The organism is Bacillus sp. FSL L8-0152 (assembly GCF_038006365.1).
Taxonomy (GTDB): domain Bacteria; phylum Bacillota; class Bacilli; order Bacillales; family Bacillaceae_G; genus Bacillus_A; species Bacillus_A cereus.
This window is the reverse complement of sequence record NZ_JBBOVB010000001.1, coordinates 3414634-3529976: the sequence shown is the minus strand read 5'-3', so window position 1 is coordinate 3529976 and position 115343 is coordinate 3414634. Positions and strand designations below refer to the sequence as shown.

The following is a 115343-nucleotide window of genomic DNA, read 5'->3' as shown; positions in this document are numbered from 1 at the left end:
ATTTATTGTTGTTTTAAAATATGGTATTTAAAAAACTTGTCAAGAGTCAATTTAAGGCTTAATGTCAGCTTTATATTCTTTATATAAATATATAATATTTCTCCATGCTATAATCCATTCATGAAATATACGCGGTTCATGAGTTGTAATGAAAAGAGAAATGAATTGAGGAATAGTTGGCTTTGTGAAATCAGTTATGTAACTACTATTAAAAAGCGAGGTAAATAATATGGAACAAAAACATAATGGGATTATTTTTACTGCAATACCAGACGAATCGAATGAATATTAACAACCATTTTATGAAGACTTGATTTACTTTAATGAATGTTTAAATGAAAAGAAATCAATTGCGGATCAACTTATATCTTTATCTGTTGAAGAACAAGACTTTCATACGAGCTGTTTTGAGTATGATGATATATGGCTAAGAGATGTTGCACCGGTTGTCACAACTCATCTAGTTAAATTTAAATATAGACCCAATTATTTGCCAGATGATCAGGGGCGATATTTAGATCAACAGTTTAATAAATGGTTGAAAAAGAATGACTTTGAATATGTGAAATCCCCATTAATATTAGATGGTGGTAATCTTATTTGGAATAAAAAAGATACCGTAATATTAACAGAACGTATATTTGATGATAACGATGATTGGACAGAAGAGGAAATTATTGAGCAGTTAGAATGGGATTTAGATGTGAGCCGAGTTATTATTATTCCTGCTGAAGAAGGGGATGTACTAGCACACGCAGACGGAATGGTTAAATTTATTGATGAACATACAATGTTTATTAGTGATTTTTTAGGGGATCATGAATTTAGATATAGTGTTCAAGAGATTATTCAAGAACAAATGCCAGAAGCTGAATTTATAGTTGTTCCTTCATCATATACAGAGAAAGGACAATATGATCAAGAGATAGCATCAGCAAAAGGGTTGTATATAAATATGTTAGAATCATGTGATGCTCTTTATGTTCCTAAGTTTGGACTAGCTAAAGATGAGGAAGTTTTACGATATATTCAACAGTATACGGAGAAGCAAGTTATTCAAATTCATGTAGGAGAAATATCAACAATGGGAGGCGCAATGAATTGTTTAACGTGGTATTGTCCAAGCCATTTGTTACCTTCGAAAATGAGAAGATTGAAAAATCAGAATGAAGATTTTTCAATGAAGAAGATTTTTGATTGGTTTTAATAAATAAGTAATGAAAAGAAAATATATTCAAGGAGTATTGATATGTATACCATCGCTGAGTTTTCTCGGATTTGTAAAATGAGTACGCGGATGTTAAGACATTATGACAAAGAGGAGATATTAAAACCGGCATATGTGAATCCGGTTAATGGGTATAGGTATTATGAACAAGAGCAGCTGGAAGTAGCATTGAAAATAAAAAAGCTAAGGGAGTATAAATTTCCTCTTCCAAAAATTAAAATTGTTTTGCAGTCATCGGATCAAGATTCGTTTGTTCAACATATACAATCACAAATTATCGAGTTGTCTCATGAAGTGAAGCAAAATTTACAGGTTATTTCAGAAATGAATGAAATGGTAATGGTGAATAGTAGTCTAAATATTGCTCGCCATAGAAGTTACGATATATTAATGGGAATGAGGAACGAAGTAACGATAATTACTCAAAGAGTAAAAATAGATATAGATGATATAGATGATTATTTTTATGACTTATATGAAGAGGTACAAAAAAATAACTTTCAAATAGTCGGTTCGCCATCTGCAGTCTTTTATGATGAAGAATATATTCCAAGTAACAGTGATATTGAATTAAGAATCCCGGTTATGCAGGGGAATGATGAAGATGTAGTACAAGAATATGAAATGAAAAAACTAAGTCCACATCAAATCGTTACTACTATGCATTATGGAAGTTACGACTATATAGGTTACGCTTATATAGCGTTAGAAGAATGGGTTGAAAAAAATGGGTATGTAATAGTTAATTCGCCATATGAGGTTTATATAAAGGGACCTGAATGTGATTGTTTAGCAGAAGAGTATGTGACACAAATTTGTTTTTTAGTTACGAAAATAGAATGAGAATAAGGATTGACATTAACATTATGTCAATCCTTATTCTATGTACTAAAGCAATTTATCATAATAAAAAGGCGAAATAAAGAGTCACCTTATAAAGTTGCTACAAGTAAATGAAGATATTCCTGTTGACCTTAACACGATGTCAAAGTATAGACTGTACGTACATTCATATAAGGGGTGAACACGTATGAGAAATATAGAAAATAGTTTGTTTTATATGCCTGCGGAATGGGAGAAACATGAAGGTACATGGCTCCAATGGCCACATGATAAAGCACATAGAGGTGAAGGTTATAGAGCTAAGTTAGATGATATTTGGATATCGATGGCAAAGGAGCTTCACTATGGAGAAAATGTCTATATTGTTGTATGTGATGAAGAAGAGAAAATACATGTCCAATCGAAGTTAATGGAAGCTAATGTAAATATGGATAAAATTGATTTCTTAATTCAAGAAACTGATGATATTTGGATAAGAGATAACGGACCAATCTTTGTAACGGATAAGGAAGGGAATCGCTGCCTAACGCACTGGATATTTAATGGTTGGGGAAATAAATATCCGTACGAAAAAGACGCTAATATTCCGAATAAAATAAGTGAAATGTATCGCATTCCAAAAGTTGAATCTAGTGTCTGTCTAGAGGGCGGGGGAATTGAGATAAACGGAAACGGGACCTTAATGGCGGCGAAAACGTCTATTATAAATGAAAATCGAAATCCCACACTAAGTCAGAAAGAAATTGAAATGGAATTAACGAAATATTTAGGAGTAACGAATTTTATATGGATAACTGGTATACGCGGAGAAGATAATTATGATGAAGATACGGATTATCATATTGATGGCGCGGCACGGTTTGTAAATGAAAATACGATACTGTATGAATATGATCCTTTCGGTGAAGGAGAGCCATACCTTTTGGAGGCGTACGAAAAGCATTATCAAGAATTGCGACAAGCGAAAAATATAGATGGAAAGCCATTTCAGCTCATTCCAGTACCAGTAACAAGAAAAGTGGTAAAAGAAGCAGACTGTAAGGGTTCATATTTGAATTTTTATATTGGTAATGAAGTCGTATTAGTTCCTGTATATGGTGATGAACATGACAAGTTAGGGCTGCAAATTATTGAAGGTCAGTTTCCAGGAAGAAGAATTGTCGGTATTTATGTGAATGAATTGTATGCGTATGGTGGTATGATTCACTGTGTGACGCAGCAGCATATAGAATAGAGTAATTCAAATGAAAAAGCATGCAGAGCATATACTCTGCATGCTTTTTATAATGCTGAAAACTCCTCAACAAGTTGAGTGAATTGTTTCAATGCACTTTCAATCGGTTCTGGCGTAGTTAAATCAACACCAGCTTTTTTCAATAGGTTTAGTGGATAATCAGAACTTCCACCTTTCAGGAATTCAATATAATTTTTCTGAGCATTCGGATCACCGCTTAATAGTTTATCAGCGATTTGAATGGCAGATGCGAATCCAGTTGCATATTTGTATACGTAAAACGGGCGGTAGAAATGAGGGATTCTAGCCCATCCGTACTTTACTTCTTCATCAAATACAAGTGAATCACCGTTATATTCTTTAAATAGTTTTTCATAAATTTCACTGAAGACTTGTGCATTTAATGGTTTACCTTGTTCCGCCATTTCATGTGTGATTTTTTCAAATTCTGCAAACATAATTTGTGTAAAGAAAGTACCTTTGAATTTTTCAATAAAATGGTTAACTAAATGGTTACGCACGTTCGTTTCTGTTGCTTCTTTTAATAAATAGTGAATTAATAACACTTCATTTACTGTAGAAGCGACTTCTGCCACAAAGATAGAATAATGTGCAGAAATTCTTGGTTGGTATCCATGTGAATAGTGCGTATGCATACCGTGCCCGCATTCATGAGTAAGAGTGAACAGGCTATTTAAATCATCGTGATGATTTAAAAGAATGAAAGGATGAACACCATATACACCAAAGTTATAAGCACCAGAACGTTTTCCTGGTGTTTCTCTTACGTCTATATATCGTTTATCTTTAAAACTTTTTAATGTCTCAATATATTCTTCTCCTAAAGGAGCTAGTGATGCAATCATAATGTCAAATGCTTCACTATATGGGATGTCTTGTTTTGCACCTTCTACTAAATCGACGCCTAAGTCGTATTGTCTTAGTTCATCTACGTTTAATTTTTCTTTTCGAATTTCATTGTATGTATGTAATGTTTGAATGTTTTTTTTCGTTGTATCAATAAGGTTTTCATATACTTCTTTCGGAACCATATCGCCAAATAATGATTTCTCTAGCGCTGATGGATAGTTTCTTAGCTTCGAAACGGTAACATTATTTTTAATAGCAGCGGATAAAGTAGATGCGATGGAATTCTTTAACTGAACATATGGTTTGTAATATGCTTTATAAGCTTCTTTACGCTTTTCACGATTCGTATCTTCTATTAACTTTGCATACATTCCGCGTGTTAAGTTCACTTTTTCTCCATCGTCAGTCGTCACTTCACCAAATAATATATCTGCATTGTTTAACATACCAAATGTGTGCTGTGGAGAAGAAAGAGCTTCACCCATCTGTGATAAAATTGCTTCTTGGTCCTTATTCAATACGTGTTTTTTATAACGATATAATTCAAATAAGTCTTCTTTATAATATTGTAAGCCTTCTGTTTCTTCTATGTAAGAATGTAATGTGCTTTCGTCTATGCTAAGTAAGAAGGGGGAAAAGAAAGATTTAGCTGCACTTACTTTCACGTGTAATTGTGATACTTTATCGACAAGAGATTGCGCGTCAGTATCGCGTGTATCAAGGTCAGATTGTAATCGTGCATAAGCGAACATTAAAGATATTATGCTAGAAATTTCTTCACTCTTCGTTAAATAAGCTAATAAACTATTGCCATCGTGAATATTGCCATTAAACTCGTGTAATTCCTTCGTTAATACTTCAATTTTATGAAAATCACTTTCCCAATCTTCAATTGTATGGTAAATGTCTGTTAAATCCCATTTTTCTATATCAGCTACTTGTAATCGATCTTTAAGTTCTGTCATAATCATTTCCTTTCTAAACATGTAGTTATATTTCTATATAACTATGAAATACAACAAATTGCAAAAAATCCCTGCTGAAAATTGAAAAGCCTTGCTAAAATAACAAGGCTTACATACTTATAGTGTAATTCCAAATTTTGAATGTAAAAGGTTTGTAAATTGCATGTCTGTAACGGTTTCTTTCGTTTTTTTACCATTTTTCGCTACTGTAAGGCTATCTTTCGTTAAAGAGGCATGCCCATCTTCAGTTAGTTTTACAATAAGAGGTAGTTTATTAAAGGGTGACCCTTCATGTTCAACGATAATTTTTTGTGCTGTATTTGCTTTTTCTTCATCCACTTCTTCTATATAAAATGCATAGCCTAACGTCCAATCATCAGCAGAAGATTGATCCAAGAACTCATTGTTTTTCCGCATCTCTAAAATGTAGTTTCCCTTTTCGGTCATTTCTTTACGAATACGATAATCTCCTGTAACAGATTGAATGACTTCACCTGAGAAAGGGACAGGGGCAAGAGGTAAGTATGATCCGAATCCTACTTCAATTAAATAAAGTTCAGTATGATGTGTTAAAACGGTTGCAATATGGCCAGAATCAACAGCCCATATGGAGTTTGTAGCGTTATAAACTGTTCCTGAAACGAGATGAACATCGAATCCAGAATCTTTCAGGAAGTAATACATAGTAGGATTGAGTTCATAACAAAGACCGCCACGGTTATTTACTAAAATTTTCTCTTTCAAATTTTCTTTTGATATTTCTTTAAAATTCTTTTCGAGAATATTTAAGTTTTCAAAAGGAACAGTTTGTGCCATTGCGTACATAATGTTAGATAAATCTTCAAATGAAACTGTGTCTTTTTCTTCTATATATAATCGTGCGAAAAATTGTTTTTGAAAGTCTGTCATAGAAATCCCTCCGTTATGTTTTTATAGGTAAATTGTAAACAATCTTGAATAGGATGTGAAATTAAAACTACGTTGAATATTTGAAGTGAGATTAAAAATAATGTGGGAGAGTGAGAGATTGCTACTTTACTAACGGTGGAACGAATATTATAATAATTCTGATAAACTATGCAAACGCTTTCTTAGAAAGGGATGGTGTACAGATGTTTAAAAGAGTAACAATAGTCGGATTGTCAGTTGTTATGTTTTTACCTAGTATATATGAGGGGAGTAAAGCATATGCAGATACAGTTAACAATGGAACGTTAATGCAGTATTTTGAGTGGTATGCTCCGAATGATGGGGATCATTGGAATCGTTTGCGTACTGATGCTGAAAATTTAGCGCAAAAAGGAATTACATCTGTTTGGATACCACCTGCATATAAAGGAACTACGCAAAATGACGTAGGATATGGAGCATATGATTTATATGATTTGGGGGAATTCAATCAAAAGGGAACAGTGCGGACGAAATATGGGACGAAAGCACAATTGAAGTCTGCAATTGACGCTTTACATAAGAAAAACATCGATGTATACGGTGATGTAGTTATGAATCATAAAGGTGGGGCTGATTATACAGAAACTGTCACAGCAGTTGAGGTAGACCCAAGCAATCGAAATGTTGAAGTATCAGGTGATTATGAAATTAGTGCTTGGACAGGATTTAACTTTCCAGGGCGTGGAGATTCTTATTCTAATTTCAAATGGAAATGGTATCATTTTGACGGAACAGATTGGGATGAAGGAAAGAAATTAAACCGAATTTATAAATTTAGGGGCATAGGTAAAGCGTGGGACTGGGAAGTGTCTAGCGAGAATGGGAATTATGATTATTTGATGTACGCGGATCTTGATTTTGATCATCCAGATGTTGCGAATGAAATGAAAAAATGGGGAACGTGGTATGCGAAGGAATTAAATTTAGATGGCTTTCGTTTAGATGCTGTTAAACATATTGATCATGAATATTTGCGCGATTGGGTAAATCATGTTAGACAGCAAACGGGGAAAGAAATGTTTACAGTAGCTGAATATTGGCAAAATGATATCCAGACTTTAAATAATTATTTAGCGAAGGTCAATTATAATCAATCTGTGTTCGATGCACCACTTCATTATAATTTTCACTATGCTTCAACAGGAAATGGGAATTATGATATGAGAAATATTTTAAAAGGAACGGTAGTTGCGAATCATCCTACACTTGCGGTTACTCTAGTTGAAAATCATGATTCACAGCCTGGTCAGTCATTGGAATCTGTAGTGAGCCCTTGGTTCAAACCGTTGGCATATGCATTTATTTTAACGCGTGCAGAGGGATATCCTTCTGTTTTCTATGGTGATTACTATGGTACAAAAGGAAATAGTAACTATGAAATTCCAGCGTTAAAGGACAAAATTGATCCGATTTTGACGGCACGAAAAAACTTTGCATATGGTACGCAGCGGGATTATTTTGATCATCCAGATGTAATTGGCTGGATGTTGGGAAGAATAACGCAGGGGAAGTATGGTACGATATTACGGGTAATCAAACAAATACTGTAACAATTAATAAGGATGGTTGGGGACAATTCCAAGTAAGTGGAGGATCAGTTTCCATATATGTTCAGCAGTAATTTGGTGATGAAAAAGAAGAGGTAGACTGAAATATAAGTTTTCCTCTTCTTTTTATATTGTGCATATTTATCCCGCTATTTGTGGTCAGTCCGATTGGTGAGGGCTTATTAAAGTTTCACTTTATTTTTCCTGAATCTTTATTGTAATAAAAGAGTTAGTCGACCTTTATAACAACAAGAGAGGCATTGGAGTATATAATGTCACCCGTGGCTTCTCTTATTCGTACTCGAAGAACATCCCCTTGATTTAAAGATAGTAAATCAGTTCTGGCGGATGTAGCTCTTATCCCAGAATCACCACCAACTCGCGTTTCGATTGCGAATTGAATGGAATCGTTTATTGTAAGATTTAATATACTAGACGATATAGCTTGTATTACAAATACAATTGAAAAGGATACAGAGTACACGCCAGTGGTATCAATTGTAATAGAATTATTTAATGGATTTATAGTAGTTCCACTAGCAGGTCCTGGAATGGTAAAATTAACATTTGTATTAACTACTGCTGAAAAACCGATTCCTACTTCAGAAGTTATTGTTCCAAATACGGGAAGGATCCCTAAACCGGTTGCGCCAGTAGGACCAGTTATTCCGATTCCGGTAGGACCTGTACCCCCAGTAGGACCAGTTATTCCGATTCCGGTAGGACCTGTACCCCCAGTAGGACCAGTTATTCCAATTCCGGTAAAACCTGTCGCACCGGTAGGACCTGTGATTCCAGTAGGTCCGGTGGGTAATGTAAATGGTGGAATTGATGGTAGTGTGGGACCGATTAAATTTGGTTCTAGAGCAGTTCCATGTAAAATACTATATTCTTCACTCATATAGTAAACCTCCTATTATTGCTTGTCATAATTATTAAATGTATCAGGGGAAGGAAATGACATTCGCAATAGCGGAGGCGCTTCTTATAATTTCTCCTCAGCGAATATAGGTCTAATTTAAGAAATATTGAAGTGTAGAGTTGCGTACTACTGAAGTATGGCACCTTTACTTCTCACGTAACATATAGTATGATGATTTCAATAAATTAGATTTCAATGACTATAATATAAATTAATGAGAGGTGCTTTTTGTGAGTGCGGTAGGTACTAAATAGGAAAAATTTAATGAAATAAATCAGATAAGAACAGGGGATTTTTATGTATACCATACCCCTAGCTTTGTCATGGATTTATTTCAATACCTATGAAGATACCTACAATACTTTATAAAGCGTGTAATAAGGGGATTGCCATCTGTTTTTTATGGCTTATTTCCTCATATGTTATTACTCATGCCTTGTAAATGTAAAAGCTGCGGTATCCCCGCAGCTTTTTTGTATATATTTTTAATGTATAAAAATGGTAATTAAATAATATAGAGCTCATTGGAATCTAATGAGTAGGTATCTTCATTTATGATAAAAATCAATCATAGTGAGGAGAAACAAAATGAATACGATGACTTTTGAAAAGTTACAATATAACGAATTAAAGGATATAGTGAAATCTTATTGTGTAAGTGGATTAGGTAAGGAATTAGTAAACAAATTAGAGCCGAGTACGAGTATAAAAGTAGTGAGAAATCGCTTGAATGAAACGACAGAAGCACGAGCTATATTAGATGCAGAAGGGCATGTTCCTTTCTTCGGCATTTCTAATATTGCTAGTACAATTCAAAAATTAGAAAAAGGGATGATTTTAGATCCAGAAGAATTAGTAAGTGTTTCAGATTTTTTACGTGGGTGTAGAAAGATTAAAAAGTTTATGTTAGATAAAGAATTTTTTGCACCAGTATTAGCTTCTTATGCAAATTCAATGACTGAATATAAAAGTATTGAAGAGGAAATTAACTTTTCAATTAAAGGAAATAGTATTGATGTAGCTGCAAGTAAAGAGTTAAAACGAATTCGAAATAATATCGATTCTGTAGATGGGAAAATAAAAGAACGTTTAACGAAGTTTTTAAATAGTAGTGCAAATAAGAAATTCATTCAGGAATTCTTTATTAGTAAAAAGGATGACCGTTATACGATTCCAATTAAATCTTCCTATAAAAATCAAGTTGCTGGAAGTATTATTGAAGCCTCGGCAAAAGGTTCTACTGTATTTATAGAACCGCATACGGTTACGAAATTGAATGCAGAATTAGCAGGTTTGAAAGCAGAAGAAGCGGTTGAAGAGTATCAGATTTTAGCGACTTTATCAGGAATGGTCTTAGAAAACATATATAGTATAAAGATTAACATGGAGCTAATTAGTCAGTATGATATGGTATTTGCGAAAGCGAAGTTTAGTAAATCGATTGATGGAATAGAACCGAAGTTAAACGATCATGGCTACATTCATTTAGTGAATTGTAAGCATCCGCTTTTAACAGGGCAAGTTGTACCGTTACATTTTAAAATTGGTCAAGAGTATCGTAGTTTAATTATTACAGGGCCGAATGCGGGCGGAAAGACAATTGTGTTAAAAACGATTGGATTGTTAACATTAGCTACAATGTCAGGTCTTCATATTGCAGGAGATAAAGGTACAGAAATCGCTATTTTCGAAAATGTATTCGTAGATATTGGTGATAATCAAAGTATTGAAAATGCACTAAGTACATTTTCGTCTCATATGAAAAATCTTTCTGAGATTATGAGGATGTCAAATAATAATACGTTACTTTTATTTGATGAAATAGGGAGCGGTACAGAACCAAATGAAGGTGCAGCACTTGCAATTTCTATTTTAGAAGAGTTGTACTTTGCGGGATGTATTACCGTTGCGAGTACGCATTACGGAGAAATTAAACGATTCTCAGAAATGCATGATGACTTTATGAATGCAGCGATGCAGTTTAATAGTGAAACGCTAGAGCCGCTTTATAAATTAGTTATCGGAAAATCAGGAGAAAGTAATGCACTTTGGATTGCGAATAAAATGAGCGTAAAAGAACATGTACTGAAAAGAGCGAAAGAGTATATGGGAAATAAAGAGTACGCTTTAGAAAAAGTGAATGAAAGTAAAATTAGAAAACCGAAATTTGTACAAGAAAAAAGAGAATCTCATTATGAGTACAAAATCGGCGATCGTGTTAATTTATTGGATCATGATGATTTTGGTATCATCTATAAGGAAAAAGATAATTTTTATAACGTTGTTGTATATTATAACGGTGAATTCGTTGAAGTAAATGTAAAACGTATTACTTTAGAAGTAGCAGCGAAGGAGTTATATCCAGAAGGATACGATTTAAATACACTATTTGTTGATTATAAAGAAAGAAAAATGCAACACGATATTGAGCGCGGATCGAAAAAAGCACTGCGTAAAATTCAAAAAGAAATAAGAAAGAATAGAGGATAAGTTAAAATGGTAACGATTAGACAAGAACAAAAAAATGATTATAGAAAAACAGAAGAAGTCATAAAAGAAGCATTTTTAAAGGAAGAATTTAGTGATAAAACAGAACATGAACTTGTAAAACGTATTAGAGAATGTGACGCGTTTGTTCCAGAGTTATCAATTGTTGCGGTAGATGAAGATATAGTTGGTCACATTATGTTATCGAAAATTACAATAGAACAAGATGGAACTTCTGTAGAATCGTTAGCACTTGCACCAGTTTCAGTTGCTAGGGGCCATCAGAAAAAAGGAATTGGTGGAAACCTGATTGTAGCTGCATTAGAAAAAGCGAAAGAACTTGGATACGGATCAGTTGTAGTATTGGGACATCCAGAGTACTACCCGAAATTTGGTTTTAAGAAAGCAAGTGAGTGGAATATAAAAGCACCGTTTGAAGTGCCTGAAGAGGTATTTATGATAATGGAATTAACAGAAAATTCTCTTCGAGGTGTAGAAGGAATTGTACAATATTCGAGTGCTTTTGCTGAGTAGGAGTAACGGTTAAGAAATGTAATCATAAAAGATGCTATCTTTTTGTATGGATATACAGAAAGATAGCTTTTTTATTAAGCGGATCTACTGACGTATATTTTGCTCAATGAATAATTGAGGTGGTAAAATTGATATAGAAACGTAAAGGGAGAGAATGAAATGAATAAGCGAGAAACAGATAGCAATGAGAATGCAGTTACGTTATATGTTACAAGACACGGTAAAACAATATTAAATACGAATCATCGCGCGCAAGGTTGGGCTGATTCTCCATTAGTAGAAAAAGGTGTTGAAGTTGCCACAAATTTAGGAACAGGATTAAAAGATATTCATTTTATGAATGCGTATAGTAGTGATAGCGGCCGAGCGATTGAAACTGCTAATTTAGTATTAAAATATAGTGAGCAATCAAAATTAAAACTTGAGCAAAGAAAAGATTTGCGAGAATTAAATTTCGGTATTTTTGAAGGTGAAAAACTTGAGAATATGTGGGAGGTGGTTGGAAAAGCTGCAGGCGTTGCATCACCAGAAGAACTTATGAAGTTTTCTATTCAAGAAGTGATTAATCTTATTAGAGTAGCAGATCCTACAAAACAGGCGGAAGATTGGGAATTATTTTCTACTCGTATAAAAGCTGAGATAGATAAAATTAGTGAAGAAGCTGCTGGAAATGGTGGCGGTAACGTTTTAGTTGTCGTTCATGGGCTTTTGATTACTACCTTAATAGAAATGTTAGACAGTAGCAAAACAAAACTTGGGGTGGAAAATGCTAGTGTGACGAAGATTGTATATCAAGATGGAACATATACAGTCGAGTCGGTTGGAGATATGAGTTATGTTGCAAAAGGGAAAGAAAGTGTGGAAATATAATTAAATCTCAAATAGAAATAAGAAAAGGAAGGTAGAGAAATCTAGCTTCCTTTTTATTTTGTGAATTATGGGATTAATAAAATCTTCCCTGTGCTTTTACGACTCTCTAATAATTCATGAGCAAGAGCACCGTCTTGTAAAGAGAATGTAGTAGGATTTGAAATGTTTAATTTTCCAGTTGCGATCCAATCGAATAATTGAGTAGATCGTTTTTTACGTTCTTCATAAGTGGTAAGAACGTTCCAAAGGTCTCCGCCAGTTAAAGTTTTTGAAGTATCCATAAGCATACGTGGATCAACTGGAGCAGGATTACCACCAGCCATTCCGTAAAATACGACAGTACCGCCAATTTTAGTAGCGTTAAAACTTTCCTCTAATGTAGAACCTACTGATTCATATACAAGATTTACTCCAGTTCCATTAGTCATTTCAAGTACTTTCGTATGCCATTCTTCGTTATATAAAAATACGTGATCGGCACCAGCTAATGTAGCTATCTTTGCTTTTTCTTTTGATGATGTAAGACCAATTACTGTTCCGCCCTGTAGTTTAATCATTTGAATAAGAAGTTGACCGACGCCACCAGCTGCAGCGTGTACTAAAGCTATATCACCTTGTTTTAGTTGATAGCTATCGTGCGTTAAATAATGTGCAGTTAATCCTTGTAATAAGACAGAAGCGGCTGTTTCAAAAGAAATAGAATCTGGTAGTGGGATTACTTTTTCAGATGGAACGGCAACTAGTTCTGCATTTGCAAATGGGACGTCCGCAAATGCAATACGGTCTCCTAGGTTGATAGTAGTAACGTCAGCTCCTACTTTTTCAACAATTCCAGCTCCTTCATAACCTAATACATAAGGCGGATTGCCAGCAAGATGATAATCGCCGCGGCGTCTATAAATATCAGCGAAGTTTAATCCGATTGCTTTCGTGCGGACAAGAATTTCATTTGGACTTATGATTGGATCGTGTATTTCTTTATAGTGTAGAACATTAGCGTCTCCGAATGTTTCGAAACAAAGTGCTTTCATATGGAATACCTCCATTTATATTGTTTATAGATGTTCTTTATCATACAATACAAATATCAATAGACAAAGAGGATTATTTCGATGGGATCAATCGAAAATATCGATTGAAAAGAGGGATGATAAATGGAAATAAAACAGTTAATTACATTTAAAGTAGCGGCACATACTTTGAACTTTACACAAACTGCGAAGAAATTAAACTTTGCCCAATCGAGCGTTACAGCACAAATTAAAACATTAGAGGCTGAGCTCGGTACACCACTATTTGAGAGATTAGGGAAACGTCTTTTCTTAACTGAAGCAGGTAGGAAGTTTCAACTATATGCCGACAAGATGATTGCACTCAGTAACGAAGCGAAAATGGCTGTGAAAGATGATAAAGAAATAGCAGGTACGTTAATAATTGGTGCACAAGAAAGTCAATGTACATACAGACTGCCTTCTATATTAAAGAAGTTTAAAGCACAATTTCCTCAAATAAAACTTATATTTAAACCAGCACACTCCAATAAAGATGCGAAGGAACAATTGATGGAGGGGAAAGTAGATCTTGCATTTATTTTGGACGAATGTAAAACAGAAGATGTTTTACATGTGGAACCACTTATGAAAGAAGAATTAAAAGTAGTAGCTGCTCCTACGCATCGTTTACTTGAACAACCTTCAGTTTCTATAAAAGATTTAGAGAGTGAAACACTTTTACTAACAGAATTAGGCTGCTCGTATCGGACTTTATTTGAAGAGCTATTTCGCTGGGAAGATGTATATCCAGCAAATAAAATTGAATTTGTTAGTGTTGAAGCAATTAAACAATGTGTTATTGCAGATTTAGGTATAGCCGTTTTACCAGCGATAGTAGTAGAAAAAGATATACGGGAAGGGACGTTAAAGGAGTTGATGTTAAACGAAACAATCTCTCCGATTTATACGCAAATCGCTTGGCATAAAGACAAATGGATGACAGTGCCACTGCGACAATTTATTGATGTAACGAGGGAGTTTTTTACAACAGATTAAGTGGAGAAATATTTATTTTATATAAAAGAAAAAATGGCAATTTTGTATAAAGAACCGATGCTTGAATATAACAAGTATCGGTTCTTTTATGTTTTAAATATAGAATGCTATAAAATGTGTATTTCTCAACTTTTTTTCTTACAAGGATAAGTAAAATTCTTCGTATATTCCAATAATCATAAGGGAATTTACAACGTTTATTCGTTTCTGTAAGATGCCTCTAGGAAGTGTGAAAGGAGGACTTACATAGCGGTATAGCTTGTCTTTAGTATACGTACTTATTGTGAGGAGGAATTTAAAATGTTTAAAAAGTTAATGAAAGTATGCGTGTTAAGTGCGGCAAGTATAGGTGTATTATTTAGTTTTCAAGGAAGTACATTTGCAGCTACTGATTTAAGTAGTTATTATGACGGGAAAAATCCAGCAACAACGAAAGTATACGGGGGAAGTACGACGTGTGATGCAGATGGATTTAATGCAAAATCTACAGCTGTATATGAAGGTAGTAAAAAAGTAGGGACAGTGTATTTACGTTACAGTAATAAATGTCATGCAGCATGGGCTAAGTTTGTTTTAGATCAACCAGCACCAGCTGTTTCGGGAGGAGTGTACGCGTACGCTGTTGTGAATAAATACAAAAATGGTGTATTCCAAAAATCAGTTACTTCTAATCAGGGGAACGGCACAATAAAAACAGGTCAAACGAGCACTTATACAGGAATGATATTTGATTTAACTGCTGATTTCGGATACACAGCAGATGCTGAAGCAGTTACGTTTAATAACGGTTACGGGAAAACAGCACGTTATTAATAAAGGAGTGAAATGATATGAAACTTTTAAAAAAGACGAGTGCATGTTTATTGCTATCTTTACTCGTTGTAACTAGTATGTTTAGCGCGACTAATAGCGATAAAGTATACGCAGAAGACCATTCATATGATGGGAAAAGTCCTTATTATAACAGCTGTGATCAATCTGCAGTAACGAAAGAAAAGAAGTGGATTGATTCAAATTCTTATGTGGAATTAAAATTTAGCACGACGTGTAAGACAGCGTGGGCAAAAGTTACTGTAACTCGCCTGGCAGTTTATAATAACGAAGCTGATGCAAGGATTGTTAGAAAAACAGATGGAAAGGCATACACTTGTGGAAGTGCTGGAGGAAATGGTGTTGTAAATAAAGGGCAAACATCATGCTATACGCCAATGGTATATGACTTAGATCCAAGAAAGGCACAAGCGCAGGGGAAACATGCAATACCAAATAGTGATGCATATAATTATGCTGAGACTATTTGGTATTGATGAGGATATGGAGATTGTAAGATAGAATATTTTAAGAGCATGTTTTGATTGGATTTCAAAACATGCTCGATTTGTATTCATTCTAATATTTTCGGTAATCATGGACCATTGAATTAACTAAGGTCTGTATCAGGAGGATTGTATCCAAGGTGACGAGCCATAGATACAATTTGTCCTTTATGGTGAAATTCATGCGTCTCCGTATGAGTTAAAAGCCATAGCGGAGTTGTGCTCCAAGGTTCTTTTTGCCATTTCACTTCATTTGCTATATTTTCGAGCCAACGGTCATTGTATTCATCTAAAAAACGTTGTACAGTTTCGTCTACTAACTTAAATCTAGCACGGACTTTTTCCACATCTGCATGCTCAATTTCGTAATCGCTAGCAAATGAAAAATCTGCTCTTTTTTGCTTGAATGCGAATGATCCAAGCCAGTATTGATAGCAATCGGCTACATGAATATGAGTCTTTATAATGCTACCGCTTCCGAAATTAGGAACTGTGCTATGTAATTTTTCTACTGGGATTTCTTCCAAAAACGAAAATAGAGTTTCTCTTGTAGAGCTAATAAGATTATATTGTTGTTTTAAAATATGTAACATGCAAGTACACTCTTCTTTTATTTACATAGTAAGTAATTCTATATTTACGAGGAGTGAACCTTTTTATTATTTTTAATAAGCATATTAGATGTATTTCTTATTTGTTTCTGATAGATTAAACAAGGTGAAACTTTAATAAGTTGAACATTATTAGTTCATAATAAATTGTACATCAAGAAGGGGAACGATAAAATGAATAGACTAGTGGGTTTAAAACAATTTGAAATAACGCGCGGGGCGTTACTTAAATTTATGGAAACGTTAGATGATAAAACTGCGGATACGCAGCCAGAGGGTTTTAACAATACAATTCGTTGGCATATCGGTCACGTGTTAACAGCAGCAGAAGTTTTCATGTTTGGAAAAGAATTCAAACAATTACCAACTGAATATCCAGGTATGTTTGGGTATGGATCACGACCATCTAAATGGAAAACAGAAGGACCATCGTTAGAAGTGTTAACGGCTCAATTAAAAGAACAAGCAAAACGTATTAACGAAATTCCAGCAGAAGCATTTGAAAATAAACTGCCAGAGCCATTCCTAGGATTGGAAACAGTAGGGGAGCTTTACGGTATGATGCTTTATCATGAAGCTGATCATATTGGGCAAATGAAAGCGATGGAACGTATTATTAAAGCTCTCTAGTCTTAATTGCATATAACAAGCGATACAGTTGTAATGTTAAATAATATATACAAAAAAGGTAGATAAATTATTATCTACCTTTTTTGTATAACTTCTTGAAGGATTAGGGATTATCATCGTGGTGCTGATGAAGAAGGATAAGAGAATTTTATAATTTTTATGGTGTGATTATTAATTGTAGCATTCCTAAATATGGAATATATGTATAATGATAGAGAAGAACTAGAAATAGGGGTGAATACTATGATTACATTAGAGCAAAAGTTGGAGCAATATAAACATACATATGTACAGTTAAAGGGAGAACTAAAATGGAAAACGAGTGATTCTCGAACAGGAATGATGATTGCTGCTATGTATGCAGGTAGTGATAAATTGTTTGATCTCGGACGTTTTTTAGAAATTAGTAGTTATATTAAGAATCAGGTAGGGATGTTTTCATACTTAAAGTCTTATCATCGTTTTGTAGTGGCCGCAACATTAGATATTCACTTTACAGATTACAAGGAAGCTTTTCGGAAGTTTTTAGATTTATATGAACAATTGGTCACTGGTGGCTTTAGCCGGAGTATATTTACTTATCTCGCAGCAGCTGTGCTTTTAACAGAAGAAAATGAACAGCATGACACACATATTCAGCGTTCGATGCAAGTATATAAACGCATGAAAAAGGATCACCTCTTTCTTACAAGTACAAATGATTATCCGCTCGCAGTTTTATTAGCAGGACAATCAGAGCATGTAGAAACACTTATGGACCGAGTGGAACGTCTTTATCAGAAACTAGCGACAGCTGGTTTGCGTAAAGGGAATGATCTTCAATTTTTGAGTCATATTCTTTCACTAAAGAAGGATGTCAGGGAAGAACTATTAGTTGCAAAATGTACAAATATATGGAATTTGTTAAAGCAAGAAAAGGTAAAAGTAAAACAGATGCATTACCCAGCTATCGGGCTACTAGCGTTACTCGAGGACGGAGAAAAAGAGATTCATTCTATTCGAGCATTTATTGAAAAATTGCAGGGGGATAAATTGTTCCGTTGGCATACAGATACAACTATTCTTATTGCTATTCAACTGTTCGTCAGTCAGAAAGGTGAGGAAAGTAAAGCTACTAACACAGGTTTACAAACAATGATAGAAGTCCTCATACAAGCACAACAGGCAGCCATGATGGCAACGATTGCCGCTTCATCTGTAGCAACATCTTCTGCTAGTAGCAGTTCATAATGTGTAATTGCTTATACTCTTGTAAATTATAACTCCCTTGATAAGGACGGTTTAAAAAATATTACTAAAAACAGTTAGCTCATCACTCTCTAATGAGTGATGGGCTAACTGTTTTTACATAATCAGCATTATCTTTTTGATTCCTTCAAATGTTTGAGCTGCGTGACAATCATAATGCTAATAACAACGAGTAAAAACCATGAACTAATTTTGCTTAAGTGAACGAGACTCCATGCTTCCCGTTGATTTGGATATTGCCATGCTCCGAAAAATGTTGCGATGTTCTCTGCAATCCAAATGAAAAATCCGATAAGGAAAAAGGAGAGAACGAGTGGCATTTTATATGTAACGCCTCGTAATGAAAATTCTACAAATGTCCGAAAGAAAACGATGAATAAAAGTACAGTTAATACCCATCTAAAGTCATATAGAAAATGATGTGTAAAAAAATTAAAGTAAATCATTGCTCCTAAAGGTATTGCCAAAATAGCTTTTGGCCAATGATGCATTTGCAAATGCAATCTTCTCCACGCCTGGCATATGTAACTTGCAACACTTGCATACATAAAGCCACTATAAAGCGGAACTCCAAAAACTTTTGAATATGCCTCTTCCGGATAACTCCATGAACCGAAATGTATTTTATATATTTCTAGCAAGAGTCCGATGAGGTGGAAGATGGTAATTACTTTTAGTTCGTCTTTTGTTTCAAGACCAGTCTTGTACATAATCCACTGCATAAGAAGGCATACGATGAGTATGAAATCATAGCGGTATAATCCTGGGATTGAAACAATTTTTGAAAGGGCTAGTGTTAAGAAAATAATGACTGGGAATAAGCAAGATAATGCTTGTTCGTAAGTGAAATGTAGTAGTTGTTTTATATAGAACATTGTGTCACCTTCGATTTTTTTATTTGAAAAATCAAAATAATAAATAAGTATACTACAATTTAAAAAATAATCCAGTAGTCTATTTTGCATGTATTTGTAAGTTTTAGAAGGGAATTGTAATGAGTATTTTAATATTGTAGAAAAGTGAAAAAATAGTTTGCTATTTAAAAAAAGTGGGGATATAATATCTAAATGAAAATGATAATTATTATCAATAATAATTATAAATAAAAAATAATTACAAAAAACAACTGAATATAAAGGATGAAATGAAACATGTTACATAAGTCTACTGTACATGGTGGTAATAACCGCTGGATACATATTAAGTTCATATGTTTCATGAGCTTAACAATTTTATGTTTAATTGGATCTATATTTTTAGCCATTTCATTTGGTGCAAAGGATATTCATTTACAAACGGTGTGGACTGCGGTTTTGGATTACAATCCGAAATTAACGCAGCACCAAATTATTTATGAATTAAGGCTCCCGAGAGTAATTGGAGCAGCAGTTGTAGGGGCAGCTTTTGCGGTCGCTGGAGCGGTTATGCAAGGAGTAACACGAAATCCTTTAGCTGATGCAGGTGTACTTGGCATAAATGCAGGAGCGATGTTTGTAGTAGCACTTAGTTTTGCTTTTTTTCCGCATATGCCGTATTCCTATTTAATGATTGTTTCCTTTATTGGAGCAGTCTTAAGTACAGTACTTATTTTTGTTATTGGATCAGCAACATCAGGCGGGTTAACACCAATGAGGTTAACGATTGCTGGAGCGGTTATGGCAGCGCTTTTACATTCATTAAGTTCAGGTGTTGCGATTTATTATGATTTAAGCCAGGATTTAGCGTTTTGGTATGCTGGTGGTGTTGCAGGGGTTAAGTGGGAACACTTGAAATTTTTAGTCCCTATTATTCTTATAACGATTATTTTTGCAATAGTGTTAGGGCGATCTATTTCACTCATATCAATGGGGGATGATGTTGCTACAAATTTAGGAGTGAAAACGAACCGAACGAGAATACTAGGGATGATTATAGTAGTTATTCTGGCAGGTGTTTCTGTTTCAGCTGTTGGTTCTATTGGATTTGTAGGATTAGTTATCCCGCACATTGCTAGAAAATTAGTTGGTGTTAATTATAGACTCATTATTCTTATGTCAGCATTATTAGGAGCTATGTTATTAGTTGTAGCTGACCTAGGAGCAAGAACAGTAAATCCTCCTAAGGAACTTGCGATAGGGATTATGGTAGCTCTTGTTGGAGTTCCGTTCTTCCTCTATATAGCACGTAAAGTTGGGAGGGAGCTATAAGTGAAAGATCTTTTTAACACGGATAAAAAGAGAGCTATTACTGTAACTACAATATTCGGATGTGTAAGTATCGCTGTAATTTTAATTAGTCTAAATACAGGGACACTGAGTATAGAGCCACTTAAAGTAATTGAAACACTTTTTGGTTATGGTGATTTTGAGAGCGCAACCGTGCTATATGATTATCGTATGCCAAGAATAATAATCACAATGTTAGCTGGTATTGGCCTTGGAATTTCCGGTGCGATTTTGCAAGGATTATCCCGTAATGCACTTGCAGACCCTGGTATTCTTGGACTGCATTCAGGTGCATCTTTCGGGCTAATTATATTTGTTACATTCTTTCATTCTATTAATGAAAGTGCATCCATTTTAATACCGTTATTTACATTTGGCGGAGGAGTATTAGCTGCATTTCTTATTATTTTACTTGCGAGTGATCGGTCAAATGGTTTACTTCCCATTAGACTTATTCTCGTTGGTATTGCAGTTTCAGCTGGTTTTAGTGCAATTTCGTTATTTTTCTCTCTCAAGTTAAATGATGAGACGTATACATTCGCTTCTAGATGGCTAGTTGGTAACGTGTGGGGAAGGGATTGGATTCATGTCCTTGCATTATTACCTTGGATTTTCATACTAACCCCTTATGCGTGGCTAAAATCTAAAACGTTAAATGCATTGTCACTAGGTGATAGTGTAGCGGCAGGACTTGGTGTTTCTGTTCAAAAAGAACGGTTATTACTTTTAGCTACAGCGGTTGGATTATCTTGCGCAAGTGTATCGATGGCAGGAGGGATTGGTTTTATCGGTTTAGTTGCTCCGCATATCGCAAGGAAGTTAGTAGGTACTACATATCAACACTTTCTTCCTTTAGCTGGCATTATCGGAATGATTATTTTAGTGCTAGCAGATACGATAGGTCGTTCTATATTTGAGCCAAACTCTATTCCAGCTGGTGTAGTAGTGGCGGCATTAGGAGCACCGTATTTTCTTTATTTACTTACAAAAACAAAATAAATACTTCAAAGAGGAGAACATATGAAAAAGAAACTTACTATTTTATTTAGCATGATGTGTATTTTAGTATTAGCAGCATGTGGTCAAACGAAAGCTAATGAAGAGGCAACGAAAAAAACGGAAAAAAGTAATGATCCAAAAATCGCCTCTATGTCCATTCATTTAACAAATAATTTACTTGCATTAGGAATTACACCAGTAGGTTCTGTTATTGGTGGAGATTTAAAAGATTTCTTACCGCACGCAAAAGAGCAGTTGAAAGATACGAAGAAACTTGGTGTTGTAACAGATCCGAATATGGAAGCGTTACTTCAATTGAAGCCAACTGACATTTATGTGGATGAAAAATACGCGGGCAAAGATTTAGCGAAATACGAAAAAATTGCAAAAACACATTCTTTCAACTTAGATGAAGGCACGTGGAGAGATCAGTTACAACAAGTTGGTAAACTTGTAAACCGTGAGAAAGAAGCGGATAAATATATTCAAGATTACGAAGAGCAATCAAAACGAGTAAAAAGTTTAATAGATAAAGAATTAGGTAATAACGAAAAAGTAATGGCAATTCGTGTTACTGCAAAAGAATTACGAGTATTTAGTACGAAAAGACCGATGGGACCAATTTTATTCCAAGACTTAGGATTACAACCTGCAAATGGTGTAGAGAAAATTGATGGAAACCGTCCTTTCGAAGTCATTTCACAAGAAGTATTACCTGACTTTGATGCAGATGCTATTTTCGTTGTCGTTAACAGAGATGATAAAGCGAAAGCTGCATTTAAACAACTTCAAGAAACACCAATTTGGAAAGACTTAAAAGCTGTTAAAGGTAAGCACGTATACATTATTAATGACCAACCATGGCTTGACTATTCTGCTTTAGGTAACAAAATGGCAATGGATGAAGCGGAGAAAATGTTTACGAAATAATATAGTTTCGCTATTAGGAAAGGTCCTCTAAATTTGGAGGGCTTTTTATTATTGTTTGAATAAACGAAAAATTATACAATGAAGTTAATTTCGTGTAGAGGAGATGTGCCAATGTCAGCGCTTATTGTAAGTATCCCGTGTATAAAGCAGTTTATAGAATAAGGGGATAAATAGGCTAATAATTATCCCTGTTATTAAAAAAGGGGGAGTTTGAAATGACAATGAATCTTTTTCAAAATAAAACGATTAAATTATCAGCTATTAGAGAAGCAGATGTTGAAGTAATGGCTATGTGGCAAGAAGATAGTGAGTATTTAAGGAATGTAGATACAGATGTAGCATTCCCGCAATCGATACAAGAAATAGCAAGTGATGGGCTATTAAAGGGACGGAGATCGAATAGTGTTTCTTTCATGTTAAGGACAGTTCAAGATGATCGCTTAATTGGTTTTGTTGCAATTCATGGCATAGAGTGGAATAACAGAACGGGTTTATTAGCCATTGGTATAGGCGATGCAAATGATAGAGGAAAGGGATATGGAAGAGAAGCAATCCATCTTATCTTAAAATATGCTTTCTATGAATTGAATTTACACCGCGTCGGTCTGGATGTGATTTCTTATAATAAAGCAGCCATTGCGTTGTATAAAAAGATAGGTTTTCAGATGGAAGGGTGTATGAGAGAAGCGGTTCAAAGAGATGGGAAGTGTTTTGATCGTATCATTATGGGGATATTGCGGGATGAATGGATAGAGCTGCAAGGTTAGAAAGTACATTCGAAATTATATATGTAGTATGCAGGAGATATAATGATAATTGGCGAATTTTTACAATGTACTGATTGAACTTATAAGGAGTCATGAAAAATGAATTTAGAAAAAAGTAAACCAGTAAATGAAGAGGTCGCTGAATTAAAGGAATTAATTAAAGAATTACACGGAAGTGTACATCAACTTCAAAGTGAAGTGCAGCAATTAAGGCATGAAAGACCGGTTGTTGAAGTAAGAAAAGGTGTTCAATTATCACCAGCAATCGTTGGACAAATTGGTGGTATGATATTGGGTGGGTTAGCAATTATCGGTATATTTTGGTGATGAAAAAAGGTTTGCAGCACGATGCTGCAAACCTTTTGGATTTGACGATATAATTTCATGCAATATAACTTTTACATTAAATAACGTAAATATATATAAGCATGTGATAACAAGAGTGCAACAATAGTTAATGGTAAACCAATTTTTAAGAAGTCCATATAAGAGAAAGCATGTCCTTCACGTTTTGCAATACCAGCAACGACTACGTTTGCAGATGCTCCGATTAGCGTTCCATTTCCTCCTAAGCAAGCTCCAAGAGATAACGCCCACCATAGTACTTCGATTTGCGGAGAATCGACAGATAGTCCGAGTCCTGTAGCTAAGTCTTGAATAAGAGGAATCATCGTAGCGACAAATGGGATGTTGTCGATTGTCGCAGATGCGATGCCAGATACCCATAAAATAAGTATAGCTGCGAATCCGATGTCACCGTTTGTTACGCCGATTACTTCTTTTGCAAGTGAAGAGATAAGTCCGATATCAATTAACCCGCCAACGAGAACAAATAGTCCGGCGAAGAAGAAAATGGTTACCCATTCAACGTGGGCAAATACATCTTCAATATCATGTTCTTTCACGCCGATTAACATAAGAAGTGTAGCGCCTGTCATCGCGATAACAGCAGCGTCTACATGAATAATCGAATGAAGTACGAAGCCTAAAATAGTTAGTCCTAAAATCGAAATAGATTTTAAAAGGAGGCTTTGATCTTTAATGTAATCTTTTTCGTTTAATGCCATTAGTTTTTCGATTTGTTCAGGTGTTGTTTTTAGTTTGTTACGATACATGAAGTAAATAATGCCAAGTGTCACGATAGAAATAATAATTACGATTGGAGCTAAGTTAAGTAAAAAGGCGTTAAAGTTTAAATGCTTGTTTGCTGATCCAATCATAATATTAGGTGGATCACCGATTAATGTTGCTGTTCCGCCTATATTTGAAAACAGCACTTCTGAAATCAAATAAGGCACAGGATTTACTTTTAAAATACGTGTAATGGATAATGTAACAGGAACGATTAATAAAACAGTCGTTACATTGTCCAAAAATGCTGATCCGACAGCAGTTAATAGGGATAGTAATAATAAAATGCGAATCGGTTTTCCGCCAGCTGCTTTTGCCGCTTTAATGGCCACAAATTCAAAGACGCCTGATTGACTCGTAATATGTACGAGAATCATCATCCCAATTAAAAGGGTAATCGTTTCCCATTGAATATGTGATGTGAAAGCAGTATGTAAATCTACAACTCCAAAAATAATCATAATAGCAGCACCGAATAGTGCGATTACAGCACGATTCAATTTCTCAGAAATAATAAATCCGTACGTGATTAAAAATACGGCAATTGCAAAATAATATTGCCAATTTGCTACTTCATGTGCTGATTGTTCCAACCATGTCACCTTCTTTAAATTATGTATTCAATTGTCGAAATGTATCTCGCTGCAATAATGCGGGATAAAATATATTGTAGCAAATTCAAAAAAGAAAGAAAACTATTTAACAAAGTGAAGGAAAAAATGTATTTTTTACATATCATATAAAAAATATAAAAAACACAGTGCAAATTATTAGGAAAAGTGAGCGTTGTCCTCTAATATAGAGATAGCAATTTACATTATTTTTGCGTAAAATGGTTTAAAGAGGTGAATTCCGATGGAAATAGTAAAAGATAGTTCTCTTATTCAAAATGAAATTGAACGTTTTGTAAATAAAGATGTATATATTCATTTAGAAACGACAAACGGAGCGTATGCATCACACATAAATGAAAAGATGATGACAGTTGGTGCTTTCATTCGAAATGCAATTATCCGTTTTGAACGCGGGAAGATAACTGGAACAAATCCATACCGAGTTGGTCTAAAAATGGATCATGGTTGGGTATATGCTGAAGGTATTACGCACTGGGAAGTAGATGGTCAAGAGCGTTTATTACTAGCTGGACATGATAATTTAGGTCGTCTAGCAGTTGCACTTGAGTTAAGCTTAACACCATTTAAGTAAGAAGGAGGGAAACTTATGGAGAGACATGTACTTGTTGTATTTCCGCATCCAGATGATGAAGCATATGCTGCGGGAGGAACAATTCGCTTATTAACAGATCAAGGAGTACCTGTAACATATGCATGTGGTACTCTAGGACAAATGGGACGTAACATGGGTAAGAACGTATTCGCTAACCGTGAAACGATTCCAAATATCCGTAAGAAAGAATTGAAAGATGCTTGTGAAGCGATGGGCATTAAAGATTTAAGAATGCTTGGCTTCCATGATAAAACGTTAGAATTTGAAGATGTTGATTTCGTTGCTGACAAAATTGAAGCAATCATTCAAGAAGTAAATCCATCTCGAATTATTACATTTTATCCAGAGCACGGTGTACATCCAGATCATAATGCATTTGGCCGCGCTGTCGTTCGCGCTGTATCACGTATGCCAAAAGAAGAGCGCCCAGTTATCCATGCTGTTGCGATTACGAAAAATCGTGAAGCAGTATTAGGAGAACCGGATGTTGTAAATAACATTAGTGAAGTATTTGATCATAAATTAACTGCATTAGGTGCGCACCGTTCACAAACAGAAGCAATGCTTGAAGACACGCATGCAAAAATAAAAAACAAAGATGCAGCAACATTAAAATGGCTGCAACTTGAACAGTTTTGGACTTATAAATGGGAGTAGGCTAGAAGGATACCTTCTAGTTGCTCTTACATAGAAAAAGCGCCGTCACTTGTGATGGTGCTTTTTCTTGTTGAAGACTATATATTTCTTAGGGTGCTTCAAAAATTTTAAATTAACGTGCAGTATAGCCTCCATCAACAAGAAGTGTTGTACCGTTAACAAAACTAGCATCATCACTTGCTAAAAACAAGACAGCTTTAGCGACTTCTTCTGGTGTTCCAAGTCTGCCTTGTGGATGAAGTGAAGCTAAATATTCTTTTTGTTGAGGATTAACACTACCTAGTAAAGGGGTGTCAATATAACCAGGGCACACCGCATTAATACGTATTCCATATTTAGCGTAGGCAGTACATAAATTTTGAGTTAATAGTTTCACACCACCTTTTGCAGAGGAGTATGCTGTTGGGGTAGGTAATGAAACAAAACTATGAATCGAACCAGCGTTAACGATGACACCACCTGTACCTTGTTTAAGAAATTGTTCAATCGAATATTTATCAGAAAGGAATACCCCAGACAAATTAATATCAATAGTTCTTTTCCACTTTTCATAGGATAATTCGTTTGCCGGTGCATCATCAGCAACGCCGGCATTTGCATACATAATATCTAATTTACCGTATGTACTTACTGTCTCATGAATGAGCTGTTTAATATCTGCCTCATTTGTTACATCGGTTTTAATAAATAACGTATTGTATCCATGTGCATTCAATTCATCTGATAGTTCTTTTCCACGTTCAGAAAAATCAGCAATAACTACTTTTGCACCTTCTTTGATAAAAAGACGAACAGTAGATTCGCCAATTCCACTTGCACCACCAGTTATGATTGCTACTTTGTCTTTTAATTTCATATAAACCTCTCCATTCATCAATGAATTTAAGTCGAATTTTTAAATCAGGTTATATCATTATTAACCTTAAATAGTAAGTAGATAGAAGAAACAGTTTGCGTTTACTTAATTGTGAGAGTGCTATTTTTTTATTGTAATTTTTTATACAGTGATGGAAGAAAATATTAATTAGGTCAATTTTATCATCAGATTGAATATTCAGTAAAGTATTCTTGAATAGAGTGAGTGCTGAAGTTAAACTACTAATCTACATAGATAGAACGAGAGAGACTACATATAGTTGCTCTTTTTATTTTATTAATTAACAAATTTTCAAACTTGCTGATGATGTAGTGGACTTAAATAAGTCACTTGTTTTTAAATTGAATCAAAAATAAAAAACAGTAAAAATAAAACGCTTAATAATAATTATTTATTGAAAAACAATAAATAAAATGATATTATCAAATTGAAAATTAGTAAGAGAGGTGCTTTTTATAAAATGTAAAACGAATGTTATGTATTAAAAAGAAATTGATGTAAATTAGAGAAATTATATATATTAATAACGAAATAAGAAAAGGGAGTTAGAGCATGATTAATAAAACAGTAAAGAAAGTTATCTTGATTGCAGGTGGTTTGTATATTACATATTTAGTAGGTGTAGTTATTTTAGCGGAATCTATACCGTATCCTACATCTCAACAACTTAAAGAAGCCGAAAGAGTAGTTGAACGCTATGTAGGTGAAAATAATGGAGTAAAAATGATAAATACATCTAGCAGCTTCACGGCTGAGATGTTCAATCATACAATTCATATTGAAGGAAATTCAAAAGAAAATCCGGAACAATTATATCGAATGAATTTAGATCAAGTTTCTAATGAAAGTGAAAAAATAACCGAAAAATCGATAAATACAGTTTGTAAATCAAATGATGGAGGAAAGAATTTTACGTGTGCTGATACTGAATAGCTAAAAGTAGGATCCGTAGCAGCATAGTAACAGTTGATAACCATTACTCTAGTTAAATAGGAAAAAGCCTCGCAGGGGGGCGAGGCTTTAAACAGGGTATTAAAAATTATCGATTCATTAAGAATAACTTCTTTTGAATAAGCTAATTTTAGCATGATAACTCATCTATATGTGTTACGAATTTATGCACAAAAAATCAATGATAAAAATACAGAAAAGACAATAATTTATTTGGAATCTGTATCATTACATAAAGTTTGAGTGAAAAAGAAAGTATACTTTTGTATTGAGGAATAAAGATATAGTCTGCCTACGGAAATAGGCAGGCTATTTTTTTATAAAGAAAAGACAACTTGAGGTAGAGTCCGTGTTAAGAAATAAGATCGTTCAAAAGATAAAGATATTGTATTGAAACACGTCATTATTCGTGGAATAAGTTATATTTTTGATAAAAAATCTTTAAAAAGCATTATAATCCCTAGAAGAGATAAGACTTCAATTGAAAACCAAAATACACTTTTTTGAGGTTTTTTAAACTCCATTAGTATGGAGAAAAATAAAAAGATAGCAATGAGAAATATAATTAAGAGACGAAGTATATCAAACATAAATAGCACTCCTAATAGTTAATTTGTTTTACTATATAGTTATTTCCAATATTACAGAATGTAAGAAGCGACTTATCAATATTAAAGCAAAAAGTTCTCAGAAGCTATGAATTAAAAATAAAAATTTTTTTGAATCACTGAGCACAGGGGGATTATCTATTAATTAGCTTGGTGATTGAAAGAGTAATTTTTTAATCTCTTAAATGTCCGATTGGTTTAACTAAATAATCAGCGGGGAATGAACAAACCACCTACTGATTAGAATTTCACTTTATTTGTTTTCTTTTTTATCTAAATCCTTAGAATTGATATTTAGTAGTGATTTATAAGAAACATATATTTTGAATTATTTAATAGAATAATATATATTTATATTGATTTAGTGATTTTAGTTTGTTAAAAATGGGGAAATCGATATGAAAGTTAAATTTGCCGTAATAAAAGATGAGAATTTTGATTGTAGTATATTGGAAACAAAATTATTGAAAACTTTTAAAGAAGTAGATTGTGAAGCAGATATTGTAAAGGTTGAGGATGAAATTTTTGAAAACAATGATATACAAACGCATTTATCAGAAATAACCATTCATGTTACTGGAAAAAATATTGGATATAGATCCGTTTCAGCCAGTATATTTATTGTTCTAGAGAGTTTATCAATACAGCTATTTCGTATTCATATTAGTATACTTTAAGCAGTTCAAAAAGTGGATTCTTCAGAAAATCATACTGATTATATTGAGTTGTAAATATGAAAACAATAGAAATTATCGTAGGTGCTCCCGAATGTTGGATTGCACCTTGTTTGTTGTTAAATAAACAAGGGATTCCTTTTTAAATTTTGATCTATCTTAACGCTAATTTATAAATAGAAGAATGGAAACATGTGAGTAATTCAATTAGATTGTACAAATAATTTGGTACGCGGATATACGCAATGTATTCACAGGTAAGAGGGTTGTCTCATAATATATATAGATTTTTCTATTAAGATGAACAGAGGGTGTGAATATATGGAAGATGTTTACGCTAAAATTGACAGTCTCAAGGCGGAGCAAAAAGAAATGATGAGAGACATTCGAAATTTAGAAACGCGTACTACTATTAATGAGAAAGACATAGCAACAATCAATAAGCAATTAGAAAAAATAAGTACAAACACTACTTGGATTTTGCGAATTATTATTAGCGCGATAATAATGTCAGTTTTAGGATTGATATTAAAAGGGATGATTTAAAAGAAAGAGGGGAGCTCCCTCTTTCTTTTATGTAAATGAGAAACTATAAATTTTCCGTTTCCTTTTCGTCTGCATACTTATCCTCTAAGGAAATTAATAGAGGGATTGATATAGTTACAAGAATGATTAAAGTGGTGATAAAAGATTTAGAAAGAGAAAAAGAACCTTGAATTAAAGGTGATAAAAACTTGAATGAAAGTATACTTGTTATGAAGGAAATTACTAAAAAGCTCAAAAGAGATATATTTTTATTCTTTATAGATGTCTCTATAAAGTCTTTAACACAGGTTATTACGACAAATATAGTTAATATGATAAGAGAAACAAAATAATGTGTTAAATTCGTCATATTAATAGTAGGATCGTCTATTATGTAAGCAAGTAACTTAGATACTAATATTCCTCCAAACAATAAAATAATAAAAGAAAGTAATCCTTCCAATATATAAGTGCTGAAATTGTCTTTCTTGTTAAAGAGTTTATAGTTTAGAGTAGATTGGGTTATTTGAATTAGGAATAGGGTAATAATCCATACATAATATACAAATGGTAATTCTCCTGAGAATAGAGAAATTAGAAAGTTTACTACTGTCCTTAAAATTTCAATCATTACGAAAGTCCTCCTACTTGTTCAGCTTTATGACATTAGTAATATATGAGTATATCATTTTATAATTAGGTTTATAGATTCAAACTATTTCTAATTATTCCATAATAAGGTGGTTATATCAAGTAGTTATCTTCTATGGCGTGTATTAGTTGTTCACTAATATAAAAAGAACATTTGAACGTTAATACTAGAAAAATAAAAGTAATATGTAATATAATTGAAAAAGTATATTTAAAAATCGATGTTAATATTACCCTCCTATAAGTATTAACATACGTAATTGAGGTGTTTTCTTTGTTGTTTTATGACCGGATTTCTATAATGGCCCCTCCTGTTCCGTAGCTAAGGAAAGTCTTTTTATTTCTGGGATTTTCAAAGTTATAGGAGGGTATGAAAAATGAAAAAAGTCTCAGTACCATCACTTTTGTTAATGATTGTTCTTGTCGCATTTCCGCAAATTAGTGAAACGATTTACACACCGTCTTTACCTGATATTTCAAAGGCGTTACATGTAAGTAATAATGAGGTGCAGTTAACGCTTAGTGTGTATTTTGCTGGATTTGCTTTAGGTGTATTTTTTATTGGATGGCTATCAGATATAATTGGCCGTCGCCCAGCAATGTTATTTGGAATTGTAATATATGGCGCTGGGAGTTTCTTATGCTATATTGCAAATTCCATTGAATTTTTATTGGTAAGTCGTTTTATTCAAGCGTTTGGAGCAAGTGCAGGATCAGTTGTGACGCAAACGATTCTTCGTGAAAGTGTAGAAGGGCATAAGAGGCATGTTATGTTTGCTCAAATCTCGGCAGTCATTGCTTTTACACCAGCGATAGGACCGTTAATTGGTGGCTTTCTTGATCAAATGTTTGGATTTAAAATAGTATTTTTAAGTTTAGTAGTTATGAGTATCGGTATTTTTCTGTATACGTTTGTTTCTCTTCCTGAAACAAAAACGGGCTCAGTAACGAATAAAATAAATGTGTTTTCAGTCTTGAAGAGGCTAATTACAAATCCGAAAGTAGTAACATATGGGCTATTAATTGGAGGAGCAAATGGTGTTTTATTTAGCTATTATGCAGAAGCGCCGTTTATCTTTATTGAATACTTTCAATTATCGCCTAGTATGTATGGATTTCTAGGAATTGTTGTAGCGTCTGCTTCTATTGTTGGAGCGAAAGTTTCGAAACGTTTACTTGCTACTTATAAACCAGAGAAAATTATATATATCGGTTGTCTCGTAATGACAGGAGGAGCTATCCTTTTATCTGTTATTACGTTTGTTGGATCAAATCCAAACATAATATATATGATTGGATTTTTAGTAGCGATGTTTATATTGCTATTAGGAATTGGAGTAGCGTTGCCTAACTGTTTAAGTTTAGCATTAGTAGATTTTCAAGATGTTATTGGTACAGCAGGTGCATTGTTTAGCTTAGGGTACTATGTAATTGTAACGATGACAATTTGGGGAATGAGTCAACTGCATACGGGCTCGTTACTAGTGATGCCACTTTATTTTCTAGTTATTGTAGTTATAATGGCAGTGTTTACTAGGGTGTTTATCTTTGGTAAGCAAACTTTGAAATCGGTTTAAATATGAAATCGTAAAAGAGTCTCATTTTTAAATGAGGCTCTTTTATATTTTGGCTGGGGTAAAGAAGTTAGTAGTTTATTAATATATTAAATTTCTCATTGGTATATAAATCGAATGTGTGGGAAATTACGTTATCAACTATAAAGGTTGAAGTATTTGACATATGAAACCGAGAAAGAAATGCTCTCCTCTGTTATTTATATTGTAATAATATACATGCCGGAATCATATTGAATAGATGTATTTTATTGTTAATTTAGTTAAAAATTAATCAGACTTATGTATAATAATTTATTGAAAAAATAATTGAATTTTTCAGATTAATGAATTAATATAAGGTAAGTAATTTTAAGATTTATAGAATATTGGAAGATGAAAGGTTTTGAGAATTTTATTAGGAGCACAAAACGATTTTAGGATAGCTTTAAAGCTAGTGTAAAATGACGTTTGCTTCATCATTTTCAGGGCCGAAAGGAATTAGGGGAAAGCATCTTGTGTTAAAATGCGGTTATGAATCATCTAAGAGGGGGAAGTGAAGTGGCAAACAAAGAATTGAAAAGAGGTTTAGAAGCACGTCATATTCAAATGATTGCTTTAGGCGGAACGATTGGTGTTGGTTTGTTTATGGGGTCAGCCAGCACAATTAAATGGACAGGTCCGTCAGTAATGCTTGCTTATGCAATTGCAGGTATTTTCATCTTCTTCATCATGCGTGCCATGGGAGAAATGTTGTATATGGAGCCAAGTACAGGCTCATTTGCGACATTCGGTCATAAGTATATTCATCCACTAGCTGGTTATATGACAGCGTGGAGTAACTGGTTCCAGTGGGTTATCGTTGGGATGTCAGAAATTATCGCGGTTGGAGCGTATATGCAATATTGGTTCCCGGATTTACCAGCTTGGATACCAGGCATAATTGCAATGGTTATTCTTGGTGCAGCTAACTTAATTTCTGTTAAGTCATTTGGTGAATTTGAATTTTGGTTTGCGATGATTAAAATCGTTACGATTCTATTAATGATTATTGCAGGATTTGGCCTTATTTTCTTCGGAATTGGTAACGGCGGAGAAGCGATTGGCATATCTAATCTTTGGTCAAATGGCGGTTTCTTTACAGGTGGTTTTTCAGGATTCTTCTTTGCATTATCACTTGTAGTTGGAGCGTATCAAGGTGTGGAATTAATCGGTATTACTGCTGGTGAAGCGAAGGATCCGAAGAAGACACTTACAAGAGCGATTCAAAGTACAATTTGGCGTATTTTAATTTTCTACATCGGTGCTATTTTCGTTATTGTAACTGTGTATCCGTGGGATCAATTAAGTACAATTGGTAGCCCGTTCGTAGCAACTTTTGCGAAGGTTGGTATTACGGCTGCTGCGGGATTAATTAACTTTGTTGTTATCACAGCAGCAATGTCTGGTTGTAATAGTGGTATTTATAGTGCTGGTCGTATGCTGTATACGTTAGGTGTAAATGGACAAGCGCCGAAATATTTCACGAAACTTTCTGGAAATGGTGTACCTTTATTCGGAACAGTTGGCGTAATTATCGGTTTAGCGGTTGGTGTTGTTTTAAGTTACATCGCACCGAAAAACTTATTCGTATATGTATATAGTGCGAGTGTACTTCCTGGTATGGTACCATGGTTTGTTATTTTAATTAGTCAAATTAATTTTAGAAAAGAAAAGGGAGCAGAGATGAAAGATCATCCGTTCAAAATGCCGTTTGCTCCTGTTACAAACTATTTAACAATTGCCTTTTTAATTATGGTATTAATCGGAATGTGGTTTAACGATGATACGCGCATTTCATTAGTTGTAGGTATTATTTTCTTAGCTATCGTTACAATTAGTTTCTATGCTTTTGGAATAGGAAAGCGAGCTCCGTTAGACGTTCAAAATAATAAAGAGATTTCAAGTAAATAAAGAAAAGGCTGTTCATCTGGAACAGCCTTTTCATATTGTTGCTATTTGTCGATAAATCGATATAATTTGATTTGTGATAGATATATTTGAAAAATCGTTGATATATTGTACGTTATGATAGATATATTCGAAAAATCGTTAATATAATTTCACATACTATCTGTCACTATCATGATTAAAATTTCTCTAATACGATTTTCCCAATGGTGTGCCCGCTTTCAAGTAGTGCATGTGCTTTCTTTAAGTTTTCAGCGTTAATCGGTGTTAATGTTTCATTTAAGGTAGTCTTTAAAATGCCTTCATCTAGTAGTTCGCTTACTTTATTTAATAGTTCGTGCTGCGTAATCATATCGCCAGTTTCATACATCGCTTTTGTAAACATAAACTCCCAAACGAGTGTAGCACTTTTACTTTTTAAAATACTCATTTCAAGAGGGTGTTCATTTTCTACGATAGAGCAAATTTTGCCTTGTGGTTTAATGAGGTCACATATTGCTTGCCAATGTTGATCTGTATTGTTTAAGCAGAAAATATAATCTACATCGCTGAATCCAAGGCTTTGTAATTGCTCTTTTAAAGGGGTATGATGGTCAATTGTATGGTCAGCTCCAAGCTTTTTAACCCAGTCTATCGTTTCGCCGCGGGAAGCAGTTGCGATTACATTTAGTCCAGCCCATTTTGCAAGTTGAATTGCGATTGAACCGACACCACCAGCTCCGCCGATAATTAAAATGTTTTTAAATGAATTCGTATCTTTTTTAGTATGATCAATGCCTAAACGCTCGAATAAACCTTCCCATGCTGTAATCGCTGTTAAAGGAATTGCGGCAGATTCAGCATCATTTAACGTTTTTGGTTTCTTACCGACAATTCTTTCATCAACTAAATGATATTCACTATATGTACCTTGTCTCGTAATGCTTCCAGCGTAAAATACTTCGTCGCCTTCTTTAAATAATGTACAACCTTCGCCGGTTTGTACAACAACACCACTAGCATCCCAGCCAAGTATTTTCGCTACATCTTCTTTTTTCTCTTTTGGAGATCGAACTTTTGTATCAACTGGATTAACGGAAATAGCGTTAATTTTTACGAGTATATCTCTTCCTGTGGCAACAGGTTTTTCAATTTCCAGATCAATTAAACTGTTTTCTTCTTCAATAGGTAAGTATTCATGTAAACCAATTGCTTTCATTTGTAATCCCTCCATTAAAGTAAGAATCCTTTATTTCTATATTATAGTTGGTGGAATACTGCTATGTAAAAAAATACCCTCTTTTTTATGCAAGCTGTACTGATAGTCTAGAAGGAGTTTATTTCTAAAAAGAAGAATTTTTTAATGTATTACTTTATCCAAAACTAAATGTAAAGGTGGATACATAATGACAGTAAAGAAACTTTATTTCATCCCAGCAGGTCGTTGCATGTTGGATCATTCGTCTGTTAACAGTACGTTAACACCGGGGAAACTATTAAACTTGCCGGTTTGGTGTTATCTTTTGGAGACGGAAGAAGGTCCTATTTTAGTAGACACAGGTATGCCAGAAAGTGCAGTTAATAATGAAGGGCTTTTTAACGGTACATTTGTTGAAGGACAGATTTTACCGAAAATGACTGAAGAAGATAGAATCGTGAATATATTAAAGCGTGTAGGGTATGAGCCGGACGACCTTTTATATATTATTAGTTCTCACTTACATTTTGATCATGCAGGAGGAAACGGTGCTTTTACAAATACACCGATTATTGTACAACGAACGGAATATGAGGCAGCACTTCATAGAGAAGAATATATGGACGAATGTATATTACTGCATTTGAACTACAAAATTATTGAAGGGGATTATGAAGTGGTACCCGGTGTTCAATTATTGTATACGCCAGGTCATTCTCCAGGCCATCAGTCGCTATTAATTGAGACAGAAAAATCCGGTCCTGTATTATTAACGATTGATGCATCTTATACGAAAGAAAATTTTGAAGATGAAGTGCCGTTCGCGGGATTTGATTCGGAATTAGCTTTATCTTCAATTAAACGTTTAAAAGAAGTTGTTATGAAAGAGAAGCCAATTATTTTCTTTGGTCATGATATAGAACAGGAAAAGGGATGTAAAGTGTTCCCTGAATATATATAATGCAAAAAGTCATGAGCTTACGTGCTCATGACTTTTTCGTTTAAATAATTTTTTTGAATAAGTTATAAACCTTTTTTGAGCTATCTTCATTTAATTGATAGTACGTAAGGTTTACATCATCAGGAGTATCTTGCTGAGCAATCATCACTTCGCTGCTGTGATGATCAACTACCCATATGAAATATTTTTTATAAGTTCCATCCTCGAAAGTAATCCACATATCACAATCTATTAAGTCTGATCCTTCTTCATCTAATGTTAATTTACCTTTTTTTGCGGTATTCATACTGTTAATAAACGTTTTTAATTCATCTGTTTTTGTGAGAAAGATATCCTGTTTTGTTTTAATTGATTCTACATGTATATCTTTTATTTCCTGTTTTCCTAAAAAAACAGGGGGCTCATTTGGATCTCGCGAGCTTGAAATAATAGTAGCTTTCTTTTTCGGTTTATTTGCAGTATAGAGATCTTGAATAGATTTTCCCGAGTTTATAAACCATGCAATTCCAGAAATAATTAATACGCTACCTAGCAATAAAATAATTTTTTTAATAGGATTTTCTCCTCTCTATTACTTCGTGTGAAGAGCTTTTCTATTAATATATGATAGGTAAGCGTAAAGTATTATAGTTGAACTTGGTTATGCTTCACAGTTTTTATCGGGCGATCTATGAGTAAATTGTAAGTGAGCCCAATTAATACGAAAATGCCACCGATAACTTTACCAATTGAGAGTTCATTTGTCAGGAAGAAATCAATAATAGTCCCCGCAAATAATTGTCCGATAAAGATGAGTAATGTTAAATAAAAGGCTGATATTTTAGGAGTAATATAGTTGGATAATGAAATAACGATAACGCCTACTAATCCACCTAAGTATACGGCGATAGGAATAGATTGCAACTTATGAATAGGGATATACAATGAATCTGAACTGAAAATTAAAAATAACATAGAGAAAAATAATCCAGTAATATAATTGAAAAACGTGCCTTCCCAGTTTCCAATTTCCTTTGCTAAATTCGCGTTAATAATTCTAGCAACAACGATAGAAACACCAGCTAAAATAGCGATCGTAATATATAACATTTTCTTGCCCCCATTAATAAATTGTCATGATTATAATTCCAGAAGAGATGAAACATAATCCAATTAGTTTTTTCTTTTCAAACTTTGCAACTTTCATTCCTAATAAGCCGAAATGATCAATAATAATGGAAGCAATGGATTGGCCGAGTAAACTTAATGCGATCGTAATAGAGGCACCAAGGACGGAGAAACTTATATTGTTAAAAAGAACAGTGAATACTCCAATCGCTCCAGCGCTATATAAAAAAAGCGGAATACTTTTATCGAAATGAATTTTATGTTTGTTTAAGATTAAAATGAAAATAACTGCAATTAAACCGACAAGGTGAATGACAACGCTTGCTGTGTACTTGCCAATTAACTCAGATAAAATCCCATTCAATGGAAGCATAACGGCGATGAGCACACCAATAAAGACAGAAAGAAAGTTATACAATGTAATATCCCCTTTGTATTTCATATTTGTAATGACTGTATCATGCTGAAATTGTGTATTGTTATGACATATGTCATAGTGGAAGAAGAAAATTTTGATTACAATGGGGATGAGTTGTAAAGGTGGGGAACTATGAAGAAAGTATGTAATTCTATTAAATTAGCAGAGTATATGAAGAAAAATAATATTGATTCATTTTTTAGTCATGATATGAAGCCATATATGGAACTTATATTTTTTAAAAAGAATGAGTTTATTTGTAGAGAAAATGAAGAGATAGATTATTTATATTTCTTTGTTGAAGGAAAAGCGAAAGCGTTTAACACATTAAGTAACGGGAAATCCGTATTACTGTGTTTTTATGATAGTTTGCAGTTACTTGGAGATGTGGAGTTAATTCATTCCCAAAGGATTACTTCAAATGTACAAGTAATGGCAGATTCATATTGTGTTGGTTTACCATTAGGAAAAGTGAGAAATCAGCTATTTCATGATGCGAAATTTTTAAGATGTATTTGTGGATCGTTAGCACATAAGTTAAATCGACTTTCAAAAAATAGTACAATTAATTTATTGTATCCGCTTGAAAATAGACTTGCGAGTTACATGTTAGCAGCAGGGGAACGAGCAGTTCAGCATGAAAATAGAATTGTATTTAGTGGGAATTTAACGGAAATAGCGGAATTGTTAGGAACGAGCTATCGGCATTTGTTGCGAACATTAAATATTTTTTGTGATAAAGAGATAATAAAGAAGAACGATGGATGCTATGAAGTAGTAAACGTGGATGTTTTGAGAGAATTGGCAGCAGATGTTTATAAATAGGAGGAGAGTATAAATGATAACACCTATATTTAGAATTTTTGATATTGAAAAAGCAAAACTATTTTACTTAGGTTTTTTAGGATTTAAACTGGATTGGGAACATCGGTATGAGGAAAATATGCCATTATATTTGCAAATTTCGTTACAGGATGCTGTGATACATTTATCAGAACATCATGGTGATGCCTCACCAGGTGGTGCGATTCGGATTAAAATAGATGATGTAAAGGATTATCATTCTGTATTATTAAGTAAAGAATATGCTTATTCGAAGCCGAATATAGAAAAAACACCTTGGGGTACAATTGAATTAACTGTAATTGATCCGTTTTCAAATAGAATTACACTATACGAGGAAAAATTGTAGAAATGGAATGAAGAGTAGTTCATAGAGCAGTGAACTGCTCTTTTTTATTTTGAGTAGATATTGAATTATATAAAAATAAAATGTTATGATTATGGAAACGTATGAATATATGAACAAGTATTCATACGTTTAAGAGAAGGAGGGATTAGAATGATAGACCTAATTATTATTGGAGCGGGTCAAGCTGGATTAACAATGGGATATTACTTGAAGCAAGAAGGGTATAATTTTTTATTACTTGAGGCAGGAAAACAAGTTGGTGATTCATGGAGAAATCGATATGATTCTTTGCAGCTTTTTACCCCAAGGTCTTACAGTAGCTTGCCGGGTATGGCGTTAATAGGTGAAAAAAATGAATTTCCATATAAAGATGAAATTGCAACTTATTTAGAAGAATATGCAAGACATTTTCAATTACCGGTACAATTACAAACGGAAGTTCTAAAAATAAAGAAAGAAAAAGAAATATTTGAATTACATACTCCTACAGAAGTTTTACAAACGAAAAAAGTTATTATCGCATCAGGTGCTTTTCAGCAACCGTTTATTCCCTCAGTTTCAGCAAATCTATCATCACATATTTTTCAAATACATTCATCACAATATAAATCACCATCACAAATTCCTAAGGGAAAAGTACTAGTAGTAGGTGGTGGGAATTCAGGAATGCAAATTGCAGTAGAACTGGCAAAGACTCATGAAGTTACGGTGTCTATTAGTCATCCTTTAACGTTTTTACCGTTACAACTTTTTGGAAAAAGTATTTTTAATCTGCTAGAAAAAGTGGGTTTATTGTACGCTGAAATAAATACAAAGAGGGGAAGATGGTTCCAGAAGAGAAAGGACCCTATTTTCGGTTTTGAAGGTAAGAAACTTATTCGTAATGGAGCAATCAAACTGCAAGAAAAAGTAGTAAGTGCATCAGGAAATAACATTATGTTTCAGAATGGTGATACTTATAGTGCAGAAAGCATTATATGGTCAACTGGTTTTGTTCAAAATTATAATTGGATTGAAATTGAACAGGCAGTGAATGAGAAAGGATTTCCTAATCATATAAAGGGAATCAGTCCAGTAAAAGGATTGTATTATATCGGTTTACCATGGCAATCTCAAAGGGGTTCCGCACTTATTTGTGGTGTAGGAAAGGATGCAGAGTATGTACTTTCTGAAATCAAAAAAATAGATCAGTAGCAATAACTACTGATCATCCATATGTACATGAATTAGGAGAGGTCAAACATTTATTAACTTTATTATAATAGATTTTTATAGAATTAAAAACTGAAAATTCAAATTTAATGTTGAGAAAGTTTTTTGTATCGAAATATATGAAAAAATAGGGATTTTTATTAAAACAGAAAAAGATATTTCTATTTTAGTAAATTATGATATAGTCTAAATAAGCGTGTTTTTCCATAAATGTAATTATTTTCATTGTAATTTTGTTTATATGAGGGAAGGAGAAGTAATTATGAAGTTTGATGATCAACGCTTACTAGGAGTCCGATTAGGTTCTGTACTTGTGACAGAGGAAAATCAATATTTAGTAATTAAGAAAAAAGATCATTATGCACTGTTAAATATACATAATTTAGAATGCACTCATGTTGAAGTGCAGTTAGAACATTTGGAAGAAATGTTGCGGGAAGATTTCCAAGAAAGTATAACGGAGATTATCGCACCAGAACATATAAAAATTGTTGCGAAAAATGTTATATAGATAAAGAAGCTGGAAGGAACAGCTTCTTTATCTTCATTATAAGGATAACGTTTTTACAACTTCACCAATGAAGTGTTTTCTTTTTTAGTTAGTTTGAAGTGAACTTTTGAAAAAATTTGTCTCGGTACATGTACATAACCCATGAGATTGTTATTAAAGAAATGATGATTTGTTTGTTTTTAATTGGTGCATTGAAAACAAGCCAACCAACTATATCAAATAACGAATGTAGCACGATTGAAAGAACTACAAATTGAAGTAACGTATTTAAAAATCTTTTCATAAAGTGTCCCCCTAAAATAATAGGTTTTATTAACAGTTTGATATAGTGATATTATACATTAAATGTGTATTGTGGTAAAATTTACATAAGTTAGTGGAATAAAGCAAATGAAAGTTAGTAAGGGGGAACATTCATGGAATTCTGGATGGTTATACTGATAGTAGCTGTTGGTTTCATTTATATCGCTGAAAAATTAACTACAATTGAAAAGAAAAATGATGCGCGTTTAAAGAGAATTGAAGATAGATTACAATTAATTACGAAAGAAATGGGAATTATAGAAAGAGAACCTGAAATTAATAAAGAACTACGCCAGCTTGTAGAAGAAGGCAAAAAAATTACAGCAGTTAAGAGAGTAAGAGAAGCTTTTGGTTTTTCCTTACTAGAAGCGAAGCAATATGTTGATAAATTATAAAAAAGATCATCCATTTGGGTGATTTTTTTTACTGCACCATGCGTGTATTTACATAAGCCGCGATTATAAAGTGTCCAATTAGAGTGATAGGAATAACGATTGTGACATTAGGCGTAGTGAAGACACTACCGATTGTCGCAATGACACCAGCAATTAAATTATAAAGACCTACTATTTTTGATAGTTTCACTTTATCAGGCACGCGGCGTTCGTTGAATCCTGATAAGAGCCAAGTGTACTGCTTTACTCCGATGAAATAAGCTAGTGCAAATGAAATGATTGCTACTATAAATAATGTTGGTGAAGCGAAGAGAGTCATTGCAAACACCTCCGTTAATGGGCTATAAATAAATTATAGTCCGAATGTTATAATTTAACAAAATATAATTTTGGTTTTAAGTGTAATAGAAAAATAGAAAAGAAAAGTATATTGATTTAAATGTATTTTATGGGAATGAGGAAGAGTTTGAGAATTATGGAATGAAAGATTAAGTTTTAAAGTGTACAAAATTTTGTACGCTTTTTTTGTTAATTACATAAAAGTATGCAAATGAAGATGGAACAAACATTTGAGATGAATTGTCTAATATAGGTAATAACTATTTGGCTTGAAAGAAAGGGTTGATGACATGAAAAAGAATACGTTGTTAAAAGTAGGATTATGTGTAGGTTTACTAGGAACAATTCAATTTGTTAGCACAATTTCTTCTGTACAAGCATCACAAAAGGTAGAGAAAACAGTAATAAAAAATGAGACGGGAACCATTTCAATATCTCAGTTAAACAAGAATGTATGGGTTCATACGGAGTTAGGTTCTTTTAATGGAGAAGCAGTTCCTTCGAACGGTCTAGTTCTTAATACTTCTAAAGGGTTAGTACTTGTGGATTCTTCTTGGGATGACAAATTAACGAAGGAACTAATAGAAATGGTAGAAAAGAAATTTCAGAAGCGCGTAACGGATGTCATTATTACACATGCGCACGCTGATCGAATTGGCGGAATAAAAACGTTGAAAGAAAGAGGCATTAAAGCGCATAGTACAGCATTAACCGCAGAACTAGCAAAGAACAGTGGATATGAAGAGCCGCTTGGAGATTTACAAACAATTACGAGTTTGAAGTTTGGCAATACAAAAGTAGAAACGTTCTATCCAGGGAAAGGACATACAGAAGATAATATTGTTGTTTGGTTGCCACAATATCAAATTTTAGCTGGAGGCTGTTTAGTAAAATCTGCGGAAGCTAAAGATTTAGGAAATGTTGCGGATGCGTATGTAAATGAATGGTCTACATCGATTGAGAATGTGCTGAAGCGATATGGAAATATAAATTCGGTAGTACCTGGTCATGGAGAAGTAGGAGACAAGAGATTACTTTTACATACATTGGATTTATTAAAATAAGAAATTGTAGAAATACAAAAGAGAGGAGAAATAATTTTCTCCTCTCTTTCTTCTAACTATATTTAAATGCTGAATCTGTCGATTACGTCAGCATATATTACTGAGATTTTAATTCCAAGTATACAAATACTAGTACTGTCATAATTGCAATAACAACGTAAGTAGCATCAAGCATTATAAGTGTTTTTAAAGTTTCAGTCATCGTAATTCACCCCTGTTATAAAAATATAACATGATCTTTTTATTGATTAGATTAGAGATCATAAAGATAAAATGTATATGAAATTTCTTAAGTAGCTTCTATATAAATATATCATATAAATAATGTAAGTAATGTTAAGATAGTGTAAATGTATTGTAAATAAAGAGGTTTACAATGAAGGCTTTAATAAAAAAATGATAGTTCCTTAAAATAAAAAATACGCTATTTTCATATGAGATGAATTGCAATTATTTGTATAAGGGATTCAAAAAATTTTTTTCGTTGTATATATTTCTCCAAATTAATTATTTAGCTATTTAAAAGTATCGAAAGATGTGTGCACACTAATGTATATTTTTTGGATGTCAATAAAAGTATTATGTCAACAATATGAACTGTCACAAATCTTTATATATTATTGTGATTGATATCACATCACTTTTTTTCAATGGGTATTATGCTTAAGATGTAATGAATGATTGGGAGAGGGTGGGATGATATGTTTTGTTATCAATGTGAACAAACGCCAACAGGCGGATGTAAAGTAATGGGTGTTTGTGGCAAGAATGAAACGATTGCGAGTTTACAAGATACGATTGTGTTTGGGCTAAAAGGAATTGCAGCTTATCGCACACATGCTGCTCAGCTAGGGTATACGGATGCATTTGTAGATGCTACAACACAAGAAGCTTTATATATGACATTAACAAATTCTAACTTTAACGAACAAGAGCATATTGATATGGCTATGAAAGTCGGGAAATCAGCTTTACGGGTGATGGAGTTATTGGATGAGGCACATACGAATCATTTTGGTGTGCCAGAGCCTGTACAAATTACACAAAATCGTGTAGAAGGTAAAGCAATTGTAGTTACGGGCCATAATTTATTTGCACTAGAAGAACTATTAAAGCAAACAGAAGGAAAAGACATTAATATTTATACACATTCTGAAATGCTACCAGCACACGGATATCCGCAGCTGAAAAAATATAAACATTTAAAAGGAAACATCGGCAAGGCATGGTATGATCAAAGACGCCTTTTTGAAAAATTTACTGGTGCCATATTAGCGACAACGAACTGTGTTATGCCAATTAAAGGATCATACTCTGATCGATTCTTTTCATATGATATTGCAGGTTTAGAAGGTGTACAAAAAATTGAAAATGATGATTTTATACCATTGATTCAAAAAGCACTAGAACTTCCAGAAGTACATATGGAGTCGGATGAACAGTTAGTGACAGGGTTTCATCATAATACAGTATTATCATTAGCTCCAGAAATTATTGATGCAGTAAAAGAGGGGAAAATAAAGCGTTTCTTTGTTATCGCCGGTTGTGATGCACCGGGAAAAGGCGGAGAATATTATCGTGAATTAGCAACGTCACTTCCGCCAGAAACGGTTATTTTAACAACTTCTTGCGGGAAATTCCGCTTTAATGATGTGGATTACGGTGTTGTACCTGGTACAGAAATTCCGCGTTACATTGATTTAGGACAGTGCAATAATTCAATTTCTACAGTGAAAATAGCGGCTGCTTTAGCTGATGCTTTTCAATGTGAAGTGAATGAATTGCCAGTAAGTATTGTACTATCATGGTTTGAACAAAAAGCAGTTGCCATTTTACTAGGGCTATTTAGTCTTGGGATTCAAGATATTCGCATCGGTCCAAAGGCTCCTGAATTTATTTCACCTGGCGTGCTTGATGTATTACAAGAAACATTTGGTTTAAAACTAATTACAAATGCAGCAGAAGATATGACTATGATGTTATCGTAATAAAAAATGATCTGTCTTATTAATAAGAAGAGCTAGCCATATTCATTAACTTTGGTATAGTATAGCGCCCCAAAATAAAAATGTAGAATTTTTGTTTTGGGGTAGTTTCTTTTCTTAGTGGGATAGGTATGGGGCAAAATAAAAAAAGAAAATAGGCTGGTATTGAATAGGTAATAGTTGATTTTAGAAAAAATATAAAAATCGAGTTGACATTCATCGCTACTTAGTCATACAATGTACTTGTAATAAGCAATACTGAGTAGTGTTGTTTCTCAAAATATTTTCAGTAGACAATAGGTAATAGCGGATTTTAGAAAAAATTTGAAAATCAGTTGACATCCATAACTACTTAGTCATACAATGTAGATGTAATAATTGATACTGAATAGTTCGGATTCACAAAACTGTTCAGTAAAAAATTCGCCTTAGTACTCTGTGATACTGAATATAAGTCAGACAGAATAGGGGTAAAGGAGGATCAGGACATGGAAAATTTAACTGAAATGCTGAAAGGTTCACTGGAAGGGTGTGTACTGGAAATCATTAGTCGCCGTGAAACGTATGGCTATGAGATTACCCGCCACCTGAATGATCTTGGGTTTACCGAAGTTGTGGAAGGTACGGTGTATACCATCCTCGTACGATTAGAGAAGAAAAAGCTTGTGAATATTGAAAAGAAACCATCAGATATGGGACCGCCTCGTAAGTTTTATTCATTAAATGAAGAAGGTCGCCAGGAGCTTGAATTGTTTTGGAAAAAATGGGATTTTGTATCGTCAAAAATTAACGTCTTGAAGTCAAAATAGGTTCATAAGATAAAATGTTCCGGCCGATATTTTGAGAATTTCTTGTTCGGTTTTATAAAAAAGGAGGAAAATAAGATGTTAGAAATGTTCAAAAAGTTAATTGGTGATAAAAAAGAGTACAAAATGATGATGGCACGAGTTGAGGCTCTGCCAGAGGACTACCAATTTGTATTTAAGAAAATTCAAAACTACATGTGGAATTTTTCAGCGGGTAACGGGATGGATATGTTACACATACAGTATGAATTAATCGATTTGTTCGAAGCGGGTGCAGCGGAAGGAAGACAAGTGCTTGACATTACTGGGGATGACGTGGCTTCCTTTGCTGACGAACTAGTGGCAAATGCTAAAACTTACGTCTCCAAGTATCGTGAAGATTTGAATGAAAGTATTATGAAGAAATTGAGAAAAAAATAAATGGAATAAGTAGTACCGACTGATTAGCTGGTTACACATATGAATTGCCATCATAGCTATTCAGTTATATTTTTAACTTGGTACTAAGTAATACAGAATATCAGTGATACTAAATAGATAGAGGTAAATAAATAGTCTTCGCAAAACATTTTTATAGGGAGGAAAAAAGTATGAGTCATGCAGCGATTTCTGTAAAAGGCTTGAAAAAATTCTTTAAAGACAAGGAAGTTTTAAAAGGGGTAGATTTTGAGGTGCAGCGTGGAGAAATTTTCGCGCTGCTAGGCTCAAATGGAGCTGGAAAGACGACAACGGTTAACATCCTTTCGACGCTAATGAAGCAAGATAGCGGTGAAGTAAGTATTTGCGGATTTGATGTACAGCGTCAACCAGACCATGTTCGTCAAAGTATCAGTTTGACAGGGCAGTTCGCAGCTTTAGACGGTATGCTGACAGGGAGGGAAAACTTGATAATGATCGCCAAATTACGTGGTGTTTCCAATCCCGCTCAAGTTGCTGACAATCTACTTGCAAGATTTAGCCTGACTGATGCGGCAAACCAAAGGGCAGATCAGTATTCAGGCGGGATGAAGCGCCGGCTTGATATCGCGATGAGTTTGATTGGGGCGCCAGCAGTTATTTTTCTTGACGAACCAACCACTGGACTTGATCCTGAAGCGCGAATCGAAGTGTGGGATACAGTCAAGGAACTTGCTGGTAGCGGTACAACTATTTTGCTTACGACTCAGTACTTGGAGGAAGCAGAACAACTGGCAGACCGTATCGCTATTTTGCATGGCGGAAAAATTATTACGACAGGTACTCTTGCTGAACTAAAAGAGATGTTCCCGCCAGCAAAAGTGGAGTATATCGAGAAGCAACCGACATTGGAAGAAATATTCCTTGCGATCATTGGCAAAAAGGAGGAGATGTAAATGAAAAGTAAAACAGGTGTATTACTAGGTCGTTTAATGCGTAACATTATGCGCAGTCCGGATACAATTATTACAGTAGCGATTACACCGATTATGATGATGCTATTATTTGTCTACGTGTTTGGCGGCGCAATAAAAACTGGAACGGAAAACTACGTTAATTATTTATTGCCGGGAATTTTGCTAATGGCTATCGCATCCGGTGTAGCTTACACTTCCGTGCGACTCTTTACGGATGTAAAGAGTGGGCTGATGGCACGTTTCATTACGATGCCTATTAAGCGCTCATCGATATTGTGGGCTCACGTTCTAACCTCTCTGGTTGCTAATGTACTTACTATCGTGGTGGTTATTCTTGTTGCACTCTTAATGGGTTTCCGTTCCAGTGCTAATATTCTAGATTGGCTCGCGGTAGCTGGAATACTTGGGATGTTTACGCTGGCGCTAACATGGCTAGCTATCATTCCAGGATTGAAAGCGAGGTCTATGGAAGGGGCGACTGCTTACTCGTACCCGCTAGTTTTTCTTCCATTTATTAGTTCGGCCTTTGTGCCTACCGAAACGATGCCAAAAATTGTTCGTGTGTTTGCAGAGAATCAGCCTGTAACTTCAATCGTGAATGCGATTCGTGCTCTTTTATATGAAGGAACTGTTGGAAACGATATTTGGATTGCGCTCGCTTGGTGCGTAGGTATAATGGTCATCTCTTACTTTTTCGCCAGTAAAGCATTTAAACGTCAGTTAGGGTAAGAAACGTGATAAACGAAACCTTCAGGAATAATATATATTTAGAAAAGCACGGGAGATTTTCCGTGCTTTTATTATTTATCATGCTCTCATTGTAGTAAATGAAATGGTATTTAAAAATAGGATAATTATCCAGTGATAAAGCTTAATATTTGAGGCTCACTGCTTATGGAATGTATAAGCACACTCGTTTTTGTAAATCTGCTAATACTTCATCGGGTATTTCTTTGATTTTAATATCCTTCCCTAGAAAAAGCAGCCAATTTATTATTTCCGTCACTTCATCGGGATTGTTAACATTGATAAAAGTTTTTAAAATGGCTGTGGATTGGTAAGGATTAGTATAAGATATTGAAATTTTTAAAGGATGGTATTTTTTGAACTGGGCAATTGCTGTTGAACCAAGTTCAAGTACAAGGTTAATTGCTTCAGCCTTCTTACTTAGTTTTTCTAAAATCTTTTTCTTATTGAGCCTTTTATTCGTCGTGTATGGTTCGATATTGATGAGATCATCGACAGGAAACATTAACTTCTTTTCTTCTTTTAAGTCAAATCCTTCAATAATCCAATGGCTTTTTTCTTGATAAAGGTGTAATAGATAAATTGGATAAGACTTAATTTCTTCATCTTTTTTAATGGTAATCAATAAATGGTTATCCAAAAGAAGGATTTGAATGAGTTTTTCTAACATAGGATGGGGGAGATCAGAAAGCTCAAGTAGATCGGGATTATGAGGATTAGTTCCTTGGAACAGCAAGAGTTGATTTAAAAGAACAAGGTCATCCTGCTGGGTTTCTGAGATGAGTCCTAGTAGTTTTTCGGCTAAAGATTGACGACTCTTTAGGTAGGGAAGTTGTTGATTCCTCGTAGCCATAAAGGCAATAAAAAGAGCTTTCACTTCATTATCAGTAAAGCGAACAACGGGCAGGATAGAATTATGCATAACAAAATATCCACCCGTTCTCCCAACTTCAGCGACCAGTGGCATTCCCATAGCTTCAATTTCTCTAATGTCTCTGATAGCTGTCGACCGTGATATGTTAAATTCTTGTATAATTTCAGAAATTGTAAAGTGAGAGCGGTTGTTGATATACCGCATAATTGTATTAATCCGTTCAACTTTTTTCATTTTGGTCTCCTAAACAGTATCATTTTTTGACATGGTTTAAAGGTATTATAAACGTATCAGATGAAAAGATAAATCGTTTGATTAATAAAAAAAGAGGCAGGTTTTGAATATGAAAAATTATACTATAGAAGAAAAAGATAGCTTTATTGTGTTAGGTATTGGAACTGAAATTAAGAGTGAATACACAAACTTTGCTGGAATAAATAAAGAAAAGGAAGACTTTTGGTCGGCTGTTAAAGAAGATGGAAGGCTGGACACTTTAAAAGCTTTAGCTACAAATGAATACATTTTTTCCGTGAGCGAAGCGGTGAATAACAAAATGATGTATTATGCGGGTGTCATGACAGAAGCACAAATAGAAGAAGAATCTAGAGTGATTCAGTTTCCGAGGGGAGAATACTTAGTAGTGAAAGGGGAAGACAAAACGGCTAAAGAGCTAAGTAATAAGCTTACTGGCATCGCCTTCGGTCAAGCTTTACCAGAAGCAAAGGATTTTGCCTATGTTGGTGGACCGAATACAACGGTTGAGATGGGACAGAGAAATGGCCTAGTATTTGGTGAAATGTGGATTCCGGTTGTTAGGAAGTAAAGTGATAAAAGGTGCGAATATGGAAAGTAGAGGCTAACGATCTTGTATTGTTGGCCTTTTTGAAATGAATATAATATTCATATACTGCTACACAGTATGTTCTGATAAAATGGAATAAAAGGGAATTGTTGTAAGGTGGTGGCAGATTGAATAAAAAAAGATTATTTGAGCTATTCATAGTAACGTTTGTTTTTCTATTCCTTCATGTAAGTACATTTACTAATGAAAAATTTAACGATAAATTGGGATCTTTTACTTTCATTGTGCTACTTCTTATGCTTTCTATTTACACTGCATTTATAGAAAAGTATTTTGATGATATACAAAAGTGGATTCGAAATATTACATGTTGCTTTGCTTTATTCGTAGTGGTTTTAGTAGCTCTATGGATAGGTTATTTTTAGTCCTTACTTAAGAGAATGAGAAATATGTGATTACACTACATTCGATCCGATACTATTACTTAGCTGCATCGGTTTATATTAATTTTTTCTCTCCTCAATCATGATAAAATGTACAATAGGAAATTTTATGTAACATAAAGAAGGAAGGTTTATGGTGAGCCTGAGTACTTTGCTAGCTTTTGCGCTTGTTTCACTTAGTATGGTTTGTTCACCTGAGCCTATTTTGATTTATCTTATTTCTCATTCCATTACGTAGGGGCGTATGGCAGGATTTATTTTTTTATTGAGCATCATGCTTGAATTTGTAATTCATATAAATGAAGCAACTTTAGTATTCACTCAAAAATCCATTGTCTATGAAACAACTAGATTTGTAAACGGCTTTAATAGAAAGATGTCTATTGTATTTTTTGCGGCAAGATTAAATAGCTTTTTTGTTACTTTACAATAAAGTATACTTAATATCAGTAATTCATGTAATTAGGGGTGGTTTCTATATTTAGAGAAAATACAAAAAGGATACTTCTGTCATTAGTAACAAATCCAATACTAATAATTGTATACGGGATTTTTTGTTATGAGTTGGCCTTATACTGTAAGTACGGAAGAATGAATTATAATATTTACATTTTGTTATTATGTATAGTACTTTTTATATCCATAACTACATTTACTACAATGCGGGTGATAAAAAATAGAGAATATGAATCTAAAAAATTAACAAATTCAATAGCATGGAGATCCATTTCTATTATCATTATTGTTGCAATTACATCATTTTATGGGATGCAGATTTATAAAAGTGCAATAAATTACAATGGTAAATTGGCATGGTTTATAGAAAAGTTAAAACATGAAAGGTCAGTTAAACTTAAACATAATAATATATATAAGTCTGGAGTAGAAGGTATTTTTGAAGATATAAATAAAAAATATCCTTTGCCAAAGAAATTGTATATGGCAACTGATTTTGATCTTACATTTCATTCAGATGGAACAATCACAGCGTTTGATACATTTGTTTATGGGAAAAATGATGATGGGAAAGAAGAAACTTATTTAATCTCTTATAATAAGAAGAAGTCAGAAGATATTACTATAATACGAGACGGATACGCAAAGCCTGATTATAATGATGATAAATTAGTAGAACCTTTAATTGAAACGGTTAAGGCGATTCCAGTTAAGCAAACGGTTAGAAAATGGAATGAAAGTAAGTATGGGTTGATTTATTATGGAAAAAGAAATTGGGGATCCAATACAGAGGGAATTATTAATATTACTGAGGATGGTAAGGGGCAGAGTCTTAAAAAAGCAGCTTCTGATATCATTGGATATACTGTATCTATATTTGTCCCTGGAAAAGAGCAAGAGCTAGTCCCTGCTAGATATAATTTAATAAGTGACGCAAGTTGGAGTAAATCAAAGACGCCTCCAAAAGAAGATATGCTTAAAGAGAAGAAACAACAAGATTTAAAGAATGAAAAAGAACAGTTTTTCCTATCGAAAGAAGTTGGTTATAAACTAAATATGACAGATAAAGCATTAGGGAGCGCCTTTTATTCATTAAGCAAGACTAGTGATGAAGGGAAAACATGGGAGGTTATCAATCCAGATCCATTTAATGGGGGGATTGGTAGTGTATCAGGAATCACTTTTATAAATGATAAACTTGGGTTTTTAGGAGCAATTAGTCCTTCTGGTAATGAAGGAGAGTTATATCGCACAGATGATGGGGGAGTATCTTTCAAAAAGGTAGAATATCCGCCGCATGAAGTGAAATTAGATCATACACAGTCCACAATAAGTCCTTTTGATTCACCTAGTATGCCATATGAGAAAGATGGGGTTTTTAATATGTTAGTGGGACAAGGGGCAGATGGAGACTACAATGGCGATAGTAGTGCACTTTATCAATCAAAAGATAACGGAGAGACATGGGAATTTGTAGAAGAAGTGAAAAAGAAATAATCAGAATTTTTTTGGGGAAATAAGGTAACTACTCAGCTATACATTTTATTTAGAAGTTTGGTAAGGGGTATAATTCCAGCCATGAAGATAAAAATGGACCTATACCTCGCTGCCTTTCTTTGTTTTATTTCTTATGCTTACTATCAACGCTATATATAGAAAGGTATTTTGGTGATATACAAAAGTGGATTCGAAATATCACATGTTGTTTAGCTTTATTTGTAGTGGTTTTAGTAGCTCTATGGATAGGGTACTCTTAGATCCTTACTTAAGAGAATGAGAAGTATGTGATTACAATACATTCGATCCGATAATATTACTTAGCTGCATCGGTTTATATTAATCTTTTCTCTCCTCAATCATGATAAAATGTACAATAGGAAATTTTATGTAACATAAAGGGGGAAGGTTTATGGTCAGCTTGAGTACATTGGTAGCTTTTGCAATTGTTTCGCTTAGCATGGTTTGTTCACCTGGGCCTAATATGATTTACCTCATTTCCCGTTCCATTACGCAAGGACGTATGGCGGGATTTATTTCTTTATTGGGCATCATGCTCGGATTTGTAATCTATATAATCGCAACTATGTTTGGACTTACAGTTCTATTCGTTGCTGTTCCCGCTGTATATGAAGCGGTAAAGTGGGCAGGTGCTGCTTACTTGCTCTGGCTCGCCTGGAATTCGATTAAACCGGGTGCTAGATCTATTATGGAACCTCGTATGATTTCTAATGAGCCACCAAGGAAATTATTTCTGATGGGACTCATGACGAATCTTCTGAATCCAAAGATTGCTATTTTGTATGTATCACTTCTACCTCAATTTGAAGATCCAGAGAAGGGGTCGTTGCTTTTTCAAGGTGCAGTTTTGGGGCTTACGCAAATCACTGTTAGCTTTATAGTTAACCTTGTAATTGTATGTACAGCAAGTAAAATTGCAAAATGGTTTGGCACACGCCCGACGTGGCTACGAGTACAGCGTTGGCTTATGGCAAGTGTTTTAACGGGGCTTGCTGTACGTCTTGCTTTTGAACGTCGACAGTAAGAGCCTCTTTACCGTCAGTTTCTATAATATAACCTAATAAATATTAATATAATTTATGTATAGTAGATATTTACCTTATAAAATAAGGGGGGAATATTATGACTGAGACAAACGAATCTTCAGGAGTTAATTTGAAAAAAGATGTGAAGTTTTCTATTATAATTCCTGCGCATAATGAAGAAAAGTACATTAGAAAATGTTTAGATTCAATTGCAAAGGCATCAGAGGCATATAAAGAGCAAACGGAAGTTATAGTTGTTTTAAATCGTTGTACAGATAAAACAGAGGAAATAGCAAAATCTTATAATTGTGTTACATTGAAAAATAACGATAAAAACTTATCTAAAATTCGAAATGCAGGGGCTAAAATAGCTAGTGGAGAAATAATCGTTACTATAGACGCTGATACCATAATGACAGAGTCTATGTTGTTTAATGTAGATAAATATTTAGCTTCAGGTACATACATTGGTGGTGGGGTGAATGGTAAGTTTGAAAGAATATCTTTAGGAATATTTCTCTCCGCAATGTTAATCATAATCCCCTTACTTTTTAAGTACGGAGCTATATCTGTAGGGATTTTTTGGTGCTATAGAAAAGACTTTATGGCAATCAACGGATTTAATGAAAACATGCTTATGGCAGAAGATGCAGATTTCGCTAAACGTTTAAAAGAGTGGGGAAAGAAAAATAATAAGAAATTCGGTACTATTAAAAATGGAATGATAACTTCATGCAGAAGATTTGATACATATGGAGACTGGACTTTACTTAAAAATCCAAAAGTAATTTTAGCTTATCTAAAAGGAAATGATAGAAAATACGCAGATAAGACATATTATGATAACCAAGAAAGATGAAAATAGAGAAAATCGGCAGAGGATAGCTAGTACTTTTTTAGATATAATGAGAATCCAACTTAATTTAATAGATATTATAAGAAAACCATCAATTTGATTATCTTTTTTCAAATTGATGGTTTTTATTTTTGAAATAAATATGTATTTTTTTATGAAAATATTTTTTGACCCCCATAAAACTATGTATTCCTCCGAATATGTATAGTGAAGAAAATAAATAGAAGAAAAATGACTATGAAAGAATATAGAAGCATTAATAAAATTACTAGATTAAGTGGGCATCCAAAATGGAAGGATGAAATTACCAATTATATAAAGAAGAGTTATTCAAGGATTGCAGATAAAATAGAAAGAGAATAAGCAAAACGAACGGTAGAAAATAAGAAAGTAGATAAAAATACAAACTTAACTGTAGTGCCGAGAGAAAAGGAAAAATCATTAAGAAAACGTTAGACTCTAAAAATATAACTAACAGCAAGAAAACAAGACCGAAGAAAAGTACCAAGAAAATCTGGTTAAATGGTCACTTGTGTAGTGGCCATTTTGCTATTTGAAGGAGGCTGGGAGATTACAAGTGTTGAGTTTAGTAATGAAGATCTTAAGAAAACCGAAAATAGAAGATATCGTATGTAACATACAAAACAACGAAGAAGATAAAGAAGCATTTATCGTACAGTATCAACCTTTTATTAGAAAATCAATCTCATCTGTCTGCCGCCGGTATATTACAGAACAGGATGATGAATATAGCATTGGATTGTTTGCGTTTAACGAAGCAATTGAACAGTATTCATATACAAAAGGAAAATCCTTTTTAGCGTTTGCTGATCTTCTTATAAAAAGAGATGTAATTGACTATATACGTAAGGAGTCTAAACATAACTTTGTCTTTTTAAAAGAAGATGAGCAAGAGGAAATGTTAGAAATGCAAGTGTCGCTTACAGAGTATATGAAAGAGATGGAAAATAGTAACCGTAAGGAGGAAATTCTTCATTTTCAAAGTGTGCTAGCTGAGTTTAAAATCACATTCTCAGAGCTTGCTAAAGAATCTCCTAAGCATCGTGATACGCGTGAGCACTTAATAGAAATTGTAAAAGTTATTATAAAAGAAGAGGAAATGATGGAAGAGCTGTTCCGAAAGAAAAAGTTACCGCTTAAACATATTGAACCGCGTGTTAGGGTAAGTCGTAAAACGTTGGAACGACATAGAAAATACATTATTGCAATGTGTATTATTTTTGCAAACAACTATACATATATTCTGGATTACATAAGAGGGGAAAAGCATGATGAATAAAGGAATTGTGATGGATATAAAAAAGCATAGCGTAGTTGTTTTAACACCAAATGGAGAGTTTATTACGTGTAAAAGAAAAGGGGATTCTTGCATGATTGGGGAGGAAATCTCATTTGATGAGCAAGAACAAAAAGCATCGCATTTTTCGATCCCTTCCTTTTTAAAACCTGCATCAATACTTGTTGCTTGTTTTCTATTTGCAGTGCTGTTTTTCTACAACCAACCAGAAGAAAAAGTATTTGCTTACGTCTCAGTTGATATAAATCCAAGTTTAGAGGTGAGCGTAACGAAGGATTTTCGTGTTATAGATTTACAGGCTTGTAATGATGATGGAAGGCGTATTTTAAAAGAATTGAAGCAATGGGAAAATAAACAATTGCAAGAAGTAGTACGTACTATTATACAGCAAAGCCAAGAGGATAAGTATTTAACGAATGATAAGCAAGTTATGCTAACAGCAGTTGCAAAGGACAAGGCGCTAGAACCACAGTTAGAAAAGGCAATGAAAGAATTGAAGAAAGAATATGAGTTAAAACATATTACAGTTGAATATCAAAGTAGCACGATGCAAGTACGAGAGAATGCTAGAAAAGCTGGAATTGGCACAGGTGTCTATATAAAGCAAGAGAATGAGAAAAACAAATCGCTTACGCCTCCTGCCACGCCGCCTAATCAGGTGGAAAATGAAGAAGAGGTGCAATCACAGCCGGAGTCATCTCCTGATGCATCAATGGATTTATCTCCTGTAGACGAAAAAAAATATGAAAAGCAAGAGCAGAAAGAACAAAAGAAAACAGAGGAACAGTCATCGAAGCAAATAAAAGAAAACAATGGAAGAGGATCTCAGCAAGAAAATAGAGGGAATCAACAGGAGAATAAAAGTAGAGAAGCTCAACAAGGAAATAATGGGAATCAGCAAGGGAACAACGGAAGAGGATCACAACAAGGGAATAATGGAAATGGGCAAGGAAGCAACGGAAGAGGATCAAAACAAGGGAATAATGGAAATGGGCAAGGGAACAACGGAAGAGGATCACAACAAGGAAATAATGGAAATGGGCAAGGGAACAACGGAAGAGGATCACAACAAGGAAATAATGGAAATGGACAAGGGAACAACGGAAGAGAATCACAACAAGGAAATAATGGGAACGAGCAAGGAAACAACGGAAGAGGGTCTCAACAAGGGAATAATGGAAATGGGCAAGGGAACAATGGAAGAGGATCCCAGAAAGAAAATGGTGGAAACGAGCAAGGGAACAATGGTAGGGGGTCTCAACAAGAAAATAGAGGCCACCAGCAAGGGAATGAAAAGAAGAATCAATAGAATATGGAAGTGAGAGATTCATTTCAAAGCTAAAAGGATGTATCCCGCTATTTGTCGGGCAGTAAGACCTCCATCTCAAAATTCAGCGGAAGCAAAGAAGTTAGGTGGGGGTCGGGCTGATAATCCGTGGGGGAGGAACAAAGCCCTCACTGATTAAAGTTGCACTTTATTATTTTATAGTTCTATTAAGAAGGAGTATGTGAAAAATATAATGGAGAAAAACATTCAACAAGAGAAAGATAAAGAAAAACCTGTTTTTTATGATCCGAAAGGAAGGAGAAACATAGCTTTTATTTCGTTTCTATGTATCTCAATAGTTAGTGTAAGTGTTGTATTTTATTTTTTCTTTCAAAGCATTTTTTCAACACCAGAAATTCCAAATATGAATACCGCTGTACAACAAGATAATAAACTTGTACCAATTAATCAAAAACTTAGTGATCAGCAGTTAAAGAAGGAAGAATTTAACCCAAATACCGAAACGAAGGATAATAAAAATTTGGTGAATTCGCCGAAGGATAGTAAACAACCTAAAGAAGTGTATGGTTTTTATGTAAACTGGGATGAAAATAGTACCGCTTCTTTAAAAGAAAATATCGATTCCTTAACTACGTTAGTACCAGAGTGGTATCATTTAAAAGCAGATTTAACGATTAGAAGTGAGATCAAAGCTGAGATAGTAAAGTTGGCAGAAAAAAATCAAGTGAAGATTATGCCTTTGCTTACTAACTATACTGAGGAAGCTTCTGGTCCTGATAGTGGGCTAATTCATAAGTTACTGAATTCCTCAAATGATGTAAAGACAAAGTTTATTAATGATTTAGTAAGCCAAGTTAAAAAGAATCATTTTTCAGGAATTAATATTGACTTTGAGGCCGTACCTGAAAGTGATAGAGAAAACTTAACAAATTTTATGAAAGAACTTACTACGGAATTTCATCAACATGATTTGCTCGTTACACAAGATGTTCCAGCTAATGATAAGGCTTTTGATTATAGTGCGTTAGCAAAAATAATAGATCGAATGATTGTAATGATGTACGATGAGCACTATGGAGCCGGGGAACCAGGACCAATTGCTTCAAATAAATGGTTCCAACATACATTAAAAGAACTGAATATTCCGTCTAATAAGCTTATAGTTGCTTTCGGTAACTATGGATATGATTGGCAAGTAAATAGTAAAGAAGCTGCGAAGTCTTTAACTTTCTCAGAAGTTATGGCAATGGCTCATGATTCAAATATGAAAATTCAATGGGATAAAATGAGTGGAAACCCTTATTTTAGGTATAAAACAGAAGGGAAAGAACATACTGCTTGGTTCTTAGACGGTGTAACTCTTTATAATCAAGTGAAAATCGCAATGGACAATAATGCAAAGGGATTTGCGTTATGGAGACTAGGAGCAGAAGACCCTACAATATGGAAAGTTTTAAAAAATCCGATTGAGGCACAAAAAAATCCTAATGTATTACATAAAATCAATAGTTTAGATGAAGTAAATTATTCTGGACAAGGTGAAATTTTACAGATTGAGAATGAAAGAAAAAATGGATTGAGAGATTTTAAAGTAGGCAAAGATGGTTACCTTACAGATGAAGTATATCAATCCTTACCATCTGCATATGAAGTGCAACGATATGGAAAACCAAATGGGAAACAAGTAGTATTAACATTTGATGATGGACCAGACCCGAAATATACGCCAGAAATTTTAGATATATTAAAAGAGAATCAAATAAAAGCTGCTTTTTTTGTACTTGGTGAAAACGCACAACTAAATACTAGTATTGTAAAAAGAATATACGATGAAGGGCATGAAATTGGCAATCATACTTTCAAGCATCCTAACATAGCTGATACGTCTTTACTACGAACGAAAGTAGAACTTAATACGACGCAACGTTTAATTCAGGAAGTAACTGGACATTCTACGGTTTTATTTAGACCGCCATATGAAGCGGATGCTAACCCGGATTCATCAAATGAAATATTGCCTATTTTACGTGCACAAAATATGAACTATACAATGGTAGCGGAAAAAGTTGATCCCGAAGACTGGGCAACACCATCAACAAATGAATTAGTAAAGCGTGCTCTTAATCCCATTTATAAGGGAGAGGGAAATATTATTCTTCTCCATGATGCGGGAGGGAATCGTACACATACAGTAGAGGCGCTCCCAATCATTATTAAAGACCTAAAAAAGCATGGATATAGTTTTGTAACAATTTCAGATTTAATGAATAAAGAACGAGATGAAATTATGCCTCCTGTTTCTTCTGAGGGGAAGCAATATTTACTTTACAATAAAGCTGTCTTTTCAGGAGCTGGATATTTTAAGCATATATTAACAACTATTTTTTATATTGCTATTGGATTAGGGATTTTTCGATTTTTATTCTTAATTTATTTTGCATGGAAGCAGAAAAGACAGACGTTATCTCGCTATATTAATTCGTCTTATCAACCTTTTGTTAGTGTTGTCATAGCGGCATATAATGAAGAAAAGGTGATAGCCAAGACGATTCACTCAATTTTGGATAGTAATTATAGAGAATTTGAAGTTATTGTTGTGGATGACGGATCGACAGATGGTACGTCAAAAGTAATGAAAGAAACATTTTATAAACACCCTAAAGTTCGTTTCATTCAGAAAGAAAACGGCGGGAAATCATCGGCAATGAACCTAGGGTTTCAACAATCGCGAGGAGAAATCATTGTCACTTTAGATGCGGATACTATTATTGCGCAAGACGCTATTTCTTTAATGGTTAGACACTTTGAAGATCAGAATGTAGCTGCAGTTTCAGGTAATGTCAAAGTGGGGAATAGACGGAATTTGTTAACTACTTGGCAACATGTTGAGTATATTACAGGGTTTAATTTAGAACGTAGAGCTTTTGATGAGTTAAATTGTATTACAGTAGTTCCAGGAGCTATTGGGGCGTGGCGCAAGAAGAATGTAGTTGAATCTGGATATTTAAGCGAAGATACATTAGCAGAAGATACCGATCTTACTATTACATTTTTACGTCAAGGGCATAGAATTGTATATGAAGAAAAAGCGCATGCTTTTACGGAATCACCTGAGGATGTGAAAAGTCTCATTAAACAGCGATATCGTTGGTCATATGGTACACTTCAATGTCTTTGGAAACATCGAAAAGCGTTGTGTAATTCAAAACATAAAACGTTAGGGTTTATTGCACTGCCTAACATGTGGTTATTCCAATATGTTCTGCAATTCATTGCTCCTTTTGCAGATATATTAATGATTATAGGACTATTTAGTAGTAATCCGCTAAAAGTTTTAGGATTTTATTTTGTATTCTTTTTAATGGATCTTCTCGCTTCTCTGTTCGCATTTAAATTAGAGGAAGAAAATCCGAAACCATTAGTATGGTTAATTTTACAACGTTTTATTTATCGTCAATTTATGACTTATGTTGTCATTAAATCTATATTCTCATCGCTTCGAGGAGTAGCGGTAGGGTGGAATAAACTAAAGAGACTGGGGAGTGTTAAACATTCCACGGAACATAAGGAGGCATCATAAAAGAGCGGACTATCTGCTCTTTTTTTCATTGATTTTAGTTAGTTGAATGTAGAGTTGTAGTATAAAAACTACTGCTTCTATAATGAGATTCCTATTCATCATTAATGGTGAGACATTATGTTAAGCTAATCCTTTAGTTTCGGATTAAAGTTTTTTTATATTTTTTTAAAATGACGGACACAAAAACGCATATACCTTCGAATTATATATATGGATAACATAAATATGTATATAAAAGGGGAGAAATAAGATGAAAGAAAAAAAAGAAATGTTTCAAGAAATCGCTGAGGTGTTAAAGGTATTGGCGCATCCAGTTCGTCTATCTTTAGTAAAAATAATGCTTGCAAAAGGTCCTACTAATGTAACAACAATGTATGGGGATTTACAAATGCCTCAAAGTACAATTAGTCAACATTTATCTAAACTAAAAGCTGCTAAAATGGTTACAGGTACTCGGAAAGGATTAGAAATTTATTATGAGGTAACTGACAATCGTACAAAATCAATATTAGCATGTTTAGTTTAAATACATACTTCTATTTCAAAATAAAAAACGCTATTCTTTTCTATGATTTTACAGAGAGAATAGCGGTTTTTATTTTTAAGGAGTATCTTTTTATATGCCTATAGAATGGAGTGAAAGGTTTATGGGTCTAAATGTACCTACTATTACCTTAGGTTCTAGTGCGTCTAATAATAAAAAAATTCTCGGTTTAGGGGTGCTTCTTTATAGCTTACGTACAATTGAGATTAGAAAAAGTAGAGCGAGCGTTTAATGAGGCGGAAGTAGTGTTTATATGCGAAACTTTATAGAAATCTCATTTTTCTAATTGTATCTTTTTAGATTGATGGATGTGGGGTGACGTCCATCAATCTAAGAAAACAAGTTAGCTAAAAAATGATGAAAATAAACTTTATAAAAATAAAAAATATGAACGTAGAGGATTAAACAAAGTATATAGTGCTTTTTTAGTCATGTAATCTTTTAATCTGATGATCTTTTCCCCATTCAAACAGATTATTCATTATTTGCATTAAAGATTTTCCGTATTCACTTAGTGTGTACTCAACCTTTGGTGGAACTTCTTGATATACGGTACGATAGATAATCCCATCAGCTTCAAGTTGCCGAAGTTGTTGTGTAAGAACCTTTTGTGTAATGTTTGGGATTTCTCGTTTAATTTCATTTGTTCGCATTTTTCCATCCGACAAAATACATAAAATATGAACTTTCCATTTTCCACCGATTACATCGAGTGTTGTGGCAATTGGGCAATTATCATTTTGATTCATATAACACCTCCACAGGTACTTTAAGGTTCCTATAGCACTTTAAAGTACGTACTTTTCAATTATATGTAACTCATTCATACTAATACGTAAAGGATTGATTAATTTATAAAGGGGCTGGAAAATGATGAGAACACTTGTAATTGTAGCACACCCTCATATTGAAAAATCAAAAATTAATAAAAGATGGATAGAAGAACTTGAGAAACATTCAGATGAAATTACGGTGCATGAATTGTATAAAGTGGCACCGAATTGGGAGTTTAATATTGAAGAAGAGCAAAAGTTATTAGTAGAACATGACAGATATATATTCCAATTTCCACTTTACTGGTACAGCACACCACCATTATTAAAAAAATGGTTTGATGATGTATTAACATATGGATTTGCGTACGGATCACAAGGAGATAAAGTGAAGGGGAAAGAATTTGGTGTAGCTATTTCTATAGGTGGATTAGAAAAAGACTATGAAAATAGTGGGATTACAATGGATGAGTTGACGAAACCATTCCAAGCTACATGCTTATATACAGGTATGGAATTTATACCTTCCTTTTATTTATATGGTGCAGAATATAAACTAAGTGATGAAGAGATTGATAAAAGTGCACCTGAGTATGTGCAATATGTGATGAACAAGAAGTATTCTAATATATAATGAAAAATAGCCATTTACTTGTGAAGTAAATGGCTATTTTATATTCTTCTTATATTCACTAAGTGTAATCTTTAGTAAATTAATAGTTAATCTGGTAAAATAAAAAACCTAACATATATAAAGGGGAGTTTTACTTGAGAACGATGCGACAATTATTACAAAAGAGAGCAATGCAGTCACCAAATTTGGAAGCGCTTGTAGGAGGAAAGAAAAGATATTCGTTTCAGCAATATAATGAACGAGTAAATCAGCTTGCACATTATTTGTTACATAATGGTGTGCAAAGAGGAGATCGTATAGGAATACTATGCAAAAATAATCACCCATTTCCAAGCGTTATGATGGCAAGTTTAAAAATTGGAGCGGTATTTATTCCGCTAAATCATCAGCTTACTGTATATGAATTAGAAACGATTGTAAAAGAAGCGAAATTAAAAGTGTTAGTTATTGATGAAGAATTTAGTGAAGTGTTATTAAATGTTGATGCTGTTAAAGAAATTCCTTATGTAATTCAAACGACAAAAGAAGGTTTTGGTTCATTTGAATTAGAGCTGCAAAAACAGCCAACGACAGAACCGAACGTAGAAGTTCATGAAGAAAACGACGCCATTTACTTATTTACTTCAGGAACGACTGGACAGGCGAAAGCATGTGTAATTGGACATAAAAACTTACATCACTATTTTGCTGAAATTGCGGGACAAAGAGAAATCCCAGCAGGTGAACGCTTTTTATCTGTGCATCCATTGTTTCATATGAGTGGCGTGCTTTCTATTTTAAATTGTATTTATCATGGCGTTACGATGATTTTCTTAGCTGATTTGAATCCTACTCTTATTTGGGATAAGATTGAAGAAGAGAAAATTACTACGATGCTTGCGTTCCCTGCTGTTTATAGTTACATGCTTGATGAATTAAATAAAAAAGAACGTAATATTTCAACCTTTAAAGTAGCACAAAGCGGTGGTACAAAAGTGCCAGAAACACTCATTCAAAAATATATGGAAAAAGGAATATATATGGTGCAAGGTTATGGTAGTACAGAAGGTTGGGTTGTAACCTCATGGCATCCAATGATGGGAAAAGAAAAGATGTCTTCTGTAGGAAAAACCTTAAAAAATGTAGAGGTGAAAATTGTTCATCCAGAAACAGGACATGAATTAACAACAAATGAAGTTGGAGAGATTCATGTGAAAAGTCCATACATGTTTAAAGGGTATTGGAATAATGAAAAGGCGACAAAGAAGGTAGTAAAAGATAACTGGTTTAACATGGGTGATGCTGGCATGATAGATGACGATGGATTCCTGCATATTATGGGAAGATATAAAGACGTTATTATACGCGGTGGTGACAATGTATATCCAGATCAAGTAGAAGATGTTATTCATGAAATACATGGTGTTTTAGAAGTTGCAGTAGTTGGAGTTCTAGATGACTTTTGGGGAGAGGTTCCAAGAGCTTTCATTGTGAAGGATAGCGAAACAATATTAACAGAAGAAAGTATTACTCAGTATTGTAAACAGAAATTAGCCAGTTACAAAATACCAGAAGTGGTATTCATGGATGAGTTACCGAAAAACGCTTTAGGAAAAGTGTTGAAGAGGGAATTACGAGATGTAGTTCTTGTGAAATAGAAAATTATGAAAAGATGGAGAACCCAGTTATGTATAAAGCATCACTGGGTTTTTGTTAATGTTTCTGTTAGTGGAGAGTATAAACGTTTTTGTTTTTTTGATGCAATTTTTTAGCTTGGTAACGCTCGAACGATATTCGGCTATTCGGCAATTTAAACCTCGCTACCTCCACTTGAAATTGTTATAATTAAAATGTTTTTAATATTTCAACAATTAGGAGGCTAGAGAATGAAAATTGCGATAGTCTGTTTCGATAACTTTACTGATATAGATGTTTTTTTACCATGGGATTTATTAAATCGTGTACGTTTAGTTGGCGGTATTTCTGATTGGAATGTCCAGCTATTAGGAACGGAAAAAACGCATATATCCATGTCTGGCTTACGTATCCCCATGACAGGAAGCATATCTGATATACCTTCCGCTGACGCAGTAATATTTGCAAGTGGCAAGGGGGTCCAAGGTTTATATCAAAATCAAGAATATCTTAATAGCATTCATGTAGATCTTCAAAGACAATTAATAGGCTCTATGTGCTCTGGTTCACTACTACTAGGAGCTAAAAAATTGTTAACTGGCAAAAAAGCAACTACATATCCATCTGTAGTAGAACAACTTAAAGAATTTGATGTAGACGTTATTGAACAAAGCTTCGTAAATGAAGGGAATATCTCGACTGCCGCAGGTTGTTTTGCTGCTCAAGACCTCTCAGCTTGGATTATAAGAACCTTGATTAATGAAGAAATGGTTGACACTGTGCTTGAAACTGTTCAGCCAGTGGGCAAAGGTTTATATTTTAAATAATCAACTTAGAAATAGATAATCTGACTTGATTATTTAAAATGACGTTTTGGTACAATTTCTTCATTAGTGAATTCAAGTAATTCTCCTAAGGAGGGCGACCGTCACATCGTTATCAAGCCAAGGGTTTGGAATTACCTCAAAATGAAAAATTTCCCCTTATACAGTTAATTATAGAATTCGACTTATTTTTTTCGTATTGGGGAACTACTAATTTCTTAAGTTGATGGGCATAAGGTTTGTTACTAGATTTTGTATTTCGTGTAAGATGACAAAGAATATTCAATCAATTACTGGAGGAAGAGATGTAAATGAAGCTGCCGCTATTACAAGTAGAGACAGAGAAACTTATGATCCGTCCGTTCCAAAAAGATGATTACGAAAGTTGGTTAGATGGATTTAATAAGAGACTGCCATCGCAGTATAAATATGACGATGGCTATCAAGTTATGGCATCACGAACAAAAGAATGGTTCACGGAATGGATTAGAGGGTTTGATGAAGCAGCACATCGAGATGAGATGTATGTATTAGGTATTTTTCGTAAAGAAGACGGAGCTAATATTGGTAAGCTAGAGCTGATTAAAATTTTACGTATGGACTATCAATGGGCGATGATGGGATACTCCATACATAATCAATATTGGAGAAATGGATATGGTGTTGAAAGTGTGAAAGCTGCGCTACCGTTATTTTTTAGTTGCCTTGATTTTCATAGAATCGAATTACATATACATGTTGATAATGAGCCATCAGTGCGTCTTGCGGAAAGCGCAGGCTTTTCATTTGAATGCAAGAGAGAGGCATTTTCATTAGAGAATGGTAAGTGGATGGATTTTCTTATTTATTTTAAAAATAAGGAGATGAGTATATGAGAGTGGTTATTACAGGTGGAAATCGGGGATTAGGGTTACAGTTAGTAAAAGTATTTCATGAAAAGGGGCATATCGTTTATCCGTTAGTTAGAACTGAGGTTGCGGTAACGCAATTGAAGCAAATGTATAGTTGTAGATGTTTTCCTATATTGGCAGACTTATCGGTTGATGAGAGTACGGAGCAAATTGAGAAGCAGCTTGAGGAATATACAGAGCATGTAGATCTAGTTATAAATAACGCTGGCATTACTGGGAAGGAGACTGAGATTTTACATACAAATTCAGAAGAGTTAACGGATTTATTTAATATTCATTGCTTAGGTGTAATTCGGGCTGTAAAAGGTACATATATGGCGTTAGCTAAATCGGATCATCCGAGAATAGTAAATGTGTCCTCTCGATTAGGGTCATTACATAAAATGGCGAACAAAGAGTTTCCGCAAGGCCAGTTCTCATATTCATATCGAATTGCTAAAGCAGCACAAAATATGTTAACACTCTACTTACAACAAGAGTTTGAGAATAAAGGAATTCGTGTAACGGCAATTCACCCTGGGAAATTAAAGACTGACATTGGTGCTTTTGATACGAATATGAATCCGGCTGAAGGAGCAAAGAATATATATGATTGGGTAATAGATTCAAATGAGGATGTTTCAGGGAAGTTTATTGAGCCTGGTATGGGGGAATTAAAGTGGTGATATACGATCTTGCAATCATTCAGAATCTGTTTGGTCCTTCTAAAAAAGTATTAAATGGCTTACCAAATGCAGTGACAATTGAAGAAATAGAAGAAGATGTTTTGTATAACGTACAAACATATAAAGAAAAGATAAGTAGATTTGAAGAGGTTTGTTTTAATTGGGAGTTAAAAAGAGCGAGTATTGTATTAAACAAGAGGTTTAGTAGTTATAACTCAAACGCAAAAGTGTTACTTGATGCCGGTTTTTCTTTACATGCCGCAAAGATAGAAGTATGTAGAGAATTGAACAATATAGAAGGGCTTGAAAGACAATATACATATCGATCAATAGCAGAAGGAACGTTATCGGAAAAAGAATTTAAATATATTTGGGAACAATGTATGTCGGGTTCAGGGAATCAAACTTCAATTTTAACTATCGATGAACATTTTTATTCCGTGCAAACAGAGTTAGGTAAGGGTTGGGGAAAGTCATGTATTGTTTTTTATGATAAAACTGAGCCAATTGGTATGTCCATACCGCATATAGAAACTGGAACAGAAAGTGAAGGACGATTATTTTACTTGGGAGTAATGCCTTATTATCGCGGGAAAGGAGTTGCTTCTCATATGCATCTTCAATCTTTACATATGTTAAAGGAAATGGGGGCTACTTATTACATCGGAAGCACGCATACTTCAAATGAAAAGATGCAGAGGATATTTTGGAGAAATAATTGTTCGATGAAAACGGAGACAGAGCTTTATTATAAAATTTTTAAAGTAGATTAGGAGAAAAGAAGATGAAGACTATAAACGTATTTCATTACGATGCATTTACGAATAAACCAATTAAGGGAAATCCAGCAGGTATTGTATTAGAAGCAGATGGATTAACGGAAGAGGAAATGCAAATTATTGCTGAAAAAATTGGATATAACGAAACAACTTTTGTTCTTTCCTCAGAAGTAGGAGATATAAGAATGCGCTATTTTACACCTGGTTTTGAAATGGATTTATGTGGTCATGGGACAGTAGGGACGATATGTGCCTTGCGTGAAAAAGGTTTATTAGAAAAGAAAAGTAACCTTACTATTGAAACGAAGGCAGGGATTTTACCAATACAAATAGGTGTAAATGAAAATGGAGAAACCTTTATTAAAATGAGGCAGACAGCACCTCAGTTTAAAGATTTTGCAGGTTCAAAAGAAGAATTAGCTCATAGTATTGGTTTAGAAGTAAATGATTTAGATGTAAGTTTACCGATAGTATATGGAAGTACAGGAAACTGGACTGTAATTGTGCCGATTAAAAATCTAGATGCGTGTGAGAGAATGAAACCTAATAATGCTGCATTTCCGTCAGTATTAAGAGAAATACCTAATGCTTCTATTCACCCAATTTGTCTAGAAACTTATGATGAACTGGCACAAATGCATGGCCGTCATTTCTCGTCAGCTTATGCAGGAACGATTGAAGATCCAGTGACAGGAACAGCTTCAGGTGTAATGGGAGCGTATTATGCGGAGTATTTAGAGAAAGATTTTGAACATGAATTGGATTTAATCGTTGAGCAAGGACAGGAAATAAATAAAGATGGTCGTGTAACCGTTTATGTAACGAAAGGGATAGAAAACGAAAAGTTACAAATAGATATCGCTGGAACAGCGGTGTATGTGAAAGAGTTTGAAGTTTCAATATAAAAAAAGAAAGCCCGGCATACATCCGGACTTTCACTATCTGTTCAATACTTCAATATACGAAGCATTTCCAGTTGTTCTTAAAGCAGAGCGAAAATTGTTATTTTCTAGCGTTTTAGCGACTTGTTGTAATTGCTGTGCATCATCATGATGGATAAGTAAGCTGTCAGCACCGTTTTCCTCTATATGAATGTGTTCAACATTTCCAATGGCATCATGTATAGCTTTTAAAAATTCAGGTTTCATGGTGTCCTCCTATATGTATGTAACGTTTTTATTTAGTATTTCCTTATTTTTGAAATATAAAAGTAAATGAAAGGAGAAATAAAATGAATATAAAGCAGTTTAACGAACATATAACATCACTATTTGGAGAGCATCTTCATAAATACGGCGATGATGAATATGGTTTTACTCATATAAGTAAAGATGAATTTCACAAAATCGGTTACACAACAAATTTAACGTTAGAAACTATTGAAGAAGCGTATAGAAATGGAGTCGATATGATAGTTACACACCATGCGCCGTGGAGTTTTTTATTTGGTATGGAAGAGGCTTGTATTGAGAAATTGAAGCAATATGAAATGAATCATTTTTGGATTCATTTGCCGTTAGATTTTGTAAATTTTGGCACGTGTACATCGTTATTTAACGGAATTGGAATAGATACAATACTGGAATATTCCACGTATGAGGAAGAAGAACTACCGGGAATAGGAGAATATAAAGAAGCGATTCCTTTTTCAAACTTAGTTGGAAAACTTGAAGAAAAAATGGAAGAGAAAGTGAAGAGCTGGAGAAATCACGATAAACCAGTAAAACGGATTGCGATTTTAACCGGTGCAGGAAACAATACAAATTTGATTGAACGTGCATTAGAAAAAGGGTGTGACACGTACATAACAGGTGAAAAAACATTATATACAGTTCAACATGCGAAATTTAAAGGGATTAATTTAATTGTAGGCAGTCATACGTTTACAGAAGTGTTTGGTGTAGAAAGTTTGGCTCATAAATTACAAGACATAGACCCTGCAATAGAAATTATTAGAGTATATGAAGAGCATTTAGAGTGATAAAATCACGTTATCATAAATGGGATATTGAAGAAAGCCATTGTAATAAAATAAAATTGTTGTTTGTTATATTAGGATGGTTGGGAGGATTTCCCTTGCGTTTGTCAAATAATAGTAAAGTTGTCTTTTGAATTGAGGGAATCTTCCGAATTAAAGGGTGAGAGAATGGACATTTCAATAATCACTGCACAACTAGTTAAGGAAAAAGTTATTTCACATTATTCAAATAGCGTAAAAGCATTAAACGGGGGAACGGCAAGTACTATATATTTGTTAGATGAACAATACGTTGTAAAGTTGAATGAATCCGATGTCATACGTGAAGAAGCTTATTTTCTTCAGTTTTATAAAAAGGACGAATTATTTCCAAAGCTTTTATATAAGGAACCTTTAAATCGCTATATTGTTTACTCATTCCTTGAGGGCACAACTTCTTGCAAACTAGGCTATAAACGGAGTGTTCTTTGTAAACTTGTAAAAGAAGTTATCAATGAGTATGAAGTAGCTACAGAGGTTGATGGCTGGGGATGGAAAGAAAATCCGGTTCAATCTTGGAGTGGATTTTTAACAACAAATGTGATAGAAGCTCATGAAAATGTAAGGCGTTACATAAGTGAAGAAGAGTATAGAACGGTTCTTAAGTTAGCGAATAGGGACGCTGGAATAAATCAGCCGTTTTTATTGCATGGTGATCTTGGATTTCATAATTTTATATTTCAAGAGAATAAACTGCACGGTGTAATTGATCCTTTACCAGTGTTAGGAGATCCTATATATGATTTAATTTATGCGTTCTGTTCAACTCCGGAAGATTTAACAAAAGAAACGATTTGTTATGCGATGAAACAATGTGTATTTCATAAAAATGACCGTGATTTATATGAAGAAATAGTCATAGGATTATATTTTCGTATAGATACATGTTTACGGCACCACCCGAAAGATTTAGAAGATTATTTAGAAGCTTGGCGTTATTGGATGGGTGAGGTTGAGGTGACTTTATAGTACAAATATTTTTGGGGAGATAGTGAGATGAATGTTGCAGAAGCGAAAAAGGATTTAGCAATAAAAACGAAGAGAGGCCTACCGATTATATTAGCCGGCGTTTTATTTTGGATAGTTATGAGTATAACGGGATTTGTTCTTTCTGAAAAACAAGTGGTGTGGGTATATTTAATCGGTATGGGCTGTGTGTTTCCTTTTGGCTTAATGATAGCTGCTATATTGAAGATTGATATGTTTGCGAAAGGAAATCCGTTAGGGGTTTTGGCAGGCTTAATTGGTGGAATAAATGTATTGAATATTCCACTTGTATTACTTGCCTATTTTCAATTTCCAGAATGGTTACCTTTTGTAGTAGCGATGTTAATAGGTGTTCATTTTATTCCGTACGTATGGATTTATGAAAGTAAAAGTTATGGTTTATTATCAGTAGGGACTGTATTTGTAACGTCAGTTTGCGGGATTCTTTTTGCAGAAAAAGGATTTACTGTAATTCCATTATCGGTTACAGTTGTCTATTTACTTACTTTTATAAGTTTAATAATTGAAAATAAAAAAGCAGATCATTATCAACAAAAGTCAGCTTAATAAAAATATAGGGATAGGGGAAATTATGATGAAAAATTTCGTTTGTACAACGTGTGGCGTGCAGTATGCAGCGAGTGTAGAAGAACCAGTGAGTTGTCATATTTGTGATGAAGAAAGGCAGTATGTGAATCCGAAAGGGCAGTCTTGGACGACTTTAGAAAATTTGCAAACAGATGATACATATAAAAATGAAATAATTAAAGAGGAAAATGGACTTTATAGTATTACGACAAAACCAGGATTTGCGATCGGTCAAACGGCATTTGTAGTGAAAACAGAGTCATATCGTTTACTGTGGGACTGTATTACGTATTTAGATGAAACGACAATTACGAAAATAAAAGAGCTTGGCGGATTAGATGCGATTGCATTGTCTCATCCTCATTATTATTCAACGCAAGTAGAATGGGCAGAGACATTTGATGTACCAATTTATATACATGAAGATGATAAAGAGTGGGTGATGCGTCCGAGTAGTCGTATTATTTATTGGTCTGGTGAGTCTTTACAATTAGCTGATGGATTAGTCATTCATCGTTTAGGGGGACATTTTAAAGGTGGATCTGTCTTACATTGGGAAGAAGGTAATGACGGAAAAGGAATTTTGTTAACAGGTGATATTATTCAAGTTGTAGCAGATGAGCGGTGGGTAAGCTTCATGTACAGCTATCCAAACTTAATTCCACTACCAGCGAGAAAAGTGGAAGAAATGGTGAATCGAGTGAAGCCGTTACAGTTTAATCGTTTATACAACGCTTTTCATCGAGTAGTAAAAGAAAATGCAAATGAGGCAGTTGAACGTTCTGCTGACAGATATATAAAAGCAATAGAAGGAAAGTTGTTTCATACGTAAAAGGAGAGTAGCTTAATGAAAAAGTTAGTATGTTTTGGAGATAGTATTACAGCTGATGAAACATTTTTTGATGGAATGCCGAGATTAACACCACGTTTGCAAGAGATGTTTCCGAATTGGATAGTAGTGAATGCAGGTGTTCCAGGTGATAATACGTTCGATGCGTTAAATAGGATTGAAGAAGATGTAATATCATATAAACCAGATTTCGTAACAGTTTTTCTTGGTACGAATGATGCGGTTTCTTTTTCTCAAGTGTCATTACAAGCATATAAAGAAAACTTAGAGAAGATTGTGAATCAAGTTTCATCAGATAAAGTGCTACTGATTAGTCCTGCACCAGTTGATGAAGAAAGACAGCATAATAGAACAAATAGAGTGCTTAGTCAGTATGCAGACGTGGTGGAGAAAGTGGCGAGGGAAACAGGAAGTTATTTTCTAAACGTATTCGCTGAAATGATTCAAGAACGGGATTATAAAAGATTTGTAGAAAATGATGAAAAAGATGGATTACACTTTGGGCCAGAAGGTTATGAGTATGTAGCGAAGTTAATTGGTGAAAAGTTAAAAGGGATTTTATAAGGAGCAAAGCACTTAGTGCTTTGCTTTTTCGTATTTCTTTCGTAGTCCATAAACTTATTGATTGCTGTAATTTGGATAGATATTTTGCATTTTTATCCCGCATTAACTGCCCGTAAATGCCCGATTGGTGAGGGCTAATAATCAGTGGGGGATGAGCAAAAAAACCACTGATTAAAGTTTCACTTTATGTGGGTAAAAGGTTAGTGCTGTTTTAAAGTAATATAAATTTATTTTTAAAAATTTATATTTCGTAGTTGAAAATCAATAAAGGTGTAACTATAATAGTTACGGTAAGTTTGTTGTTTTGAGATGTACATATTGAATTACAAGAATGAAGGGAGTTTTTATGTAAATCAAAAGCTATAAAATCTATTAATTTTTATAATAAGATAAAATGCTTTTGGTTCATACATATTATTAAATATGTTATTTCTAATAGAAAACTAGAGGTGGAAAAATGAAAAATTTTAAAGGTATGTTAATATCATCACTTGCAATTACAGCTTTTGCTGGGGTAGGTACGACATTTGTAACAAATACAGTATATGCTGCTAATGACGATTCTAGTAAAATACAAGTTCGTTCTAATAAGAGTATAAACACAACAACTGGCTCGAGATTGCCTGTATTATCAGTCAATCCTTATGATGAACCTAGATTTTCAAGACAGGGATATCTTGAAGAGGCACCTTTAGGAATTAATGCTCCTTATGCTTGGGGAATTAAAGGAGGAAATGGCCAGGGAGCAACTTTTGTAGATTTGGAAGAAGGTTGGTTATTAAATCATGAAGATTTAGTCGGTCAAAATATTGAATTTATGTCTGGAAAAATGAGTAATGATCTTTCTCACGGTACTTCAGTTCTAGGTGTTGTTTCTGCAGCTGACAATGGGATTGGGAACATTGGGATTGCACCAAAAGCAAAGGTAAAAGTAATTTCAGTGATCCGAGATAATGGGAGAATCGATGTAAGAGGTGCTATTTTAAGTGCCGTAGATTCTTTACAGGCTGGAGATGTTTTATTAATAGAAGAATCCTTTAAATATGATGGATATGGAGATGACCCTTTACCAGTAGAAGTATACCCGAGTATATTTAACGCAATTCGCAAAGGTACAGATAAAGGCATTATTATTGTAGAAGCAGCTGGTAATGGTGGGATTGATTTAGATGAATTTAAAGACCGTAATGGTAAGCAGATTTTAAATCGAAATAGTCCAGACTTTAAAGATTCAGGAGCTATTATAGTTGGAGCATCTACTGCAAGAGTTCCTCATAAACGTTTAGCTTTCTCTAACTATGGTAGTAGAATTAATGTATATGGTTGGGGAGAGTATGTTGATACATTAGATACATATCAAAATCAAAATAGTAAAGGACAAAAAGTTACAGATCAGAGTATAATGAATCGTTATACTTCTAATTTCCGTGGTACTTCTAGCGCTTCGCCTATAATCGCTGGGGCTGCTGTATCAATTCAAGGGATTGCTAAAGAACATTTAGGTAAGGCATATACACCAAAAGAATTGAGAGCAATTTTAAGTAATCCTAATACAGGCACAAAGTCTAATGACCCATCATCTGATAAAATAGGGGTTTTACCAGATTTAAAAGCGATTTTGTCTAACCTTGGTTTTCATAGTGATTTAACTACCAATGATTCTATGGTATTTCCAGATAACGTAGAAAAAAATGAAGGAAAAGAAAATTCAACTTTCGTATTTCCAGGTGAAGAAACAAAAAAAACAGGGGATAAAAATTCAACTGTAACATTCCCAGAAGAAGATTTAAAACAGCAAGAAAAAGAAGAGGGATTAATTGTTTTTCCTGATTAATAAAAAAATACTACCTTCCATTTGGAGGTAGTATTTTTTATTTCTTGTCATTAACAAGCAGGCATGAAATTTGTATTTGTTTATCTTTCATAATGAACTTAACCACAAAGTCGAATGTTTGACTGTTAATTAACTTTTTCGTCTCAATCAATTACATGAATCAATCTAGAAATGCTTGCTGCAATGCTTTCAGTCCATCGCTGTATATACCATGAAACAGATTTATTGCCTCTTCATCACTAACCTCAACAGGAGTGAATGTACCAGACCACTCTACTAACGATGTGTTACTTTCAGTACCTTCTTTCACCTGGATTGTAGATAGATAATTAGTGACTGGGAATGGTGCATTCATGATTGAATACGTGTAGTAGCGCTCTTTATCATTGAATACTTCTAATCGTTCTATAATTGTATCCCCATCCGGATTAGCTAGATGACGTACACGACCGCCTTCAGTTAATTTACTGCTAGGTATATAAGGTAACCAGTCTGGAAGGGAGTTGAAACCTCCGATTAATTGCCATACTTGTTCCGGTGAAGAAAAAATTTCCATAGATGTAGTAGTATGTGCCATATTCATTACGCTCCTTTTCATCCCGGTATTTACGGGTAAATAATCAATGGGGGATGCTCCCACTGATTAAAGTTTCATTATTATTTTACGTTGATTGGTAGTGGTGCATTAGGTGCTACTAGTTTTTGTTCGCGCATTTCTTCCCAGAATGCTGCTGGAATTACTGTATTTAAGGCGTTTTGGTCTTCTACAATTCGTTCCGGTTTACTTGCACCAGGAACAACGGCAGCAACTGCTGGATTTGCTAGTGAAAATTGTAATGCAGCAGCTTTGATGCTGATGTCGTGACGATCTGCAAGAGCTTTGATTTTCTCAACCTTTGCAATAATTTCTGGCGATGCTTTTTGATATTCGAAGTGAGCGCCTCCAGCAAGAATACCTGAGCTATATGGGCCACCAACAACAATATCCATATTATGCTTTACAGCTGCAGGCATTACTCGTTGCAATGCACGTTCGTGGTCTAATAATGAATAGCGACCAGCTAGTAAGGATATATTTGGTTTCGCTTCTTCTAAATCAAGCATAAGTTCAATTGATTCTACTTTGTTTACTCCAAGCCCCCAGCCCTTAATAACTCCTTCTTCACGTAAACGTGTTAGCGCACGGAATGCTCCTGTTCGAGCTGTTTCAAATTGTGAAATCCACTCATCACCATAAAAGTCTTGTGCTAAATCATGAATGAAAACAAAGTCTAGACGATCTGTTTTTAAACGTTTCAAACTTTGCTCGATAGAACGAAATGTTGCATCTGCGCTATAGTCATTGATCATTTTATTTTTGCGACCAAATTCGAAAAGTCCGCCTTTTTCACCTAAATCACGTGCAGATGGATCTTCTAGTTCATCTGAAATCGTTCGACCTACTTTGGTGCTTAAAAAGTAATCATCACGATTTCTTTTTGACAGTGCTTCACCAAGACGGATTTCCGCTAATCCAGATCCATAAAGTGGAGCTGTATCAAAGTAACGAACGCCATTCTCCCAAGCAGCATCCACTGTAGCGATTGCTTCTTCCTCTGGGATATTACGGTACATATTTCCTAGTGGTGCTGTACCAAACCCGATTTTTTCTTTTAGTAATTTACTCATTATAGATATCCTCCTAAAATATATTTGAAAATTATTTATTCATTGTGAATGGATGTGAAAATGAAAACATGTCATTTCATCGTCTGACAAAATGTATGATAAAAATACTCACTTTAAAGTACAGGTAATTTCTAATACTTCATGACTTACTCAACTCTTACAAATGCTATTATGAAATGTATTTTACATAATGAAAAGTACGTACTTTAAAGTGATATAGATACTAAAAAGTAATACAGGTACTTTTTGGTGCCGTACTACTCATCTGCTGTTTACGTATGCTATTATGAAACATGTTTAACACAATAAAAAGTACGTACTTTAAGGTGCTATAGATACTTAAAAGTAATATTTAAATATTTTAGCTTATTTGTCTTATAAAATTATTAAAGGAGATTTTTATATGAAAACATACAATATTCCTGTAGAGGCAACTTTAGAGGTTATCGGTGGAAAGTGGAAAGTAGTTATCCTTTGTCATTTAAAGAAAGACAAAAAGAGAACGTGCGAGTTAAAACAATTAATGTCTGGTATTACACAAATATAGTAAAGAAGTAGGGATGAAAATCGAAATGGTTTCTATTCCTACTTTTTCATTTTATATACAAATTAAGAACTAAAACTATATACTTTTAAAAAGTAAACTATATAATAAATGTAGAAACGAAAATTTATGAGCAAGGAAGTTGAAAAATATGACATTAACAATGGGCTTTATTGGATTTGGAAAGTCAGCTAACCGCTATCACTTACCTTATGTAAACACGCGTAATAATATAAAAATAAAAACGATTTTTGTACGTCAAATAAATGAAAAATTAGCGGCTCCATATAAGGGAAAAGGTGTTTACTTCACTACTGATTTGGACGAATTGTTGAATGACAAGGAAATTCAAGTGGTGACGGTCTGTACGCCAGCACATACGCATTACGAATTAGCGAAAAAAGTTATACTTGCTGGAAAATCAGTTATCGTTGAAAAACCATTTTGCGATACAGTGGAACATGCGAAAGAATTATTAGCTTTAGGACGAGAAAAAGGTGTAGTAGTTATGCCTTATCAAAACCGCCGTTTTGATGGTGATTTTTTAGCTGTGAAGCAAGTAATTGAACAAGGGTTCCTTGGTGATATTATTGAGATTGAATCACATATTGATTATTTCCGTCCTGGTTCAATCACTCATGAAGCTCCAAAAGAAGAAGGTTCATTTTACAGTTTAGGTATTCATACGATGGACCGTATGATTTCACTATTCGGCCGTCCAGATACGGTGACATACGATATTCGTAATAATGAAATGGAAGGTGCGGTTGATAACTATTTCGATGTTGGTCTATATTACGGAAATCAGTTGAAGATTAAGCTGAAAACGAACCATGTCGTAGCAAAAGATTATCCACGCTTTATCGTTCATGGAACAAATGGATCATTTATTAAATATGGTGAAGATCAGCAGGAAAATGATTTGAAAGCGGGGATTATGCCTGAGAGTGCAGGGTTTGGTGAAGATTCACCGATGTACTATGGAGTTGCTAAGTATCGTAATGCAAATGGTGACTGGATTGAAAAACAAATTAAAACGCCACTTGGTGATTACGGTCGTTTCTATGATGCCGCGTATGAAACAATTATAAATGGTGCACCAAAACTTGTGAAAGACGAAGAAGCGGTAACGAATATTGAAATCTTAGAAAATGGATTTGCTTCCCCATCACCTTCAGTTTACAAACTTGAGGCTTTACATTTGAATGAATAGAAGAGAGTTTGCAGTATAAAGGAGGTATGGAAATGGCAAGCGGATCAACACAAGTAAAATACCTCGGCATTTATCAAAAGATTAAACAGCAAATTTTAGACGGTGAATATAAAATCAACGAAAAAATTCCGAGTAGCCCCGTCCTTGCTGAAGAATTTGGTGTTTCAGCCCTTACTATTAAGAAAGCGCTGGATCTATTAGTTAGAGATGGCTACATCATCCGCCGGCGCGGAAGTGGAACAGTGGTGCAAGATTGGCGTCAACAGGAAAAGGCACGAATGATTCAAACTTTAACAGGTACGAAAGCTGTATACGGCAGTGAGGTAGAAAGTAAAATTATCGAGTTTGCGATTGTTGGGGCTGATGAAGTAGTTGCTGAGAAATTGGGAGTTTCAATCGGTGATTTCGTCTATAAAATCATTCGCCTCCGCATCATTCACAGCATTCCGACGATTATGGAGCATACATGGATGCCAATTTCGGTTATCCCAGGTGTTGAGGCTTCTGTTTTAGAGGAGTCTATATACTCACATATTCAAAATAAACTTAGTCTTGAAGTAGGGACATCTGTTGTCAGGGTTAAAGGAATTCGCCCAGATGATAGGGAAAAGCAGTTTATGAACTTAACAAATCAGGATTTCCTAATGCGAGTTGAACAAGTAGCTTATTTAACGGATGGACGAACTTTTGAATATTCTTATGCAGATCATCTACCCGAAACCTTTGAGTTTGAAACAGTCATTACTGCAAAAAATTATAAAGAGATATAAAAATCGGTTGAGGCAAGTATTGTCTCAACTGCTCCTATTATACGTTAATAGAATGAATCCAAGACTTAACATTTGATTTATAGAACTGTAAAGTTTAAAATTACAGTATAGTTTTTAGAAGTGAGTTGTTATCGTCTGTAAAATGTAGATAAATTAAATATTCTCGAATAAATAATATTGCTTGTATTTGATTCTAAACTGTAATTTTTTTTAATACATTTCAATAACCGATGTTTAAAATGTACGTTTCATAACATTAAAGGAGTGAGTTAAATATGGTAATTCTATATACAACAGCAAGCTGTGCCTCATGCCGAAAAGCGAAAGCATGGCTTGAAGAGCATCAAATTGATTATATTGAAAAAAACATCGTATCAAATTCTATGACAGTTGATGAGCTTAAATCGATTCTTCGTTTAACTGAAGAAGGGGCTACTGAAATTATTTCAACTAGATCCAAAACTTTTCAGGACTTAAATATAAATATTGAGGAGCTCTCGCTAAATGAATTTTATACATTAATAATTGAGCATCCACTAATGTTGCGTCGCCCGATTATGCTGGACGAAAAAAGATTGCAAATTGGTTTTAACGAAGAAGAAATTCGTAAATTTTTACCACGTAGCGTCCGAACATTTTTAAACATTGAATTACAAAAGTTGGCTAATTAATAAATAATATTTCTTATGGAAAATTTTCTTGAAAGGAGGAAGCAGAAGATGATTGAAGTATGTGTTACAGTTAATTATAATGATAGAAATTATCAAACAAATGTTATTGTGAGTAAAGATACGATTTGGACAAAAATTAAACAACTGGCAGAAGAACAAGTGAAGAAACAGTGGAGTGTTTAATTTTATTTTCAACTTAAAAAGCTAAATGAAGTTATCAGATATAGGTGGGCCCGGATAGAATATAAGAGAATTAATTTTTTATGGCAAGAAGTATTCTATATGTTTTAACGTTCTAACCTATCTGTAATATTTATGGCTATAGTATATTAATATATGAAAAACAATATTTTGAATCGTAGGAGGAAAATCATGAACAGCGACTTTACCTTGGCCATACACAGTTTAACTTATTTAGCTTTACAGCCAGATCGGATGTCAACAAGTAATGCTATTTCAGAAAGTGCAGGTGTACATCCAGTACGCATTCGCAAAGTACTAAGTTTGTTAAAAAAACATAAGTTTATACAATCGAAAGAGGGGACTGGTGGCGGTTTTATTTTCGCTCGCGATTTAGATGAAATTAATCTTTGGCATATTTATCAGATAACCTCTGAAGGTGCTTTGCAGCCGAAGTGTCCAGAATCAAACAATCAGTGTGTTGTAGGTTCGAACATGCGAAAAGTTCTTTTCGCTATTTTCTTAGGTGCTGAAGAGCATCTAGGTGAATACTTAAAGAATTATACAATGAAAGAAGTTGTTGACCTTATCAATCAAGAGCGTTAAGCGGCTTAATTATTATATAGCCGTGAGTTCTTAACACTTAAATGTAATGAAAAATATTACAGTATAATTGTTTTTATATCTTTTTTATCGTCACAAAAAATATTTATAGGAAGGTGAAACGGTATGATGTCAAATAATAATCATGTTTTAAAAGTAGGAGATTGGGTTCGTGGAATATCAAATGAAGGTGAGTTAATAGTTGGTTATATTGTGTCACTTGATGATGTGGAGGATATAGTTACAGTTAGTATTGTGAAACGTGACGGCAAGTACACAATAAATGAAGCGATTTTACTCTTTAGTAAACACGTTAACAAACTTCCTGAATCAAAGGTAATAAATAAGGAACAAATCCTTTATCTTATAGATCTTGCATTATTAACAGGGGATGAAGAATGGTTTATCGAGCTTTCTTCAAAATTAAACTCGATAAAAGAGCTAGTTAATGAGGGATTTTAAAATTTAAACTTTTGAGGATGCACACAATCCGCCTTATGGAGAGGACATAATTACTTTTCGCATAAAAGGAAATGATGTAAAAACGATTCATTACAAACATAGAGATATTCCTGATAACGATAATTATGTAAATGAGCTGTCCATATGGGGCAGCTTTTTTGTTTTTTTACTCAGTGTATCTTTTTAAAATGTATATGAATTCAATATTAATAATATATATCCTAAAATTTGGTTTTTTTTATTTTGGAATTTTTTCTTTTTACCTACATTAATTATTTATTAGAATATCTTTTATGTTTAAAATGAAATTTTTTGATAAAGGGGATATAAGTATCTTTATAATGAGTAACCTAGAAAAACAATGTATTATTGTATTTTTTTACTAACTAATTCAGCTTTAAGCGATAAAAACAATGGCTACATGCTAACTGTAAAATATTATCCATATAAAATTATTCCACTTTAATATTTCTGAAAATATAAAAATATTAATTTTATAAATATACACGTTATAATGAGGGCGTCGAGAGAAATTTTATTATCTCTGGAGAAAATATAAAAAATGCGATTACTAGTAAGAAAGGTGTGTGATTAGAGGCGAAATGTATGTAATGTGCTTCAGTGGCTTGTGTAAGCAATATCATCAGTGCTACCGAAGTTATGAAGGTAATGTATAGAATTGAGAAAGAAATGCCTCGCAAATGAAGAGAGGCCGGTTTAGCTAAAATTACTGTTAAAAGTAAAAAAGAGAAACCATTAAAGTAATACACTGTTATTAGAAATGTTGCAACGTATTTATGAAGTCTATTCTATATTGTTCTCTTAAGAGGTCTTTATATAAAGAGCGGATATTACGAGTAAACTTTTTTGTGAACGCTAACAATTATATTAGGACGCTAACTAGCGAATGTTTCAATTTGGATTCATTATGATGAAGGACATACAAAGTGGGGCAACTTGTAAGGAATTCATTTTCCGAAAAGGGAATATTTGTTAGGCGTAAAGAGAGATGTAGGAATAGATACAAGGGGGAGTTATTATATGAACGGGAATACTGCAAAGAAAATAGAAGTTCAAGCTGAAAATACCGCACGAAAAAATGAGCAATATGCAGATCCGAAAAAGTGGCATAAGCAGGATACTACATGGGCACTCAGTCTATTTGGAACTGCAATTGGAGCAGGGGTGCTCTTTTTACCGATTAATGCAGGTTCAGGTGGTTTATTATCTTTACTACTAATTACATTACTTGCATATCCAGTTATGTATTACTCACATAGGGCGCTTGCTAAAATGATATACGCTTCTAATTCTGCTGATGAGGGGATCACAGGTACAATTAGAGAGTATTTCGGAAATAAAGCGAGTATCATTTTTAACATCGTATATTTCGGTTCAATTTATACAATCGTACTAATGTATTCGGTTGCGCTTACAAATACTGCAAGTAGTTTTATCGTGCATCAATTGCACATGCCAGAACCTCCAAGGGCTATTTTATCACTTGTATTAGTTCTTGGTCTTATCGCTATACTAAATTTTGGTCAAGATATTACTGTAAAGGTAATGAGTATGTTAGTGTATCCTTTCATAGTTTCTTTACTTTTTATCGCAATATCTTTAATTCCACAGTGGAATACGTCAATGCTTAGTTTTTCAGCTGTTTCAACTGCTTCAACAGGAACAGGCTATTTTGGAACGATATTGATGATTCTACCAATCATCGTATTCTCATTTAATCATTCACCTATGATTTCATCATTTGTTGTGAAACAGAGAGCTACGTATGGAATCGAAGCCACTGATGCTAAATGTGCGCAAATACAAAAGGTTTGTTATATCATGACATTCGCTGTTGTTATGTTCTTCGTTTGGAGTAGTGCATTGAGCTTGACTCCAGATGATATAAAAATGGCAAAAGAACAAAACTTATCAATTCTTTCATATCTTGCTAATGAGCTTAATTCGCCTGTAATCACTATTGCAGCTCCAATTATTGCTTTTGTGGCTATTACAAAGTCTTTCCTTGGCCATTATATCGGAGCATTTGAAGTAATGCGTGACATGATTATTAAGTTCGGTAAATCACGTGGAAAAGATATTGAAGAAAAAACAATTAAGACAGTAATCCTTACTTTCGTTGTATTATCATGCTGGTTTGTTGCTTATACAAATCCAAGTATTCTTGGACTTATTGATTCTCTAAGCGGTCCTTTAGTTGCTGCTATCTTATGTCTATTACCGATGTATGCGATTCAAAAAGTGCCAGTACTAGCTAAATACAAAGGGAAAATGAGCAACGTATTTGTTATTATTGTAGGTGTACTTACAGTTTTAGCAAGTATTAAGTCATTATTCTAATTCACTACTGTTGGTTTTAGTATCAAAATAGTTGGATCTGAGAAAAGAAGGAGCAAGTTTTGAATAGTTTTTTTCAAAACTTGCTCTTAAAATATTCTAATGAATTAATTTTACAAATAAGTTTATTCATATTAGTCATCTAGCGTTTTGGTTATATACTCATCCAATATTATCAAGACCTAAATCGAGAAATTTTAAATATCAAGCGCCTAACGTATTATATATCCCTAATATGTTAGGCGCTTTTATTTTGGATAATAAATTTTGAACCTGAATTTGAATAGTATCTCTATTTGATGCTTATTTAATATTGTAAAATTTGTATTGAAAATTCGAGGTTTTAAAAGTACCATATACATATTCAAACATTTGAAGATGTATATGGTACTTTTGAAAATTGAGGAAAAGTAACGGAGGGATTTCAATGGGAAACGAAATGCAACAATTTAAAGCAGATTTCTTTAAAGCCTTAGCACACCCTTTGCGAATAGGTATCTTAGAATTATTGTCAGAAGGTGAAAAAAGCGTAAACGAAATTCAAGATATTCTAAATAAGGAAGGTTCAGCTGTTTCTCAGCAATTAAGTGTACTACGTTCAAAAAACATTGTTGTTGGTAGAAAAGATGGAAAAAGAGTTTTATATTCTTTACGAGACCCTATTATTGTGGATTTATTGGTGGTTGTACGGAAGATTTTTAACAACCATTTAATCGATACGATTTCAATGTTAGAAGAGCTAGATGGAGCAGAAAGTGAAATGATGGCTAAGGAGGGATAGGTTGAGTATTGAGGTTAAGAAAGAAGATATCATCCAACATGGGATTGAAACATTTCGCTCATTAGGAGCTCATTACGTTTGTGAAGTTTGTATAAAAAGTGGAAATTCTTGTTGTTTTTCATGCCAACATTTACAAGATGGAGTTGGATGTCGAAAAAGAAATACTGCTTGTACAGCTTGGTTATGTGGAATTCAAGGTTTTTTATTTGATCAAATAGGATTACTGGATGAATGGAATCGTTTTTGGAGTGAAATTCCAGGACAAATGTTTCGTAGAGATATTACTCCAGATAAGGTAAGGATTAGATCGTTTATTGATACGAAGAAGCTAGATAGTCGAGCCGGAGAACGTCTAGCAGAAAGATTGAAATCCTATGTACAACAAGGTGGAGATATAGGTGAATTGGAGTGTCATTTAAGTAAAACATATAGTAAATATTAGGGTGGTTTTTCTTTTTGTGAAAAGGACAATTTTCTGTATAAGGGACCGAGAAATACATTTGTAATCCAGATCTATTAAAAATAGAAAAGAAGGGTTTGTAATGAGAAAGTTATTTACAGGAAGGTTTGAAGGATATTCATTAGCACATTTTCAAAAGGATCTTCTTTCAGGAATGATTGTTGGAGTTGTTGCGATTCCACTTGCTATGTCTTTTGCTATTGCCTCTGGTGTTAAGCCAGAGTATGGGATTTATACAACCTGTATTGCTGGAATACTCATTTCACTGTTTGGTGGTTCGAAGTATCAAATTGGAGGACCTACAGGTGCTTTTGTTCCGATTCTTTTAGGAGTTGTAATTACCTATGGATACGAAAATTTACTACTCGCGGGTTTGTTAGCTGGAATTATTTTATGTCTTATGGGAATCTTCAAGCTAGGCTCTTTAATTAAGTTTATTCCACGTCCTGTAACAATTGGTTTTACTTCAGGTATTGCTGTTATTATTTTTACGGGACAAATTGCTAGTTTTTTAGGTTTAACAGGTATAAAAAAGCATGAGGAATTTCTAGCGAATTTGAAGGAACTCTTCACTCATATCAGTACTACCAATTTTTATAGTGTTATAACTGCTTTGATTTGCTTTTTTGTTATACTCATAACACCAAAGATTTTACCAAAAGTGCCTGGTTCATTAGTAGGTGTTGTTATTTCAACTGTAATTGCAACTGTATTTTTCTCAGGTTATGTACCTACTATTGGTACAGCATATGGTACGATTCCAAATACACTTCCTCAGTTTGATATACCAGAAATCACATTAGAACGTATAAAGCAGTTAATTGGTCCTGCATTTGTTATTGCGATGCTCGGTGGAATTGAATCACTTTTATCCGCTGTCGTGGCAGATGGTATGACAAATAGTAAACACAACAGTAACAAAGAGCTTATTGGTCAGGGGATTGCCAATATTGTTACCCCGTTATTTGGCGGAATTCCGGCAACTGGAGCGATTGCACGTACAGCAACTAATATTAAGAGTGGAGCTGTATCTCCGATGGCGGGTGTTATTCACGGAGGATTTGTGTTATTTACACTTCTACTGTTAGCGCCATATGCTTCACATATTCCACTTGCTAGTATGGCCCCGATTTTAATGGTGGTAGCTTGGAATATGAGCGAGCAGAAACATTTTTATCACATACTTAAAATGAAGACGGGAGATTCTCTTGTATTATTGGTAACATTTTTACTTACTGTATTTACTAGTTTAACAACAGCTGTAGAGATTGGTCTTATATTAGCTATTATTTTGTTTACAAAACGTATGAGTAATATGCTTGTCATATCAAAAGTGCTTCCTGATCATACAAAAAGAAATGAAAAATTGCTACCACATGTGGTAAATAAAGCTCATGATTGCCCACAAATTAGCATTTATACAATAGAAGGGCCATTATTTTTTGGGGCTGCTCAAACATTTGAACAAAATATTTTAGCGACTATTCATTATAAACCTAATGTTTTAATTTTACGTATGGGAAAAGTTCCTTTTATTGATACCACAGGAGAGTCTTACTTTAGGAATATTGTTCAGCACTTCAAAAAACAAGGTGGCGTACTTCTTATTTCTGGAATTCAATCAGAGCTAAAAGCCAATCTAGATAAGAATGGATTGTACGCTGAGATTGGGGAAGAAAACTTTTTTAATCATACCGGAGAAGCAATTAATTGTGCTTTAGGACATCTGAATACAAAAAAATGTATAGGGTGTAAGCATTTTGCTTTTCATGAATGTACAGGGCTTTCTCAGCAATCTCAGGAAATCAATACAATAAAGAATAAAGAAAATGCATTAGATTTTTAAAAATTTCACTTCACATACAAAGTTTGTTTGAGTTAATCTACTTTTTTAATCATTTTATTAAAAAAGTAGAGAAGAAGAAAGTTTGCTTTGGAGAATGTGGAGAAGATTTTTTACAAGGTGTGAACAAGTAGTTTTTTTTATACATTCAACAAATAAGTATCAAACAGCAAGAAGAGAATATTTTCCCTACATTTAAACGAAAAACGGAAATTAAAAATAATATTTATTTAATAGAATAAACGAAAACGAGTGGAGGAAATAAAAATATGCCTAATTTACCAAATTGTCCAAAATGTAATTCAGAATACACTTACGAAGATGGGAATCTTTTTGTTTGTCCAGAATGTGCTCATGAGTGGACTTTAGAATTAGAAGCTGAAAATAGTGAAGATACAAAGGTAATTAAAGATGCAAATGGAAATATTTTAAACGATGGTGATTCTGTAACAGTAATTAAAGATCTTAAAGTAAAAGGAACTTCATCAGTTGTAAAAATTGGTACAAAAGTAAAGAGTATCCGATTAGTTGATGGAGATCATGATATTGATTGTAAAATTGATGGTTTTGGAGCTATGAAATTAAAATCTGAATTCGTTAAAAAGGTATAAATACAAATTTTGTTACATCAAAATTAGTTTGAAGTTAATGAATATACACTGTTTTTCAGCTGTACCCCGTGCCCGACAACTTAAGAATTTCGAATTACCCTGAAATGATAAAATGAACTTTTTGGTTATGATTCAGCAGATTTTTTTTGAGTACCATGAAATTTTAGCTTGCTAGCGATATAGTACTGCCGAAATATTTGAAATAGCTATAAGACTATTCTTTCGATGGTATGATGAAAGATGTGGAAAAGGAATAGGAATAGGTCTCAATCAGACCTCAATATTAATCTTCACCATTAGCAACAAAAAACCACCTCTCATAAAGGTGGTTTTTCAGTATTAATATATTTTAACTATTCACGTCTAAATGGACCTTTTGGAGCAATAAGCTCTAAATTAGTACCATCTGAATCGGGGAAGTAGGCAACTCCTGTACCAAATCCAGTTTTCTAGTCGTCTTCTTGAAAGATAATTGGTTCGTCATCTGGGTGCTATCCTATGCCCATCAAGCTAACAAAATGGATTGCCTCTGAAACAAAAAATGATTTTTATTACTATAAAAAACGTAAAGTATCTGTTTTTAGAAAAAATTAATTTTTATAAATTGATGGAGATATAACTCAATTCTTTTATATATGTAGTTAAATATGATTGTCAGAATGAACTTAAAGTAATTATGATTTCTAGAAATACGAACTGATGTTTTGAATTGGTTTAAAGTTGCTGGAACAAAATAAAACCAATTGAGCAAAAAAACTTGCAAAAATAAAAAGAGAGATGTATATTAATTGATGTATCAATAATTGATACATCAATTAATATTTTAACAAGAAAGAAAAGGAATATTTTATGAAGGAAATGTTCGTAAATATCAGTGGAGAAGAACGCAAAATACTTATTCATGTTCTATTACAGATGCAAAAAAATGTAGAGAATATTAAAGAATAGAGAGTGTAGGGGGCAGAATAGTGTGGAAATAATCGCAGCTATTTTAGTCGGGATCGTAGCATTAGAACATTTGTTTATCATGATCCTTGAAATGTTTTTTATTGATTCAAAAGTAGCGAAACGTGCTTTCAAATTACCGAAGCATTTAGAAGGAGATCGAAACGTAGCCATTATGTTTGCAAACCAAGGTTTATATAATGGATTTTTAGCGGCTGGTCTCATTTGGGGACTTGTACTTGGGCTCAATCCAATTGGTTATATGGTCCAATTATTTTTCGTGATTTGTGTGGTGATAGCAGCTATTTTCGGAGGTTTCACATCTAATAAATCAATTATTGTGAAACAAGGACTTCCAGCTGTTTTAGCATTGGTTGCCCTTTTATGTATAATATAGAATCAAAGTTTTTCAATAAAAGAACTCATTTTTGAAAAGAATACGCTATTCTTTCTTTAGAATTATAGGAAAGGATGGCGTTTTTGTATGTCTATTTCTATATGTAGTGAATTATAACTATTCTCTCAAGGGACTCAACTGCTTTTCAGCTTTTGGATATATTTTCATCCATCTTTGTTTCCTCCTATTGTTGGATAGTGTAATAATTGATAAAAATTTTGATGAAATTGGATTATAACGATTGATCAAAAAAGTTAGTGATTAAAAATATTATTCTTTAGTACATACATTTTTAAGATGTTAAATATATTTCATAATAGTCTCTGTAAGATAGGGATAAGTAGAATAGTACTTTTTATAACTTTGAATGTCATTCATAATAGCACCAGTAAGAAGAAAACAAGCTTTACGGTACTACTAGTTACCAAAGATGTTACAGTAGTTTATTTAGAATCAGATTGATTGAAAGGTTGTACTATATGGCCTAATAATTTCGAAAAAATGTCGGTGTGGCATAAAATAATTATGGAGGTTAAAGATATGAGTACTTCAAATTTGAATGAAATAAGTAAACAAATTTTAAAAGAGGAGGAAACACTTCAATTTTCCTCTTTTACAAATGAAGATGCCTTGCAACTAGGTTTATTTATCGTTGAAACAGCAAAGCGAGAGGGGAAATTGATTGCTGTTGATATAACGAAAAATGGTGTGCAATTATTTCATTTCAAGATGACAGGAACAAATGAGGAAAATACGAAATGGATTGAGCGTAAAAAACGAGTCGTTTCCCTGCATGATCGTAGCTCGTATTATATGCAGATACAAAGTGAAATAACTGGGGTCTCCTATAATGAAAAATATCTTTTAGATACTTCAGAATACGCTGCGTTTGGTGGATGTTTTCCTATCAGAATAAAAAACGTAGGGGTTATTGGAATGATAACAGTTTCAGGATTACCACCAGAAGAAGATCACGAATTGGTAATAAGGGCAGTTAAAAATCATTTGAAGCAATAGTAAAAGTAAATGTGATGGTTAAGTAAAAGCCAAGAATGAACATATTATTGTTCGTTTTTGGCTTTTTATTATTTTTTCTTATAGTCGGCTAAGAGGGTTCTTTTACAGGTAGTACTTAATTTTGCAATGTTCTTTAAATTGCATCGTTTTGTTCGAGTGAGCGAAATTGCTGTAATTGAAGATGCTCTAAATTAATGTGAAATTTGGTGATTAAAGTAGCTACATTTCATATTTGTGTAAATATGAAACAAGCAGGATACATGAATAGAGAATGGGTAAAATAGTACCGAATGATGATTAGATTTTATGAATGATGTTATAAGGCTTTTTTTAGGAAAACTGAAAGAAGCAGTGTGTTTAGATTTAGAATGACTGGCAATGGGTGCTAGGAAGTTCAATGATTCAAAAATGAACTCATTTAAACGCATATTATCTTCGAGATGTATCATTTTGAAGAATATTAAAACTTAGGAGGAACGGAATTATGACAAAAGATTTCTATACTGCACTGAAAGAAAGACGTACTTACTATGGGATTAATAAAGAGGTACAAGTATCGGATGAAAAAATTAAAGAAATCGTGGAGTTTGCTGTGAAATATACTCCATCCGCTTTCAATTCTCAAACTGCACGATTAGTTGTATTATTTGGTGAAGCTCATGATAAATTATGGGATATTACCACTGAAACAGTAAGAAAAGTAGTTGGAGATGGAGATTTTTCAGGAACGCAACAAAAAATGGATTCTTTTAAAGCTGGTTATGGAACAGTATTATTCTTTGAAGATGAGGCTATCGTTAAATCGCTTCAAGAAAAATTTGCTGCATATGCTGAAAACTTCCCAATTTGGTCACACCAAGCATCAGGTATGCACCAATTAGTCGTGTGGACAGGTTTAGAAGCAGAGGGATTAGGGGCATCATTACAACATTATAATCCATTAATTGACGATGAGGTAAAACAAGAATGGAATGTCCCTGCTAATTGGAAACTAATTGCACAAATGCCATTTGGTAATCCAACAGCTGCACCAGGTGAAAAAGAATTCCAACCACTTGAAGAGCGTGTGAAATTTCATAAGTAATATTCGAATGTAATAATACGGTCTAGCTATAGTAGAGTTATTCGCTCTTTTTCGGGAAAGGGCCATGCTATTGATGAAATCGGAAAAATACTATTATATAAAAAAAGAACAAGGCGATCATTTTTGATTGCCTTGTTTGACATTTGTACAATTAATCTACGCATTAAGCTAACAGCATGAATCATTATTTATATTATCGGGTTATTGTTACCAAACGTTTTTCAACACTATTTTTCCTATTGCTTTATTCGACTCCAAATGATCATGTGCTTGTGCAACTTCATCAAACGTAAAAGATTTAGAATCTAGCAATGGACGAAGTTTTCCTTCTTCTACAATTTGCGTTATTTTCGTTAAGATTTCTCCGCAATCATTACGTTTATCTGTATGTAATATTTTTAACGCCATAAAAGTAACGTGCAGAGAGAGTCCTTTTGCGTGTAAAGGAGAGAGGTCATGGGTTGAACGAGCGGCGATTGTTACGACGATTCCATTGACCGCAGCAGCTTCAAAAGAATGATCAAGATTCTTGCCGCCTACTGTATCAAATATAACTTCAAATCCGTTTCCATTCGTATGTTTTTGTACATATTCTTGAACAGATTCTTCTTTATAATTAATAGCTATATCGGCTCCTAAACGATGGGCTATTTCCATTTTGTTTTGCTGAGAAGCTGTTGTGAAAACTTTAGCGCCTGCCCATTTAGCTAGTTGAATGGCTACGTGTCCTACGCCACCAGTAGCTCCATGAATGAGCACATTTTGACCAGGTTTAATATTTGCACGATCAAATAAAGATTCCCAAGCTGTAATTGCAACTAATGGTAGAGCAGCAGCTTCTTCCATTGTTAAATTGTTAGGTTTGTGAGCAATTAATCGTGCATCAGCAAGCATAAATTCTGCAAGTGCACCTCCAGTTTCTTTAAAACCTCCGGCACATCCGTATACTTTATCCCCTGATTTGAATTTCGAAACACCTTCTCCTACTTCAATAACAATACCAGCTACATCGCCGTGTAATATAGCTGGAAACTCAGGAGCGACGGCTGAAACGGCACCACTACGCATTTTTGTATCGATTGGATTTACACTTGTTGCTTTTACATCGATTAGAACATGACCTGGTAAAAGTTTTGGTTTTGAAACTTCTTCTAATTGAAATACAGATGAATCCCCAAAAGAATGGATAATTTGTGCTTTCATAGTTTATACCTCCTGTTTGTGGTTATAGCATAGCAAAGTACGAAAAATAAGTATAATATTTTGAATTTTGTTAGTGAGAATTTTATATAGAGAAGGGGAAAGTACGTGAAATAATGTAACGTACTTGCGAAAGCAATTGTAAAGCTTTATGAAGAAAGGGTAGATGTTATTTTTGCAGCATGATTTATTCATTATGTTTATCCCGCTATTTGCCGGGCAGTAAGACCCCCGCCTCAAAATTCAGCGAAAGCAAAGAAGTTAGGTGGGAGTTGGGCTGCTCGTAAAAGCCCGATTGGTGAAGGCTAATAATCAGTGGGGATGAACAAAACCTCCACTGATTAAAGTTTCACTTTATTCGGAGCGACAGGGGATTTAGCGAAACGCAAAATTTACCCTGCTTTATATAAACTATTTAGTAATCAAAATATACCACAATCTATTTCGATTATCGGTATTGGCAGAAGGGCAATGTCAGATGTGGAATTTCAAACAAAGGTGGAACAATCCCTTGCTACATTTTCTAGAATATCTTCTGATGACGAATCAGGAGTAGAAGAATTTATTAGCACATTTCGTTATTGTCAATTAGATACAGCGAATATAGTGGGCTATCAAGATTTACTGAGCCTTGTAAAAAAGCGTGAAACAGAATTAAATATTTCTGAAAACCGTATGTTTTATCTATCTGTTGTACCAGAAGTATTTGATGTGATTGCTTTAAATATTAAAGAGAGTGGATTGTGGACTACAAAAGGATTAAACCGTCTTATTATAGAGAAGCCTTTTGATTATAATGTAACGTCTGCTCGCGAGTTTAACTGAAAATTAATTGAAGATTTTGATGAAACTGATATTTATTATATCAATCATTATCTTTGAAAATGAATGGTAACTAGGAATACACTTAGAAAAGTATTACAAAATAAATAGTATTTAATTCAAGACATTTTTATTGACGATAATAATTTATGTGGTTAATATACTAGACATAGGATTACTTAATTACTAAAAGTAATTAGATATAAAATATCTCGTTAAGTTCTATAAATAAGTAAGTTGCAGTAGAAATGCTTTGAATTGCCACTATTAATATTGGGGACAATGAGAGAGCGAAAGGTATAAAAAGAATTGGAATTAGATAACTCTTTGTTTTTTATAAAAACAGGAAGTATAAGAGTATGAGCTTCTGTACAATTCATTTTTAGTATATTGACGAGGATTATACAACAAGAGGGGGACTGAACTTGGAATCAATGACCTTTGTTTTATTTGGAGCGACAGGGGACTTAGCGAAACGCAAAATTTACCCCGCGCTATATAACTTATATAGAGATCAAAAGCTTCCAAAGCAAATATCTGTTATCGGGCTTGGAAGACGTCAAGTATCTCATGAAGATTTTCAAGAAAGAATAAAAGAATCAATAGAGACGTTTTCCCGTCAGAGGGAAGAAGGTACTCCGGAACTCGAAGGTTTTTTAGATAATTTTCGCTATTGTCCATTAGATGTGAGTAAGCCGGAAGATTATGAGAGATTATTACAAGTCGTTCGTGAAAGGGAAGAAGAACTACATATAAAAGGAAATAGAATGTTCTATCTTTCAGTTGCTCCTGAATTTTTCGAGACGATTGCTTTAAATATTAAGGAAAGCGGACTTGATAAAACGGATGGATGGAAACGCCTGATGATTGAGAAACCGTTTGGGCACGACCTTACATCTGCTCGTGAGCTTAATGATAAGCTTAGTCGCACGTTTGAAGAAGACGAGATATACCGTATCGATCATTATTTAGGTAAACCGATGATTCAAAATCTTGAAGCGCTAGAATTTGCAAATCCTGTTCTCCAGTCGATTTGGAATAAAGAACATATAGCGAATGTACAAATTACAGCTAGTGAAACGGTTGGGGTTGAAGAAAGAGCTGGATATTATGATCACGCAGGAGCCATTCGAGATATGGTTCAAAATCATATGTTACAAATATTAATGATGACTGCTATGAATCTGCCGGAAAAGGTTAATGCGTGTGAAATTCGAGAGGAAAAACGAAAAGTAATGGAGACGCTTCGTAAAGTGAAAAAAGAAGACGTTCAAAACCATATCGTTCGCGGTCAATACGCTTCGGGAGAGATAAAAGGCGGGCAAGTTGTAGCATATAAAGAGGAACCAGGAGTAAATCCTTCTTCTAACATAGACACATTTGTTGCTGCTCGCTTGTGGATCGATAATCCGTTTTGGACTGGCGTTCCATTTTATATACGAACAGGAAAACGAATGAAAGAAAAGTCTACTCGTATTGTAATCGAGTTTAAAAATACGTTAAAACAGCAATATCAAGATAATAATCCAAATGCAGCACCTAACTTATTAATAATTGAAATTAGCCCAGGTGAGAACGTTTCATTACAGTTAAACAGTAAAAATCCATTGAAAAATGGAGAAATTGAACCGATGCGTATTAACTTTACTTGTGAGCAAGCGGATGTGGGAGTACCTGAAGCGTATGAAAGACTCATTCATGATGCTGTGAGTGGAGACGCTACATTCTTTGCACATTGGAGAGAAGTTGAATTGTCATGGGAATGGGTACAACCAATTCTTGAAGCGTTCGAGGAAAACTTATTACCGCTTCATGAATATGAGTCTGGTTCATATGGTCCAGAAGCGTCTAATGAACTGTTACAAGAAAGTGGATTTAAATGGTGGTTAGATCAAGAGACGGAAAAATAAGTACTTTCTTTAATGAAAGCATTTAGGGGGACGATTACTATGACACAAAACATAAATCAATTAGCAGTGAATACACTTCGTACGTTATCGATTGATGCTATTAATGCGGCAAACTCAGGTCATCCAGGTCTTCCGATGGGAGCAGCGCCAATGGCTTATGCATTATGGGCGAATCATTTAAATTACAATCCTAATCACCCAGAATGGTTTAACCGTGATCGTTTCGTTTTATCGGCGGGACATGGATCTAGTCTGTTATATAGCCTGCTTCATTTAGCTGGATATGATGTTTCAATTGATGACTTGAAAAACTTCAGAAAGTTAAATAGTAAAACACCAGGACATCCTGAGTTTGGTCATACTTCTGGAGTCGAAGCAACGACAGGCCCGTTAGGACAAGGGATTGCCAATGCTGTCGGAATGGCAATGGCAGAAGCGCATTTAGCGGCGAAGTTCAATAGGGATAGTCACTCTATTATAAATCACAATACGTACGCTTTAGTCGGAGATGGTGACTTAATGGAGGGTGTCGCTTATGAAGCGATGTCAATGGCAGGACATATGAAACTTGGCAAGTTAATTGTACTGTATGATTCAAATGAAATTTCACTTGATGGTGAATTAGGCATTGCTTTCTCTGAAGATATTCAGAAAAGGGCAGAATCTGTACATTGGCAATATGTAAGAGTTGAAGATGGAAACGATGTCGATGCTATTACAAAAGCTATTCAATCAGCGAAAGAAAATACGGATCAACCTACTCTTATAGAAATTAGAACTATTATAGGTTATGGAAGTCCAAAAGTTGCTGGAACGAACAAAGCACATGGTAATCCGCTTGGCGTAGAAGAGGCAACAGCGACAAAACAAGTGTATGGTTGGGATTATGAGGAAGATTTCTTTGTACCTGAAGAAGTAAAAGCTCATTTTAATGAACTGAAACAAAAAGGTATTGAAAAAGAAAATGACTGGAATGAGCAGTTCAACTCATACAGAGAGTCGAACCCTGCACTAGCAGATGAATTAGAAAAAGCGATTACAGGTGAGGTTTTAATTGAAGCGAAAGACATTCTATCTTTTGATACTGAAAAAACGATTTCCACTCGTGTTGCAAGTGGGGAAGCTATTAATCATTATGTGAAATCGATTCCTTCTATTTTCGGTGGAAGTGCAGATCTTTCTCATTCCACTATGACAGATATAAAAGGTGAAGCTGTGTACGCGGTAGAATCGTATGCTGGACGAAATATATACTTCGGTGTACGTGAACATGCAATGGGCGCGGCAGCGAATGGACTGGCTCTCCATGGAGGAGTAAAACCTTTCGTAAGTACATTCTTTGTATTTAATGATTACCTTCGTCCATCGATTCGACTGGCTGCACTGCAAAAGTTACCTGTTACTTACGTATTTACACATGATTCGATTGCTGTAGGAGAAGATGGTCCAACGCATGAACCAATTGAACAATTGGCAGCGCTTCGAGCAATTCCTGGTCTAACAGTTATCCGTCCGTCAGATGCAAATGAAACAGCAAGTGCTTGGGCGTATGCTTTACAGCAAACGGATGGTCCAGTCGTTTTAGTACTGAGCCGTCAAAATTTACCGGTGTTTAATGAAACGAAAGCGAACATAGAGAATCTCTCTAAAGGAGCTTACGTATTAACACAAACAAATGAAAATCCGGATGTAATTTTAATTGCGACAGGTTCTGAAGTATCCTTAGCTGCTAGTGCGAAAGCAAAATTAGAAGAAGATCAAGTTTCTGTTCGCATCGTTGCAATGCCGAGCTGGGAGTTATTCGATCGCCAATCGAACGAATATAAAGAATCCGTTCTTCCGTCTTCTATAACGAAACGAGTATCTCTTGAAATGGGTGTATCTCTAGGTTGGGAACGTTATGTAGGACAAGAAGGAAAAGTACTATCAATTGAAACATTTGGAGCTTCAGGAACTGGAGCTGAAGTCATGAATCTATTTGGATTTACGACAGAAAATGTTGTTCAAATTACAAAAAATGTGTTGAATTCTTAAGCTATGACTGTGAATACCTTTCTGTACATACTAACATTTCAGTGCTGAAAGGTATTCCAGATTGTAGTGATATGGATTTTTAATAAAAGATGATTTGAGGAGGAATTATATTATGCAAGTAGGATTAATTGGGTTAGGTAAAATGGGATTAAATTTAGGGAAAAATTTAATGGATCATAAACATGAAGTAGTAGCATTTGATTTAAATACGAGCGCAGTAGAAGAAATGAAAGAGTACGGGGCAACGGGTACATCTAGTTTAAGTGAACTTGTTCAGTCATTACAATCACCAAGAATTCTTTGGGTAATGGTACCACACGCTGTTGTTGATTCTGTTATTGATGAGGTTACACCACTTTTATCAAAAGGAGATATTTTAATTGAAGCTGGTAATTCACATTATAAAGAGTCTATCCGCCGATATGAGCAATTAAAGAAAGATGGCATTCACTTTATGGATGCAGGAACTTCTGGCGGAATGGAAGGCGCTCGTAATGGTGCTTGTTACATGATCGGAGGAGATCAAGAAGCTTGGGACATCGTTGAACCTATCTTCCGCGATACTGCTGTAGAAAATGGATTCTTATATGCTGGAAAAGCTGGTAGTGGTCACTTCTTAAAAATGGTTCATAACGGAATTGAATACGGTATGATGGCTGCTATTGGTGAAGGATTTGAGATTCTAGAGAAAAGTGAATTTGACTACGATTATGAAAAAGTATCAAGAGTATGGAACAACGGTTCAGTAATTCGTTCTTGGTTAATGGAATTAACAGAAAATGCATTTTCTAAAGATGCAAAACTGGATGAAATTAAGGGTGTTATGCATTCTTCTGGTGAAGGAAAATGGACAGTAGAAACAGCATTAGACCTTCAAACAGCAACTCCTGTTATCGCAATGTCTCTATTAATGCGCTACCGCTCATTAGACAATGATACATTTACAGGAAAAGTTGTAGCAGCTCTGCGCAATGAATTTGGCGGACATGCAGTAGAAAAGAAATAAAGTGAAACTTTAATAAATAGGGGCTTTATTCCATACCAATCGGGCTTTTACGGGATAAGCATATTAAACATGTAACTCATCAACGTTTAAAAACTGGAGGGAATTGATCATGAAATTTTTTATTGATACTGCAAATCTTGAGGACATAAAAAAAGCATATAAACTTGGAGTTTTAGCTGGTGTTACAACGAATCCTTCTTTAGTAGCAAAAGAGGGCGTTAAGTTTGAAGACCGTATCGCAGAAATTTGTCAGGCAGTACCTAAAGTTGAGTCTGTTTCGGCAGAAGTAACTCCAGATGCTGTTACAGCTGAAGAAATGATTGCTCAAGCAGAAGAATTAATTAAAATTAACGGTGGTGATAAAAACGTCACGATAAAACTTCCAATGACGCTAGCAGGATTAGAAGCTTGTCGCTATCTTACTGAAAAAGGTGTGAAAACGAACGTTACACTTATTTTCACTGTGAACCAAGCACTTTTAGCTGCTCGAGCGGGTGCAACGTACGTTTCTCCATTTTTAGGACGCTTAGATGATATTTCTGAAGATGGTGTATTATTAGTTGCTAAAATTGCTGAATTATTCGATGTTCATCAATTAGATACACAAATTATTGCGGCTTCTGTCAGACATCCAGATCATGTAACTCGTGTAGCGATGGCAGGTGCTCATATTGCAACAATTCCTTATAAAGTAATTGAACAACTTGCTATGCACCCATTAACAGACCAAGGTATTGAGAAGTTTGCTGCGGATTGGGCGAAAGCTCCTAAATTATAATGCATGAAAGTGAAGGTGCTTTCCGAAAATTGCTTTTCATGAGAGGACAAATCCTAAGTAACTTCATCGTTTAAACTGGATCCTGAGTTTGTAGTCTTACTACGTGAAAACAGCAGAGAAGAAAGTGTCATTCACTTTTAAAAAAGGAAAAATTGATCGCGCGAAGCATTTATCACAATAACATTATAATTATTAAAGAGAAATCCCCTTATTAGAGAGATGAGTTATAGTGTATCTCTAATAAGGGAGATTCTTTTTATATAAATCATTATGATGTGAAGATGCTTTTAAGTGTATAGCAATATGTAAAGGTATCTTTTACTCAAGTAAGAACTATATAGGTTCTTTTAATTATATAGTAATTATGAAAGGGTTTACATAAAGGGGGATTGAGTATGAATATGTACCTTTTAATGATTACATTATTATCAATCGTAATTGTTATTTTAGGGGTGTCGTGGTGGAGATGGCATGCGTTTATTAGTTTAACGGTTGCAAGTTTGTTTTTAGCAATTATGTCTGGAATGCCAATGGATAAAATAGTGAGTGCTTATGAAACAGGAGTGGGAAGTGTTCTAGGGCATTTAGTAGGTATTTTAGTATTAGGTACAATTTTAGGGAAAATGATGGCAGAGTCAGGTGCTGGAATGCAAGTGGCAGAGTTCTTTATTAAATCCTTTGGGATAAAAAACTTACCATGGGCTATGTTAATTGCAGGTTTTATTATTGGAATCCCGGTGTTTTTTGAAGTAGGCATTTTAATATTACTGCCGTTAGTAATTTCAATTCATAAAACAACGAAACAAAATATTTTATTAATAGCATTACCAGCAATTGCTGGGCTATCTGTCGTGCACGGTCTTGTTCCTCCGCATCCAGGGGCCATAGTTGCAATTGGTATTTATAAAGCGAATCTTGGGAAGGTACTAATGTATTCACTCATTATTACATTTTTTGCAGCGATTATTGCAGGTCCTATATTTGCGAAATGGATTCACAAACGTGTAATTCCTGAAAATGAGCCAGAATTGATTCGTGTAAATACAAAATCAACGAAATTACCAGGAATAGGAGTTTCATTTTTAGTTATATTGTTACCTGTTATGTTAATGGTTTTAGCTGCAGCAGCTCCTTATGTGCCTCTTTCTACTACTTTGATGAAGACTGTCACATTAATCGGTAGTCCTATCATTGCACTATTGATTGCATGTTTTGCGGCGTTCTATTTTCTTGGATTTCGTCAAGGTATCGATAAAAAAGCTATTAAGAAGATAACAGAAGATAGCTTATTACCAATCGGTTCAATTGTTGCGATTATTGGTGCCGGCGGGGGTTTTAAGCAAATTCTTATCGATAGTGGGGTAGGGAATGCTATTGCTCAAATGTCTGAACATTTAGCTCTATCTCCAATTGTATTAGCATTTATAGTAGCTGGTTTAATTCGAATTGCGACAGGGTCAGCCACAGTCGCCTTAACAACAGCAGCGGGTATCGTTTCGCCAATCGTTGAAAATACAACAGGTGTGAACTTAGAGTTACTCGTTATTGCAACAGGTGCAGGAGCATTAATGTTTTCACACGTAAACGATGCTGGTTTTTGGATGGTAAAAGAATACCTAGGTTTAACAGTGAAAGAAACATTTAAAACATGGACAGTATTAGAAACGTTACTTTCATTTATCGCTTTTGGAGGAGTTTTACTACTCGATATGTTTGTTTAAAATAAGGATATTTTTATATGAATGTAGAGAGATAACTTTAGCACATAACGTTATGAATAGATAAAATAAATGTATTTTTATGGTTCTTATATTATTAGGATACTATAGGGATTTTTTGTTAGGAGGAAGAAATGGTGAGCTCAAAATATATGATTGGTGTAGACATTGGGACAACTAGTACAAAATCAGTTCTATTTTCTACTGATGGATCTGTTATTGCTAGTCATGGAATTGAATATCCTTTATATTCTCCTACGCCTGAAACAGCGGAACAAGACCCAGAAGAAATTTTTCGTGCAGTAATAAATACGATTAAAGAAACTATACGATCAAGTAGTGTACAGCCAAGTGATATTCTTTGTGTCTCTTTTAGTTCGGCAATGCATAGTCTCATTGCTGTAGATGAAAAGGGGAATCCATTAACGGGATGTATTACTTGGGCAGATAATAGAAGTGCAAGCTGGGCGGAGAAAATAAAGAATGATATGAATGGTCATGAAATTTACCTTCGTACTGGCACACCAATTCATCCTATGTCACCGCTTTCGAAATTAGTTTGGCTACAGAATGAGAAGGCAGAGTTATTCGCAAAAAGTTATAAATTCATTTCTATTAAAGAATATGTTTTTTACAAGTTATATAAAGAGTATGTAATTGATTATTCTATAGCGTCAGCGACAGGGATGTTTAATTTGAAATCTTTAAAATGGGATGAAGAGGCTTTACATGTTGCGGGAATTACAGATGAAAAGCTTTCTAAACTTGTTCCAACAACGCACAGTTTAACAGGATTAGATGAAGAGCTTGCCAAAGAGATGAATGTACTTGTTTCTACGCCTTTTGTAGTAGGAGCGAGTGATGGAGTGCTATCTAATTTAGGTGTAAATGCAATAGATCCTGGCGTTGTGGCTGTTACCATTGGTACAAGCGGTGCGATACGTGCTGTAACAGATCGTCCTGTAACAGATCCGAAAGGTAGAATTTTTTGTTATGCGTTAACTGAAGACCATTGGGTAATCGGTGGACCAGTAAATAACGGCGGTATGATTTTCAGATGGGCTCGTGACCAATTAGGCACTTCAGAGATTGAACTTGCGAAGCGTTTAGGGAAAGATCCATATGAAGTACTTACTGAAATAGCGGCAAAAGTGAATCCTGGATCTGACGGTTTATTATTTCACCCGTATTTAGCAGGGGAAAGAGCTCCTTTATGGAATGCAAATGCACGAGGATCTTTCTTTGGACTCGGATTGCATCATAAGAAAGAACATCTTATCCGTGCTGTTTTAGAAGGAGTAATTTATAACTTGTATACCGTTCTTCTCGCTTTAAAAGAGTTAATTGGCGAACCGAAAAAAATTCAAGCGACAGGCGGCTTTGCAAGGTCGGAACTTTGGAGACAGATGATGGCGGATATCTTCCATCAAGACGTATATGTTCCGGAAAGTTTTGAAAGCTCTTGCTTAGGAGCTGCAATCCTCGGTTTATATAGTTTAGGTGAAATAGATACATTATCCGTAGTTTCTGAAATGGTAGGTGCAGATTTTCATCATGAGCCAAACATGGAAAGTGTGGAAAAATATAAAGATTTAACGCCAATCTATATTCGTCTGTCCCGTCAATTGGAAGAAGAATGTGAAAGTATAGCAGCGTATCAAAAAAAGTGGGTTTAAAAGCTATTTACCAAGAAAATATGGTAACGTATAAAGAAGTACTCCGATTTTTTTGGATACTCTTTCAACATAAAATATTTTAAGAAGCATGATGAACGTAAAATATAGGGAGAGAGGGTTATGAAAATGAAGGATAACAAAGAGTTTATTGGATATGTTGGAACTTACACGAAAGAAAATAGCGAAGGAATATATAAGTTTACTTTAGACACAGAAGCAAAAAAAATTAGTAATGTAACACTTGCCGCTAAGCTGGATAACCCTACATATGTAACGATTAACCAAAATAATGAATATCTCTATTCTGTTGTTAAGGAAGGCGAATCTGGCGGTGTAGCTGCGTATTCCATTGATAGTCATACTGGAGAACTAAAAGCGAGAAATAGACAAGTAGTAGAAGGTGCTTCTCCTTGTCATATTAGTGTTGATAGTGGAAATCATACAGTAGTTACAGCGAATTACCATAAAGGAACGATTGAGTCTTTTGAAATAAATGAAGAAGATGGAACTGTAAATCCTGCTTCATCTATTATGGCGCATGAAGGTTCAGGTCCGAATAAAGAAAGACAAGAAAAACCACATGCACATTACGCGGGGTACACTCCTGATGAAAAATATGTAGTGGGCGTTGATTTAGGGATAGATAAAATAATTATGTATGAAGTAAAAGATAGTACATTAACAGAAGTGAATCGTTTATCTGTAAATCCAGGAAGTGGTCCAAGACATATTACTTTTCATCCGAATGAAAAGTATGCGTATGTGATGACGGAGCTTAGTTCAGAGGTTATTGTGTTAACATATAATCCTGCAGAAGGATCCTTTACAGAATTACAGTATATTTCTACTGTTCCAGAACAATTTGATGAAAATAATCAAGGAAGTGCGATTCATATTTCTTCTGACGGCCGTTTTGTATATGCAGGTAATCGTGGTCATAATAGTATCGCTGTTTATAGCGTAGATCAAAATTCAGGTCAGCTTACATTTGTTGAACACACATCTACAGAAGGAAATTGGCCAAGAGACTTTGTATTAGATCCTACTGAAAAGTTCCTTGTTGCTACAAATGAAAAGTCACATAATCTTGTGTTATTTTCAAGAGATGAATCTACAGGTAAGTTAACACTTTTACAATCTGATGTTGCTGTGCCAGAGCCTGTTTGTGTGAAGTTTTTAAATATATAATTTCAGATGCCTAAACAAAAGCAAAGCGATATCGCTTTGCTTTTTATTATTTCTTTTTCGGTCTACGTACTAACTCGCCGCCGCAGTTTGGACAAACGTTATGTCTTTCTTCTGTACATGGTGCGCAAAATGTACATTCATATACACAAATGTATGCTTCAGAATCTTGTTCGAGCGATTGATCGCAAATTTGACAGTTTGTTTTCATTTCTAGTGCCATAATAAGTCTCCTTTTTAGTTAGAAAATTTATAATTTAATTATAATTCATTAAATAGAAATAGTCCTTTTCAATTGAAAGGAAATCGAATGATAAAGTTATGAATTGAAACGAAAGATGCTGGTTTATTTTAAAATTGATTATTTATTACAGTTGGAATATTATGAAATAGTCAAAAGACAACAGGGGGTATAGATTTTGACTAATCATAACGATCATTTAAAAGCAAACTGCGAAACATGCTTCGGTCTATGTTGCGTTGCATTACCGTTCGCAGCATCGGTAGATTTTGCAGTGAATAAAGATGGTGGTAAACCATGTTCCAACTTACAATCAGATTTTAAATGTAGTATACATAAAAATCTTAGAGGAAAAGGTTATAAAGGTTGTACAGTATTTGAGTGTTTCGGTGCTGGACAGAAGATTTCTCAGGGTACGTTTAAAGGGATTGATTGGCGGAAAGATGCAAAGCATGCAAGAAAAATGTACGATGCTTTTCCAGTTATGCATCAACTTCATGAAATGCTTTGGTATTTGAATGAGGCGATTCTTTTAAAGGCAACACAGCCAATTCATAAAGAGCTGGAGAACGCAATTGAGGAGACAGAGCGACTTTCGAATTTAAATCCAGATGAGTTAATGAAAATAAATGTTCCAATGCATAGGGCAGAGGTGAACATTCTTCTTTTAGAAACGAGCGAATTAGTATGGAAGGAAATGAATACTGCGCGTAAGAAACGAATCATTCACCGCGGAGCAGACCTTATGGGAGCGAATCTGAGAAAGAAAAATTTACAAGGTGCAAATTTAAGAGGAGCTTACTTAATTGCGGCTAACTTAAATGGTGCAGATTTAAGAGGGGCAGATCTCATCGGAGCAGATTTGCGAGATGCAGATATTCGCGGGGCTGATTTTACTAATAGTATTTTTCTGACGCAAGTTCAAGTTAATGCTGCTAGAGGGGACAAACATACGAAATTACCGAAATTATTGTCTCGTCCATCGCATTGGAGTGCGTAAAGAGTGAGGAGTATTTAGTGTGGATATATTTCAGTATTTAGAAGAGATGCAAGAGGATGTCTTTTCGTTAGCAGTAGAGCAAATAGAAGCGAAGTATTATGATATATACCGATTTGTATTGGTTTTCACGACCAAGATCCAATAATGCGAACAGGCAGAGACTAAGAATCTCTGCCTGCTTTTTATTTCTTTTCAAAAGTAGTAATTAAAACGCTACATATAATAAGAATACCACCAATAAAAAAGTTACTATTTAATGTTTCATTTAAGAGCAACCAACCAAGTAACGATCCAACGATAGGTTGGAAGAAGAAAAATAAGGAACCTATGCTTGCATCCAGTAATTCTAATCCTTTATTCCAAAGGAAAAAGGCACCTGCTGTTGAGACGATTCCTAAGTATAATACGCCTAATATTACGTACGTATTTACTGTTCCGATAGAGGCCGCTTGTAGCTCCCATATCATAAAAGGTGTAATAAAAAAGAGTGAAAAGAAAATTGCGTACGTTGTAATAACTAAGGATGAAAATTGGATTGAAGCGATTTTTACATAAATAGATAGTAAAGCCCACGTAATAGCGGCTCCAACTAAAATGATTGTTCCGATAAAATAGGAGCCAATTTCAATATCCCATCCGATTACGATAATGACACCGATTGTCGCTATTATAGTAGATAAAAGTCTACGAGCAGTTAGTTTTTCTTTCAAAATGAGCGCTGCAAATATAACCATAAATGCAGGTGTAGCTGATGTAACTAACGAGCCTGTATGAGCGTCGGATAATTTTGTTCCGATAAATTGGCATGTGATCGAAATGAAATAGCCGATAAATCCAATCCAAGCGAATAGGAGCCAATCTTTTTTGCGAATGGTTACTTTTTTCTTTTGATTTTTCTCAGCTAGTTTCAAAATGCCATATAAAACAACAAAAGCGATAATAAAGCGTAGCCAAACGAGTGTTAGTGGTGGGATAAAATCGAGTACGTATTTGCTAACAACATACATACCGCCCCATATACTTGCTGCTAGTGATAAGTATATAGCTCCTAAAATTGTTTGTTTCATTTGAAATACCTCCGTCTATTTTTAGGGTAATATGAGCTCCCTAAGACGAGGCATAGTGTATGTGCTAAATGAATGCCCGTCTTAGTTTATAGACGGCCTACAGGTTGATCGTTTTCGAATGAAGTGTTGTAGTACATGAGTGCATTCCTCCTTCATAATTTTATAATGATATTATAACTTAATTTTCAGTTTATTGGAGGTTCTTATGAAATATATCGTTATAAAATCACATGTTAGCAATTATCCTAATCCAATTCGCTTAGAAGAGAGGGGTGTAGTGAAAATGATAGAGAGTTACGTTGGTCCAGAAGACTGGGAAAACTGGATGTTTTATCACGAAGAGAAGTATAACTGGAAAGGATGGGTTTGGTGAGAAGGAACAGATGATGAGAAGGGCTGGACACCAAAGGAAAACTTACAAAAATATTAGTAATACTATTTGTTTAATAATTAGGACACATATTTTTTGTTTGTGAGTATATTGGTTGTAGAGTAAAAAGTAGATTAATAGAGAAAGAGGAGGAGATTGTAATAACTAGAACCGTTATTTCTCATTTTTATAACGAAGAGTATTTACTACCATGGTGGCTTATGCATCACACGAAACTGTTTGATCATGGTATTTTAATTAATAAAGGTTCAACAGATCGTTCCGTTGAGATTTGTAAAAAATTCGCACCGCATTGGGAAGTGCGAGATTCTGTAAATCCAAAGTTTGATGCATATGCGACAGATCATGAAGTGATGAGGATAGAACAAGAAGTACAAGGATGGAAAATGGTTTTAAATACGACTGAGTTTCTTTGCATGCAAGATAAAAATCAGTTTTGGAAATCACTAAATGAATTGGGAGGGAGGATGTATTGGCTGGACGGGCTTATTATGGTTGATGATCCTAACTACAACTATCCGGACCTTAACTTTGGAATACCTTTAATGAAACAGCGATTTCATGGTTATTTACCAGAAGATTGGCCGTCATGGAGAAGGGGTAGATTTATTCATAATCATGAACATGGAAGTTATACGGTTGGAAGACATCTATCCGCGCATGAATCTATGATTTATCCGCCCCTTGCTTGTATATTATGGTTTGGATTTAGTCCGTGGAACGATGTGATGAGAAAGAGAAAGTTACAAATTGGTCCGACTCTTTCTGAAGCTAGTAAGCATGGGGGAATGGGGACGCACCATATTATTACGCCGGAAAGATTAGAAGAATGGTATAAGGAATTAGCGAGAGGAACAAAGGATTTACGTTTTAGTGATGCATATCGTTATGTTTTTGTATAAATGATTTCCACCATAAAATTGTTTCTTCTATTCCTGTATTTAAATCGTATGTTGGTTTCCAGTTTACTTCAGTTTTTAAACGTTCTACACTAACGCCGACAAATAAAGGTTCATCCTTAGAGAAAGGAATCGCGTCTAGTTTAATTAAATGTTCTTTTCCTATTTTTTTAGCGATGATAGAAGCTAGTTCTTTAATTTGTACAGATTGACCTGAAGCGATATTGATGGTGCCTGTAACGCCATGTTCTAATATTGTTACGAGAGCGTCAGCGACGTCACTCACATGGAGGAAATCTCTCGATTGTTTTCCATGTGTACATAGTGCTTCCTCGTTTTTTAATAAGGAAGTGATAATGTTAGAAACGAGCCGATTACCTTGTTCGTGAGGTCCATACATATGAAAAATGCGGCCCCAACACATGCTGAGGCCTGTTTGTTGTGCATACGTTTCTAGCCAGGAGTGCAGTGCATTTTTACATAAAGAATACGGGGTTTTATAGGAAAGGAGCGGTGAATCTTCAAATAATACGCCGTTAAACCATTCGTACTCTGCGCCAGTACCTGCAACGACAACACGCTTTCCACCGCATGTTGTAAAGTGTTGAATCAATGAAATACTAGACTTTAGCCAATAGTAATTATTAATAGATACATAGCATGCTGGTGGCACTGCTTCCCAAGCAAGGTGAATGAGATGGCTAGGCTGAACATCCGAAATGAATTGTTTTACTTCGTCATCGCGAAGCAAGTTTACTTTATGCCAATGGCAAGGGAGGTGAGAGGGGTTATTTTTATTATACGTGGCGTGCACTTCATATCCCTTTTGTATAAGTGAATGTACAACATATTTACCTATCCAGCCACTACCACCTGTTACAACAACTTTCTTCATGGCTCGATCACCTCAATTTCTGGAACCGTCACTAAAAATTTACCGCCCCATTCACGAATGAAAGAGCATTCTTTCATAATTTCGTCTTTCAAATTCCAAGGAAGTATAAGAATGTAATCCGGTTTTGTACGTTTAATTTCTGCTGGAGATTTTATTGGAATACGAGTTCCTGGTAAAAGGAGATTTTGTTTGTGAGGATTTTTATCTACTGTATAAGCTAGAAATTCTTTACCTATCCCGCAATAATTCAAAAGGGTGTTTCCTTTAGCTGGAGCACCGTAACCGATAATTTGTTTGTTTAAAGCTTTCGCTTCAATAAAAAACTTTAAAATATTTATTTTCAATTGTTCGATGCGTTTAGAAAAAAGGAGATAGCAATCTAAAGTATCTAACCCGTGGTCGACTTCTTTTTGAATTAATTTTGTAACATTGGAATGGATAGTTGATTGGGCACTTAGATGGTTTACAAAAATCCGTAAGGAACCACCATGCGTTGAAAGTTCTTCTACATCAACAATTTGTAAATGATGATAACTTAAAACTTTTTGAAGGCTTATAAGTGAGAAGTAGGAAAAGTGCTCATGGTAGATAGTATCGAACTGTTTAAAGGATATGAGGTTTAATAAGTGTGGGAATTCAATTGTTATCGTGCCATCTTGTTTTAATAACGTTTTTAAACCGGCAACAAAATCATGCAAGTTTGGAACATGTGCTAATACGTTATTTGCGACGATTAAATCAGCTTGTGGCAATTTTTTTGCTAAGTCATTACTGAAAAAATTCACATGAGTAGGAATTCCTTTTTTGATAGCAATTTCTGCTACGTTTTTCGCGGGTTCAATTCCCAATGTCTCGATATTTTCTTTTTTAAAGTATTGTAATAAGTACCCATCGTTACTTGCGATTTCAATCACTTTTGAATGTTTCGTTAAGTTGAAACGCTTAATCGCCATTTCTACATATTGTTTAGCGTGTAGTAGCCAACTTGAGGAGTAAGAGCTGAAGTATAAATAGTTATGGAAAATATTTTGTGGGGATTCAAATTCATCTAGCTGTACGAGTAAACAAGAGTTACAAACAAATGTGTGCAGCGGATAAAAAGGTTCCATTTTATATGAGCTTTCAGGAGCTACAAATGAATTAGCAAGAGGGGAAACGCCCAAATCTAAAAAAGTGTTGGTTAGTAATGAGTGGCAAAAACGGCATTTTTTCTGTTCCATTTTATAGCCTCCTTATAAATTTTTGAATGCATCGATTTGTTGTCGTGTGAAAGATTCTATATTTTCACCAGATGCATATTTTTTGTACCAATCAACAGTCCAAGCGATAGCATCATCTGTTGATAACTTAGGAGTCCAGCCGAGTTTGTTTACTGCTTTTGTACTATCGAGTGTTAAAACAGGTGATTCATAAGGAGTATTTGTAGAGGAGGAAATGATTGTTAGTGGGTTATTCCATAATTTTATTACAGATTTAATGACATCATGAACGGTTCTGTTAGGTTCATTCATTGGGCCGAAATTCCACGCTTCTGCATATTTAGCATCATTCCAAAGTTTCTCAGCTAAAAGGATATAGCCATGTAGAGGATCTAAAACATGTTGCCACGGACGGACGGCATATTTGTTTCGAATACACAAAGTATGATTGTGCAAATATGCCCGAATGATATCAGGGAATAATCGGTCTTCTGCCCAATCACCACCGCCGATGACGTTACCAGCTCTGACTGAGGCGAGTTTCTGGGTATTAGTGCGGAAGAATGATTTTTGATAGGATGTTGCCGCTATTTCAGCGCAAGCTTTACTAGCGCTATAAGGATCGAAACCTCCTAGTCGGTCATTTTCCACGAACGCTCGGTCGCCACTACCGTCATTCTCATAACATTTATCGCTTGTCACATTAATAATGGCACGTACGCTTTCGACGGACTTTGCTGCTTCTAGCACGTGGACAGTACCTAAAACATTCGTTTTGAATGTATCGATAGGATTTTTGTATGAAGCGGTTACGATTGGCTGAGCTGCTAAATGAAATATTATGTCAGGTTTATGCTGCTTCATGGCATGAAATAAAGAATGGTAATCTGTAATATCGCCTTTCATTGTCGTGCACTCTTTTGCTACGTTACCTTGCTCAAAAATGTTAGGAATGGATGGGGGATGAGAAGAAAAGCCTACTACTTCTGCACCTAAAGAACTTAAGAAAAGGGTGAGCCAGGAGCCTTTAAATCCAGTATGTCCTGTAATAAATACTTTTTTCTTATTCCAAAAAGATGATGAAGCCATATTACCAAACCTTCCACGGAGCGTTATTACTTTCCCATAGCTCGACTAATTTATTTTTATCGCGCAATGTATCCATCGGATGCCAAAAACCAGAATGTTGATATGCGGCCAATTCATTTTTGTTTACTAACTGAACTAAAGTGTCTGTTTCAAAAACAGACTTATCTCCACTAATGTAATTGAAAACTTCAGGATTTAAAACGAAAAATCCACCGTTAACCCATCCGCCATCACCTAATGGTTTTTCTTGAAAAGATGTTACAGACTGTTTATCTAATATGAGAGAACCAAATCTACCAGGAGGTTGTACGGCAGTAACAGTAGCCATTTTTCCATGTTTTTTATGGAATGTAATAAGTTCTTTTATATTTACATTACTTAATCCATCACCATAAGTGAGGCAGAAAGGTTCGTCTCCGACATAATTTTGAATCTTTTTCACTCGGCCACCCGTTTCGGTATTTACACCAGTATCGATTAGTGTAACTTTCCATGGTTCTACACGATGAGAATGGCTAGTAATTGTATTATCGTTTAACTGTATTGTGAAATCAGACATGTGTAAGTTGTAATTTAGAAAGAACTCTTTAATTGCATATCCTTTATAGCCTAAGCAAATAATAAACTCAGTAATCCCGTAATGACTATACAAACTCATAATGTGCCATAGAATGGGCTTTGTTCCAATTTCAATCATAGGTTTCGGTTTTAAATGTGTTTCTTCCCCAATTCTTGTACCGTACCCACCAGCAAGAATAACAGCTTTCATTTTTTCCTCCTAAAATAAAAATTTATTATTTATACAGTATTCATGTTTTATGCAAATGAGATTGTTTTTGATTAAGTGAATGAAAATGTTTGAGGTGATGACGATGCAGAAAATATTACGGTTTGAATTTTGGAAATAATTCTTGATATTCAGGGTTATGACGGAGGTCTTGTGTTAGGTTACTAAGCTCTAAAAAACGTATGTCCAGTACTTCAGGAGATTGACCGTAATGTGTTTGAAGTCCCATTTGAACACCCCTTTTTGAAAGGGTAGGTGTAATTTGTAATTTTCTTGCCTTTGATTGTTCATTCCAAGGGCTAAAATAAAATTTTAAAATAAATGAAGGATAGTCATAAATTATATATCCGTGCCGCGAATGATGTCTACCAGGTAAATATGCACCGTCTAGATGATTGTGAATAAATCTCCAAGCACATCCGAGATTTGGGTTATAAGGGAAGACACCGTGGTATCGCTGTTCTACTAAGGGGATAGAATATCTAGGCTTTGAATAATTATAATTATGATTATCTATCATTAAAATCATTCTAATCGCATACATGTTTTGGCCTAGTGTATGAAGGGATGAAAAAAATTCTTCAGTATTATTACAACAAAAGAATTCAGTAGTATTTAAAACGATTTTCCAACCTGAAACTTCTCTTTCAATTTCCATCACTTCAATATCAGTATTAGTTGGATCAAACTCAAGAAATCTTGAATTTCGTACTTCCCAGTGGGGTGCTAATAGTTTACAAATCTCTACGGAACGATCTGTAGACCCTCTATTAATTAAAATGCCGTGATCGAATATTTTCGTGTGATGCATAAGCCACCATGGAAGTAGGTATTCTTCATTATAAAAATGAGAAATGATTGTCTTTTTCATATTAATTCCCTCCTATACAAGCAATCATTATTAGTAGGATATGCTTTTAAATAAGAAAGGTTAAAAGTGGCAGACAATGTAGTGATTAGGTAGTAGTTTAGTAATTTTATTGTATAAGTGTAGATTACTCGTATTGAATCATCATAGGAGGAGATTGGAATTTTGTATAAATTGTGAATAATAAACCGTCACGTTTGACTGTACAGTTTATGTGTTGTATGATGTAAGTAATATAAACAAGGGGGGAAGATCGTTGGGAAGGTGTATCGAATCGGACAGTTGGCTCTCATGGCTCACGTGTCGAAACGAACGATTGATTATTATACGAATCTAGGTATCTTAAAAGCGGAGCGATCTCAATCTAATTATCGCTATTACGACGAAACAGCATTTGAGACATTACAATTTATTGAGAAGTGCAAAGAAATGCATATGCCGCTTTGTGAGATTAAAGAGAAAATCGAGGAGAAGAAGAAGCTGCTCGGTATCAATGAACACGTTTCGAAACAAGTGAATGAAGTGACAGACCATATTCATCAATTAGAAGTGGAGCTTACTGAGTTAAAGCCGCTTTTAGATGGATTGACTGATTCACAACGTGAAAAAATATCGAAATCTTTATCTGGTCAAACGACAGCTTTAATACAGACACTTGCTCTATTATTATAGAATAAGTGAAATCCGACCTCTTTAATTTTTGTATCGGGCTATGTTTTCTAACAAACAAATAAGAAAACATTATAGTATACAGGAGGTGGACACCTTAGTTTTTTAACTAAGGGGATTCATTGGAAATATTTAATTTAGTCATGGTTGCGATTTTAATCGCATTTACTGGATTTTTCGTAGCAGCAGAGTTTGCGATTGTAAAGATACGTTCAAGCCGTATCGATCAGCTTGTTGCGGAAGGAAAACGCGGTGCTTTAGCAGCGAAAAAGGTAACAACAAATTTAGATGAATATTTATCTGCTTGTCAATTAGGTATTACAGTTACAGCTATGGGATTAGGTTGGTTAGGTGAACCGACAATTGAAAAGTTATTACACCCGTTATTTGAGAAATGGAACTTAAATCCTTCTATTTCATCAGTACTAACATTTGGTCTTGCTTTTATGATTATGACGTATTTACACGTTGTAGTAGGGGAATTAGCTCCAAAAACGATGGCAATTCAAAAGGCTGAAAGGGTAACGTTATTATTGGCAGGTCCATTAATGATGTTCTATAAAGTAATGTATCCATTTATTTGGGTATTGAACGGTTCAGCTCGTGTGATAACTGGTTTATTCGGTTTAAAGCCAGCTTCAGAACATGAAGTAGCTCATACAGAAGAAGAATTACGTCTTATCCTTTCAGATAGCTATGAAAGTGGCGAAATTAATCAAGCTGAATACAAGTATGTAAATAACATTTTTGAATTTGATAATCGCATTGCAAAAGAGATTATGGTACCGCGAACAGAAATCGTTGGTTTCTACCTGGAAGATTCAGTAGAAGAACACATGAAAGTAATCCAAAATGAGCGATACACACGTTATCCGATTTTTGGAGAAGATAAAGATGATATTATCGGTATGGTCAACGTAAAAGATTTCTTTATTCGATATATGACCGAGGATCAAAAAGATTTATCATCTATTCGCTCGTATATGCGTCCGATTATTGAAGTGATGGAAACGACTCCAATTCACGATTTATTACTTCAAATGCAGAAGAAGCGAATTCCGATGGCTGTTTTATATGATGAGTACGGAGGAACAGCTGGAATTGTAACGCTTGAAGATATCTTGGAGGAAATCGTCGGCGAAATTCGTGACGAATATGATGAAGATGAAGCACCACCAATTCAACATGTGAACGAGCAACATATTATTGTTGATGGAAAAGTGCTTATCTCAGAAGTGAAAGATTTATTTGGATTACACATCGAAGAAGATGATGTGGATACAATTGGTGGATGGATTATGATGCAAAATCATGAAATCGAAGAAGGACAACACGTTGAGGCGGAAGGTTATGAATTTAAAGTGTTAGAAAAAGACGCTTACCAAATTAAACGTGTTGAAATTCGTAAGATGGAACAAGAACAAGAAGAAGAGAAAGCAGCAACTGTGTAAGTTGCTGCTTTTCTTCTAAAGTACAAAAAATGAGAACTTAGGAGCGGATATTTTGATTCAAGAAGCCTTACGTGTATATCGATTACAATTGTATGTGATCTTTAGTGGTTTACTACTTATGTGGACGATTACTCCGTTTGGAAAACAAGTGACAGGGTTCGGTATTGGATTAGCAGTAAGCGCCTATTGTCTTTGGTTATTAGCTCGCAGAGTGGAGAAACTCGGAAAAAGTATCGTAATGAAGGAAAAGGCTCCTGGATTAGGAGTTTTAAACCGATTTGCAGCTGCTATTTTAGGAGCTATCATCATGTATGAAATTGAGCATGAAATGGAAATGTGGGCATTCGGTACAGGTATTTTAGGTGGTCACTTTTTAATGATTGCAAATTTAGCGTATGCAAATATGCAGTTAGTGAAAGAAGAAGAGAAGCAAAGAGAACATGCTTCGAAAAATATAGAGCTATGATGAAAGGGACCTAATCAGGTTCCTTTTTTAGTTTAGCGATATGATACAAGTAATCAAATTAACGACAAATATAATACGCTTCTTTTTTGTGTTTTTCAATAGTATGAAAAATAATAAAAAAATTTTAAAAAACCCATCGATTTCTAAAGGTTATGTATGTTATTATGACAAAAGACTTTTTGAAAGAGGTGGATACCAATGTTACAAGCGCTACTTATTTTTGTGCTTCAAATTATTTACGTTCCAATATTAACAATCCGTACGATTTTGCTTGTAAAGAATCAAACAAGATCCGCTGCTGGTGTTGGATTGTTAGAAGGAGCTATTTACATTGTCAGTTTAGGTATTGTGTTTCAAGATTTATCAAATTGGATGAACATCGTTGCCTATGTCATTGGCTTTAGTGCGGGACTGTTATTAGGCGGTTATATAGAGAATAAATTAGCAATTGGTTATATTACGTATCAAGTTAGTTTACTAGACCGTTGTAATGAATTAGTAGATGAATTACGTCACTCTGGATTTGGCGTTACAGTATTTGAGGGCGAAGGTATTAATTCTATACGTTATCGCTTAGATATCGTCGCAAAGCGTTCTAGGGAGAAAGAGCTTTTAGAAATCATTAATGAAATTGCACCGAAAGCGTTTATGTCTTCGTATGAAATTCGCTCGTTTAAGGGTGGATATTTAACGAAGGCGATGAAGAAAAGAGCGTTAATGAAAAAGAAAGATGAACATGCATCGTAAAAAAGAGGAGTAGTGCTGCATTAAAAGCGCAGTATAAGTCCAAATGTAAAAGGGAGGAATCTATTTTGATGTAGATTCCTCTCTTTTTTTATGAAAAATATTCATCTATTAATTCAAAAAGCTAAATCGTATAATTATTTTTTTTACTCATTCTCAAATTAATGATTAGCCATATAATTTGAAAAAATACTGGTATGATAAACGTGATTAATAAAACGATAAGTGATATTGATTTAATTTCGGGTGTTTGAGTAACACCGGCCCCATCAACATCTCGTAGCCAAATAATAGCTGCCCATATTCCAAAAACGATAATCCAAAATAGGTTACCAATCCACCAAGAAATCCATCGTTTTTTCATGTTAGCACCCCTTACATTTATCTACTGTTAAAAGTATATTTTCGTTCGTTACATTTATAATGAAACAACTTTAAAATTAGTTTTTAACTGTATATCTAACTTGTTTGAAGGTTACTATTTCTCCATCATCATTATCATCTTTCGTTTGCAAAAGTTGAACTTTTGGTTTGTAGTCTGTCCGATGAGCGTGTTCGATATCTTTAATGTTAAGCTTGTAGGATTCACCATTCTTTAGCTTTTGTTCTAACACTTTTTTATTAGCAACATAAATAAAAGTTACTTTATTTTCATCAATTCCCTCGGTCTTAATTTCTAACTCATTATCTTTTGCTGTGATCGTTGGTGTTAATAATTCCATACTGCCTTTCCCGCTTTCTAAAGAATTCTCTGCTATAGTTGAACATCCTGATAGTATGATTCCGGTGAATAGAAGAACAAGTAATTTCCTTTTCATAACATCCCCTCCGATTCTATGTGATTTTTGATTTTGGCATTGTTAGACTGCTAGTGTGGAGCGTAAATGTTTAGCTAGTACTCTTTTTATTGTACCATAATATGTAAATTAAAAAAGGCTGTATATCCAATGTAAGAGAGACTGAAAAATTTACTTATTGTTGTAAATTCGTGTGTTTTAGCTTCTATTTCAATCGAAATGTAGACGAGAAAAAGAAATTATAATTTTTACATTTTACTATAATGATAGGGAATAGATGAATTCATTTACTTCGGAGGTAGTTATTTGAACATTAATGAGAAGGCAATTGAAATGTTTGAACAAAATAAATATGAGGAAGCAATGGAACTGTTTCAACAAGCAGTACATGAATCTAGAGACGTACAATCTCTCAATAATCTTGCCTGGATGTATTTTTATGAGGAAGAGAATGATGATAAAGCTCTTGAATTAATAAGAGAAGTTGTTAAGTTGAATCCATCTTCATACTTTCCTTATAACATCTTAGGGGACATTTACATGAAACAAGAAAAATGGACAGAAGCGAAAGAAGCATTACAAAAGTCTATTTCGATTCAACCATCAGATGAAGCATATCATAATGTAGCTGTAGCGCATTATAACCTTGGAGAGCTGGAAAAAGCTTCAGAATTTTTCTTGCGAGTTGCAGGGGATTCGGACTATATCATGTATAGCTATGTAAAATGTTTAATTGATTTAGAACGAACGACAGAAGCAAAAGAGAAGTTAGATACTTTTAACAGGGAGTCTGATAATTTTTTAGGGGAAATTCATGTAGCAGATTTATATGTTGAGTTGAATTGCTATAAAGAAGCAATTGAATGGTTCGAAAAGGGATACAAAAAATGCTGGAAAAGTCCTAATTGGATTAGTAGATTTGTTTATGCTCTATATAAAGTGAATCATTTCTCGCGTATAAATGAAGTGATACGGGAATCTATCGAAGCGAAAACAGCAGAAATAAAAGATGTCGAGAATGAAGAAGTAGAAGACAACTGGACAGAGAAAGATAAGAAAGAGTTAATTGAGGAATATACAGAAGCGAATAATGATTATAAAACAATGATAGAGCGTATTAAATCAGGATATGTTCCAGGGTTAGAATTTGAAACGGATTTTATAGGTGGGTGCTATTTGTTTGGTTGTAAAAGGCATAATCATCTTGAATATGAAGAATAAAAAAATCGACTGTCACATATGATGGTCGATTTTTTTTATTATAGGACGCTTGTATTACATAGGTATATATCTATCCTCTTTAGAGGCCACTTTTTTTATATTCAAAATATGTAGTGAAATAAAACCAGTAAGCCCTATTCCGCCAAAAATAAGCCATGGTGTATACATTCCGCTTAAGTTGGATGTAAAAGATGTACCGGTATAATTACCAATGATAAAACCAAATGCGAGTGATAGTTGATAAAATCCGAAGAAAGTGGCTGTATATGATTCATTACTGT

General features: G+C 34.3%; 119 protein-coding genes and 9 pseudogenes (1 of these 128 running past the window's edge). 96 read left to right on the top strand and 32 right to left on the bottom strand.

What is annotated here, in order from left to right:
* The first annotated feature begins 229 nt into the window (after positions 1-229).
* From MHH27_RS17715 to MHH27_RS17705, 3 genes and pseudogenes are all read left to right on the top strand, one after another.
* Positions 230-1207, top strand: a pseudogene (locus MHH27_RS17715) (agmatine deiminase family protein).
* 42 nt (positions 1208-1249) lie between these two features.
* A complete protein-coding gene (locus MHH27_RS17710; protein WP_000287980.1) occupies positions 1250-2071 on the top strand; it encodes a MerR family transcriptional regulator in 822 nt (273 codons plus the stop codon).
* 187 nt (positions 2072-2258) lie between these two features.
* Positions 2259-3305, top strand: a complete 1047-nt coding sequence (locus MHH27_RS17705; RefSeq protein WP_340943552.1) for an agmatine deiminase family protein — start codon at positions 2259-2261, stop codon at positions 3303-3305.
* Between the two features lie 47 nt (positions 3306-3352).
* Here the strand turns inward: MHH27_RS17705 and pepF are convergent, their stop codons facing one another.
* Complete coding sequence (pepF, locus tag MHH27_RS17700) at positions 3353-5140, bottom strand: oligoendopeptidase F (RefSeq protein ID WP_097924144.1); 1788 nt, start codon at positions 5138-5140, stop codon at positions 3353-3355.
* A gap of 117 nt (positions 5141-5257) precedes the next feature.
* Positions 5258-6049 carry an arylamine N-acetyltransferase family protein gene (locus MHH27_RS17695; protein ID WP_340943548.1) on the bottom strand — a complete coding sequence of 264 codons (792 nt, stop codon included), beginning with the start codon at positions 6047-6049 and terminating at the stop codon, positions 5258-5260.
* Positions 6050-6252: 203 nt separating this feature from the next.
* Between MHH27_RS17695 and amyS the strand changes: the two are divergent.
* A pseudogene (gene amyS / locus MHH27_RS17690) lies at positions 6253-7712 on the top strand (alpha-amylase).
* Positions 7713-7867: 155 nt separating this feature from the next.
* Here amyS and betA read toward each other — a convergent pair.
* Positions 7868-8539 carry a collagen-like exosporium glycoprotein BetA gene (gene betA / locus MHH27_RS17685; protein WP_065229147.1) on the bottom strand — a complete coding sequence of 224 codons (672 nt, stop codon included), beginning with the start codon at positions 8537-8539 and terminating at the stop codon, positions 7868-7870.
* A 609-nt stretch (positions 8540-9148) separates the two neighbouring features.
* On the opposite strand from betA, the gene MHH27_RS17680 reads away from it, so the two are divergent.
* From MHH27_RS17680 to MHH27_RS17670, 3 genes are all read left to right on the top strand, one after another.
* Entirely contained in the window at positions 9149-11050 is a 1902-nt protein-coding gene (locus MHH27_RS17680; protein WP_001095203.1) for an endonuclease MutS2, read from the top strand.
* Between the two features lie 6 nt (positions 11051-11056).
* Positions 11057-11581, top strand: coding sequence for a GNAT family N-acetyltransferase (locus MHH27_RS17675; RefSeq protein WP_000256462.1), 525 nt, complete (start codon positions 11057-11059; stop codon positions 11579-11581).
* A 159-nt stretch (positions 11582-11740) separates the two neighbouring features.
* Positions 11741-12451 (top strand): histidine phosphatase family protein, encoded by a 711-nt coding sequence (locus MHH27_RS17670; protein WP_075718567.1) that lies wholly within the window; start codon positions 11741-11743, stop codon positions 12449-12451.
* A 65-nt stretch (positions 12452-12516) separates the two neighbouring features.
* Here MHH27_RS17670 and MHH27_RS17665 read toward each other — a convergent pair whose 3' ends face one another.
* Complete coding sequence (locus MHH27_RS17665) at positions 12517-13482, bottom strand: quinone oxidoreductase family protein (protein ID WP_000645266.1); 966 nt, start codon at positions 13480-13482, stop codon at positions 12517-12519.
* A 123-nt stretch (positions 13483-13605) separates the two neighbouring features.
* Between MHH27_RS17665 and MHH27_RS17660 the strand changes: the two genes are divergently transcribed.
* The 3 genes from MHH27_RS17660 to MHH27_RS17650 all read left to right on the top strand — a co-directional run bounded on the left by MHH27_RS17660 (position 13606) and on the right by MHH27_RS17650 (position 15806).
* A complete protein-coding gene (locus MHH27_RS17660; protein ID WP_098235121.1) occupies positions 13606-14499 on the top strand; it encodes a LysR family transcriptional regulator in 894 nt (297 codons plus the stop codon).
* A 300-nt stretch (positions 14500-14799) separates the two neighbouring features.
* Complete coding sequence (locus MHH27_RS17655; RefSeq protein ID WP_340943543.1) at positions 14800-15312, top strand: DUF2690 domain-containing protein; 513 nt, start codon at positions 14800-14802, stop codon at positions 15310-15312.
* Positions 15313-15329: 17 nt separating this feature from the next.
* Positions 15330-15806 carry a DUF2690 domain-containing protein gene (locus tag MHH27_RS17650; protein ID WP_000771159.1) on the top strand — a complete coding sequence of 159 codons (477 nt, stop codon included), beginning with the start codon at positions 15330-15332 and terminating at the stop codon, positions 15804-15806.
* Positions 15807-15919: 113 nt separating this feature from the next.
* Here the strand turns inward: MHH27_RS17650 and MHH27_RS17645 are convergent, their stop codons facing one another.
* The gene (locus MHH27_RS17645) at positions 15920-16408 is read right to left on the bottom strand and encodes a DinB family protein (protein WP_000902401.1); all 489 of its coding nucleotides are present in this window, start codon (positions 16406-16408) and stop codon (positions 15920-15922) included.
* A gap of 192 nt (positions 16409-16600) precedes the next feature.
* Between MHH27_RS17645 and MHH27_RS17640 the strand changes: the two genes are divergently transcribed.
* A complete protein-coding gene (locus MHH27_RS17640) occupies positions 16601-17056 on the top strand; it encodes a DinB family protein (RefSeq protein ID WP_001081119.1) in 456 nt (151 codons plus the stop codon).
* Positions 17057-17248: 192 nt separating this feature from the next.
* Positions 17249-18286 (top strand): DUF4003 domain-containing protein, encoded by a 1038-nt coding sequence (locus MHH27_RS17635; RefSeq protein WP_025117957.1) that lies wholly within the window; start codon positions 17249-17251, stop codon positions 18284-18286.
* Positions 18287-18414: 128 nt separating this feature from the next.
* Here the strand turns inward: MHH27_RS17635 and MHH27_RS17630 are convergent, their stop codons facing one another.
* Positions 18415-19179 carry a DUF817 domain-containing protein gene (locus MHH27_RS17630; protein ID WP_097924151.1) on the bottom strand — a complete coding sequence of 255 codons (765 nt, stop codon included), beginning with the start codon at positions 19177-19179 and terminating at the stop codon, positions 18415-18417.
* A gap of 276 nt (positions 19180-19455) precedes the next feature.
* Between MHH27_RS17630 and MHH27_RS17625 the strand changes: the two genes are divergently transcribed.
* The 5 genes from MHH27_RS17625 (at position 19456) to MHH27_RS17605 (ending at position 23531) form a co-directional block, all read left to right on the top strand.
* Positions 19456-20490 carry a FecCD family ABC transporter permease gene (locus MHH27_RS17625; RefSeq protein ID WP_340943536.1) on the top strand — a complete coding sequence of 345 codons (1035 nt, stop codon included), beginning with the start codon at positions 19456-19458 and terminating at the stop codon, positions 20488-20490.
* Positions 20491-21507 carry a FecCD family ABC transporter permease gene (locus MHH27_RS17620; protein WP_000653826.1) on the top strand — a complete coding sequence of 339 codons (1017 nt, stop codon included), beginning with the start codon at positions 20491-20493 and terminating at the stop codon, positions 21505-21507.
* A 21-nt stretch (positions 21508-21528) separates the two neighbouring features.
* Complete coding sequence (locus MHH27_RS17615; RefSeq protein ID WP_000728225.1) at positions 21529-22437, top strand: iron-hydroxamate ABC transporter substrate-binding protein; 909 nt, start codon at positions 21529-21531, stop codon at positions 22435-22437.
* 215 nt (positions 22438-22652) lie between these two features.
* Positions 22653-23204, top strand: a complete 552-nt coding sequence (locus MHH27_RS17610) for a GNAT family N-acetyltransferase (RefSeq protein ID WP_098566745.1) — start codon at positions 22653-22655, stop codon at positions 23202-23204.
* A 99-nt stretch (positions 23205-23303) separates the two neighbouring features.
* The gene (locus tag MHH27_RS17605; RefSeq protein ID WP_001047523.1) at positions 23304-23531 is read left to right on the top strand and encodes a hypothetical protein; all 228 of its coding nucleotides are present in this window, start codon (positions 23304-23306) and stop codon (positions 23529-23531) included.
* 71 nt (positions 23532-23602) lie between these two features.
* On the opposite strand, the gene MHH27_RS17600 is transcribed toward MHH27_RS17605, so the two are convergent.
* Complete coding sequence (locus MHH27_RS17600; protein ID WP_098250947.1) at positions 23603-24928, bottom strand: ArsB/NhaD family transporter; 1326 nt, start codon at positions 24926-24928, stop codon at positions 23603-23605.
* Positions 24929-25190: 262 nt separating this feature from the next.
* Here MHH27_RS17600 and MHH27_RS17595 point away from each other — a divergent pair, with 262 nt between their 5' ends.
* Both MHH27_RS17595 and bshB2 read left to right on the top strand, forming a co-directional pair.
* Positions 25191-25541, top strand: a complete 351-nt coding sequence (locus tag MHH27_RS17595) for a YojF family protein (protein ID WP_000407046.1) — start codon at positions 25191-25193, stop codon at positions 25539-25541.
* Between the two features lie 15 nt (positions 25542-25556).
* Positions 25557-26219: a bacillithiol biosynthesis deacetylase BshB2 gene (bshB2, locus tag MHH27_RS17590; RefSeq protein WP_000439489.1), complete on the top strand. Its 663-nt coding sequence runs from the start codon at positions 25557-25559 to the stop codon at positions 26217-26219.
* Between the two features lie 112 nt (positions 26220-26331).
* Here bshB2 and MHH27_RS17585 read toward each other — a convergent pair whose 3' ends face one another.
* Positions 26332-27075 carry an SDR family NAD(P)-dependent oxidoreductase gene (locus MHH27_RS17585; protein ID WP_000768026.1) on the bottom strand — a complete coding sequence of 248 codons (744 nt, stop codon included), beginning with the start codon at positions 27073-27075 and terminating at the stop codon, positions 26332-26334.
* 573 nt (positions 27076-27648) lie between these two features.
* Between MHH27_RS17585 and MHH27_RS17580 the strand changes: the two genes are divergently transcribed.
* From MHH27_RS17580 to MHH27_RS17570, 3 genes are all read left to right on the top strand, one after another.
* A complete protein-coding gene (locus tag MHH27_RS17580) occupies positions 27649-28029 on the top strand; it encodes a hypothetical protein (RefSeq protein WP_000608950.1) in 381 nt (126 codons plus the stop codon).
* A gap of 1024 nt (positions 28030-29053) precedes the next feature.
* Positions 29054-29332 carry a hypothetical protein gene (locus MHH27_RS17575; protein WP_000865000.1) on the top strand — a complete coding sequence of 93 codons (279 nt, stop codon included), beginning with the start codon at positions 29054-29056 and terminating at the stop codon, positions 29330-29332.
* Between the two features lie 318 nt (positions 29333-29650).
* Positions 29651-29875, top strand: a complete 225-nt coding sequence (locus MHH27_RS17570; RefSeq protein ID WP_000390469.1) for a hemolysin XhlA family protein — start codon at positions 29651-29653, stop codon at positions 29873-29875.
* A gap of 43 nt (positions 29876-29918) precedes the next feature.
* Here MHH27_RS17570 and MHH27_RS17565 read toward each other — a convergent pair whose 3' ends face one another.
* A complete protein-coding gene (locus MHH27_RS17565; RefSeq protein WP_000570042.1) occupies positions 29919-30485 on the bottom strand; it encodes a DUF5823 family protein in 567 nt (188 codons plus the stop codon).
* 397 nt (positions 30486-30882) lie between these two features.
* Here MHH27_RS17565 and MHH27_RS17560 point away from each other — a divergent pair, with 397 nt between their 5' ends.
* Together MHH27_RS17560 and MHH27_RS17555 are read left to right on the top strand one after the other, a co-directional pair.
* Positions 30883-32082: a multidrug effflux MFS transporter gene (locus MHH27_RS17560; RefSeq protein WP_000758007.1), complete on the top strand. Its 1200-nt coding sequence runs from the start codon at positions 30883-30885 to the stop codon at positions 32080-32082.
* A gap of 537 nt (positions 32083-32619) precedes the next feature.
* Positions 32620-34011: an amino acid permease gene (locus tag MHH27_RS17555; protein WP_001284404.1), complete on the top strand. Its 1392-nt coding sequence runs from the start codon at positions 32620-32622 to the stop codon at positions 34009-34011.
* A 175-nt stretch (positions 34012-34186) separates the two neighbouring features.
* Here MHH27_RS17555 and MHH27_RS17550 read toward each other — a convergent pair whose 3' ends face one another.
* Positions 34187-35206: a zinc-binding alcohol dehydrogenase family protein gene (locus MHH27_RS17550; RefSeq protein WP_000643758.1), complete on the bottom strand. Its 1020-nt coding sequence runs from the start codon at positions 35204-35206 to the stop codon at positions 34187-34189.
* 187 nt (positions 35207-35393) lie between these two features.
* On the opposite strand from MHH27_RS17550, the gene aiiA reads away from it, so the two are divergent.
* Complete coding sequence (gene aiiA / locus MHH27_RS17545; RefSeq protein WP_097924161.1) at positions 35394-36146, top strand: quorum-quenching N-acyl homoserine lactonase AiiA; 753 nt, start codon at positions 35394-35396, stop codon at positions 36144-36146.
* Between the two features lie 40 nt (positions 36147-36186).
* On the opposite strand, the gene MHH27_RS17540 is transcribed toward aiiA, so the two are convergent.
* From MHH27_RS17540 to MHH27_RS17530, 3 genes are all read right to left on the bottom strand, one after another.
* Positions 36187-36681 carry a hypothetical protein gene (locus tag MHH27_RS17540; protein WP_000901701.1) on the bottom strand — a complete coding sequence of 165 codons (495 nt, stop codon included), beginning with the start codon at positions 36679-36681 and terminating at the stop codon, positions 36187-36189.
* Between the two features lie 89 nt (positions 36682-36770).
* Positions 36771-37235 carry a DMT family transporter gene (locus MHH27_RS17535; protein ID WP_000965811.1) on the bottom strand — a complete coding sequence of 155 codons (465 nt, stop codon included), beginning with the start codon at positions 37233-37235 and terminating at the stop codon, positions 36771-36773.
* Between the two features lie 13 nt (positions 37236-37248).
* Entirely contained in the window at positions 37249-37695 is a 447-nt protein-coding gene (locus MHH27_RS17530; RefSeq protein ID WP_009326661.1) for a DMT family transporter, read from the bottom strand.
* Positions 37696-37803: 108 nt separating this feature from the next.
* On the opposite strand from MHH27_RS17530, the gene yeiL reads away from it, so the two are divergent.
* The 4 genes from yeiL (at position 37804) to MHH27_RS17510 (ending at position 40586) form a co-directional block, all read left to right on the top strand.
* Positions 37804-38496, top strand: coding sequence for a transcriptional regulator YeiL (gene yeiL, locus MHH27_RS17525; RefSeq protein ID WP_000754830.1), 693 nt, complete (start codon positions 37804-37806; stop codon positions 38494-38496).
* Positions 38497-38509: 13 nt separating this feature from the next.
* Positions 38510-38863: a glyoxalase superfamily protein gene (locus tag MHH27_RS17520; protein WP_000632403.1), complete on the top strand. Its 354-nt coding sequence runs from the start codon at positions 38510-38512 to the stop codon at positions 38861-38863.
* Positions 38864-39013: 150 nt separating this feature from the next.
* Positions 39014-40057 carry a flavin-containing monooxygenase gene (locus tag MHH27_RS17515; protein WP_090977502.1) on the top strand — a complete coding sequence of 348 codons (1044 nt, stop codon included), beginning with the start codon at positions 39014-39016 and terminating at the stop codon, positions 40055-40057.
* A gap of 280 nt (positions 40058-40337) precedes the next feature.
* The gene (locus MHH27_RS17510) at positions 40338-40586 is read left to right on the top strand and encodes a hypothetical protein (protein ID WP_000666948.1); all 249 of its coding nucleotides are present in this window, start codon (positions 40338-40340) and stop codon (positions 40584-40586) included.
* Between the two features lie 88 nt (positions 40587-40674).
* Here MHH27_RS17510 and MHH27_RS17505 read toward each other — a convergent pair whose 3' ends face one another.
* Positions 40675-40869: a hypothetical protein gene (locus MHH27_RS17505; protein ID WP_000819665.1), complete on the bottom strand. Its 195-nt coding sequence runs from the start codon at positions 40867-40869 to the stop codon at positions 40675-40677.
* A 133-nt stretch (positions 40870-41002) separates the two neighbouring features.
* Between MHH27_RS17505 and MHH27_RS17500 the strand changes: the two genes are divergently transcribed.
* Positions 41003-41284 (top strand): hypothetical protein, encoded by a 282-nt coding sequence (locus MHH27_RS17500; RefSeq protein WP_000397724.1) that lies wholly within the window; start codon positions 41003-41005, stop codon positions 41282-41284.
* A 28-nt stretch (positions 41285-41312) separates the two neighbouring features.
* Here the strand turns inward: MHH27_RS17500 and MHH27_RS17495 are convergent, their stop codons facing one another.
* Positions 41313-41603, bottom strand: a complete 291-nt coding sequence (locus MHH27_RS17495; protein ID WP_000171773.1) for a DUF3784 domain-containing protein — start codon at positions 41601-41603, stop codon at positions 41313-41315.
* Between the two features lie 92 nt (positions 41604-41695).
* Between MHH27_RS17495 and MHH27_RS17490 the strand changes: the two are divergent.
* From MHH27_RS17490 to MHH27_RS17460, 7 genes and pseudogenes are all read left to right on the top strand, one after another.
* A pseudogene (locus MHH27_RS17490) lies at positions 41696-41776 on the top strand (GH25 family lysozyme); the annotation flags it as partial.
* 137 nt (positions 41777-41913) lie between these two features.
* Positions 41914-42687, top strand: a complete 774-nt coding sequence (gene bla2 / locus MHH27_RS17485; RefSeq protein WP_340943521.1) for a BcII family subclass B1 metallo-beta-lactamase — start codon at positions 41914-41916, stop codon at positions 42685-42687.
* Positions 42688-43388: 701 nt separating this feature from the next.
* Positions 43389-44675 carry a hydroxylamine reductase gene (gene hcp, locus MHH27_RS17480; protein ID WP_097924232.1) on the top strand — a complete coding sequence of 429 codons (1287 nt, stop codon included), beginning with the start codon at positions 43389-43391 and terminating at the stop codon, positions 44673-44675.
* A gap of 485 nt (positions 44676-45160) precedes the next feature.
* Positions 45161-45481: a PadR family transcriptional regulator gene (locus MHH27_RS17475; protein WP_000429488.1), complete on the top strand. Its 321-nt coding sequence runs from the start codon at positions 45161-45163 to the stop codon at positions 45479-45481.
* A 75-nt stretch (positions 45482-45556) separates the two neighbouring features.
* A complete protein-coding gene (locus MHH27_RS17470; protein ID WP_000891986.1) occupies positions 45557-45898 on the top strand; it encodes a DUF1048 domain-containing protein in 342 nt (113 codons plus the stop codon).
* A 170-nt stretch (positions 45899-46068) separates the two neighbouring features.
* Positions 46069-46830: an ABC transporter ATP-binding protein gene (locus tag MHH27_RS17465; protein ID WP_097924165.1), complete on the top strand. Its 762-nt coding sequence runs from the start codon at positions 46069-46071 to the stop codon at positions 46828-46830.
* Positions 46831-47580 (top strand): ABC transporter permease, encoded by a 750-nt coding sequence (locus tag MHH27_RS17460; RefSeq protein ID WP_000837818.1) that lies wholly within the window; start codon positions 46831-46833, stop codon positions 47578-47580. It abuts the gene before it with no gap.
* Positions 47581-47743: 163 nt separating this feature from the next.
* Here the strand turns inward: MHH27_RS17460 and MHH27_RS17455 are convergent, their stop codons facing one another.
* Positions 47744-48706, bottom strand: a complete 963-nt coding sequence (locus MHH27_RS17455) for a helix-turn-helix transcriptional regulator (protein WP_340943518.1) — start codon at positions 48704-48706, stop codon at positions 47744-47746.
* 109 nt (positions 48707-48815) lie between these two features.
* Between MHH27_RS17455 and MHH27_RS17450 the strand changes: the two genes are divergently transcribed.
* The 13 genes and pseudogenes from MHH27_RS17450 (at position 48816) to MHH27_RS17390 (ending at position 60534) form a co-directional block, all read left to right on the top strand.
* On the top strand, positions 48816-49295 hold the full coding sequence (locus tag MHH27_RS17450; protein ID WP_000801052.1) for a GyrI-like domain-containing protein: 480 nt from the start codon (positions 48816-48818) through the stop codon (positions 49293-49295).
* Between the two features lie 146 nt (positions 49296-49441).
* Positions 49442-49699, top strand: a complete 258-nt coding sequence (locus MHH27_RS17445) for a DUF3963 domain-containing protein (RefSeq protein WP_001036208.1) — start codon at positions 49442-49444, stop codon at positions 49697-49699.
* 151 nt (positions 49700-49850) lie between these two features.
* A pseudogene (locus tag MHH27_RS17440) lies at positions 49851-50016 on the top strand (LysE family translocator); the annotation flags it as partial.
* Positions 50017-50185: 169 nt separating this feature from the next.
* Positions 50186-51670, top strand: coding sequence for a WD40/YVTN/BNR-like repeat-containing protein (locus MHH27_RS17435; RefSeq protein WP_340943515.1), 1485 nt, complete (start codon positions 50186-50188; stop codon positions 51668-51670).
* Between the two features lie 106 nt (positions 51671-51776).
* A pseudogene (locus MHH27_RS17430) lies at positions 51777-51930 on the top strand (DUF3963 domain-containing protein); the annotation flags it as partial.
* Between the two features lie 152 nt (positions 51931-52082).
* Positions 52083-52715, top strand: a complete 633-nt coding sequence (locus MHH27_RS17425) for a LysE family translocator (RefSeq protein WP_141549195.1) — start codon at positions 52083-52085, stop codon at positions 52713-52715.
* A gap of 98 nt (positions 52716-52813) precedes the next feature.
* The gene (locus MHH27_RS17420; RefSeq protein ID WP_000141007.1) at positions 52814-53575 is read left to right on the top strand and encodes a glycosyltransferase; all 762 of its coding nucleotides are present in this window, start codon (positions 52814-52816) and stop codon (positions 53573-53575) included.
* Positions 53576-53809: 234 nt separating this feature from the next.
* On the top strand, positions 53810-53935 hold the full coding sequence (locus tag MHH27_RS17415; protein ID WP_255295022.1) for a hypothetical protein: 126 nt from the start codon (positions 53810-53812) through the stop codon (positions 53933-53935).
* A gap of 214 nt (positions 53936-54149) precedes the next feature.
* Positions 54150-54872: an RNA polymerase sigma factor SigI gene (gene sigI / locus MHH27_RS17410; RefSeq protein ID WP_002094101.1), complete on the top strand. Its 723-nt coding sequence runs from the start codon at positions 54150-54152 to the stop codon at positions 54870-54872.
* Positions 54862-56199: an anti-sigma factor domain-containing protein gene (locus tag MHH27_RS17405; RefSeq protein ID WP_340943509.1), complete on the top strand. Its 1338-nt coding sequence runs from the start codon at positions 54862-54864 to the stop codon at positions 56197-56199. The genes sigI and MHH27_RS17405 overlap by 11 nt, the downstream gene beginning before the upstream one ends.
* 211 nt (positions 56200-56410) lie before the next feature.
* Positions 56411-59758: a glycosyltransferase gene (locus MHH27_RS17400; RefSeq protein WP_075719119.1), complete on the top strand. Its 3348-nt coding sequence runs from the start codon at positions 56411-56413 to the stop codon at positions 59756-59758.
* Positions 59759-60008: 250 nt separating this feature from the next.
* Positions 60009-60284 carry an ArsR/SmtB family transcription factor gene (locus MHH27_RS17395; RefSeq protein ID WP_000660066.1) on the top strand — a complete coding sequence of 92 codons (276 nt, stop codon included), beginning with the start codon at positions 60009-60011 and terminating at the stop codon, positions 60282-60284.
* 94 nt (positions 60285-60378) lie between these two features.
* Complete coding sequence (locus MHH27_RS17390) at positions 60379-60534, top strand: hypothetical protein (RefSeq protein ID WP_176520590.1); 156 nt, start codon at positions 60379-60381, stop codon at positions 60532-60534.
* Positions 60535-60727: 193 nt separating this feature from the next.
* Here the strand turns inward: MHH27_RS17390 and MHH27_RS17385 are convergent, their stop codons facing one another.
* On the bottom strand, positions 60728-61051 hold the full coding sequence (locus tag MHH27_RS17385) for a winged helix-turn-helix transcriptional regulator (RefSeq protein ID WP_001072982.1): 324 nt from the start codon (positions 61049-61051) through the stop codon (positions 60728-60730).
* Between the two features lie 124 nt (positions 61052-61175).
* Between MHH27_RS17385 and MHH27_RS17380 the strand changes: the two genes are divergently transcribed.
* From MHH27_RS17380 to MHH27_RS17350, 7 genes are all read left to right on the top strand, one after another.
* Positions 61176-61709 (top strand): NAD(P)H-dependent oxidoreductase, encoded by a 534-nt coding sequence (locus tag MHH27_RS17380; protein WP_025921899.1) that lies wholly within the window; start codon positions 61176-61178, stop codon positions 61707-61709.
* Between the two features lie 143 nt (positions 61710-61852).
* Positions 61853-63346 carry a class I adenylate-forming enzyme family protein gene (locus tag MHH27_RS17375; RefSeq protein ID WP_340944864.1) on the top strand — a complete coding sequence of 498 codons (1494 nt, stop codon included), beginning with the start codon at positions 61853-61855 and terminating at the stop codon, positions 63344-63346.
* Between the two features lie 228 nt (positions 63347-63574).
* Positions 63575-64150 carry a DJ-1/PfpI family protein gene (locus MHH27_RS17370; protein WP_053563915.1) on the top strand — a complete coding sequence of 192 codons (576 nt, stop codon included), beginning with the start codon at positions 63575-63577 and terminating at the stop codon, positions 64148-64150.
* A 308-nt stretch (positions 64151-64458) separates the two neighbouring features.
* The gene (locus tag MHH27_RS17365) at positions 64459-65022 is read left to right on the top strand and encodes a GNAT family N-acetyltransferase (RefSeq protein ID WP_090977510.1); all 564 of its coding nucleotides are present in this window, start codon (positions 64459-64461) and stop codon (positions 65020-65022) included.
* Positions 65019-65723 (top strand): SDR family NAD(P)-dependent oxidoreductase, encoded by a 705-nt coding sequence (locus tag MHH27_RS17360; RefSeq protein WP_340943506.1) that lies wholly within the window; start codon positions 65019-65021, stop codon positions 65721-65723. Before MHH27_RS17365 ends, MHH27_RS17360 begins: the two co-directional genes overlap by 4 nt.
* Positions 65720-66496, top strand: coding sequence for a GNAT family N-acetyltransferase (locus tag MHH27_RS17355; RefSeq protein ID WP_139213287.1), 777 nt, complete (start codon positions 65720-65722; stop codon positions 66494-66496). Before MHH27_RS17360 ends, MHH27_RS17355 begins: the two co-directional genes overlap by 4 nt.
* Before the next feature lie 11 nt (positions 66497-66507).
* Entirely contained in the window at positions 66508-67407 is a 900-nt protein-coding gene (locus MHH27_RS17350; RefSeq protein WP_340943504.1) for a PhzF family phenazine biosynthesis isomerase, read from the top strand.
* Positions 67408-67440: 33 nt separating this feature from the next.
* On the opposite strand, the gene MHH27_RS17345 is transcribed toward MHH27_RS17350, so the two are convergent.
* Positions 67441-67650, bottom strand: a complete 210-nt coding sequence (locus MHH27_RS17345; protein ID WP_075719109.1) for a hypothetical protein — start codon at positions 67648-67650, stop codon at positions 67441-67443.
* 83 nt (positions 67651-67733) lie between these two features.
* Here MHH27_RS17345 and MHH27_RS17340 point away from each other — a divergent pair, with 83 nt between their 5' ends.
* The 6 genes from MHH27_RS17340 (at position 67734) to MHH27_RS17315 (ending at position 73342) form a co-directional block, all read left to right on the top strand.
* Positions 67734-68483, top strand: coding sequence for a Nif3-like dinuclear metal center hexameric protein (locus MHH27_RS17340; RefSeq protein ID WP_097822575.1), 750 nt, complete (start codon positions 67734-67736; stop codon positions 68481-68483).
* A 165-nt stretch (positions 68484-68648) separates the two neighbouring features.
* Positions 68649-69488 (top strand): phosphotransferase, encoded by an 840-nt coding sequence (locus tag MHH27_RS17335; RefSeq protein WP_098251471.1) that lies wholly within the window; start codon positions 68649-68651, stop codon positions 69486-69488.
* 27 nt (positions 69489-69515) lie between these two features.
* Positions 69516-70073, top strand: a complete 558-nt coding sequence (locus tag MHH27_RS17330; RefSeq protein WP_023522581.1) for a DUF7010 family protein — start codon at positions 69516-69518, stop codon at positions 70071-70073.
* A gap of 25 nt (positions 70074-70098) precedes the next feature.
* A complete protein-coding gene (locus MHH27_RS17325) occupies positions 70099-70926 on the top strand; it encodes an MBL fold metallo-hydrolase (protein WP_081366351.1) in 828 nt (275 codons plus the stop codon).
* Between the two features lie 15 nt (positions 70927-70941).
* Positions 70942-71508 (top strand): SGNH/GDSL hydrolase family protein, encoded by a 567-nt coding sequence (locus MHH27_RS17320; protein WP_097822579.1) that lies wholly within the window; start codon positions 70942-70944, stop codon positions 71506-71508.
* Between the two features lie 457 nt (positions 71509-71965).
* Complete coding sequence (locus MHH27_RS17315) at positions 71966-73342, top strand: S8 family peptidase (protein ID WP_340943499.1); 1377 nt, start codon at positions 71966-71968, stop codon at positions 73340-73342.
* A 160-nt stretch (positions 73343-73502) separates the two neighbouring features.
* Here MHH27_RS17315 and MHH27_RS17310 read toward each other — a convergent pair whose 3' ends face one another.
* A complete protein-coding gene (locus MHH27_RS17310) occupies positions 73503-73919 on the bottom strand; it encodes an SRPBCC family protein (RefSeq protein ID WP_000951538.1) in 417 nt (138 codons plus the stop codon).
* Between the two features lie 80 nt (positions 73920-73999).
* Positions 74000-75010: an aldo/keto reductase gene (locus MHH27_RS17305; RefSeq protein WP_000040524.1), complete on the bottom strand. Its 1011-nt coding sequence runs from the start codon at positions 75008-75010 to the stop codon at positions 74000-74002.
* Positions 75011-75413: 403 nt separating this feature from the next.
* Between MHH27_RS17305 and MHH27_RS32050 the strand changes: the two are divergent.
* The 13 genes and pseudogenes from MHH27_RS32050 to MHH27_RS17240 form a co-directional block, all read left to right on the top strand.
* Positions 75414-75551: pseudogene (locus tag MHH27_RS32050) on the top strand (winged helix-turn-helix transcriptional regulator); the annotation flags it as partial.
* Between the two features lie 154 nt (positions 75552-75705).
* A complete protein-coding gene (locus MHH27_RS17295; protein WP_340943496.1) occupies positions 75706-76767 on the top strand; it encodes an oxidoreductase in 1062 nt (353 codons plus the stop codon).
* 32 nt (positions 76768-76799) lie between these two features.
* Positions 76800-77537, top strand: coding sequence for a GntR family transcriptional regulator (locus MHH27_RS17290; protein WP_025117973.1), 738 nt, complete (start codon positions 76800-76802; stop codon positions 77535-77537).
* Between the two features lie 275 nt (positions 77538-77812).
* Positions 77813-78208, top strand: a complete 396-nt coding sequence (spxA, locus tag MHH27_RS17285; RefSeq protein WP_000236190.1) for a transcriptional regulator SpxA — start codon at positions 77813-77815, stop codon at positions 78206-78208.
* Between the two features lie 48 nt (positions 78209-78256).
* The gene (locus MHH27_RS17280; protein ID WP_000573532.1) at positions 78257-78391 is read left to right on the top strand and encodes a BA3454 family stress response protein; all 135 of its coding nucleotides are present in this window, start codon (positions 78257-78259) and stop codon (positions 78389-78391) included.
* 189 nt (positions 78392-78580) lie between these two features.
* A complete protein-coding gene (gene saiR, locus MHH27_RS17275) occupies positions 78581-78994 on the top strand; it encodes an Rrf2-family transcriptional regulator SaiR (RefSeq protein WP_001083465.1) in 414 nt (137 codons plus the stop codon).
* Between the two features lie 123 nt (positions 78995-79117).
* Positions 79118-79453, top strand: a complete 336-nt coding sequence (locus MHH27_RS17270) for an IDEAL domain-containing protein (RefSeq protein WP_000987461.1) — start codon at positions 79118-79120, stop codon at positions 79451-79453.
* Positions 79454-79460: 7 nt separating this feature from the next.
* A pseudogene (locus MHH27_RS17265) lies at positions 79461-79640 on the top strand (DUF3888 domain-containing protein); the annotation flags it as partial.
* Between the two features lie 854 nt (positions 79641-80494).
* Positions 80495-81814, top strand: coding sequence for an aromatic amino acid transport family protein (locus MHH27_RS17260; protein ID WP_001014190.1), 1320 nt, complete (start codon positions 80495-80497; stop codon positions 81812-81814).
* 424 nt (positions 81815-82238) lie between these two features.
* Positions 82239-82592: an ArsR/SmtB family transcription factor gene (locus MHH27_RS17255; RefSeq protein WP_097822583.1), complete on the top strand. Its 354-nt coding sequence runs from the start codon at positions 82239-82241 to the stop codon at positions 82590-82592.
* A gap of 1 nt (position 82593) precedes the next feature.
* Positions 82594-83034, top strand: coding sequence for a hypothetical protein (locus MHH27_RS17250; RefSeq protein ID WP_000021461.1), 441 nt, complete (start codon positions 82594-82596; stop codon positions 83032-83034).
* A 100-nt stretch (positions 83035-83134) separates the two neighbouring features.
* Positions 83135-84898, top strand: a complete 1764-nt coding sequence (locus MHH27_RS17245; RefSeq protein ID WP_070756814.1) for a SulP family inorganic anion transporter — start codon at positions 83135-83137, stop codon at positions 84896-84898.
* A gap of 266 nt (positions 84899-85164) precedes the next feature.
* Complete coding sequence (locus MHH27_RS17240; protein ID WP_001133198.1) at positions 85165-85506, top strand: zinc ribbon domain-containing protein YjdM; 342 nt, start codon at positions 85165-85167, stop codon at positions 85504-85506.
* Between the two features lie 353 nt (positions 85507-85859).
* Here the strand turns inward: MHH27_RS17240 and MHH27_RS17235 are convergent.
* Positions 85860-85994, bottom strand: a pseudogene (locus tag MHH27_RS17235) (VOC family protein); the annotation flags it as partial.
* Between the two features lie 482 nt (positions 85995-86476).
* Between MHH27_RS17235 and MHH27_RS17230 the strand changes: the two are divergent.
* The 3 genes from MHH27_RS17230 (at position 86477) to MHH27_RS17220 (ending at position 88949) form a co-directional block, all read left to right on the top strand.
* Positions 86477-86848 carry a DUF1304 domain-containing protein gene (locus MHH27_RS17230; RefSeq protein WP_000402471.1) on the top strand — a complete coding sequence of 124 codons (372 nt, stop codon included), beginning with the start codon at positions 86477-86479 and terminating at the stop codon, positions 86846-86848.
* A 501-nt stretch (positions 86849-87349) separates the two neighbouring features.
* Positions 87350-87865, top strand: a complete 516-nt coding sequence (locus MHH27_RS17225) for a heme-degrading domain-containing protein (RefSeq protein ID WP_100910103.1) — start codon at positions 87350-87352, stop codon at positions 87863-87865.
* Between the two features lie 484 nt (positions 87866-88349).
* The gene (locus MHH27_RS17220; RefSeq protein ID WP_075718397.1) at positions 88350-88949 is read left to right on the top strand and encodes a nitroreductase family protein; all 600 of its coding nucleotides are present in this window, start codon (positions 88350-88352) and stop codon (positions 88947-88949) included.
* Positions 88950-89156: 207 nt separating this feature from the next.
* On the opposite strand, the gene MHH27_RS17215 is transcribed toward MHH27_RS17220, so the two are convergent.
* Entirely contained in the window at positions 89157-90152 is a 996-nt protein-coding gene (locus MHH27_RS17215) for a zinc-dependent alcohol dehydrogenase family protein (RefSeq protein WP_090977522.1), read from the bottom strand.
* A gap of 363 nt (positions 90153-90515) precedes the next feature.
* On the opposite strand from MHH27_RS17215, the pseudogene MHH27_RS17210 reads away from it, so the two are divergent.
* The 8 genes and pseudogenes from MHH27_RS17210 to MHH27_RS17175 all read left to right on the top strand — a co-directional run.
* Positions 90516-90974, top strand: a pseudogene (locus MHH27_RS17210) (glucose-6-phosphate dehydrogenase); the annotation flags it as partial.
* A gap of 422 nt (positions 90975-91396) precedes the next feature.
* Positions 91397-92881, top strand: coding sequence for a glucose-6-phosphate dehydrogenase (gene zwf, locus MHH27_RS17205; protein ID WP_090977524.1), 1485 nt, complete (start codon positions 91397-91399; stop codon positions 92879-92881).
* Between the two features lie 39 nt (positions 92882-92920).
* Complete coding sequence (gene tkt / locus MHH27_RS17200; RefSeq protein WP_340943489.1) at positions 92921-94915, top strand: transketolase; 1995 nt, start codon at positions 92921-92923, stop codon at positions 94913-94915.
* 112 nt (positions 94916-95027) lie between these two features.
* Positions 95028-95921: a phosphogluconate dehydrogenase (NAD(+)-dependent, decarboxylating) gene (gene gnd / locus MHH27_RS17195; RefSeq protein WP_001195925.1), complete on the top strand. Its 894-nt coding sequence runs from the start codon at positions 95028-95030 to the stop codon at positions 95919-95921.
* A gap of 109 nt (positions 95922-96030) precedes the next feature.
* Positions 96031-96699 (top strand): fructose-6-phosphate aldolase, encoded by a 669-nt coding sequence (gene fsa, locus MHH27_RS17190; RefSeq protein WP_000667692.1) that lies wholly within the window; start codon positions 96031-96033, stop codon positions 96697-96699.
* Positions 96700-97094: 395 nt separating this feature from the next.
* A complete protein-coding gene (gene gntP, locus MHH27_RS17185) occupies positions 97095-98420 on the top strand; it encodes a gluconate permease GntP (RefSeq protein WP_340943486.1) in 1326 nt (441 codons plus the stop codon).
* Positions 98421-98551: 131 nt separating this feature from the next.
* A complete protein-coding gene (gene gntK / locus MHH27_RS17180; RefSeq protein ID WP_340943483.1) occupies positions 98552-100093 on the top strand; it encodes a gluconokinase in 1542 nt (513 codons plus the stop codon).
* A 120-nt stretch (positions 100094-100213) separates the two neighbouring features.
* The gene (locus MHH27_RS17175; RefSeq protein WP_340943481.1) at positions 100214-101281 is read left to right on the top strand and encodes a lactonase family protein; all 1068 of its coding nucleotides are present in this window, start codon (positions 100214-100216) and stop codon (positions 101279-101281) included.
* Between the two features lie 46 nt (positions 101282-101327).
* On the opposite strand, the gene MHH27_RS17170 is transcribed toward MHH27_RS17175, so the two are convergent.
* The gene (locus tag MHH27_RS17170) at positions 101328-101501 is read right to left on the bottom strand and encodes a DUF1272 domain-containing protein (RefSeq protein ID WP_001162788.1); all 174 of its coding nucleotides are present in this window, start codon (positions 101499-101501) and stop codon (positions 101328-101330) included.
* Between the two features lie 196 nt (positions 101502-101697).
* On the opposite strand from MHH27_RS17170, the gene MHH27_RS17165 reads away from it, so the two are divergent.
* Positions 101698-102519, top strand: a complete 822-nt coding sequence (locus tag MHH27_RS17165; RefSeq protein WP_097822587.1) for a pentapeptide repeat-containing protein — start codon at positions 101698-101700, stop codon at positions 102517-102519.
* A gap of 19 nt (positions 102520-102538) precedes the next feature.
* Entirely contained in the window at positions 102539-102664 is a 126-nt protein-coding gene (locus MHH27_RS17160) for a hypothetical protein (protein ID WP_254909184.1), read from the top strand.
* 37 nt (positions 102665-102701) lie between these two features.
* Here the strand turns inward: MHH27_RS17160 and MHH27_RS17155 are convergent, their stop codons facing one another.
* Positions 102702-103586: a DMT family transporter gene (locus MHH27_RS17155; RefSeq protein WP_016512526.1), complete on the bottom strand. Its 885-nt coding sequence runs from the start codon at positions 103584-103586 to the stop codon at positions 102702-102704.
* A gap of 205 nt (positions 103587-103791) precedes the next feature.
* Here MHH27_RS17155 and MHH27_RS17150 point away from each other — a divergent pair, with 205 nt between their 5' ends.
* Both MHH27_RS17150 and MHH27_RS17145 read left to right on the top strand, forming a co-directional pair.
* Positions 103792-103959 carry an SH3 domain-containing protein gene (locus MHH27_RS17150; protein ID WP_000875292.1) on the top strand — a complete coding sequence of 56 codons (168 nt, stop codon included), beginning with the start codon at positions 103792-103794 and terminating at the stop codon, positions 103957-103959.
* 107 nt (positions 103960-104066) lie between these two features.
* The gene (locus MHH27_RS17145) at positions 104067-104879 is read left to right on the top strand and encodes a glycosyltransferase family 2 protein (protein WP_078400293.1); all 813 of its coding nucleotides are present in this window, start codon (positions 104067-104069) and stop codon (positions 104877-104879) included.
* On the opposite strand, the gene MHH27_RS17140 is transcribed toward MHH27_RS17145, so the two are convergent.
* The 5 genes from MHH27_RS17140 to MHH27_RS17120 all read right to left on the bottom strand — a co-directional run bounded on the left by MHH27_RS17140 (position 104848) and on the right by MHH27_RS17120 (position 109717).
* Complete coding sequence (locus MHH27_RS17140; protein ID WP_340943477.1) at positions 104848-105771, bottom strand: NAD-dependent epimerase/dehydratase family protein; 924 nt, start codon at positions 105769-105771, stop codon at positions 104848-104850. The two genes, MHH27_RS17145 and MHH27_RS17140, sit on opposite strands and share 32 nt — an antisense overlap.
* Entirely contained in the window at positions 105768-106991 is a 1224-nt protein-coding gene (locus tag MHH27_RS17135; RefSeq protein WP_000435776.1) for a class I SAM-dependent methyltransferase, read from the bottom strand. Before MHH27_RS17135 ends, MHH27_RS17140 begins: the two co-directional genes overlap by 4 nt.
* Positions 106992-107003: 12 nt before the next feature.
* Positions 107004-108059 carry a CDP-glucose 4,6-dehydratase gene (rfbG, locus tag MHH27_RS17130; RefSeq protein WP_000168655.1) on the bottom strand — a complete coding sequence of 352 codons (1056 nt, stop codon included), beginning with the start codon at positions 108057-108059 and terminating at the stop codon, positions 107004-107006.
* 1 nt (position 108060) lies between these two features.
* Positions 108061-108828 (bottom strand): glucose-1-phosphate cytidylyltransferase, encoded by a 768-nt coding sequence (gene rfbF / locus MHH27_RS17125; protein ID WP_000648807.1) that lies wholly within the window; start codon positions 108826-108828, stop codon positions 108061-108063.
* A 115-nt stretch (positions 108829-108943) separates the two neighbouring features.
* The gene (locus MHH27_RS17120) at positions 108944-109717 is read right to left on the bottom strand and encodes a glycosyltransferase family 2 protein (RefSeq protein WP_000750973.1); all 774 of its coding nucleotides are present in this window, start codon (positions 109715-109717) and stop codon (positions 108944-108946) included.
* A gap of 261 nt (positions 109718-109978) precedes the next feature.
* Between MHH27_RS17120 and MHH27_RS17115 the strand changes: the two genes are divergently transcribed.
* The 4 genes from MHH27_RS17115 to MHH27_RS17100 all read left to right on the top strand — a co-directional run bounded on the left by MHH27_RS17115 (position 109979) and on the right by MHH27_RS17100 (position 113047).
* Entirely contained in the window at positions 109979-110386 is a 408-nt protein-coding gene (locus tag MHH27_RS17115) for a MerR family transcriptional regulator (RefSeq protein ID WP_000285635.1), read from the top strand.
* A 119-nt stretch (positions 110387-110505) separates the two neighbouring features.
* A complete protein-coding gene (locus MHH27_RS17110) occupies positions 110506-111834 on the top strand; it encodes a hemolysin family protein (protein WP_000402258.1) in 1329 nt (442 codons plus the stop codon).
* Positions 111835-111886: 52 nt separating this feature from the next.
* On the top strand, positions 111887-112300 hold the full coding sequence (locus MHH27_RS17105) for an ATP synthase subunit I (RefSeq protein ID WP_000613876.1): 414 nt from the start codon (positions 111887-111889) through the stop codon (positions 112298-112300).
* Positions 112301-112498: 198 nt separating this feature from the next.
* Positions 112499-113047, top strand: coding sequence for a DUF2179 domain-containing protein (locus tag MHH27_RS17100; RefSeq protein WP_000938438.1), 549 nt, complete (start codon positions 112499-112501; stop codon positions 113045-113047).
* 121 nt (positions 113048-113168) lie between these two features.
* Here the strand turns inward: MHH27_RS17100 and MHH27_RS17095 are convergent, their stop codons facing one another.
* Positions 113169-113408, bottom strand: a complete 240-nt coding sequence (locus MHH27_RS17095) for a DUF3923 family protein (protein ID WP_340943473.1) — start codon at positions 113406-113408, stop codon at positions 113169-113171.
* A gap of 76 nt (positions 113409-113484) precedes the next feature.
* The gene (locus MHH27_RS17090) at positions 113485-113862 is read right to left on the bottom strand and encodes a hypothetical protein (RefSeq protein WP_000823781.1); all 378 of its coding nucleotides are present in this window, start codon (positions 113860-113862) and stop codon (positions 113485-113487) included.
* 285 nt (positions 113863-114147) lie between these two features.
* Here MHH27_RS17090 and MHH27_RS17085 point away from each other — a divergent pair, with 285 nt between their 5' ends.
* Positions 114148-115062: a tetratricopeptide repeat protein gene (locus tag MHH27_RS17085; protein ID WP_016122885.1), complete on the top strand. Its 915-nt coding sequence runs from the start codon at positions 114148-114150 to the stop codon at positions 115060-115062.
* A gap of 54 nt (positions 115063-115116) precedes the next feature.
* On the opposite strand, the gene MHH27_RS17080 is transcribed toward MHH27_RS17085, so the two are convergent.
* Positions 115117-115343: the end of an MDR family MFS transporter gene (locus MHH27_RS17080; protein ID WP_340943469.1), read on the bottom strand. The gene runs 955 nt beyond the window's last position; 227 of the gene's 1182 nt are visible here — the last part of the coding sequence; its start codon lies beyond the right edge, outside the window; it ends in the stop codon at positions 115117-115119.

Excerpts from the sequence above, each read along its gene's own strand:
- MHH27_RS17710 (WP_000287980.1), top strand. The coding sequence starts at position 1,250 with ATGTATACCATCGCTGAGTTTTCTCGGATTTGTAAAATGAGTACGCGG.
- MHH27_RS17705 (WP_340943552.1), top strand. The coding sequence starts at position 2,259 with ATGAGAAATATAGAAAATAGTTTGTTTTATATGCCTGCGGAATGGGAG.
- pepF (WP_097924144.1), bottom strand. The coding sequence starts at position 5,140 with ATGACAGAACTTAAAGATCGATTACAAGTAGCTGATATAGAAAAATGG.
- MHH27_RS17695 (WP_340943548.1), bottom strand. The coding sequence starts at position 6,049 with ATGACAGACTTTCAAAAACAATTTTTCGCACGATTATATATAGAAGAA.
- betA (WP_065229147.1), bottom strand. The coding sequence starts at position 8,539 with ATGAGTGAAGAATATAGTATTTTACATGGAACTGCTCTAGAACCAAAT.
- MHH27_RS17680 (WP_001095203.1), top strand. The coding sequence starts at position 9,149 with ATGAATACGATGACTTTTGAAAAGTTACAATATAACGAATTAAAGGAT.
- MHH27_RS17675 (WP_000256462.1), top strand. The coding sequence starts at position 11,057 with ATGGTAACGATTAGACAAGAACAAAAAAATGATTATAGAAAAACAGAA.
- MHH27_RS17670 (WP_075718567.1), top strand. The coding sequence starts at position 11,741 with ATGAATAAGCGAGAAACAGATAGCAATGAGAATGCAGTTACGTTATAT.
- MHH27_RS17665 (WP_000645266.1), bottom strand. The coding sequence starts at position 13,482 with ATGAAAGCACTTTGTTTCGAAACATTCGGAGACGCTAATGTTCTACAC.
- MHH27_RS17660 (WP_098235121.1), top strand. The coding sequence starts at position 13,606 with ATGGAAATAAAACAGTTAATTACATTTAAAGTAGCGGCACATACTTTG.
- MHH27_RS17655 (WP_340943543.1), top strand. The coding sequence starts at position 14,800 with ATGTTTAAAAAGTTAATGAAAGTATGCGTGTTAAGTGCGGCAAGTATA.
- MHH27_RS17650 (WP_000771159.1), top strand. The coding sequence starts at position 15,330 with ATGAAACTTTTAAAAAAGACGAGTGCATGTTTATTGCTATCTTTACTC.
- MHH27_RS17645 (WP_000902401.1), bottom strand. The coding sequence starts at position 16,408 with ATGTTACATATTTTAAAACAACAATATAATCTTATTAGCTCTACAAGA.
- MHH27_RS17640 (WP_001081119.1), top strand. The coding sequence starts at position 16,601 with ATGAATAGACTAGTGGGTTTAAAACAATTTGAAATAACGCGCGGGGCG.
- MHH27_RS17635 (WP_025117957.1), top strand. The coding sequence starts at position 17,249 with ATGGAATATATGTATAATGATAGAGAAGAACTAGAAATAGGGGTGAAT.
- MHH27_RS17630 (WP_097924151.1), bottom strand. The coding sequence starts at position 19,179 with ATGTTCTATATAAAACAACTACTACATTTCACTTACGAACAAGCATTA.
- MHH27_RS17625 (WP_340943536.1), top strand. The coding sequence starts at position 19,456 with ATGTTACATAAGTCTACTGTACATGGTGGTAATAACCGCTGGATACAT.
- MHH27_RS17615 (WP_000728225.1), top strand. The coding sequence starts at position 21,529 with ATGAAAAAGAAACTTACTATTTTATTTAGCATGATGTGTATTTTAGTA.
- MHH27_RS17610 (WP_098566745.1), top strand. The coding sequence starts at position 22,653 with ATGACAATGAATCTTTTTCAAAATAAAACGATTAAATTATCAGCTATT.
- MHH27_RS17605 (WP_001047523.1), top strand. The coding sequence starts at position 23,304 with ATGAATTTAGAAAAAAGTAAACCAGTAAATGAAGAGGTCGCTGAATTA.
- MHH27_RS17595 (WP_000407046.1), top strand. The coding sequence starts at position 25,191 with ATGGAAATAGTAAAAGATAGTTCTCTTATTCAAAATGAAATTGAACGT.
- bshB2 (WP_000439489.1), top strand. The coding sequence starts at position 25,557 with ATGGAGAGACATGTACTTGTTGTATTTCCGCATCCAGATGATGAAGCA.
- MHH27_RS17585 (WP_000768026.1), bottom strand. The coding sequence starts at position 27,075 with ATGAAATTAAAAGACAAAGTAGCAATCATAACTGGTGGTGCAAGTGGA.
- MHH27_RS17580 (WP_000608950.1), top strand. The coding sequence starts at position 27,649 with ATGATTAATAAAACAGTAAAGAAAGTTATCTTGATTGCAGGTGGTTTG.
- MHH27_RS17575 (WP_000865000.1), top strand. The coding sequence starts at position 29,054 with ATGAAAGTTAAATTTGCCGTAATAAAAGATGAGAATTTTGATTGTAGT.
- MHH27_RS17570 (WP_000390469.1), top strand. The coding sequence starts at position 29,651 with ATGGAAGATGTTTACGCTAAAATTGACAGTCTCAAGGCGGAGCAAAAA.
- MHH27_RS17565 (WP_000570042.1), bottom strand. The coding sequence starts at position 30,485 with ATGATTGAAATTTTAAGGACAGTAGTAAACTTTCTAATTTCTCTATTC.
- MHH27_RS17560 (WP_000758007.1), top strand. The coding sequence starts at position 30,883 with ATGAAAAAAGTCTCAGTACCATCACTTTTGTTAATGATTGTTCTTGTC.
- MHH27_RS17550 (WP_000643758.1), bottom strand. The coding sequence starts at position 35,206 with ATGAAAGCAATTGGTTTACATGAATACTTACCTATTGAAGAAGAAAAC.
- aiiA (WP_097924161.1), top strand. The coding sequence starts at position 35,394 with ATGACAGTAAAGAAACTTTATTTCATCCCAGCAGGTCGTTGCATGTTG.
- MHH27_RS17535 (WP_000965811.1), bottom strand. The coding sequence starts at position 37,235 with ATGTTATATATTACGATCGCTATTTTAGCTGGTGTTTCTATCGTTGTT.
- MHH27_RS17530 (WP_009326661.1), bottom strand. The coding sequence starts at position 37,695 with ATGAAATACAAAGGGGATATTACATTGTATAACTTTCTTTCTGTCTTT.
- yeiL (WP_000754830.1), top strand. The coding sequence starts at position 37,804 with ATGAAGAAAGTATGTAATTCTATTAAATTAGCAGAGTATATGAAGAAA.
- MHH27_RS17520 (WP_000632403.1), top strand. The coding sequence starts at position 38,510 with ATGATAACACCTATATTTAGAATTTTTGATATTGAAAAAGCAAAACTA.
- MHH27_RS17515 (WP_090977502.1), top strand. The coding sequence starts at position 39,014 with ATGATAGACCTAATTATTATTGGAGCGGGTCAAGCTGGATTAACAATG.
- MHH27_RS17510 (WP_000666948.1), top strand. The coding sequence starts at position 40,338 with ATGAAGTTTGATGATCAACGCTTACTAGGAGTCCGATTAGGTTCTGTA.
- MHH27_RS17505 (WP_000819665.1), bottom strand. The coding sequence starts at position 40,869 with ATGAAAAGATTTTTAAATACGTTACTTCAATTTGTAGTTCTTTCAATC.
- MHH27_RS17500 (WP_000397724.1), top strand. The coding sequence starts at position 41,003 with ATGGAATTCTGGATGGTTATACTGATAGTAGCTGTTGGTTTCATTTAT.
- MHH27_RS17495 (WP_000171773.1), bottom strand. The coding sequence starts at position 41,603 with ATGACTCTCTTCGCTTCACCAACATTATTTATAGTAGCAATCATTTCA.
- bla2 (WP_340943521.1), top strand. The coding sequence starts at position 41,914 with ATGAAAAAGAATACGTTGTTAAAAGTAGGATTATGTGTAGGTTTACTA.
- hcp (WP_097924232.1), top strand. The coding sequence starts at position 43,389 with ATGTTTTGTTATCAATGTGAACAAACGCCAACAGGCGGATGTAAAGTA.
- MHH27_RS17475 (WP_000429488.1), top strand. The coding sequence starts at position 45,161 with ATGGAAAATTTAACTGAAATGCTGAAAGGTTCACTGGAAGGGTGTGTA.
- MHH27_RS17470 (WP_000891986.1), top strand. The coding sequence starts at position 45,557 with ATGTTAGAAATGTTCAAAAAGTTAATTGGTGATAAAAAAGAGTACAAA.
- MHH27_RS17465 (WP_097924165.1), top strand. The coding sequence starts at position 46,069 with ATGAGTCATGCAGCGATTTCTGTAAAAGGCTTGAAAAAATTCTTTAAA.
- MHH27_RS17460 (WP_000837818.1), top strand. The coding sequence starts at position 46,831 with ATGAAAAGTAAAACAGGTGTATTACTAGGTCGTTTAATGCGTAACATT.
- MHH27_RS17455 (WP_340943518.1), bottom strand. The coding sequence starts at position 48,706 with ATGAAAAAAGTTGAACGGATTAATACAATTATGCGGTATATCAACAAC.
- MHH27_RS17450 (WP_000801052.1), top strand. The coding sequence starts at position 48,816 with ATGAAAAATTATACTATAGAAGAAAAAGATAGCTTTATTGTGTTAGGT.
- MHH27_RS17425 (WP_141549195.1), top strand. The coding sequence starts at position 52,083 with ATGGTCAGCTTGAGTACATTGGTAGCTTTTGCAATTGTTTCGCTTAGC.
- MHH27_RS17420 (WP_000141007.1), top strand. The coding sequence starts at position 52,814 with ATGACTGAGACAAACGAATCTTCAGGAGTTAATTTGAAAAAAGATGTG.
- MHH27_RS17415 (WP_255295022.1), top strand. The coding sequence starts at position 53,810 with ATGAAAGAATATAGAAGCATTAATAAAATTACTAGATTAAGTGGGCAT.
- MHH27_RS17405 (WP_340943509.1), top strand. The coding sequence starts at position 54,862 with ATGATGAATAAAGGAATTGTGATGGATATAAAAAAGCATAGCGTAGTT.
- MHH27_RS17400 (WP_075719119.1), top strand. The coding sequence starts at position 56,411 with ATGGAGAAAAACATTCAACAAGAGAAAGATAAAGAAAAACCTGTTTTT.
- MHH27_RS17395 (WP_000660066.1), top strand. The coding sequence starts at position 60,009 with ATGAAAGAAAAAAAAGAAATGTTTCAAGAAATCGCTGAGGTGTTAAAG.
- MHH27_RS17390 (WP_176520590.1), top strand. The coding sequence starts at position 60,379 with ATGCCTATAGAATGGAGTGAAAGGTTTATGGGTCTAAATGTACCTACT.
- MHH27_RS17385 (WP_001072982.1), bottom strand. The coding sequence starts at position 61,051 with ATGAATCAAAATGATAATTGCCCAATTGCCACAACACTCGATGTAATC.
- MHH27_RS17380 (WP_025921899.1), top strand. The coding sequence starts at position 61,176 with ATGAGAACACTTGTAATTGTAGCACACCCTCATATTGAAAAATCAAAA.
- MHH27_RS17375 (WP_340944864.1), top strand. The coding sequence starts at position 61,853 with ATGCGACAATTATTACAAAAGAGAGCAATGCAGTCACCAAATTTGGAA.
- MHH27_RS17370 (WP_053563915.1), top strand. The coding sequence starts at position 63,575 with ATGAAAATTGCGATAGTCTGTTTCGATAACTTTACTGATATAGATGTT.
- MHH27_RS17365 (WP_090977510.1), top strand. The coding sequence starts at position 64,459 with ATGAAGCTGCCGCTATTACAAGTAGAGACAGAGAAACTTATGATCCGT.
- MHH27_RS17360 (WP_340943506.1), top strand. The coding sequence starts at position 65,019 with ATGAGAGTGGTTATTACAGGTGGAAATCGGGGATTAGGGTTACAGTTA.
- MHH27_RS17350 (WP_340943504.1), top strand. The coding sequence starts at position 66,508 with ATGAAGACTATAAACGTATTTCATTACGATGCATTTACGAATAAACCA.
- MHH27_RS17345 (WP_075719109.1), bottom strand. The coding sequence starts at position 67,650 with ATGAAACCTGAATTTTTAAAAGCTATACATGATGCCATTGGAAATGTT.
- MHH27_RS17340 (WP_097822575.1), top strand. The coding sequence starts at position 67,734 with ATGAATATAAAGCAGTTTAACGAACATATAACATCACTATTTGGAGAG.
- MHH27_RS17335 (WP_098251471.1), top strand. The coding sequence starts at position 68,649 with ATGGACATTTCAATAATCACTGCACAACTAGTTAAGGAAAAAGTTATT.
- MHH27_RS17330 (WP_023522581.1), top strand. The coding sequence starts at position 69,516 with ATGAATGTTGCAGAAGCGAAAAAGGATTTAGCAATAAAAACGAAGAGA.
- MHH27_RS17325 (WP_081366351.1), top strand. The coding sequence starts at position 70,099 with ATGATGAAAAATTTCGTTTGTACAACGTGTGGCGTGCAGTATGCAGCG.
- MHH27_RS17320 (WP_097822579.1), top strand. The coding sequence starts at position 70,942 with ATGAAAAAGTTAGTATGTTTTGGAGATAGTATTACAGCTGATGAAACA.
- MHH27_RS17315 (WP_340943499.1), top strand. The coding sequence starts at position 71,966 with ATGAAAAATTTTAAAGGTATGTTAATATCATCACTTGCAATTACAGCT.
- MHH27_RS17310 (WP_000951538.1), bottom strand. The coding sequence starts at position 73,919 with ATGGCACATACTACTACATCTATGGAAATTTTTTCTTCACCGGAACAA.
- MHH27_RS17305 (WP_000040524.1), bottom strand. The coding sequence starts at position 75,010 with ATGAGTAAATTACTAAAAGAAAAAATCGGGTTTGGTACAGCACCACTA.
- MHH27_RS17295 (WP_340943496.1), top strand. The coding sequence starts at position 75,706 with ATGACATTAACAATGGGCTTTATTGGATTTGGAAAGTCAGCTAACCGC.
- MHH27_RS17290 (WP_025117973.1), top strand. The coding sequence starts at position 76,800 with ATGGCAAGCGGATCAACACAAGTAAAATACCTCGGCATTTATCAAAAG.
- spxA (WP_000236190.1), top strand. The coding sequence starts at position 77,813 with ATGGTAATTCTATATACAACAGCAAGCTGTGCCTCATGCCGAAAAGCG.
- MHH27_RS17280 (WP_000573532.1), top strand. The coding sequence starts at position 78,257 with ATGATTGAAGTATGTGTTACAGTTAATTATAATGATAGAAATTATCAA.
- saiR (WP_001083465.1), top strand. The coding sequence starts at position 78,581 with ATGAACAGCGACTTTACCTTGGCCATACACAGTTTAACTTATTTAGCT.
- MHH27_RS17270 (WP_000987461.1), top strand. The coding sequence starts at position 79,118 with ATGATGTCAAATAATAATCATGTTTTAAAAGTAGGAGATTGGGTTCGT.
- MHH27_RS17260 (WP_001014190.1), top strand. The coding sequence starts at position 80,495 with ATGAACGGGAATACTGCAAAGAAAATAGAAGTTCAAGCTGAAAATACC.
- MHH27_RS17255 (WP_097822583.1), top strand. The coding sequence starts at position 82,239 with ATGGGAAACGAAATGCAACAATTTAAAGCAGATTTCTTTAAAGCCTTA.
- MHH27_RS17245 (WP_070756814.1), top strand. The coding sequence starts at position 83,135 with ATGAGAAAGTTATTTACAGGAAGGTTTGAAGGATATTCATTAGCACAT.
- MHH27_RS17240 (WP_001133198.1), top strand. The coding sequence starts at position 85,165 with ATGCCTAATTTACCAAATTGTCCAAAATGTAATTCAGAATACACTTAC.
- MHH27_RS17225 (WP_100910103.1), top strand. The coding sequence starts at position 87,350 with ATGTCGGTGTGGCATAAAATAATTATGGAGGTTAAAGATATGAGTACT.
- MHH27_RS17220 (WP_075718397.1), top strand. The coding sequence starts at position 88,350 with ATGACAAAAGATTTCTATACTGCACTGAAAGAAAGACGTACTTACTAT.
- MHH27_RS17215 (WP_090977522.1), bottom strand. The coding sequence starts at position 90,152 with ATGAAAGCACAAATTATCCATTCTTTTGGGGATTCATCTGTATTTCAA.
- tkt (WP_340943489.1), top strand. The coding sequence starts at position 92,921 with ATGACACAAAACATAAATCAATTAGCAGTGAATACACTTCGTACGTTA.
- gnd (WP_001195925.1), top strand. The coding sequence starts at position 95,028 with ATGCAAGTAGGATTAATTGGGTTAGGTAAAATGGGATTAAATTTAGGG.
- fsa (WP_000667692.1), top strand. The coding sequence starts at position 96,031 with ATGAAATTTTTTATTGATACTGCAAATCTTGAGGACATAAAAAAAGCA.
- gntP (WP_340943486.1), top strand. The coding sequence starts at position 97,095 with ATGAATATGTACCTTTTAATGATTACATTATTATCAATCGTAATTGTT.
- gntK (WP_340943483.1), top strand. The coding sequence starts at position 98,552 with ATGGTGAGCTCAAAATATATGATTGGTGTAGACATTGGGACAACTAGT.
- MHH27_RS17175 (WP_340943481.1), top strand. The coding sequence starts at position 100,214 with ATGAAAATGAAGGATAACAAAGAGTTTATTGGATATGTTGGAACTTAC.
- MHH27_RS17170 (WP_001162788.1), bottom strand. The coding sequence starts at position 101,501 with ATGGCACTAGAAATGAAAACAAACTGTCAAATTTGCGATCAATCGCTC.
- MHH27_RS17155 (WP_016512526.1), bottom strand. The coding sequence starts at position 103,586 with ATGAAACAAACAATTTTAGGAGCTATATACTTATCACTAGCAGCAAGT.
- MHH27_RS17150 (WP_000875292.1), top strand. The coding sequence starts at position 103,792 with ATGAAATATATCGTTATAAAATCACATGTTAGCAATTATCCTAATCCA.
- MHH27_RS17140 (WP_340943477.1), bottom strand. The coding sequence starts at position 105,771 with ATGAAGAAAGTTGTTGTAACAGGTGGTAGTGGCTGGATAGGTAAATAT.
- MHH27_RS17135 (WP_000435776.1), bottom strand. The coding sequence starts at position 106,991 with ATGGAACAGAAAAAATGCCGTTTTTGCCACTCATTACTAACCAACACT.
- rfbG (WP_000168655.1), bottom strand. The coding sequence starts at position 108,059 with ATGGCTTCATCATCTTTTTGGAATAAGAAAAAAGTATTTATTACAGGA.
- rfbF (WP_000648807.1), bottom strand. The coding sequence starts at position 108,828 with ATGAAAGCTGTTATTCTTGCTGGTGGGTACGGTACAAGAATTGGGGAA.
- MHH27_RS17120 (WP_000750973.1), bottom strand. The coding sequence starts at position 109,717 with ATGAAAAAGACAATCATTTCTCATTTTTATAATGAAGAATACCTACTT.
- MHH27_RS17100 (WP_000938438.1), top strand. The coding sequence starts at position 112,499 with ATGTTACAAGCGCTACTTATTTTTGTGCTTCAAATTATTTACGTTCCA.
- MHH27_RS17095 (WP_340943473.1), bottom strand. The coding sequence starts at position 113,408 with ATGAAAAAACGATGGATTTCTTGGTGGATTGGTAACCTATTTTGGATT.
- MHH27_RS17090 (WP_000823781.1), bottom strand. The coding sequence starts at position 113,862 with ATGAAAAGGAAATTACTTGTTCTTCTATTCACCGGAATCATACTATCA.